Raw genomic sequence first — 115,343 nt, 5'->3', positions numbered from 1 at the left:
GCCGCATGGTCGCCACCGGCACCGTGCAGGACCTGCGCCGCCGGGAGGCGGGGCGGCTGCTGCGCGTCGTCGTCCCCGACGCGCCGTCCGGCTGGGCCACCGCGGTCCCCGGCGTGCGGGTGGTCTCCCAGCAGGCCGGCGACACCCTGCTGGAGCTCGCGGAGGGCACCGACGACCAGGCGGTGCTCGCCGCCGCGCTGCGGACCGGCCGGGTGACCCACTTCGCCTGGCGGGAACCGACGCTGGTCGAGCTGTTCCGCGAGGCGGTCGCCGACCCGGCCGACCAGCAGGTGGCGGCGTGAGCGGACAGGGGCGTGAGCATCGCAGCGAGGAACGAGCGAGGAGCGGAGCGCCCCGCGGGAGCGAACCGGGTGGCGGCGTGAGCGGCGGCCGCCCGCTGGGCAGCGCGGCGCTGGTGCGGCTGGTCGCCGGCCGGGAGATCAGCACCCGGCTGCGGGACAAGAACTTCATCATCAGCTCGGTCGTGATCGTGCTGGTGCTCATCGGCGTGATGGCCTTCCAGGTGATCGTCAGCTCCGGCGGGAACGAGGGGCGCCTCGGCGTCGTCGGGGACACCTCCGTCCTCGGCCCGGCGATCCAGGCCCAGGGCGAGGCGGTCGGGGTCGACGTCACCGTCGTCCCGCTGGACGACGAGGCGGCCGCCCGCCAGGCCGTCGAGGACGAGGAAGTCGACGGCGCGCTCGTCGGCGGCACCGGGGACGACCCGCAGCTGCTGGTGCGGGAGCGGGACGCCACGATGGAGTCGGTCGTCAACGCCGCGGTGTCCGGCGTCGCGGTCGCCGAGCAGCTGGCCGAGGCCGGGGTCGACCTCAGCGCCGTGCCGCAGGCCTCCGTGGTCGCGCTGGACGGGGGCGAGGACGACACCCAGCAGGTGGTCGTCGCGGTGATCGGCGTCGGCATGCTCTACGGCCTGCTCATCCTCTTCGGCCAGTTCGTCGCGCAGGGCGTGGTCGAGGAGAAGTCCAGCCGGGTGGTGGAACTGCTGCTGGCCACCATGAAGCCGTGGCAGCTGCTGGCCGGCAAGATCCTGGGCCTCGGCGCCCTGGGGCTGGCGCAGATCGTGGTGATCGCCGTCCTGGGCGTGGTCGGCGCGCTGGCCTTCGACATCGTCGACGTCCCGGGGGATCTCATCAGCACCGTCGTCGCGGTGGTGCTGTGGTTCGTGCTCGGCTACGCCTTCTACGCCTCGGTCTTCGCCGTCGCGGCCTCGCTGGTCAGCCGGCAGGAGGACCTCGGCAGCGTGCTGACGCCGACCACGCTGCTGCTCGTGGCCGGCTTCATCATCGGCATCCAGGCGGCCGGCGACCCGGGCGGCACGCTGGCCACGGTCACCTCCTACGTGCCGGGACTCTCCCCGCTGGTCATGCCGGTGCGGCAGGCCGCGGGCGAGGTGGCGGCGTGGGAGGTCGCGGTGGCCGTCGTCCTCATGCTGGTCGCGGTCGCGCTGATCGTGCGCCTCGGCGGGCGGGTCTACGCCGGCGCGCTGCTGCGCACCAGCGGCAAGACCAAGCTGCGGGAGGCGCTGCGCGCCGAGCGCGCCTGAGGGGAGGCCCGCCCGCTCGGTTGGTCACCGGAGTACAGGGGTAGCCGCGCCCCCATGGCGATGCAGCTGGGCTACACGATGATGACCGAGCAGGCCGGGCCGAAGGACCTGGTCGGCCACGTGGTCGGCGCCGAGGAGGTCGGGTTCGACTTCGCGGTCAGCAGCGACCACTTCTTCCCCTGGCTCGACGAGATGGGCCACTCGCCCAACGCGTGGGTCACCCTCGGTGCCGCCGCCCAGGCGACCAGCCGGATCCCGCTGATGACGTACGTGACCTGCCCGCTGTTCCGCTACCACCCGGCGGTGGTCGCCCAGCAGGCCGCGACGCTGCAGATCCTGTCCGGCGGGCGGTTCACGCTCGGCATCGGGGCGGGGGAGAACCTCAACGAGCACGTCGTCGGCGCCGGGTGGCCGCCGGCCGACGTCCGCCACGAGATGCTCACCGAGGCGCTGCAGATCATCCGGGAGCTCTTCGACGGCGGGTACGTCAACTACCGCGGCGAGCACTTCGACGTCGAGTCGGCCAAGCTCTGGGACCTCCCGGAGACCCGGGTGCCGATCGGCATCGCCGTCTCCGGCAAGCAGTCCTGCGCGATCGCCGGCGAGCTCGGCGACGCGCTGATCGCCACCGAGCCGCGCGCCGAGCTCGGGGAGTGGTTCGACGAGGCCGGCGGCAGCGGCAAGCCGCGGATCGCGCAGATGCCGATCAGCTACGACACCGACCGGCAGGCGGCGGTCACCCGGGCGCACTCGCTGTTCCGGTGGTTCGGCCTGGGCTGGAAGGTCAACGCCGAGCTGCCCGGCCCCTCGGCCTTCGACGCGGCCAGCCAGTTCGTGCGGGAGGACGACGTCGCCGGCAGCATCCCGTGCGGGGACGACGTCGACGCGGTGATCGAGGGAGCCAAGGAGTACGCCGACGCCGGGTTCACCCACCTCGCGCTGGTGCAGATCGGCGGCGACGCCCAGGGCCCCTACCTGGACTGGGTGCGCTCCACCCTCCAGCCGGCCTGGCGCGAGGCGTTCGGCAGCTGACCTGCGGCGGGAGGGGGAGACGCGGATCTCCCCCTCCCCGGGGAGACACGAACGGGTGCGATCACCTTGCAGGAGGACGCGCGCCCGCCCGGGGGCCCACATCATGATCGGCATGACCGAGGACCTCGACGGAAGCCACGCCCGCGCCGCCGCCCCGGGCGACGCGGTGGCCGCCTTCGCCCTCGGCAACGCGCTGGCCGAGCAGGAGCGCTGGGCCGAGGCGAGCGAGGCCTACGAGGCCGCGCTCGCCGGTGGCGACGCCACGGCCTGGCGCACCCTCGGCGTGGTGCTCGACGGCATGGGCGACGAGGAGGGCGCGCTGGCCGCCTGGCGCGGCGCCGCCGCGGCCGGTGACCGGGCCGCCGCGGGCGTCGTCGCCTGCCGGCTGTGGTGCGCCACCCAGGACCCCGGGCTCGAGGACGACCTGCGGGCCGGCGCCGACCACTTCCCGCCGGCGCGCGCCGACCTCGCCGACCTGCTCCGCGAGACCGGCCGCGCGGTCGAGGCCCGCAGCGTGCTCGAGCGCGGCGCCAAGCTCGGCGAGGCCGTGGCCTGGCTGCCGCTGGGCAACCTCTACTGCGACGAGCTCGGCGACGACGAGTCCGCCGAGGAGGCCTACCGCAGCGGCATCGCCGCCGGCGACACCCGCTGCCACCACAACCTCGGGGTGCTGCTGGCCGACCGCGGGGACGACGAGGGCGCGACCGAGCAGTTCGGCCTCGGCGCCGCCGCCGGCGACGACCTGGCGATGGCGGCGCTGCGGCTCTTCCGCGGCTAGGTCGCGGTACCGCTAGGGGCGCTCGGCCAGGCCGGCGAGCGGGCCGCGGTACGGGAACGCCGCCGGGCCGGTGACGCCCGGCCGCACGGTGAACAGCCGGCCGGCGTCGGGCTGGGCGGCCCGCGCCGCGTCGTCCATCCCCTCGGCCGAGGTGGTGACGACCAGCAGGCCGCGGTCCGGGCCGGCGAACGCGCAGGCCGACACCTGCGCCACCGGCACCTCGACGACGGCGAGCAGCTCGCCCTCGGGGGACCACCGGCGCACCGCCCCGCCGCCCCACATCGCCGTCCAGAGGCAGCCCTCGTCGTCGACGGTGAGGCCGTCGGCCACGCCGTCGTCGCCGTCGAACTCGAGCAGCACCCGGCCGTCGGACAGGTCGCCGGTGGCCGGGTCGTAGGCGAAGGCGTGCACCAGGCCGGGACCGGAGTCGGCCAGGTAGAACGTGCGGTCGTCGGGTGACCAGCCCAGGCCGTTGGAGACGGTGAGCCCCTCCAGCAGCGTCGTGACGGTGCCGTCGAGGTCGAGCCGGTACAGGGTGCCGGCCCCGGGACGCTGGTCGAAGGCCATCGTGCCGGCGAGGAAGCGGCCGGCGCGGTCGCAGGCGGCGTCGTTCATCCGGGTGCCGCCGCTGTCGGGGGTGCCGCCCTCGCGGGCGAGGTCGACCAGCACGCGGGCGGTGCCGTCGTCGGCCAGCGCGGTGAAGCCGCCCCCGGCCGCGAGCAGCCAGCCTCCGCCGGCCACCGGCGCGACGGCGCCGACGGTGTCCCCGCCGCGGGCGCTGCCCACCTCGGTCAGGACGTCGCCGGGGCCCACGGTGGCCCGCCGGACCAGGCCCGCGGGGATGTCCACCCACAGCAGCTCGCCACGGGCGGCGTCCCAGCGCGGGCCCTCCGCGTGCGCGGCGGCGGGCGGGGCGGCGAGGGCGGCGGTCAGGTGCTGCACGCGGGGGATCCTCCCCACGACACCCGCCCGTCACACGGGCGGCGGCATACTCCGGGGGTGTCCGAAGCCACCGTGGACGTCGCCGATCTGCGTCAGCCCGGCCGGAACGCGGGGCAGCCCGCCGACGACCGGGCCGAGGAGCCGCTCCGGGAGGACATCCGGCTGCTCGGCCGGGTGCTGGGGGAGGTCATCCGCGAACAGGCCGGGGACGACGTCCTCGACCTGGTCGAGTCCACCCGCGTCGCCGCGTTCGGCGTCCGCCACTCCGACGTCGACCGCGCCGAGCTGGCCGCCCGGCTCGGGAACCTCGACGTCCGGTCGGCCAACCACGTCATCCGGGCGTTCAGCCACTTCTCGCTGCTGGCCAACCTCGCCGAGGACATCCACCACGAGCGGCGACGGCGCTTCCACCGGCGCAGCGGGTCCCCGCCGCAGCCGGGCAGCCTGGCGGCCACCTTCGCGCTGCTGGACCGGGAGAGCCTCGATCCGGACGTCGTCGCCGACGAGCTGGCCGGCGCGCTGGTCGTCCCCGTGGTCACCGCGCACCCCACCGAGGTGCGCCGCAAGACGATCTCGCAGGTGCAGCGGCAGGTCACCGAGCTGATCCGGCTGCGGGACCGCTCGGCCGAGGACGTCGGCGAGGACCCCGAGTGGGCCGCGCGGCTGTGGCGCTCGGTGCTCACCCTCTGGCAGACGGCGCTGCTCCGGTTGTCGCGGCTGCGGCTGCAGGACGAGATCGACGAGGCGCTGCGCTACTACGAGCTGTCGCTGTTCGAGGTCATCCCGGCGATCAACGCCGAGCTGCGGAAGGCGCTGCGCTCGCGCTGGCCGGACGCCGGCCTGATGGCCACCCCGATGCTGCAGCCGGGCTCGTGGATCGGCGGCGACCGCGACGGCAACCCGTTCGTCACCGCCGACGCCGTCCGCCGGGCGTCGACCCGGCAGGCCGAGACGGCGCTGGGCCACCACCTCGCCGAGCTGGCCACCCTGCGCGACGAGCTGTCGATGTCCGACCGGCTGGTCACCCCGACCCGCGAGCTGCGCACCCTGGCCGACGCCTCGCGCGACGAGTCGCCGTTCCGTGCCGACGAGCCCTACCGCCGCGCGCTGACCGGCGTGCACGCCCGGCTGGCGGCGACCGCGCGCCGGGTGGTCGGGCGGGTGCCCGGCGCCGCGCCGCACGCCGAGCTCGAGCCGTACGCGACGCCGGCCGAGCTCGCCGCCGACCTCGCCGTCGTCGACGCCTCGCTGCGCAGCCACGGGGCCGGCGCGCTCGCCGACGACCGGCTGGCCCGGCTGCGCGAGGCCGTCGACGTCTTCGGCTTCCACCTCTGCGGGCTGGACATGCGGCAGAACTCCGCCGTCCACGAGGAGGTGCTCGCCGAGCTGCTGGCCTGGGCCGGCGTCTGCCCCGACTACGCCGCCCTCGACGAGGAGGCCCGCGTCGAGCTGCTCTCCGGCGAGCTCACGCTGCGCCGCCCGCTGGTGCGGGCCGACGCCGAGCTCTCCGAGCTCGCCCGCGGGGAGCTGGACCTGCTCACCGCGGCCGCCGAGCAGGTCGCGCTGCTGGGGCCGGCGGCCGTGCCGAACTACGTGATCAGCATGTGCGAGTCGGTCAGCGACGTGCTGGAGGTCGCCGTCCTGCTCAAGGAGGTCGGCCTGCTCGACCCGGGAGCCGACGGCGGGCCGCGCTGCCCGGTCGGCATCTCCCCGCTGTTCGAGACGATCGAGGACCTCCGGCGCGCCGGCACGACGATGGCCGCGGTGCTCGCCCGGCCGTTCTACCGGGCGCTGCTGGGCAACCGCGGGAACGCGCAGGAGGTCATGCTCGGCTACTCCGACAGCAACAAGGACGGCGGCTACCTGGCCGCCAACTGGGCGCTGTACCGGGCCGAGCTGACGCTGGTGGAGCTGGCCCGCTCGGAGGGCATCCGGCTGCGGCTGTTCCACGGCCGCGGCGGCACGGTCGGCCGCGGCGGCGGGCCGAGCTACGAGGCGATCCGCGCGCAGCCGCCCGGCGCGGTCGCCGGCTCGCTGCGGATCACCGAGCAGGGTGAGGTCATCGCGGCCAAGTACGCCGACCCCGACCTGGCCCGGCGCAACCTCGAGGCGCTGGTCGCGGCCACGCTGGAGGCCAGCCTGCTCGACGTCGAGGGCCTGGGGGACGACGCCGAGGCCACCTACGCGCTGTTCGACGACCTCGCCGAGCGGGCGCGGCAGGCCTACCGCGAGCTGGTGCACGAGACGCCCGGCTTCGTCGACTGGTTCCGGGCCGCGACCCCGATCCGGGAGCTCGGCGAGCTCAACATCGGCAGCCGGCCGCCGTCGCGCAAGGCCGGGGACCGGATCGCCGACCTGCGGGCGATCCCGTGGGTGTTCAGCTGGTCGCAGGCGCGGATCATGCTGCCCGGCTGGTACGGCACCGGCACGGCGCTGGAGAGCTACGTCGACGGGGGCGGCGCCCCCGGCGGCGACGAGCGCCTCGCCCGGCTGCGCGACCTGCACGGCCGCTGGCCGTTCTTCCGCACGGTGCTGTCGAACATGGGCATGGTGCTGGCCAAGACCGACCTGGGGCTGGCCGCGCGCTACGCCGAGCTGGTGCCCGACGAGGAGCTGCGCGCCCGGGTGTTCGACCCGATCCGCGCCGAGCACGAGCGCACCTGCCGGATGCTGCTGGCGGTCACCGGCGACGAAGGGCTGCTGGCCGACAACCCGTCGCTGGCCCGCTCGATCCGCAACCGGTTCCCCTACCTGGAGCCGCTGCACCACCTGCAGGTGGAGATGCTGCGCCGCCGCCGGGACGGGGACGACGACGAGCTGGTCCGCCGCAACATCCAGCTGACCATCAACGGCATCGCGACGGCGCTGCGGAACAGTGGCTGACGCCCGCGTGGCCGTCAGCGGGCCCGACCTCACCGTGGTCGCCGCCGACGCCCTCGGCCTGGCCCCGGCGGCGCTCGCGCCGGCGGTCAGCGACCCCGCCTACCGGGTGCTGGTCGACGACGAGGGCGCGGCGCTGCTGCTGCGCCGGCAGTGGACCGCCCAGGGGACGGCGGAGGCCGTCGTCCTCGCCTCGGCGGGCATGGGGCCGGAGCACCCCGCCGTGCTGGCCGCCGCCGTCGGCTGGGGCTGCGACCGGGTCCGGGACCGGCCGGGTGGCCGCGGGGTGCACGAGGTCGGCGACCCGGACGCCGCGGCGCCGCTGGCCCGGCGCTTCCTGCACCTGGCCGCGCTCGCGGCCACCCGGGTGGAGACGGCGGTCGCGCTGGCCCGCAACAGCGGGGAGGACCGCGTCAAGGCCGACGGCAGCCTCTCGCTGGCCGCCGACGAGGCCGCGCACACCGCGGCGGCGCAGGTGCTGGCCGCGCTCGGCGTGCCGCTGCTGAGCGAGGAGCGCCGGGACGCCGGCGTCGACCCGGACGAGCCGTGGATCGTGCTCGACCCGCTCGACGGCACCGGCAACTTCCGCGCGGGGCTGCCGCCGTGGGCCTTCTCCGCGGGCCTGGTGCACCGCGGCCGGGCGGTGGCCGGCGTGGTCGTCGACCTCTCCTCGGGGCGGCGGTGGTCCGGGGCCGAGGGTGCCGGCGCGCTGCGCGACGGCGTGCCGATCCGGCCCCGGGCGGGTACGACCGTCGTCGTCCCCAGCGCGCCCGGCGGCCGGTCGGTGGGGGTGCCCACCACGGCCCGCCGGGTGCGGGTCACCGGCTGCACCGCCGTGGAGATCTGCCTGGTCGCCGACGGCTCGGCCGCCGCCTGGCACGACGTGGACCGCAGCGGCACCCACGTGCACGACGTCGCCGGGGGGCTGGGCGTGCTCGGTGCGGCCGGCGGGGTCGCGCTCACCCCGGACGGCGTGCCGCTGGAGCTGCCGCCGGACACCGCGACGCTGATCCGGTTCTGCGCGGCCGGCACCGCGGACGCCGCGCGGGAGCTGATCGGCGCGGTGCGCGGGGTCTGACTCAGCTGCGGGCGGCCGCCGCCCGGGCCGCGGCCAGCAGCGCCTCCCGCTCGTGCATCGTCGTCCGGGCCCGGCCGCGGGTGGCGCCCAGCGCCACCTCGGCCTGGTCGATGGCCCGCCAGTTCTCCAGGAGCACCGGCTCGGCGCCGCGGGCCAGCAGCGTCTCGACGAGGTCGTCGGGGTCGCCGTGGGCGGCGAGCACGCCGGCCTCGGCGTCGGCCAGGAGCGCGGCGACGGTCTCGCGGGCGTCGTGCTTGTTGGTGCCGACGACGCCGGTGGGCCCGCGCTTGATCCAGCCGGCGACGTACTCGCCGCGCGAGGTCTGCCCGTCGCGCAGCACCCGGCCCTCCTCGTTGGCCACCGTGCCGGAGGAGGCGTCGATGGGCAGCCCGGGCAGCGGGCAGCCGCGGTAGCCCACCGAGCGGACGACGAGGTCGGCGGGGATCACGGTCAGCTCGCCGGTGCCGGTCGCGCGGCCCTCGGCGTCGACGGCGGTCCGCTCCACCTCGACGCCGGTGACCCGGTCGGTGCCGAGGATGCGCACCGGCCGGGAGAAGAACCGCAGCCGGATCCGTGCCCGCCCGGGCTCCTCGGTGTGCGTCGCGTACTCGCGCAGGACGGTGATGTTGCGGGCCACCAGCCGGTCGGCCGGCGGCGGCTCGTCGGGGCCGGGCAGGTCGGCGGGGTCGACGAGCACGGTGGCCCCGGCCAGCTCGGCCAGCTCGTCGAGCTCCTTGGTGGTGAAGGCGGCCTGCACCGGGCCGCGCCGGCCCAGCACGGTGACCTCCTCGACCGGTGCCGCGGCCAGGGTGTCCAGCACGTGCTGGGGCATGTCGGTGGGCTCGAGCTCCTCCGGCGTCCGCACCAGGACCCGGGCCACGTCGAGCGCGACGTTGCCGACCCCCACGACGACGGCGCTGCGGGCCCCGGTCACCGCGGCCTCGATGCGGGCGCGGTCGGCGTCGGGGTGGCCGCAGTACCAGGCCACCAGGTCGGTGGCGGCCAGGCTGCCGGGGAGGTCCTCGCCGTCGATGGCCAGCGACCGGTCCCGCGAGGCGCCGTAGGTGTAGATCACCGCGTCGACCGCGCCGCGCAGCTCGCCGAGGGTGATGTCCTTGCCCACCTCGACGTTGCCCACGAACCGGACGCCGGGGGCGTCCAGGGCGCGGTGCAGCGTCTCCCGGATCGCCCGCATCCGCAGGTGGTCGGGGGCGATGCCGTGCCGCACGAGCCCGAAGGGCGTCGGCAGCCGGTCGATGAGGTCCACCGCGACCGGGACGGCGTCCTGCCGGGTCAGGGCCTCGGCGGCGTAGATGCCGGCCGGGCCGGCGCCCACCACCGCCACCCGCAGCGGCCGGGCGGCGGACGGGGGGCCGGGCTCCGGGTGCTCCGTCACACCAGGCATCCTGACCCCGCCGGGCGTCCGTGCGCCAGGTCACTCTCCGCCGAAACCCCTGGGAGGCCCCGTGTCCGTCGTCGTCGTCGCCACCATCACCCCGCAGCCCGAGCACCTCGACGCGGTCCGGGAGGCGGTGCTGGCGGCCGTTCCGGCGGTGCACGAGGAGCCCGGCTGCGAGCGGTACGCGCTGCACGAGGCGCGCGGCACGCTCGTCATGGTCGAGAAGTGGGAGAGCCCGGAGGCGCTCGCGGCCCACGGCAAGGCCGAGGCGCTGTCCCGGCTGAGCGGGCAGCTCGAGGGCAAGCTGACGGGTGCACCGGAGATCACCGTCCTCGGCGCCGTGCCGGCCGGCGACCCCGCCAAGGGCGCGCTCTAGGCCGCCTGGTCCACCGGGCACCAGTAGAGGTTGCGCCCGACCATCTCCTGGGTCTGCACCTCGGTGCCGCAGAGCCGGCAGGGCAGCCCGGTGCGCCGGTACACGTAGTGCGCGTCCTCCCGGGTCACCGCGCCCCGCTTGCGGGCGCGGTGCTCCGGCCGGGTGGTCACGATCCGGCCCATCCGGACGCCGGCCCGCATGAGCAGCACCAGGTCGGCCCAGATCGCCGCCCAGGTCTGCGGGTCGACGTCCCGTCCGGGGCGGAAGGGCGAGACGCCGTGCCGGAAGAGGATCTCCGCGCGGTAGACGTTGCCGACGCCGGCGAGCACCGACTGGTCCATGAGCAGCGCGCCGATCGCCGTGCGGCTGCCGGCGATCCGCCGGTGCGCCAGCTCCCCGCCGCGGCGCGTCCGCAGCGGATCGGGACCCAGCCGGTCGAGGATCCGCGCGACCTCGGCGCCGGTGAGCACCTCGCAGGCGGTGGCGCCGCGCAGGTCGGTCCAGACGCCGAGGCCGTCGGGACCCTCGGCCTCCCAGCGCATCCGCAGCGCGCCGCGCGGGGTCGGCGGGGTGCCCGTGCCGCTGGTGTAGGTGCCGTAGAGGCCCAGGTGCACGTGCAGGGTGTCCGGGCCGAAGCCGGCGAACAGGTGCTTGCCGTAGGAGGTCACCTCGTCGACGACCCGGCCGTCGAGCAGCTCAGCGCCGGCGGCGAACCGGCCCTGCGGGCTGGTGACGTGCACCGGGCGGCCGGCGAACAGGGCGTGCTGCTCCTGGGCCAGCCGGTAGAGGGTGTGGCCCTCAGGCACGGCGCACCTGCTCGAAGCGCTCCAGGGCGACCTGCCGCTCGTGCGCGTGGTCGACGACCGGGGCGGGATAGCCGGCCGGGATGCCGCCGGGCGCCGTCCACGGCTCGTGCACGTACCGGGCGTCGAGGTCGCGCAGCTCGGGGACCCAGCGCTGCACGTACGTGCCGTCGGGGTCGAACTTCCTGCCCTGCGTGATCGGGTTGAAGACCCGGTAGTAGGGCGAGGGGTCGGTGCCGGTGCCGGCCACCCACTGCCAGCCGTGGTTGTTGCTGGCCAGATCGCCGTCGACCAGGTGCTGCATGAAGTACCGGGCTCCTCTCGTCCACTCCTGGTGCAGGTCCTTGACCAGGAACGACGCCACGATCATCCGCACCCGGTTGTGCACGTACGCCTCGCCGAGCAGCTGGCGCATCCCGGCGTCGACGATCGGGAAGCCGGTGCGGCCCTGCTCCCAGGCGGCGACCAGCTCCTCGGCGTGCGGGCCGGTGTCGTAGGCCATCGCCTGCAGGGTGGGGTCGAGGTACTCGCGGGCCGACTCCGGCCGGTGCCAGAGCACGTCGGCGTAGAACTCCCGCCAGGCCAGCTCGTCGGTGAACCGGCGGACCGCCTCGCTGCCGGGCTCTCCGGGAGCGAGGTCGGGCAGGTCGGCCAGCAGGGTCCGCGGGTGGATGCAGCCGTACTTCAGGTACACCGACAGCCGGCTGGTGCCGTCGGTGCCCGGGGTGTTGCGGCCCTCGGCGTAGCCGAGCAGCCGCTGGTCGCGGAACCGCTCCCAGGCCGCGAGCGCGGCCGCCTCGCCGGCGGGCGGCAGCCGGGTGCCGCCGAGGTCCTGCGCCGGCGGCAGGTCGCCGGGGGGCATCGCCGCCTCCCAGGGGACGGCGTCCGGCCGCGGGGCGGGGGAATGCCAGCCGTGCGCGCGCCAGGCGCGGGCGTACGGGCCGAAGACCTTGAACGGCGTGCCGGTGCGCGTGGTCACCCGGCCCGGCCCGACCGCGTAGGGGGAGCCGGTGCGCACGAGCGCGACGTCGCCCAGGGCCCGCTCCACGGCGGCGTCCCGGCGCCGCCCGTAGGGGCCGGCGTCGGCGGAGACGTGCACGCCGGACGCGCCCACCTCGGCCACCACCGCGGGCACCACCCGCGCCGGGTCGCCCTCGCGGACGACGAGCGCGCCGCCGGTCGCCTCGCGCAGGTCGGCCAGGCAGTTCCGCAGGAACTGCCGGCGCGGCCGGCCGGAGGGCTCCCACAGCCGCGGGTCGAGCACGAACAGCGGCAGCACCGTGCCGCCGTCGCCGGCCGCCTCGATCGCGGCCAGCAGCGCGGGGTGGTCACCCAGCCGCAGGTCGCGGCGGAACCACAGGACGGTGGTCGGCACCCGCGGAGCCTAGGCAGGCTCCGCGGGGTGCCGCGCGTCCACGCTCAGTGGTCGGCGGTGGCCAGGCCGAAGTGCGGCTTGTCGTCGTCGGCGACGAGGTCGAGGTAGTCCGGATGCTGCTGGATGTAGTGCCGGACGAACGAGCAGTAGGGCAGGACGTGCAGTCCGCGGTCGCGCGCGGCGTCCAGGACGCCGGCGACCAGGACCGAGCCGAGGCCGCGGCCACCGACCGACGGGTCGATCTCGGTGTGCGGGAGGGCCATGGTGCCGTTCTCGACGTGGTAGCTGGCCAGGCCGACCGTGCGCTCGCCGAGCCGGATCTCGAAGCGTCCCCGGTCGGGGACGTCGACCACACTCGTCTCCATCGTGCTTCGTCCACCTCCGTCGCCCGGGCGCCGTTGCCCGGGCCTCGTCGTGAGTACTGGAACGGTAACGCGCCGGAGGGGCCAGGGATCCCGACCGGCCGCCGATCGGGTGGTCGTGCCGCGGGATGTTGTGACGTGAAACACAACTCCCTAGCGTGTCGCCCACAACGGGGAGGTGCGCCGTGGCCGGTGCAGGTCGCAGGGTCGTGCTCGTGCTCGTCGCGGCGGTGCTGGCGCTGGCCGGCTGCGGCGACGACGGGGCGGCGGGCACGTACGTGCACGACGTGGAGGGCACCATCACCCTCGCCGAGGACGGCTCGGCCACCTGGGAGCAGGAGGGGAACAGCGCGGCCTTCGAGTGGGAGCAGGAGGGCGACACGATCACCTTCCTGCTCGACGGGGAGGCCGAGGGCGAGGCCCGGCTCGAGGACGGCGACCTGGTGCTCGCGCCCGACCTCATCAGCGGTGACGAGGACGTCGTCTTCGAGCGGCAGTAGCGCTCAACCCTGCGCGCGCAGCACCTGCTCGAGGGTGCGCGCCGGCGAGCCGGTGAGGTCCTCGACGGCGGTGCTGACCGTGCCCATCTCGCCGGCGGCGATCGCCGTGTAGGTGGAGACCCACGCCTCGACCTGCCAGTCCGGGGCGCCGTAGGAGGCGCGCGAGGCGTACGCCTCCTCGAGGGTCTCGTCGTGGAAGGTGACGCGCCGGCCCGTGACGGCGGTGAGGGTGGCGGCGACCTCGGACAGGGTCAGCGCCTCGGGGCCGGTCAGGTCGTAGGTGGCGCCCGCGTGGCGGTCGGGGTCCTGGAGGACGGCCACGGCGGCCGCGGCGATGTCGTCCTGGGCCACCGCGGCGACCCGGCCGTCGCCCGCGGGACCGCGCAGGACGCCGTCCTCCCCGATCAGGAACGGGAAGAAGTCGGCGTAGAGGGCGTCGCGCAGGAACGTGTGCCGCAGGCCGGTGGCCCGCACGTGCTCCTCGGTGGCCCAGTGGTCGCGGGCGAGGGTGAAGGTGGCGCCGGGCGCGGCGTTCAGGAAGGACACGTAGACCAGGTGGCCCACCCCGGCGGCCGCGGCGGCGTCGACGAACGTGCGGTGCTGGTCGACCCGGTCGGGGGCCTCCGAGGCCGACACCATCAGCACCGTGTCGACGCCCGCGAGGGCGGCTCGGACGGCGTCCGCATCGATGTACGGCGCGCGGACCACGGTGCTGCCCGGCAGGTCCGGCGCCCGGGCGGGGTCGCGGACGAGCAGCCGCTGCGGCACGCCGGCGCCGGCGAGCAGGCGGGCGACCCGGCCGCCGAGGCGGCCGGTCGCTCCGGTGACGGCGATGGTCATGTGCCCTCCATGGTGGTCACGGCCGGGGGTTGGTACGGGTCCAGCCGCGCTCGTCGCGGCGGGCGCCGGTGCCCGCGCGGCAGCGGCGGCAGACAGCCTGCACCTCCTCGGCGTGCCGGCCGGACTCGGGCTGCACGTCGGCCCAGGTGACGTGCGGGAAGCGGAGCAGGCGTGACCGGCTCAGCGAGAGCCCGCAGACGGTCTCGTTGCGGCCGGGCTCCCAGGCGTGCGCCTCGCCGCTCGGGTAGCGGATGCCGTCGTCCGGGTCGATCCACTGGCCGCCGGCCGCGACGGCCGCGTTGCGCATGCCCATGGGTGCGGCGATACCCGCCGGGGGAGCACGATGCGCGCATGCGGGCCAGACGGGTGACGGCGAACCTGCGCGCACGTCCAGCTGGTCACGGCCGACGCCACCTCGCCGGAGGTGCCGGCGATCTCGGTGCACGCCGACGACGTGGACGCGGCGTACGCCGGGGCGCAGGAGCACGGCTACGAGGTCGTGCACCCGCTGACACGGAGGCGTGGGCGTGCGGCGGTTCCTGGTGCGCGCGCCGGACGGGACGGTGGTGAACGTGGTTCAGCACCGCAGGTGAACCGCGGGTGGCGTCATCCTTTGTGGGTGCGGGCACGAGTCCGCGCTCGGCTCCGGCTCGCAGCGCGCCGATATACGGAACATGATCGACACCACCCGTCTGCTCCCCGTCGCGCTGGCCGGCGTGACCGCCCTCGTGCTGACCGCCTGCGGGGGTGGTGCGGAGGGCTCGACCACCGCTGCTCCGACGTCGAGCGCGGCGCCGGCCCCCGCCGCAGAGGAGCCGCGCGACGTCGCGGGGTACCTCGTGGAGGACGTCTCGGTCCCGCCGGCGCCCACCGACCCGCGGGCCGCGAGCCTGTTCGGTGAGGAGGCCGTCGAGCAGGCGTGGCTCGAGGCCGTGCAGGTCGTCGACGACTACTCCTACGACCCGGCGCTGTTCATGCCGGAGTCCTTCAGCGCCGAAGACTTCGCCGGGCTCCGCAGTCACCTGACCGAGCGATCCGCCGCGGACTGGGATGCCACGGTCTCTGCGGCCCTGGCCGCGGGCACCGGTGCCGGGACGGACGAGTGGGGACTCATCCGGACGATCTACATGACCGCGGACTGGGGTGGCGCGGCCAGTGCGGCCGGGGTCGACGTCGTCATGCCCACCGACGGCCCGTTCGTCACCAACCGGTCACTCGACGGTGCCCAGGTCGCGGCGACCCCCGACGGCGGCGGCCTCGTGCTGAGCTTCACCGAGAACGTGCAGATCCGGTTCATGGAGGACGGGCAGATGGTCCGGTACCCGATCGCCCGGTCCTTCACCTTCACGCTCGTCCCCGCTCCCGGGGGATCGGCTCACGCGTGGCTGATCGACCACTTCACAGGGGACGGCGAGTACGGGGAGAAGATCACCGAGGCCTGAGCAACGGCGTCGGTCCGCGAGGTGGCCCGCGAGTCCGTGCGGGGCTCCGCCCGGCCGACCATCCGGCCCCACCCGCAGATGACAGACGCCCGAACCCACCATCCGCGGCTCGGGCGTCCGCGATGTCTTGCGACATCACTCGAGTGCCCCCGGCAGGATTCGAACCTGCGACACACGGTTTAGGAAACCGATGCTCTATCCCCTGAGCTACGGGGGCGCGCCCGACACGATCCCACAGCGGCCCTCACGCCCCTGACGCAGGCGCGCGGGCCGCCGTCTCCCGCACCAGGTCCGCGATCGTCCCCGGCCGGTCCGACTGCGGGGCGTGGCCGGCGGCCAGCAGCGGCCGGAACCGGGAACCCGGGACCAGCGGCAGGTAGCGCACGGTCTGGCCCGAGGCGATCCAGTCGGCGGTGCCCTGGACGAGGGTCACCGGGCAGTCGATGCGGTCCATGCCGCGGGGGACGTCGAGCAGCAGCCCCCACAGCAGCGTCCGCCAGTAGTCGCGGGAGTCGCCGAACCCCTCCCGGGCGCCGATCGCCTCCTCCTCGGACGTGCTCCACGGCCGCGCCTTGAGCGGCGCGAGCAGCGCGGCCCGGCCGACCGCCGACCGCGCGAGGACGTCGATGACCGGCGCACCCAGCCGGCCGACGAACCGGGCCACGACCAGGCCGCTGCCCTGGAACAGCCGCTCCGGCGGCACGTTCAGCCCGGACGGCGCGATGGCGACCACCGAGCGCGCCCGGCCGCGACGGGCCAGCTCGAGGGCGATCCGCGCGCCCAGGGAGTTGCCGAGCACGTGCACCTGGCGCACGCCCTCGGCGTCCAGCGTCCGCTCCACCGCGTCGGTGAGCGCGGCGACCGTCGGCCGCTCGACCAGGGCGGGGGAGCGGCCGACGCCGGGCAGGTCGACGTTGAGCACGTCGAAGTGCCCGGTGAGCAGGGGCAGGACGGCGGTGAAGTCGCGGCGCGAGCTGCCCATGCCGTGCAGGAGGAGGAGCGGCTCGCCCGCCCCGGAGCGGGAGAGCGACAGGAGGGAGGTCATCGCCGAAGGGGTACCCGGCCGCCCGGCGTCCTGATCGTGGGCTGCGGCACGACGCCGTCCGGCGGGGGACCATGGGCCGGTGACCGCCGCACCTCCCGCCGTCGCCCCCGGGCCCCTCGCCGAGCTGGAGCCCCTCGTCGACCTGGTGGCCGACGGCGACGTCCTCGTCCTCTCCGGCGCCGGGCTGTCCACCGACTCCGGCATCCCCGACTACCGCGGCGCCAGCGGCTCGCTGCGCCGGCACACCCCGATGACCTGGCAGACCTTCTGCCGCGACCCGCGCGGCCGGCACCGCTACTGGGCGCGCAGCTTCGTCGGCTGGCAGCAGATGCGCCGCGCCCGGCCCAACGCCGGGCACCGCGCGGTCGCCGACCTGCAGGACGCCGGCCTGCTCTCCGGCGTCATCACGCAGAACGTCGACGGGCTGCACCAGGCCGCCGGCGCGCGCGGCGTCGTCGAGCTGCACGGCGGCCTGGACCGCACCATCTGCCTGGCCTGCGGCGACGTCGCCGACCGCGGCGAGCTGGACCGCCGGCTGCGCGCGGCCAACCCCGGCTTCGGGCCGCGCGCCGACGAGGTCAACCCCGACGGCGACGCCGAGCTCCCCGACGAGGTGCTCGACGGCTTCGTGATGGTCGACTGCGCCGCCTGCGGCAGCGGCCCGCTCAAGCCCGACGTCGTCTTCTTCGGCGAGACCGTGCCGCGCGACCGCGTGGCCACCTGCTTCGGCATGCTGGAGAACGCCGGCAGCCTGCTCGTCCTCGGCTCCTCCCTGACCGTGATGAGCGGGTACCGCTTCGTGCTCCGCGCCGCAGAGCTCGGCATCCCCGTGGCGGTGGTGAACCTCGGGCCCACCCGGGGCGACGCCAAGGTCGACGTGAAGGTCGACGCACCGCTGGGCGAGGTCCTGCCGCAGCTCGCCGCCGCGCTCGCGTGAGCCGGGAGGTCGAGCGCACGCCGGACGGCCGCTGGATCGTCGTCGACGGCCGCCGCTGGCGGACGGCGGACCCCGCGCTGCCCGACGACGTCCGCGCCCGGCTGCTCTCGCACCTCGGCGCCGCCCGCTCGGCGGTGCGGACGGCCGGCGACCCGGTGGCGGTCCGCGCCGCCCGCGACCGGGTGCAGCTGGCCAAGACCGGTCTCGGCGAGCGCGGCCCGGCCTGGTGGGACCAGGACGACGACGCCCGCCGCGCCCGCTGGGAGACCGCGCTCACCGCGCTGGACGACCTCGGCGGTTGACGCCCCGTGGCCGCGGGAAGGAGGTCGGTCGATGCAGACCTTCCTGCCGGTGGCCGACTTCGCGGAGAGCGCCCGGTTCCTGGACTCCCCGCGGCTGGGCAAGCAGCGGGTGGAGACCCTCCAGGTGCTGCGCGCCCTCGAGCTGCCCGACTACGGCTGGGTGTCCCATCCCGTCGTCCGGATGTGGCGGGGCCGCACCGCGGGGCTGGTCGGCTACGGGCTGGCGATGGTGCGGGTCTGGCGGGAGCGCGGCTTCGCCGACAGCACGTACACGCAGATCGCCGAGTTCGCGCCGGACGTCGCCGAGGCGCCGCAGGAGGAGCTGGCCCGGCTGGGGCTGCTGCCCTCGTGGCTGGGTGACCCGGCGCTGCACCTGTCGCACCGGTCGAACCTGATCGCCAAGGACCCGGAGTACTACCGGCCGCGGTTCACCGAGGTGTTCGGTCCCGAACCCGACGACCTGCCCTACCTCTGGCCCGAGCCCGACGACGTGCCCCCGCCACCGGAGCCCGAGGGCGTGCGGGTGTGGGTGGTCCGGCCCCGCGCGCACGGCGAGCTCGGGGCATGCCTCGCCGCCGGCGTGGTGGGGCTGGGCACCCAGTCGGGGATCGACGTCGACGCCACCGGCCTCTCGCCCGCCGAGCTGCGCGCGCTCTCCCGCGAGATCTCCGGCCGCCGCCCCGCCAAGGACCTGCGGCAGCTGTCGACCTTCCTCGACGAGGTGCGCCCCGGCGACCGGGTGGGCGTGCCCATCGAGCGCGGTGCCGGGTTGCTGCTCGGCGAGGTCGTCGGCGACTACGTCTTCGAGGGTCGCGAGCTGCTGCCGCACCGCCGTCCGGCCCGCTGGGACCGGGTGGTGCCGCGCACCGCGGCGCGGCCGCCGGCCACCCTGCAGGACCCGCGGGCGCTGTTCTCGGTGGTGCTCGACCCGGCCCACGTGCCGGGCGGCTGAGCCGCCCGGCACGGCGCCGCTCAGCTCTGCGGCAGCGGCACGTTCTGCAGCCGCACCTGACCGCGGGCGACCACCTTGCCGTCGTCGGACCGGGTGATGAGCACCTGCCACAGCTGCAGGGTGCGGCCCTGCTGGAGCGGCTCGGCCACCACGTCCAGCCGGCCGCTGGTCATCGGCCGGAGGAAGTCGGTGTTGTTGTTGACGCCCACGGCGAACTGGCCGCGCTCGGCCACCGCCAGGCTCGCGCCCACGCTCGCCGCGGACTCCACGACGGTGCAGTAGAGCCCGCCGTGGACCACACCCCAGGGGGTGTGCTGCTGGGCGCCGGTGTCCACGGTGCCGGTGACCCGCGTGCCGCCGGCCTCGGTCACGGTGAACGCCGTCGCCGCCACGAACGGGCTCTTCGCGGTCAGGTCCACGTCGGGGAGCTCGGCGCTCACGCGTCCCACACCAGGCAGAAGGGGTGCCCCACGGGGTCGGCGTAGACGCGGAAGTCGCCACCGCCGCCGGGCAGCTTCCGGGCGCCGAGCGCCAGGACGGCGGGCTCGGCGGCCTCGATGTCGGCGACCCGCACGTCGAGGTGGAACTGCTGGGGACGGGCCGGGTCCGGCCAGTCCGGCGGCTGGAGGTCCGGGGCCTGCTGGAACGCCAGCCGGTAGCCCTGGCCGGTCACCACGACCCAGTCGTCGCCCGGCTCGCCCTTGCTCACCTCCATCCCGAGCAGCGAGGCGTAGAAGGTGGCGAGGGCGTGGGCGTCCGGTGCGTCGATCACGACGGAGTGCAGCTGACCGATCATGGCTCCATCCTGGCGGCGCGCTGCCCGCGCGTCGCGCTGCTGCCCTGCCGGTGAGCGCGACGGAACTGCCGAACGGCAGGATCGACGGCGTGCCGGAGACCTCCTCGACCCCGCCCGCGCTCGGCTCGCTGACCTGGCTGCCCGCCGCCGAGCACGCCGACCTGCTCGGTGCGCCGGTCGCCGCCGCGCTGCCGGGGCTCACCGGACCGGCGTGGGTGGCGGCCATCGACGACGACCTCGCCGATACCGCCGCGTTCACCGAGGCCTACGCCGTGCCGCTGGCGGCGTCGGCCAACTGCGTGGTCGTCGCCGCCCGCCGCGCCGGGCAGACGACGCTGGCCGCGTGCCTGGTGCCGGCGACCACCCGGGCCGACGTCAACGGCCTGGTCCGGCGGCACCTCGGCGCCCGCAAGGCGTCGTTCGCCCCGCAGGACGTCGCGGTCGCCGGGAGCGGCATGGCCTACGGCGGCATCACGCCGGTCGGGCTGCCGGCCGACTGGCCGCTGCTGGTCGACGCCGCGGTCGCCGCCGCCGACCTCGTCGTCGTCGGCTCGGGCACCCGCGGCAGCAAGCTGGCGCTGCCCGGCGCGGTACTGGCCGCGCTGCCCGGCGCCGAGGTGCTCGAGGGGCTCGGGCAGCCGGTGCCCGAGGAGCCGGCGTCCGCGCCCGCCCCGGTTCCCGTGGTCACGCCTCCCGAGCGGGCGCCGGACGACCGGGACGTCGGCTGGGGCGAGCGCCCCGGCGACCCCGACGACGCCGACCGCCGCTACCTGGAGGACCGGCCGCCGCACTGGGGCAGCGACTAGAGGCAACGCCTCCAGCGGGAACTACAGCCGGCCGGGCAGCACCGTCGTCCCCGGCCCCGACGGGTCGGGGCCCGGGCCGGCGCCCTGCTGGGCGCGCAGCAGGTCGCGGATCTCGATGAGCAGCTCCACCTGCGTCGGCTGTGCGGGACCGGGCTCCTCGCCGCGCTTGCGCCGCTCGATCAACTTCTTCATGGGCAGCACGACGACGAAGTAGACGACCGCCGCGGTGAGCACGAACGTGATCACCTGGCTGACGAACGCACCCCAGGTGAACGTCTGGCCGTTGACCTCGAACGACCCGCCCAGCTCGCCACCGCCACCGACCAGGCCGATCAGCGGGGTCAGGAACGAGTCGGTGAACGCGCTGACCACGGCGGTGAAGGCCGCGCCGATCACGACGGCGACCGCGAGGTCGACGACGTTGCCGCGCAGCAGGAAGTCCTTGAAGCCCTTCAGCATGGAGCCCATCCCACCGGTTGCGGCGGCGTCCCGTCCACCGGACCGGCCGGTCACGGCGGCGGCAGGCTGAGGGTGAGCGTCGAGGTCGTGGCCGCGGCGGCGAGCCGAGCGGCGGTCCCGGCGTCGACCGCGAGCAGCAGCAGGCCGGCGCCGGGGTCGTCGCCGGCCGGCGCGGCCAGCAGCACGAGCGCGCCCGCGGCGACGACCTCCGCACGGCCGGCGTCCGGAGCGGTGGCCAGCACGTCGACCCGGTCGCCGGCCCGTGCCAGGGCGGTGACCGCCGCGTCGGCCGGCCGGACCGGGGCGGCGACGGTGCCGGGCGGCAGCAGGGTCGTGAGCCCCGACCCGACCAGGCGGACGTCGGTCAGCGGCTCGCCCGCGCGCACCGCGCCGGCGAGCGTCCGCCCGGTCAGCTCGGCAGGATCGGCGACCGCGCCCGCGGGGGCGCCGGGCAGCCGGGTGACCGCCAGGTCGGCGGTGGAGAGCACCGTGCCGGCGGGCAGGTCGGCGGCGGCGGTGACCACCGGGACGCCGTCCGGTGGGGGAGCGGCCGGGGCGGGGGAGGGGTGCAGCGCGAGCACCAGCGCGCCGGCCGCGAGCAGCGCGGCCAGGCACTGGCGGAGCGTGTGGACGGGCGAGCGGGGACGCCGGAAGCGGACCATGCGCCCACCGTGTCGCCCGGTGCGCCGGCCCGGGGCCGGGTGAGGGAGGTTGTGGACCGGCGGCGCCGGTCCACAGGTCAGCTCGCGGCGGCCTTGCTGCCGCTGCCGCTCGTCGTCGAGGTCGTCGACGAGGTGGACGACGACTCCTTCTTGGCGCTCCCGCCGTCCGAGGACGACGACGAGGACGACGAGGACGACGCCGACTCGCTGGCCGTCGAGCTCGACCGGCTGTCGGTGCGGTAGAAACCGGAGCCCTTGAACACCACGCCGACCGAGCCGTAGACCTTGCGCACCGGCGCGCCGCAGGTCGGGCACTCGGTGACCGCGGCGTCGGTGAAGGACTGCACCACCTCGAAGTCGTGCTTGCCCTCGGGGTTGGTGCAGACGTACTGGTACGTGGGCACGGCGTGGCACTCCTGGTCGAGCGGGGTCGGGCGGGCCCCGGCCGGCCGGAACTGGCACTCGGGACCCTCGACTGCCAATGATGCGACACGAGGAGGCGCGCGTCCACGTCTGTCGATGAGCGTCACGTCCGTGGTGGCGACGGGAAGCGGAGGTCGGGTGCAGGGCGAGACGCTGCAGGAGCGAGCGCGGGCGCGGGCCGAGGAACTGCCGGGCGCCGGCCTGGAACACCCGTTCGGGCCCGAGTGGGACGTCTACAAGGTGCGGGGCAGGGTGTTCATGCTGATGACCGCGGTCACCGGTGAACCGGTCGTGACCCTGAAGGCGGATCCGGCCGACGCCCTGGCGCTCCGGGCCGAGCACGACGACATCGCGCCGGGCTACCACATGAACAAGAAGCACTGGATCACCCTGCGCCCGGGCGGATCGATGCAGCCCGGGCTCGTCGACGAACTGGTCACCGACTCCTACCTGCTCGTCGTGGAGAAGCTGCCGCGGGCGCGGCGGCCGGTCGACCCCGCGGCGTTCGGCGCCGCGGCGCCCTCCCGTGCCAGGCTGCGGCCATGACGGAGAACAGGTACCGCCTCCCGGCGGACGAGCTCTACGCCAGCGCCCGGGTGCCGGTGGACGAGCAGGTCGAGGTGCAGTCCGAGCCGGCTCCCCCTCCCGCCGACTGGCGGGCCGACGCGATGCCGTGGGCCGACGGCGGTTCGGGCGACGCGGACGGCGACTGACCGGAGCCGCACGCAGCGGTCGGCGATGTGTACGCTCGTTCCTATGAGCGCGTCCGACCCCGCCGACACCCGGTCCATGCGCGAGCGGATGCTCGCCGGCGACCTCTACATCGCCGACGACCCGGAGATCGCCGAGGACAGCGCGCGGGCGCAGGATCTCGCCGGCGCCTACAACGCGACGAGCGTCCGGCAGGGCCCGCTGCGCCGGCAGCTGCTCGAGCAGCTCCTGGGGGCGATCGGGGAGGGCACCGAGCTGCGCCCGCCGCTGCACGTCGACTACGGCCGCAACATCCGCATCGGCGCCCGCTGCTTCGCCAACTTCGGCCTGGTCGCCCTCGACGTCGCCGCCATCACGATCGGGGACGACGTCCAGATCGGCCCGAACGTCCAGCTGCTCACCCCGACCCACCCGGTGGAGCCCGGGCCGCGGCGGGACAAGTGGGAGGCCGCCGAGCCGATCACCATCGGCGACAACGTCTGGCTCGGCGGCGGGGCGATCGTGCTGCCCGGCGTCACGATCGGCGACAACACGGTGGTCGGCGCCGGCGCCGTCGTGACCAGGGACCTCCCGGCGGACGTCGTGGCGGTCGGCAACCCGGCCCGCGTCGTCCGCACCCTGGACGGACGCCGCCGGTGACCGCGCCGGCCCCCGCGCGGCGGGCCCGCCGGCACGACCCCGACCGGCGCGACCGGCTGGTCGACACCACCCTCGACGTCATCGCCGAGCACGGCGTCGCCGCCGCCTCGCACCGGGCGATCGCCCGCGCGGCCGACGTCCCGCTGGGGTCGCTCACCTACCACTTCGCCTCGCTGACCGAGCTGCTCGCCGCCGCCTTCACCCGGCACGTCGACGTCGTCGCCGCCCGGTTCGACGAGCGGATGCGCGCCGCTCCCGACCGCGCGGCGGCGCTGGAGGCGCTGGTCGGCCACCTGACCGGCGACCTGCTGGCCTCCGGCCGCGACCTGGTGCTCGCCGTCGAGCTCTACACCGCGGCCGCGCGCAACCCCGCCCTGCGCGCGGTCACCCAGGACTGGATGTCGCGCAGCCGGCGCAGCCTCGAGCGGCACCTGGACCCGGTGACCGCCCGCGAGGTCGACGCGCTGGTCGAGGGCCTGGTGCTGCACAGCGCCCTGTCCACCGACCCGATGGACGCCGCCCAGATCCGCTCCGCCCTGCTCCGGCTCGCCGGCTGACCCCGCGCCCCACCCAGGACCCAGGACCCCCGTGACCGTCACCTCCCCGGCCGTGGACGCCGCGCGGCTGCGCCGCGCCCGCGTCGCCGTCGCCGCCTGCTTCTTCCTCAACGCCGTCTTCTACGCCGGGCTCGTGCCGCGGCTGCCCGAGGTCAAGGCGCAGCTGGAGCTCAGCAGCACCGCCTTCGGCGCCGCGCTGGCCGCCCTCCCGCTGGGCGCGCTGCTGGCTGCCCTCTCCTCCTCGGTGTTCATCCGCCGGTTCGGCTCCGGCCGGGTCGCCTCCTACGGCCTGGTGCTGCTCGGCGTCACGGTGTGGAGCGTCTCCGTCGCGCCGACCTGGCTGGCCCTCGCCGCCGCGCTCCTGGTCACCGGCGCGCTGGACGCCGTCGTCGACGTCGCGCAGAACGCGCACGGGCTGCGGGTGCAGCGGCTCTACCAGCGCTCGATCCTCAACGGCTTCCACGGTGTCTGGAGCATCGGCGCGGTCGCCGGCGGCCTGCTCGGCGCCGCCGCGGCCGGGCTCGACGTGCCGCTGGTCGCCCACCTCGCGGGGGCGGCCGTCGTCTTCGGGGCGGTCGCGATCGCCGTCTCGCGGGCGGTGCTGCCCGGTCCGGACGAGCCCGAGCCGGCCGCCGAGGCGGTGCCCCGCGAGCGCCCGCGCCGGCGCGCGGCGGTCCCGGCGCTGGCCGTGCTGGGCGTCCTGGCCGCGTGCGGCGCGTTCGTCGAGGACGCCGGCTCCTCGTGGAGCGCGCTCTACCTGTCCACCGAGCTCGACGCCGGTGCGGCCACCGCGGGACTGGGCTTCGTCGCCCTCTCGGTGGCGATGACCGTGGGCCGGCTGACCGGTGACCGGGTGGTCGACCGGTTCGGCCAGCGCCGGGTGGCCCGCGCCGGCGGCGCGCTGACCGCCGTCGGCATGGGACTGGCGCTGGCGCTGCCGTCGGTGGGCACCACGCTGGCCGGCTTCGCCCTGGCCGGGCTCGGCGTGGCCACGCTGATCCCGGCCGTCTACCACGCCGCCGACGAGCTGCCCGGCCTGCCGGCCGGCGTGGGGCTCTCGGTCATCAACTGGCTGCTGCGGATCGGCTTCCTGTTCTCCCCGCCGCTGATCGGCGCCCTGGCCGACGCGATCGACCTGCGCGTCGCCCTGGTCACCGTCGTGCTCGCGGGGCTGGGGACCCTCCTGCTCGGCCGGGCGCTGCCCGGCCGGAGGGCCGCGCCCGGCGCCACCGGCTGAGCGTCGCCGCTACGGTGCACAGCCGTGGCGCAGCAGTGGCTCGACGACGACCAGCAGCGGGCCTGGCGCGCCTGGCTCACCGTGGCCGAGCTGGTGCCGCGGGTGCTCGACGCGCAGCTGCAGCGCGACGCGGGCATCAGCCACGCCGCCTACGTCGTCCTCGCCATGCTGTCGGAGGCGCCCGGCCGCAGCCGGCGGATGAGCGACCTGGCCCGCCGGGCCAACCAGTCGCAGAGCCGGCTGTCGCACACCGTCGCCCGCCTGGAGGAGCGCGGCTGGGTGCGCCGCCAGCGGTCGGCCGACGACGGGCGGGGCAACCTCGCCGTCCTCACCGATGCCGGGTGGGACGTCGTCCAGCAGGTCGCGCCCGGCCACGTGGACGCCGTCCGCGAGGCGGTGTTCACCGCCCTGGACGCCGAGCAGACCCGGGCGCTCGGCGCGGCGCTGGAGCGGGTGCTGGAGCGGCTGGACCCCGACCACAGCCTGCGCGTGGAGCACGGCGCCGACACCTGAGCGGGCGACCCCGCTACCGGCCCCGCTACCGGCCCAGGTGCCGGTACCGGTGCATCCGCGAGCGGAACCGCTCGTTGTCGTCGCGGCCCAGCAGCCCGGCCAGCTCCTCGCCGAGCACCCGGCCCAGCCGGGCGCAGAACTCGACCGGCTCGTCGGCGGCGTCGGGCCGCTCGGGCACCACCCGGTCGACGATCCCGGCCCGCCACAGGTCGGTGGCCCGCACCCCCTGGGCGGCGGCCATCTCGCCGGCCCGGTCGACGGTGCGGTGCACGATCGCCGAGGCGCCCTCCGGCGGCAGCGGGCCCAGCCAGCCGTTGGCCGCGGCCAGCACCCGGTCGGCCGGCACCAGCGCCAGCGCTCCGCCGCCGGTGCCCTGGCCGAGCAGCACGCACAGCGTCGGCGCCTTGAGCATCACGAGGTCCTGCAGGCACCGGGCGATCTCGCCGGCCAGCCCGCCCTCCTCGGCCTCCCGGGACAGCGCCGCGCCCGGGGTGTCGATCAGGGTGACCAGCGGCAGCCGCAGCTCCGCGGCCAGGCGCATGCCGCGGCGGGCCTCCCGCAGTGCCGCCGGCCCCAGCGGCGCCGACAGCGACTGCCCGCGCCGGTCCTGCCCGAGGACGACGCACGGCGCCCCGCCGAAGCGGGCCAGCGCGAGCAGCAGGCCGGGGTCCTTCTCGCCGGCGCCGGTGCCCGACAGCCCGACGACGTCGGTGGCGGCGGTCCGCAGCAGCCGGCGCACGCCGGGCCGGTCCGGCCGCCGCGACGCGGTGACGACGTCCCACGCGCTGCGCCCGTCGGCATCGTCGGCCCCGCCCAGCTCGGCGTCGGTGCCGTCCTCGGCGGTGGGCCGCTCCGCGCCCTGGACGTCGACGTGCCAGGTCTGCCGCGCCGCCAGCACCCGCAGCGCCCGGTCGGCGACCTCGGCGATCTCCTCGTGCGGCACGACGGCGTCGATCAGCCCCCGCTCGGCCATGTGCTCGGCGGTCTGCACGCCCTCGGGGAACGGCTCGCCGTAGAGCGCCTGGTACACCCGCGGGCCCAGGAACCCGATGGAGGCGCCGGGCTCGGCGATCGTGACGTGCCCGAGTGACCCCCACGAGGCCAGCACCCCGCCGAAGGTGGGGTGGCGCAGGTAGACCAGGTACGGCAGCCCCGCCTCCTTGTGCCGGGCGATCGCCGCGGTGATGCCGATCATCTGCAGGAAGGCCACCGTGCCCTCCTGCATGCGGGTGCCGCCGGAGACCGGCGCGGCCAGCAGCGGCAGACCCTCCTCGGTGGCCCGTTCCACCGCGGCGACCAGCCGGTCGGCCGCGGCCACGCCGATCGACCCGGCGAGGAAGCCGAACTCGCCGGCGACCACGGCCACCCGCCGCCCGCGCAGCCGGCCCTCGCCGGTGATGACCGACTCGTCCTGGCGGCTGCGCTCGGCCGCCGCGGCCAGCTCGGCGGCGTACTCGGGGGAGACGTCGCGCACCGGCACGGGGGAGTCCCACGACTGCCAGGACCCGGGGTCCAGGACGAGGTCCCGCAGCGCGCGGGCGTCGGGCGCGCTCACGCGGCCGGCCCGCGCAGCTCCGCGCGGATCGCCTCGTCGGAGCCGCCCAGCACCGGCGGGGCGGTGTGCTCGCGGCGGGTGGTCTCGGTCTCGCCGTCCGGGCCGGGGGCGAAGAAGCGCAGCGGCGGGCCGGGCAGCTGCAGCCGGCCGAGGGTCGGGTGCTCGACGTCGACCAGCAGGCCCTGCGACAGCGTCTGGTCCCAGCCGTAGACCTCGTCGATGGTGCGGACCTTGCCCGCCGGGATGCCGGCCGCGGCCAGCCGGGCCAGCAGCGGCTCGGGGTCGATGCCGGCGAACGCCTCCTCCAGCAGCTCGATCACCCGCGCGCGGTTGCCCACCCGCTCGCCGTTGGTGGCCAGGCCCGGGGCCTCGGGGTCGAGGCCGAACTCCGTGCACAGCCGCCGCCACAGCGACTCCGATCCGCAGGACAGCTGCACGCTGCCGCCCCGGCAGCGGAACAGCCCGTACGGCGCGATCGAGGGGTGGTGGTTGCCCTGCGCGCGCCCGACCGTGCCACCGACGGTCCACGCCGTCCCCTGGAAGGCGTGCACGCCGACGATCGCGGCGAGCAGCGAGGTGCGCACCACCTGGCCGCGGCCGGTCCGCTCCCGCTCGTAGAGCGCCGCCAGCACGCCGTAGGCGCCGTACATGCCGGCCAGCAGATCGCCGATCGGCACGCCCACCCGCTGCGGGTCGTCCGGCCCGGAGCCGGTCAGCGACATCAGGCCGGCCTCGCCCTGGGCGATCTGGTCGTAGCCGGCCCGCCCGCCCTCGGGGCCGTCGTGGCCGAAGCCGCTGATGGAGAGGGTGACCAGCCGCGGGTTCAGCGCCTCCAGGACGTCGGTGCCGAAGCCCAGCCGGGCCAGGGTGCCGGGGCGGAAGTTCTCCAGCAGCACGTCGGCGCGGCGGATCAGCTCGGTGAGCAGCTCCTTGTCGCCGTCGTCCTTGAGGTCGAGGGTGATCGACTCCTTGTTGCGGTTGGCGGAGAGGAAGTACGTCGACTCCCGGTCACCCTGCTCCGGCTGCACGAACGGCGGACCCCACCCGCGGGTGTCGTCGCCGCTGCCGGGGTTCTCCACCTTGATCACCCGGGCGCCGAGGTCGCCCAGCATCATCCCGGCGTGCGGCCCGGCCAGGGCCCGGGTCAGGTCGACGACGAGGACGCCGTCGAGCGGTCCGCTCACGTGCTGCTCCGTTCGGTTCACAGCCAGCCGGGGACCACGAACACCAGCCAGGCCAGCAGCGGCCCCACGGCGACGACGATCCCGGCGTAGCTGAGGATCTGCTTGTAGAAGCGGTCTCGGTCCACGTCCTGCGCGTTGGCCAGCACCAGGGCGCCGTTCGTGGAGAACGGGCTCACGTCGACGATGGTCGAGGCCACGGACAGGGCGACCACCACGCCGACGGCCCCGATGTCCCCGGACAGCAGGAACGGCACCGCCAGCGAGATGGCGACGCCGATGATCGCGGTCGACGACGCGAACGCCGACACCACCCCTCCGATGTAGGCCAGCAGCAGGGCGATCACCAGCGGGGCGCCGAGGCCGATGACGGCGTCGCCGACGTACTCGATCGTGCCGGCCTCCTGCAGCACGAAGACGAAGGTCAGCACGCCGGCGATGAGCAGGATGGTCGACCAGCTGATCTGGGTGACCGCGCCCTTGTGCTGCTGCGCGGAGAACAGCGCCAGGACGACGGCCACGGTGATGGCCACGAACCCGATGTCGAGGTCGAAGGCGAGCGCGAGGACGGCGGTCACCGCGAGGCCGACGAGGGTCAGCACCTGCTCCAGCCGCACCGGCTGCGGCACGTCGGGGTGGACGTGCTCGTCGTCGTCCCCGCCGACGGCCGGGCCGGGAGCGGCACCGTGCCCGCGCACGAGGGTGCCGTGCGCGTGCTCGGTGTGCGGCACCGGCTCGGCGGCGACCTTGCGGCCCAGCAGCTTCCGGCCGCCGAGCACGAAGAAGAGCACCAGGGCGATCGCCACGTTGAACAGCAGGCTGCCCAGGAACACCGTCAGCGGGCTGCTCGGCAGCCCCTCCTGCTCGACGATGTCGTTGACGGTGACGCCGTAGACGCTGATGGGGGAGAAGCCGCCGCCCTGGGCGCCGTGGATCACCATCATGCCCATCAGCAGCGGGTTGATCCCGTGCCGGGCGGCGAAGGTCAGCGCGATGGGGGCGATGATCGCCACCGCGGCGGGGGAGAGCGCGCCGATCGCGGTGAGCAGCGCGGTGACGAAGAACATGATCCACGGGATCGCCGCGATGTGGCCGCCCACCAGGCGCACCGCCCCGCGGACCAGCAGGTCGACCGTGCCGTTGTTCTGCGCGATCGCGAACAGGTAGGTGACCCCGATGAGGGTCAGCACCAGCTCCGAGGGGAAGCCGCCGAGGATCTCGTCGGTGGTCATCCCCACCGACAGGGTGCCCACGACGAACGCCGCCACGAAGGCCAGCGCCCCCATGTTGATGGGGAGGAACGTGGCGATCGCGAAGATCACGACCAACGCGAGGATCGTGACGATCTCAGGGGACACGGTCACTCCCACGGCGCCGGGGGACGAGGTCGGTCCACTGTGTCAGTGACCGGCGGGTAGCGCCTGCCATCCGCCGGAGGGGGTCACCACCGCGGTCACCCGGCGGTCGTGCGGCTCGGCCGGCAGCTCGTCGACGAGCTCGTCGTCGTAGACCAGCGCCACCGTCACCGCCGTCGGCCGGGCGTGCTGCAGCGCCCGGTCGTAGTAGCCGCCCCCGCGGCCGAGCCGGACGCCGGACCGGTCGACGGCGACGGCGGGCAGCACCACCACCTCGGCCGCGCCGATCGCCGTCGGCCCGAGCCGGGGCCCGACCGGCTCCTGCAGGCCGAACCGCCCGGGGGCCAGCCGGCCGGTGTCCACCGCCCAGCCGAGCTCGGTGCCCTCGGTCGGCACCACGGGGAGCAGCACCCGCGCGCCGAGCTGGGTGTAGGCGGCCGGCAGCCGGCCGACGCCGGGCTCGCTGTCGTCGGGGACGTAGGCGGCGATGGTGCGGAAACCGGTCAGGCCGCGCAGCAGCGCCGCGGTGACCGCCGCCGCGGCCGCCGTCCGTTCCTGTGCCCCCAACCGTTCCCGCCGGGCGCGGAACCGTGCCCGCAACTCGGCCTTGGCCGCCACCGTGTCCCCCTGGCTGCTCACCCGTCGAGGCTAGCCACGGGGGGCGGGCCGGGCCGGGCTGGCTAGGCTCCGCCCATGCCGACCCCCGATCGCCGTGCGGCGCGCAAGGCCGTCATCCCCGTCGCCGGGATGGGCACCCGGTTCCTCCCCGCCACCAAGGCGGTGCCCAAGGAGCTGCTGCCGGTGGTCGACCGCCCGGCGCTGCAGTACATCGTCGAGGAGGCCGCCCGCGCCGGGCTCGGCGAGGTGCTCATGGTCACCGGGCGCAACAAGGCCGCCATCGAGGACTTCTTCGACCGGGCGCCGGAGCTCGAGGCCGCGCTGGAGAAGAAGGGCGACGCCGGCCGGCTGGCCGCGGTCGCCGAGTCCACCGACGTCGCCCAGGTGCACTTCGTCCGCCAGGGCGAGGCCCGCGGTCTCGGCCACGCGGTGCTGCAGGCCGCGGCGTTCGTGGGCGACGAGCCGTTCGCCGTCCTCCTCGGCGACGACCTGATCGACGCCCGCGACCACCTGCTCGAGCAGATGCTGGCCGTGCAGGCCGAGCACGGCGGCTCGGTCGTCGCGCTGCTGGACGTCGGCCGGGAGAACATCGACAAGTACGGCGCGGTGGCGGTCGAGGACACCGACGGGGACGTCGTGGCGATCACCGGCCTGGTCGAGAAGCCGCCGGTCGACGAGGCGCCCAGCAGCCTGGCGATCATCGGCCGGTACGTGCTGGCCCCCGAGGTGTTCGGCGTGCTGCGGGAGACCGAGCCCGGCCGCGGCGGGGAGATCCAGCTGACCGACGCGCTGGCCACCCTCGTCGAGCGCGGCGAGCCGGTGCACGGCGTCGTCTTCGGCGGCCGCCGGTACGACACCGGCGACAAGCTGGACTACCTCAAGGCCGTGGTCCGCCTGGCCGTCGAGCGGGAGGACCTCGGCCCGGCGCTGCGCGCCTGGCTGACCGAGTTCGTCGCCGACCTGCCGGCCGAGGGCGCGTCGCAGGCCTGAGCGCGCCCCCGCAGGGGGGACGATCATCGGCGATGAGCGAGGACAGCACGGTCGGCGCGCCGCCGCACCGCGACACCACGGCGCTCGACCTGCGCCAGGGGACGCCGGTCCGGCAGTCCCCGGTGTCCGGCGCGGCCGGCACCGCCCCCCACGAGACGGCGCAGATCGACACCGGTCAGGCGCCGCCGCCCCCGGCCGCCGCCGAGCCGACGCCGCGGACGGTCGAGCAGCACCTCGACGAGATCCTCGCTGCCGTGCCGCAGCCCGACCCGATCGAGCTGGCCGTCCTCGACGCGCAGGGGCTGCTGTGCGCCGAGGAGGTGGTGAGCAAGCGGGCGCTGCCCTCGTTCGACCAGGCCGCGCTCGACGGCTACGCCGCCCGCGCCGACGACGTCGCCGCCGCCACGCTCGAGGCGCCGGTGCAGCTGTCGGTGGTGGGGGAGTCCACGGCCGGCGCCGGCGCGCCGTCCTCGATCGGCCCGGGCCTGGCGCTCAAGGTGGCCGCCGGCGCGATGCTGCCCACCGGCGCCGACGTCGTCGTTCCCGCCGTGTGGACCGACCGCGGCCAGGTGACCGTCACCGTGCACGCCGGGGTCACCGCCGGCGGCTACGTCCGCCGGGCCGGCGACGACGTCGCGCCCGGCAACACCGCCGTGCAGACCGGCACCCCGATCGGCCCGGCGCAGATCAGCCTGCTGGCCGCCGTCGGCCGCGACCGCGTGCTCGTGCGGCCCCGCCCGCGGGTCGCCGTCCTCTCCGCGGGGCCGGAGCTGGTCGACATCGGCACCCCGCCGGCACCCGGCCAGGTCGTCGACGTCAACAGCTACGCCCTGGCGGCCGCCGCCCGCGACGCCGGTGCCGAGGCCTACCGCTCGGGCATCCTGCCGTCGGACCGCCGGCGGCTGTCGGAGGTGCTGGAGAGCCAGACGCTGCGCAGCGACCTGGTGCTCATCTCCGGCACCTTCACCGCCGAGGGCGACATGGTCCGCGAGGCGCTGGCCGAGCTGGGCGAGACCGGCTTCCGTCCCGTGACGATGCACCCGGGACCGGTGCAGGCGTTCGGCCGGCTGGGCCGGGACCGCGTGCCGGTCATCGTGGTGCCCGGCGAGCCGGTCGCCGCGCTGGTCGCCTTCGAGGTCTTCGTCCGCCCGGCCATCCGGCTGATGCTCGGCAAGCGCCAGCTGTTCCGCCGCACGGTGCAGGCGATCTCCGCCCAGCAGCTGTACTCGCCGCTGGGGTACCGCCAGTACCTGCACGGCCAGGTCATGCGCCACCCCGACGGCGGCTACGTGGTCGAGGCGCTCGGCGAGGGCGACGAGGCGATGCTGGCGCGCATGGCGCGGGCCAACTGCCTCATCGTCGTCGACGAGGACGTCACCGAGGTGGCCGCCGGCGGGCTGGTCACCGTCATGCCGCTGCTGCTGGGCGGCTGACCGGCACCGTGCTCAGCGATCCCGTGACGCACCCCGGGTGGCCGGCGCGGCTCCAGTGGGGGCCGGTCGAGGTGCACCCGCTGCGGCGCGGCGACGCGGTGGAGTGGAGCCGGGTGCGCCTGGCCAACGAGGACTGGCTGGCGCGGTGGGAGCCCAGCGGCGCGCAGCCGTGGGCGCAGCGGCACACCCCCGCGGCCTACCGCGCCGTGCGCCGGGCGGTGCTGCGCCGCGCCCGGATGGGGACGACGCTGCCGTTCGCCGTCCGCGTCGACGGGCGGCTGGCCGGGCAGGTGACGATCGACAACGTCGTCCGCGGCGCGCTGCGGTCGGGCAACCTCGGCTACTGGATCGACCGCGCGGTCGCCGGGCGGGGCATGGGCTCGCTGGCCGTGGCGCTGGTGTGCGACCACGCCTTCGGCCCCGTGGGGCTGCACCGGCTGCAGGCCGACATCCGGCCGGAGAACCTGCCGAGCCAGCGGCTGGTCGAGCGCCTCGGTTTCCGCCGTGAGGGTTTGTTCCGCCGCTATCTGGACATCGACGGTGACTGGCGCGACCACCTGACGTACGCGCTGCTGGCCGAGGACGTCCCGGGAGGGGTCCTCGGTCTCTGGCGTGCCCGCTCGGCGTCGGCCTAGCACGGAACCGGCCAGTCACCGAGGGTCGCCGTGTCGACACGCCGACTCCGCGGCACTCGCGTCACACAACACTCCGGCGACACACCCGCGCGCCTCCCTCGTCGGGGCGATTTCCCTGCATAACCTGCCGCGGCAAGTGACTCGTGTGACGGGTGGTGTTCTCGGATGGGATCAGGCGTTCTGCTGGCCGCTCTGGTCGTGCTCTGGTTCGTCGTGCTGGTGCCCATGGTGGTGACCCGCGGCGATGCTCAGCCGACCCGGGCGGAGGTGGGCTCCTCGGGCCGCACCCTGCAGCGGCGGCGGACGGTGGACCCCGTGGTCCACGCCGCGACCGAGCGGGTGTCGGTCGACCGGGACACGCTGCGCAGCACCGGTGAGCTGAAGGTCGACGTGCACGCCGTCCGCCGGCGCACGCTGGCCGGCCTCGTCGCCCTGGCGCTGCTGGCGCTGGTGGCCGCGCTGTTCGTCAGCCCCTGGCTGTGGACCGCGCAGCTGGTGCTCGACGGCCTGGTCGTCGGCTACCTCATGGTGCTGCGCGCCGCGGCCCGCCGGGAGCGTGCCGCCGCCCGCCGTGCGGCCCGTGCCGCCGCCCGCCGCGCCGCCCGCCCGGCGCCGCGGGTCGAGGAGCTGCCGGTGGAGGAGGTCGCCCCGGCCGCCGAGGCCGAGCCGGTGCACCACACCGTCGGCCTGCCGCACCCGAGCCTGCCGCTGGCGCCGGTGCACCCGCTGCGTCCCGGCCGGGTGGTCGCCGCCCGCGCGGCCGCGCCCGCCGGCTGGCAGCACAGCGCGGTCGTGGGCCTGGACGACGACGACATCGGCTTCGCCGACATCGACGTCTACCAGCCGCGGAAGGTCGCGAACGGATAAGGACCCTCCTGTCCCCCACCGCTCGCAGGCTCGCGGCGGGACCCTGCAGGAGGGCCGCTAGCGGGGGACGGTATCGTGGTCCTCCGTCAGGGGCTGTAGCGCAGCTGGTAGCGCACCTCGTTCGCATCGAGGGGGTCAGGGGTTCGAATCCCCTCAGCTCCACCCGACACCACGAGAGCCCCGCCCGGATCCGGGCGGGGCTCTCGTGTTCGTGGGGGCCGGGGGCTCAGCGCGCGGCGCGGAAGTCCGGCTGCCGCTTCTCCACGAAGGCGCGCACGCCCTCCCGCCCCTCGGGGTCGGCGGCCGACTCGGCGATCAGCCGGGCCTCGTCGTCCAGCTGCTCGTCGAGGGTGCGGATCGCGGCCTTCCGCACCAGCGCCCGGGTGCGCACCATCGCGCGCACCGGACCGGCGGCCACCGACGCGGCCAGGGCGATCGAGGCCTGGTGCACCTCCTCGTCCTCGACCAGCCGGGCGACCAGGCCGAACATGTGCGCCTCGGCCGCGGTGAGCGAGCCGTTGGTGAGGCACAGCTCCAGCGTCCGCGGCGCGCCGAGGGCCCGGGTGAGCGCCCAGGAGGTGCCGCCGTCGGGGGAGAGGCCGATCGCCCCGTAGGCCGGGCGGATCTTGGTCGAGCGGGCGCAGACGACGATGTCGCACGCGCCGATCAGCCCGACCGCGGCGCCGGCCACGGCGCCCTGCACCCCCGCCACGGTGGGCACCGGGCAGTTGAGCACCGCGCGCACCACCTCGTGCCAGTCGGTGGCCAGCTGCCCGACGAAGGCGCCGGGGTCCGCGGCCGTGGCGAAGGCCTGCACGTCCCCGCCGACGCAGAACCGGGGGCCGTTGGCCAGCAGCAGCACCGTGCGGGCGCTCGCCGGCCGGTCGGCCAGGGCGGCGGCCAGGTCCCGCGCCAGCGCCGGGTCGAGCGCGTTGCCCGCCTCCGGCCGGTCCAGCGTGATCCGCCAGACGTCGCCGTCCAGCTCGGTCAGCACGCGCGGGCGGTCCTGCGGCGTCGTCATCGCTCGTCCCCTCTGTCGGTCCCGTCACCGTAGGGGGAGCGTCGGGTCAGCCGCGCGCCCGGGCGGCGGAGCCGGCCGCGAGCCCGCTGTCGACCGCGGCCGGGGCGCCGCCGAACTCGTCGGCGACCTCACCGGCGACGTCGTCCAGCGGGCCGTGGGTGCGCTGCGGGGCGCCGTCCTCGTCGAGCCCGGCGTCGGCCGCCGCCAGGATCCGGTGCCCGGTCGCCAGGACGGCGATGCCGAGGACCACCGCGCCGGCGGCCACGACGAAGGGGACGTGGATGTCCCAGGCGTCGACCATCTGCCCGGCCACGAACGGGGCCAGGCCGCCGCCGATGAACCGGACGAAGCCGTAGGCCGCCGAGGCGACCGGCCGCTCCACCGGCGACACCAGCATCACCGCCTGGGTGGTGAGCGCGTTGTTGATACCGACGACGACGCCCGAGGCGACCACGCAGGCGATGAGCGCCCAGCGGACGTCGGTGAACAGGCCGATGAGCAGCAGCAGGACGGCGAACAGGGTGAGCGCGCCGTAGAGCGAGGGAGCGGTGCCGAAGCGGGCCTGCAGGCGCGGGGCCCCGATGACGGAGAAGAACGCGACGAGCAGGCCCCAGCCGAAGAAGACGAAGCCGAGCTGGATCGCGGAGAGCTCCATCGGGTACGGCGCGTAGCCGAGCATGGTGAAGAAGCCCCAGTTGTAGAGCAGCGCGGTGCCGCTCATGGTCAGCAGCCCGCGGTGCCGCAGCGCCTCCAGTGGCGCCAGCAGCGGCGTGGGCGTGGCCGGCTTCGGCGTCGGGTCGAGCAGGACCACGGTGGCCAGCAGGGCGATCGCCATGAGCGCGGCGACGCCGAAGAACGGGCCGCGCCAGCTGATGTCCCCGAGCAGGCCGCCGACCAGCGGGCCGGCCGCGATGCCCAGGCCCAGGGCGGCCTCGTAGAGCACGATCGCGCCGGCGAACCCGCCCGACGCCGAGGCGACGATGACCGCCAGCGAGGTGGCGATGAACAGCGCGTTGCCCAGGCCCCAGCCGGCGCGGAAGCCGACGATGCCGTCGATCGAGTCGGTGAGCCCGGCCAGCGCCGAGAACACGACGATGACCGCCAGGCCGGTGATCAGCGTGCGCTTCGCGCCGATGCGGCTGGAGATCCACCCGGTGCCCAGCATCGCGATCGCCGTCACCACCAGGTAGCTGGTGAACAGCAGGCTGACCTGGCTCGGCGTGGCGTCGAGCTGCTCGGACAGGGCCGGGAGGATGGGGTCGACCAGGCCGATGCCCATGAAGCTGACGACGCAGGCGAAGGCGACGGCGTAGACCGCCCTGGGCTGCCGGAACAGGCCGGCACCGGAACCGTGTGCACCACTCACGGATTCCGTTGTAGTACCCAACTAACTCGGGTGCCACCTCGTGGTCAGAACCATGACGGGAACCACATGCGCATGAGCCACTCGTCGCGCGACAGGGGCTGCCCGGTGAGGACCGGGTAGAAGAGCACGAACGTCGCGGCGACGATGCCGACGTAGAGGCTGACCGCCGCCTGACCGGCCGTGCGGCGCCACGGGAACGCGCCCTCGCGGCCGAGGGCGTCCTGCAGGACGAGGACGACGGCGAGCACGAAGAACGGCACGACCGGGGCCATGTAGAAGAGGAACATCGTGCGCTCGGGGTTCATGAACCACGTGCCCCAGCCGGCGGCGACGGCCACCGCCACGAGGATCGCGGCCGGATCGCGGCGCGCGACGATCCGCCACCCGACCCACAGCAGCGCCGGGGCGAAGGCGAACCAGAGGGTCGGCGTCCCGACCATGAGGATGTAGCGGACCACCTGGTCGCCGGCGGCGTCGGTGAGGCCCTGCGGGTTCCACAGCAGGATCGGCCGGCCGGTCACCAGCCAGCTCCACGGCCCCGACTCCCACGGGTGCGGCGAGGAGAGCTGGTTGTGGAACCGCAGCCACTCGGCGTGCTGGTGCCACAGGGCCCGCAGCGCGTCGGGCACGAACCAGAACGCGCTGTCGGGGTTCTGCTGCGCCCAGGCCTTGCCCTGCGAGGTCTCGCCGAGGAACCAGCCGGTGAAGCTGGCCAGGTAGGTGAGCACCGGCAGCACGGCCAGCGCCCACGTCGCGCCGGGCAGGCCGCGGCGCAGCGCGACCGCCGTCGGCCGGGGGACGCCGGCCTCCCGCCAGGCGGCGCGGTCCCAGAACAGGGACAGGACGGCGAACGCGGCGAGGAACCAGATGCCGCTCCACTTCACCGCGCAGGCGCAGCCGAACAGCACGCCGGCGGCGATCCGCCAGCCGCGCGGGCCGAGCCGGAAGCCCGTGCGCGGCACCGGCCGGCGGGCGCGGACCCGCGCGCGGACGACGTCCCGGTCGACGACCAGGCAGGCGACCGCCGAGACGACGAAGACCTGCAGGAAGACGTCGAGCAGGCCGATGCGCGACAGCGAGAACGAGAAGCCGTCGAGGGCCAGCAGCAGCCCGGCCACCAGGCCGAGGAACGTCGAGCCGGTCAGCCGCCGGGCCAGCCGGACGAGGACGACGACGGCGACGGTGCCCGCGACCGCCGAGGGGAACCGCCAGCCGAAGCTGTTGTAGCCGAACAGCTGCTCGCCGAGCGCGATCATCCACTTGCCCAGCGGCGGGTGGACGATGAACGTGTAGCCGCGGTTGTACTCGTGGCCCCACGTCAGCAGCTCCCGGGCCTCGGGCGGGTAGTAGGCCTCGTCGAAGAGCAGGTCGCGCGGATAGCTGATGTCCCACAGCCGGCTGACGAACGTGACCAGCCCCAGCGCCGCGGTCAGCGCCCAGGCCAGCCGCCGGTCGCCCGGCAGCGGCGGGATGCGGTCGCGCCAGGGTCGGGGCACCGGTGGGCGGCGGCGGCTCACGCGGGCGGGCTCGGGGGGCTCCCGGTCCGTGCGTTCGGGAGCCAGCACCGCCATGGGGTCAGGGTAGGGGGAGCGGCTGGGCGCCCCGCTCGTGACAGGCTGCCCCCGTGAGCGGACGACTCGTCCTGGGCGGGGCGCCGCTGGGCCAGCCCGGCGACGTCGGCCCGCGGTTGCGCGCGGCCATGGCCACGGCCGACGTCCTGGCCGTCGAGGACACCCGCCGGCTGCACCGGCTGGCGGCCGACCTGGAGGTCACCCTCACCGGCCGGGTGGTCACCTTCCACGAGTCCGTCGAGCGTGCCCGGCTGCCCGGGCTGCTGACCGCGCTCGGCGAGGGCGCGACCGTGCTGCTGCTCACCGACGCCGGGATGCCGTCGGTCTCCGACCCCGGCTACACGCTGGTGCGGGCCGCCGTCGACGCCGGGATCGACGTGACCTCGGTACCCGGGCCCTCGGCGGTGATCACGGCCCTGGCGGTCTCCGGGCTGCCGGTCGACCGGTTCTGCTTCGAGGGGTTCCTCCCCCGCAAGGCCGGTGAGCGGCGCACCCGGCTGACCGGGCTGGCCGACGAGCGCCGCACAATGGTCTTCTTCGAGTCGCCGCACCGGCTGGCCGACGCGCTCACCGACGCCGCCGCGGCCTTCGGCGACGACCGGCCGGCCGCGGTCTGCCGCGAGCTGACCAAGACCCACGAGGAGATCCGCCGCGGCCCGCTCGCCGAGCTCGCCGCCTGGGCCGCCGACGGCGTGCGCGGCGAGATCACGCTCGTGGTCGCGGGGGCCGTCGCCGCGCCCGTCGCCCTGGACCCGCCCGCGCTGGCCGCCGAGGTCGCCGCGGAGGAGGCGGCCGGCGCCACCCGCAAGGACGCCATCCGCGCGGTGGTCACCCGCACCGGCCTGCCGCGGCGGGTGGTGTACGACGCGGTGGTGGCCCACCGCCCGCCGTCCGTCCTGCCTCCGGAGCCCCCCGCGCCCTGACGTCGCGGACGGTCCGTGCACATCCCGTGCCCGGACGGGCGCCCTGACCGCGTCCTGTGCACACGACGTGGCCTGTGGACGGGGCGCGGCGCGGACCGGCCGCGCTCCGCCAGCCTTCCCGCGTGCCGCCTGCCTTCGTGCCCACCGCGCTGCGCGGTCGCGCGTTCCGCGGCACGGCCGCCGTCCGCGACGGCCTGCTGACGCCCAACCAGCTGCGCGGCCCGGCCTGGCGCCGCCTGTTCCGGGACGTCTACGTCGACGCCGCCGTGCCCGACACCCACCGGCTCCGGGCCCGGGCGGCGGCCCGGATCCTGCTGCCGGGGAGCGTGGTCGGTGGGCCGAGTGCCGCGGTCCTGTGGGGCGTCGACCTCGCCGACGTCCGCGACGACGTCGAGCTGGTGCTGCCGCCGCACGCCCATCCCCGCCGCGTGCCCGGCGTGCGGGTGCGCCGCCTGGGCCTGGCTCCCGCCGACGTGCGGGTCCGGGACGGCGTGCGCGTGACCGCACCGGAGCCGACCGCGCTGCGGGTCGCCGCGCTGTTGCCTGCCGACGAGGCGGTCGTGGCGATCGACCGGCTCGCCGTCGCCCGCGTGGTCGACCTCGCCGCGCTGCGGGCCCGCGCCGCCGTCCCGGGTGCGGCGTCCCGGCACGTCCGAGCCGCCTGCGCGCGTGCCGACGGCCTCGCCGAGTCGCCGCAGGAGACGCGGCTGCGCCTGCTGATCGGCGCCGGCCGGCTGCCGGCGCCGGTGGCGCAGTACGTGGTCCGCGACGCGGCCGGCTTCGTCGCCCGGGTGGACCTCGCCTGGCCCGATCGCCGGGTGGCCGTGGAGTACGACGGGGCCTGGCACGCCGAGGACGGGCAGTTCGCCCGCGACCGGAGGCGGCTCAACCGCCTGCAGGCGGCGGGCTGGCGGGTCGTGTTCGTGACCGCCGCCGACCTGCACCGGCCCGCCGAGCTGCTGGCGACACTCTCGGCCGCGCTGGCCGGCTGACCACGGTGCGTGCACATCCCATGTCCGGCGCGGCGAGCGGACGATGAGGCGTGCACGAAGCGTGGCGCGCCCCCAGAGCAGCGGGCTACAACCACCCGTTCCGCTTGAACCCCCGGTACAGCAGCACGCACGACACCACGATCACCAGCAGCACCGCCGGGTAGCCGTAGCGCCAGTGCAGCTCCGGCATCCACTCGAAGTTCATGCCGTAGATCCCGGCGATCGCGGTCGGGACGGCGATGATGCCGGCCCAGGCCGAGATGCGCCGCATGTCCTCGTTGTCGGCCATCGAGGTGCGCGCCAGCGACGCCTGCAGGATGGACGACAGCAGCTCGTCGAGGCCACCGACCTGGTCGCGGACGCGGATGGCGTGGTCCTGCACGTCGCGGAAGTAGGAGCGCATCGTCGCCGGGACGACGTCGATCGACCGCTCGGCGAGCTTCTGCAGCGGCAGCTCCAGCGGCCCGACCGCCCGCCGCAGCGCCATGAGCTCGCGCTTGAGCTGGTAGAGCCGGCCGATGTCGTCGGTGCGCTCCGGGCTGAACACCGAGGCCTCGAGCTCGTCGACGTCGTCCTGCACCGCCTCGGTGACGTCGACGAAGGTGTCGACGACGAGGTCGGCCACCGCGTACAGGACGGCGGCCGGCCCCAGGCGCAGCAGGTCGTGCTGCTGCTCCAGGTGCTGGCGCAGCCGGGCGAGGTCGCCGTGCTGCCCGTGCCGCACGGTGATCACGTAGGAGCGGCCGAGGAAGATCATCACCTCGCCGGTGTCGACCACCTCGCTGGTGGCCGTCAGCTGCTCGTGCTCCACGTAGGTGGCGGTCTTGAGCACCATGAACAGGTCGTCGTCGTAGTGCTCCAGCTTGGGGCGCTGGTGGGCGAAGACGGCGTCCTCCACGGCCAGCGGGTGCAGGCCGTAGCGCTCGGCGATGTCGTCCAGCTCGGCCTCGGTGGGCTCGTAGAGCCCCAGCCAGACGAAGCCGCCCTGCTCCTCGGCCGCCTGCAGCGCCTCGCGGGGTGCCACCGGTGCCTGCCGGCGGCCCTGCACGTACACGGCGCAGTCGACGACCGCGCCGGTGCCCGCGGGCCGGGTCGGCACCGCGCGCGGCGCACCCGCCGGCCGGGGCCGCCGGGTGGGCACGTGCAGGTCCGGCGGGGAGTCGGCGGCCTGGTCGCCGGACGGCTGGGTCGCGGTCACGGTGCCCTCCACGCTCGTCACGGCCCGGTCCGCCCGGGCGAGTGCAGCGTAGGCATGCGGGCCGGGCCGCCCCGTGCGACGCTGCCGGGGGCCGGGCGGCACCGGCCGTCGAGGAGGACGCCGTGACCGAGGCCGACCGTCGCGTCAAGTCCGTCGAGGACTCCATCCGCGACACCGAGGAACCCGAGCACCAGCTCAAGAAGAACCTCTCCGGCCTCGACCTCGCCGTCTTCGGCGTCGGGGTGATCATCGGCACCGGCATCTTCGTGCTGACCGGCGAGGTGGCCAAGACGACGGCGGGCCCGGCCGTGGCCGTCTCGTTCGTCATCGCCGGCGTCGTGTGCGCGCTGGCCGCGGTCTGCTACGCCGAGTTCGCCTCCACCGTGCCGGTCGCCGGCTCGGCCTACACGTTCTCCTACGCCACGCTCGGCGAGCTGATCGCCTGGATCATCGGCTGGGACCTCGTGCTCGAGCTGGCCCTGGGGGCGGCGACGGTCGCGGTCGGCTGGTCGGGCTACCTGAACCAGTTGCTCGGCGACCTCGGCGCCGCGCTGCCGGCGTCGATCGCGGGGGAGACCGCCACGGTCAACATCCCGGCGATCGTCATCGTGCTGGTGATGACCGGGGTGCTCGTGCTGGGCATCAAGCTCTCCTCGCGGGTCACCGGCGTCATCGTGGCGATCAAGGTCGCGATCGTGCTCCTGGTCATCGTGCTGGGGCTGTTCCACCTCACCGCGGACAACTACACGCCGTTCGTGCCGCCCGCCGAGCCCCCCGCGGAGGGGGAGGGCGGCTGGCACTCGCCGCTGATCCAGCTGCTCGGCTTCACCCAGGGCAGCTTCGGCTGGGGCGGCGTCATCGCCGGCGCGTCGATCGTCTTCTTCGCCTTCATCGGCTTCGACATCGTGGCGACGGCGGCCGAGGAGACCCGCAACCCCAAGCGGGACCTCCCGCGCGGCATCCTCGGCTCGCTGATCATCTGCACCCTGCTCTACGTCGCCGTCTCCCTCGTGGTCGTCGGCATGCAGCCCTACGACGAGCTGTCCAGCGAGGCGCCCCTGGCCGAGGCGTTCTCCGCCGTCGGGATGCCGTTCGTCGCCAGCGTCATCTCGCTGGGCGCACTCGCCGGGCTGACCTCGGTGGTCATGATCCTCATGCTCGGCCAGTCGCGGGTGCTGTTCGCGATGAGCCGCGACCACCTGCTGCCCCCGGGCCTGGCCGCGGTGCACCCGCGGTACGGCACGCCGTACCGGATCACGATCGGCACCGGGGTCTTCGTCGCGCTGCTGGCCGGGTTCCTGCCGCTGAGCACGCTGGCCGAGCTGGTCAACATCGGCACGCTGTTCGCCTTCGTGCTGGTGTCGATCGGCGTCATCGTGCTCCGGCGCACCCGTCCCGACCTGCACCGCTCCTTCCGGGTCCCGCTGGTGCCGTTCCTGCCGATCGTCTCGGCGCTGGCCTGCCTCTACCTGATGCTCAACCTGCCGGCCGACACCTGGCTGCGGTTCGCCATCTGGATGCTCGCCGGCTTCGCCCTCTACTTCGTCTACGGCCGGGGGCACAGCCGCCTGGCACCGGGACGGCGCGAGGAGGCGGCCGCCGCCCGCAAGGGGTGAACCGGCCTCCCTCGCGGGGGTGAGGCCGGTTCCCCGGTCGTTCAGCCCCGGCCCGGGGACGTCGACCTGACCGGTGACCCCGTCCCCGGCCAGGGAGCAGCCCCGTGGCGAGCACCGTCCTCGACGTCCGGACCTCCGGCGCGACCCCGCGCCCGGTCCCGGCGGCGACCTCCGCGCGCCGCCGTCCGCCGGCGGCGGTGCTCGGCGCCGCGGGCGTCGCCGTGCTCGAGGCGCTCGCGCTGGTCGCCGCGGCGCTGACCGGCCTCGACGGCCTCCTCGCCGCACCGCCGCGGCCCTCCGGTGCGGTGGTCGTGCTGGTGCTCGGCGGCCTGGCGACCTGGGTGGTGCTCTGCGCCGCCGGGGGCGTCACCCTGCTCGACGGCTCCGGACGGGCGCTGCTGACCCGGGTCGCCTACGGCGAGGTGGTCCTGCTCACCGTCGTCCTGCTGGTCGGCCTGGCGACGCCGCTGGTCGACGACCTGCCCACCACGCTGCCGCTGCCCGCGGTGCTGCTGCTCGCCCTCGCCGTGCCGGTCGGCAAGCTGCTGCTGGCCAGCGCCCCGTCGGCGGAGGAGTGGCTGGCGGCCGGGCCGCGCTCGCCGGCCGCGCAGCCGCAGCTGTCCGAGGGCCAGCGGGTGCTGCGGGCGGTGACCGTGGGCGTCATCGGCGTCGTGCTCGGCGTGGTCGCGCTCACCGGGCCGACCGGGGGCCCGACCGACGCCGGGTTCCCCGCGCCGGTGGGCCAGCACTGACCTCACTACTCTCGTGCCGTGAGTGATCGGCACATCCTGACCGCGGTGGCCTGGCCCTACGCCAACGGCCCCCGGCACATCGGCCACGTCTCCGGCTTCGGCGTCCCCTCCGACGTCTTCAGCCGCTACCACCGGATGGTGGGGGACAGGGTGCTGATGGTCAGTGGCACCGACGAGCACGGCACCCCGATCACGGTCGCGGCCGACGCGGAGGGCATCACGCCCCGCGAGATCGCCGACCGGAACAACCGGATCATCGTCGGCGACCTGCAGTCGCTCGGGCTCAGCTACGACCTGTTCACCCGGACCACGACGGCCAACCACGCGCAGGTGAGCCAGGAGATCTTCCTGGGCCTGCTGAAGAACGGCTACGTCTTCCCGAAGACGACGCTCGGTGCGATCAGCCCGTCGACCGGGCGCACCCTGCCCGACCGCTACATCGAGGGCACCTGCCCGATCTGCGGCTACGACGGCGCCCGCGGCGACCAGTGCGACAACTGCGGCAACCAGCTGGACCCGACCGACCTGATCAACCCGGTGAGCCGGATCAACGGCGAGACGCCGCGGTTCGTCGAGAGCGAGCACTACTTCCTCGACCTGCCGGCCTTCACCCGGGCGCTCGGCGACTGGCTGGCCACCCGGAAGAGCTGGCGGCCCAACGTCCTGAACTTCAGCGTCAACCTGCTGGAGGACCTCAAGCCGCGCAGCTACACCCGCGACATCGACTGGGGCGTCCCGGTGCCGCTGGACGGCTGGCGCGACCGGCCCGACAAGCGCATCTACGTCTGGTTCGACGCCGTCGTCGGCTACCTGTCGGCGTCGATCGAGTGGGCCCGCCGCTCCGGCGACCCCGAGGCCTGGCGGCAGTGGTGGCAGACGCCGGACTCCGACGCCTACTACTTCATGGGCAAGGACAACATCGTCTTCCACTCCGAGATCTGGCCCGCCCAGCTGCTCGGCTACAACGGCGAGGGCGACAAGGGCGGCACCCCCGGGTCGCTGGGCCGGCTCAACCTGCCCACCGAGGTCGTCTCCAGCGAGTTCCTGACGATGGAGGGGCGCAAGTTCTCCTCGTCCCGCCAGGTCGTCATCTACGTGCGCGACTTCCTCGCCCGCTACGACGCCGACGCGCTGCGCTACTTCATCGCCGTGGCCGGCCCGGAGACCCAGGACACCGACTTCACCTGGTCGGAGTTCCGCCGCCGCAACAACGACGAGCTGGTCGCGGGCTGGGGCAACCTGGTCAACCGGTCGGTGTCGATGGCGGCCAAGAACGTCGGCGCCGTCCCGACGCCCGGCGAGCTCACCGACGCCGACCGCGCGCTGCTGGCCACCACCTCCGGGGCCTTCGGCCCGATCGGCGACCTGCTCGCGCGCAACCGCCAGAAGGCCGCCGCGACCGAGGCGATGCGGGTGGTCGGCGAGGCGAACAAGTACCTGTCCGACCAGGCGCCGTGGAAGCTCAAGGAGGACCCGGCCCGCCGCGACACCGTCCTGCACACCGCGCTGCAGGCGATCCGCGACTGCAACGCGCTGCTGACCCCGTTTCTCCCGCACTCGGCGCAGAAGGTGCACGAGCTGCTCGGCGGCACCGGGGTGTGGTCGGTGGCGCCGCGGATCGAGGAGGTCACCGACCTCGACGACGGCTCGTCGTACCCGGTCATCACCGGCGACTACGACTCCGGGCAGGCGGTGTGGGCCTCGACCCCGGTCGTCCCCGGCACGCCGCTGGCGCCGCCGACGCCGGTGTTCACCAAGCTCGACGAGTCCGTGGTCGAGGAGGAGCTGCGCCGGCTGGAAGAGGGCTCGTGAGCGAGCTGGCGAGCTCACGCAGGGACGCAGCAGCCGGGCGGATGCCGCTGCCGAGCGCCAGCGAGGCGTCGGCATGAGCCGGTCGGCGGCCGCGCGCGCCAACCGGCGGGGCGAGCCGCCGCCGTCCCCGGAGCCGCTGCCGGCCCCGGCGCTGGACAGCCACACGCACCTGGACATCGCCGTCGGCGGGTTCGAGCGGCAGCCGACCGACGAGGAGGTCGACGCCGAGATCGCCGCGGCGGCCGCCGTCGGCGTGCCCCGGCTGGTGCAGGTGGGGGTGGACGTCGCCTCGTCGCAGTGGTCCGCGGCGCTGGCCGCCCGGCACCCGTCGGTGCTCGCGGCGGTCGCGGTGCACCCCAACGAGGCGGGCTCGGGCCTGGCCGACGACGACGCGCTGGCCGAGATCGACCGGCTGGCCGCGCTCCCGCGGGTCCGCGCGGTGGGGGAGACCGGCCTCGACCGGTTCCGCACCGGCCCGGAGGGCTGGGCGGCGCAGGAGGCGTCGTTCCGGGCGCACATCCGCATCGCCAAGGAGCACGGCGTCGCCCTGGTCATCCACGACCGCGACGCGCACGAGGAGATCCTCCGCGTGCTCGACGACGAGGGCGCACCCGAGCACACCGTCTTCCACTGCTTCTCCGGCGACGCGGCGTTCGCCCGCGCCTGCGTGGCCCGGGGCCACGTGCTGTCCTTCGCCGGCACGCTGACCTTCGGCAACGCCGGCTACCTGCGCGAGGCCGCGGCGATCACCCCGCTCGACCAGCTGCTGGTGGAGACCGACGCACCGTTCCTCACGCCGGTGCCGCACCGCGGCCGGCCCAACGCCTCGCGCCTGGTGCCGCACACCGTCCGGGCGCTGGCGGAGGTGACCGGCACGGAGCTCGAGCAGCTGTGCGCCGCGCTCACCGCGAACGCCGAGCGGATCTTCGGCTCCTGGTAGGACAAGGACCCCGCCGCCCCCCACGCCTCGCGAGCTCGGCGCGGGATCCTGCGCCGGGGCCGGAGCGGGCCATTCGAAGCAGAGGTGTCCGGAGGGAACACTCCGTCCCGAAGCGATGCACACTGGGCATCGTGGGTCGCCTCATCGCCGTCGTGCTCTTCATCGCCGTGCTGGTGCCCGGGGTCCTGCTCGCCCGCGCGTGGGGGATGGCCGCGGGCCGCCGGGCGGTCGCCGCCGCGGCCGTCGACTTCGCCACCCCCACCGACGAGGGCCGGCAGACCCTGCAGCGCCAGGCGTTGCACGGCCGGCGGGTGCGCCGGGTGGGCCTGCTGCTGGGCCTGATCGGCGTGGGCGCCAGCGTGCTGATGTTCGCCGAGGCCTCGGTGTTCCTCTGGGCGCCGGCCGTGGTGATCGGCCTGCTGCTCGGCGTCGTCCTCGCCGAGGCGACCCGCCCGCGGCCGCGCTGGCGGATGTCGTCCCCGCCCCGGCGGATGCGCCGCGGCGAGCAGATCTCGCTGTGGCTGCTCTGGACGATGCGGCTGGTCGTGGCCGCCGAGGTGGTCGCCGCGGTGCTCATGTGGCAGCGCGACGAGCTGCCCGACAGCGTCGGCTGGGTGGCCCTCACCGTGCCGCTCGCCGCCTGGCTGCTGGCGGAGGTCGCCCTGCTGCGGGCGCTGCTGCGGCCGCTGCCGGCCGAGGGCGCCGACGTGCCGGTCGACGAGGCCCTGCGCACCTGGACGGCGCACCTGGTGAGCGCGGCGACAAGCGTGCTGGCGCTGCTGCCGCTCGGCGTGCTCGTGCTCGTCGCCGGGCTGCGGCTGGGCGACCGGGTCACCGAGAACGTCGACCTGCTCCCGGTCGCGCTGGTCGCGGGCGGGTTCTCCGCGCTGGCCGCGGGGCTCGCCGTGGCCGCCTTCCTGCTGACCTGGCTGCGGCCGCTGCGGCTCTCGGAGCGCGCGCTCGCCGGCTGACGGACGGCTCCGGCTGCCCCGACGAGGGCGCCGCCACACTGTGGCCTTCGCCACACCATCCGCCTCACGCTGCGCAGTGGTCCCAGGCGTCCCAGCCGGCGCGTCCGTCACAGGCTGTGTCGGCGCGCCCACATGTCGACGTGTCGCCTCTCTGATTCACTCCGTGCGCACCGTTGCCACTCGTACCACGCCCGTTATCGTGTCGTGACCAGCCGGGGTGGGGACCGACCCGGGCGGCGTCGCCCGGAGCCTTCCCCGGGGTGGACGCCGGCCGAGCCGGGCACACCGGGAGGCCGTTCCGCGGCCTGCCGGTGCGGCGCCCCCTGCCCGGTCCCGTGACCCCGTGGAAGTGTCGTGCCTCGAACGCTGAAGTTCTCCCTCTTCGCCCTGGTCCTGCTCGGACTCGTGGGCGGCTCCGTGGCCTACTTCGCCGCCCAGAAGTCCGTGACGCTCACCGTCGACGGGCAGGCCCGGGAGGTCAGCACCTACGCCGACACCGTCGGTGAGGTGCTCGAGGACGAGGGGCTGGAGACGGCGGCGCACGACGTCGTGCTGCCCGATCCCGACTCGGCGATCTCCGACGGCGACACCGTCGTCCTCAACCGGGCGCGGCCGCTGCAGCTGACCGTCGACGGGCGCACCAGCGAGGTCTACGTGACCGCCCTGTCGGTCGACGAGGCGCTGGACCAGCTGGGCTACCGCGCCGAGGGCCTGGTGCTCTCGGCCAGCCGCAGCGACCGGCTGCCCCTCGACGGCATGGCGCTGTCGATCAGCACCCCCAAGGCCGTGACCCTGGTCGCCGACGGCCAGGAGCGGGTGGTCACCACCACCGCCGGCACCGCCGCCGACCTGCTCGCCGAGCAGGGCATCACGCTCGGGCAGACCGACCGGATGACCCTCCTGCCCACCCAGCCGCTGCTGGACCGCATGCGCCTGCAGGTCTTCCGCGTGCAGGTCACCGAGGTCACCGAGACCACCCCGATCCCGCACCAGACGGTCGAGACCGAGGACCCCGACGCCTTCGAGGGCGAGGAGACCGTCACCCAGCAGGGCGTGGACGGCCAGCAGGCCACCACCTACCGCATCACCGTCGTCGACGGCGTCGAGACCGGCCGCGAGCAGGTGAGCACCGCCGTGGCCGTCGCCCCGGTCGACGAGCTGGTCAGCGTCGGCACCAAGGAGCGCCCGGCGCCCGCGCCGGCGCCCTCGGGCGGCGGCAGCGTCCCGGCCACGGCCGACGGCCTGAACTGGGCCGCGCTGGCGCAGTGCGAGTCCGGTGGCCGGCCGAACGCGGTCAGCGCGAGCGGCACCTACCGCGGCATGTACCAGTTCTCCCGCGCCACCTGGGCCTCCGTCGGGGGCAGCGGCGACCCGGCCGCCGCCTCGGCCGAGGAGCAGACGATGCGGGCGCAGATGCTCTACGCGCGCTCCGGTGCCGGCCAGTGGCCGCACTGCGGCTCCCGGCTGTTCAGCTGATCCCGGCCGCGCGCTGAACACTCCGCACGAGCAGACCGACGGGCTGCTGGGCCCGGCCGCGATCCGCGACCTGGCCCAGCAGCTCGACCTGCGACCGACCAAGAGCCTCGGGCAGAACTTCCTCCACGACGCCAACACGATCCGGCGGATCGTGCGCACCGCCGAGGTGCGTCCGGACGACGTCGTGCTCGAGGTCGGCCCCGGGCTGGGCTCGCTCACCCTGGGCCTGCTGCCCGCCGCGGCCGCGGTCACCGCGGTCGAGATCGACCCGCGCCTGGCCGAGCTGCTGCCGCGGACCGTCGCCGAGCGCGCGCCCGCGCTGGCCGGCCGGCTGACCGTCGTCCGGGACGACGCCCTCCGGGTGCGGGAGCTCCCCGGTGCCCCGCCCACGGCGCTGGTGGCCAACCTGCCGTACAACGTGGCCGTGCCCGTGCTGCTGCACCTGCTGGAGCTGCTGCCCTCGCTGCAGCGCGCGCTCGTGCTGGTGCAGGCCGAGGTGGCCGAGCGGCTGGCGGCCGCCCCGGGGACACCCGCCTACGGCGTCCCCTCGGTCAAGGCCGCCTGGTACGGCGAGGTCCGCCGGGCCGGGAACGTCGGGCGGCGGGTCTTCTGGCCCGAGCCCAACGTCGACTCCGGCCTGGTGTCGCTGGTCCGCCGCGACCCCCCGGCCGGCGACCGCGCCGCCACCTTCGCCGTCGTCGACGCCGCCTTCGCCACCCGCCGCAAGGGGCTGCGGGCCGCGCTCGCCCGGTGGGCCGGCAGCCCCGCCGCGGCCGAGCAGCGGCTGCGCGCGGCCGGCATCGACCCGGCCACCCGCGGCGAGCAGCTGTCGGTCACCGACTTCGCCCGGCTGGCCGCCACCCCCGAGGTCGCGCCGTGAGCTGGTCCTCGCACGGTGGTCCCGGCCGCATCACCGGCGACGGCGCGGTGGTGGCCCGGGCGCCGGCGAAGATCAACGTCCAGCTGGCCGTCGGCCCGCTGCGCGCCGACGGCTTCCACGAGCTGCAGACGGTGTACCTCGCCGTCTCGCTGTTCGACACCGTGACCGTGCGCCCGGGCAGCGGGCTGGCGCTCACCGTCACCGGCGAGTTCGCCGGGGCCGGCACCGGGCCCGAGCGGGTGCCGACGGACCGCCGCAACATCGTCTGGCAGGCCGCCGAGCTGCTCGCCGAGCGGGCCGGGGTGCCGGCCGAGGCCACCATCGTGGTCGAGAAGGCCATCCCCGCCGCCGCGGGCCTGGCCGGCGGCAGCGCCGACGCCGCCGCCGCGCTGGTCGCCCTCGACGCGCTGTGGGGCACCCGGGCCACCCGTGGAGAGCTCGCCGACCTCGCCGCCCAGCTCGGCAGCGACGTGCCGTTCAGCCTGCTGGGCGGGGTCGCGCTCGGCTCGGGGCGCGGGGAGCGGCTCTCCCCGGTGCTGGCCCGGCGGCGCTGGGACTGGGTGCTGGGCATCGCCGAGGGCGGGCTGTCCACGCCGGCGGTCTACGCCGAGCTGGACCGGCTGCGGGCCGAGGGCCGGGTGCCCGACGGCACCGGGCTCGCCCCGCCGGAGCCGGTCATCGCCGCCCTGCGCAGCGGTCCGGTGGAGACCCTCGCCGCGGCCCTCGGCAACGACCTGCAGGCGCCGGCGCTCTCCCTGCGGCCGGCCCTGCGCCGGGCGCTCGCGGCGGCGACGGAGGCCGGTGCGCGCGGCGCGCTGGTGAGCGGCTCCGGGCCGACGGTCGCCGCGCTCGCCGACGACGAGGCCGCCGCCGTGGCGCTGGCCGCCGAGCTGGCCGGTGCCGGGGTGTTTCGCACCGTCCGTGCGGTGCACGGCCCGGTGCCCGGTGCCCGCCTGGTGGGCTGACGGGCCCTACGGGCGGGGCAGCAGCGTGGGCGCGCCCTCGAGGTGCGCCAGGCCGTTGTAGGCCAGGTTCACCAGGTGCGCGGCCACCTCGCCCTTGCCCGGCGTCCGGGTGTCCAGCCACCACTGGCCGACCAGCGCCACCATCCCGACCAGTGCCTGGCTGTAGAGCCCGGCCAGCCGCGGGTCGTAGCCGCGGCCGGCGAACTGCTGCGCCAGCAGGTGCTCGACCTGGTGGGCGACCTCGCCGATCAGGGAGGAGTAGCTGCCGGTCGGATCGGTGACGGGGGAGTCACGGGAGAGCACGCGGAAGCCGTCGGTGTCCTCCTCGATGTAGTCCAGCAGCGCGAGGGCGGCGCGCTCGAGGAGCCGGCGGGGGTGCCCGCCGGAGGACAGCGCGGTGGTGAACCGGTCGAGCAGTCGCTGCAGCTCCCGGTCGACGACGACGGCGTAGAGGCCCTCCTTGCCGCCGAAGTGCTCGTAGACCACCGGCTTGCTCACGTCGGCGCGGGCGGCCAGCTCCTCGATCGAGGTGGCCTCGTACCCGCGCTGGGCGAACAGCTCGCGGCCGACGTCGAGCAGCTGCTCGCGGCGCTGGGCGCCGGTCATCCGCACCCGCGGCCGGGTGGGTCCGCTGCTCACGGCGCCCATCGTGGCCCGGGGACGCCGCCGCCCGGGCGACCGGTCGGGACCAGGTCGCCCGGGCGGGGGAACAGCACCGGCCGGGGTGCTCAGCCTGCTGCCGGGACGGCGTCCCGGCGCTTGGCGGCCAGCCGCACCGGGTCGGGCCACTTGACGTGGCTGGCCCAGCCGAGCTTCTCGAAGGCCCAGATGACCCGGGCGCTGATGTCGACCTGCCCGCGCAGCACGCCGTGCCGGGCGGAGGTGGGGTCGACGTGGTGCAGGTTGTGCCAGGACTCGCCGGCGCTCAGCAGGGCCAGCGGCCAGAAGTTGGTCGCGCGGTCCCGCGAGACGAACGGCCGGCTGCCCACGACGTGGCAGACCGAGTTGATCGACCAGGTCACGTGGTGCAGCAGCGCGACCCGGACCAGGCCGGCCCAGAAGAACGCCGACCACGCGCCGGCCCAGCTCTGCGTGACCAGGCCGCCGATGACGCCGGGCAGCAGGAGGCTCACGCCCGCCCAGACGACGAACAGCTTGCTGATCCGGACCAGGCCGCCGTCCTTGAGCAGGTCGGGGGCGTAGCGCTCCTGGCTGGTCTTCCGCCGGTCGAACAGCCAGCCCAGGTGGGCGTGGAACATGCCCTTGAGCAGCGCCCGCAGGTCGGTGCCGTACCGCCACGGCGAGTGGGGGTCGCCGGCGCGGTCGGAGAACGCGTGGTGCCGCCGGTGGTCGGCCACCCACTGGATGACCGGCCCCTGGATCGCCATGGAGCCGGCGGCGGCCAGCGCCAGCCGCAGCGGCCGCACGGCCCGGAAGGACCCGTGCGTGAAGTGCCGGTGGTAGCCGACCGTCACGCCCAGCAGGGTCAGGTAGTAGAAGCCGACGGCCAGACCGACGTCCAGCCAGGACAGGCCCCAGCCCCAGACGGCCGGGACGATGGCGGCCAGCGCCAGGAACGGGACGAGCACCACCACGTAGAGCGTGACGATCTCGAGCGTGCTCTTCCGCCGGCCGATCGCGTTGGCGGGCAGTCCCGCATGGGGCTCGGCCAGCGGTCGGGGAACGGCGGGCCGGGTGAGGGCGGGAGCGGACAAGCGGCCTCCAGGGCGGGCGATCCGATCGGACGCCGCAGCGTCCCCGACCGGGGTTACGAACCCGTAACCTACGTGACCGTAGGGAGCTCCGCCCGTCGTGCCCCGGCAGCCGCCCGCGCCGGGCGCTGCCCGTCCCGGGGGCGCGCCCTAGGCTGCCTGTGGCGCCGGAGCGGCGCCTCCGCCGACCGCCGGTCGCGGCGGCGGGATGGGGGATGGGGTAATCGGCAGCCCGCCGGCCTTTGGAGCCGGGAAGTCTCGGTTCGAGTCCGAGTCCCCCAGCGCAGCCGTGCCACCCCGTCGCCCGAGGAGACCCGTGACCCTGCAGCAGCCGGGAAGTGCCCGTTCCACCGGAGCCGCCGTCGCCGGCGTCGTCGTCCTCGCCGCGGGTCAGGGCACCCGCATGCGCTCGGCGACCCCGAAGGTGCTCCACACGCTGGGCGGACGCAGCATGCTGGGCCACGTCCTCGCGGCCACCGCCCCGCTGGGCGCGGGGACGACGGTCGTCGTCGTTGGCGCCGGCCGGGCCGCCGTCGCCGAGCACCTGGCCGCCGTCGCGCCGGAGACGCTGCCGGTCGTGCAGGAGGAGCAGAACGGCTCCGGGCACGCCGCGGCCGTGGCGCTGGCCGCCGTCCCGCACCTGGAGGGGCCGGTCCTGGTCGTCAACGGCGACGCCCCGCTGCTGCGGCCCGAGACCGTGCGGGCGCTGGTCGACGGCCACGCCGCCGCCGGGTCGGTGCTCACCGTGCTGACCGCCGAGGTCGACGACCCGACCGGGCTGGGCCGGATCGTCCGCGGGGACGACGGCGCGGTGCGGGCGATCGTCGAGGAGCGCGACGCCACCCCCGGGCAGCGGGCGATCCGCGAGGTGAACGCCGGCGTCTACGTCGGGGACGCCGCGGCCCTGCGCCGGGCGCTGGCGCGGGTGGGGTCGGACAACGACCAGGGCGAGGTGTACCTGACCGACGTCGTCGGGCTGCTGGCCGGCGAGGGCGCCCCGGTCGGGGGCGTGCCGGCCGAGGACCCGGTCGACGTCCTCGGCTGCAACGACCAGCGGGAGCTCGCCGCCCGGCGGCGCACCCTGAACGACCGCGTCCTCGACGGGCTGATGCGGGCCGGCGTCACCGTCGTCGACCCGGCCACCACGTGGGTCGACGTCACCGTCACGGTGGCCGCGGACGCCGTCCTCCAGCCCGGCGTCCAGCTGCAGGGGGCCACGAGCGTCGCCACCGGCGCCGTCGTCGGGCCGGACACCACCCTGGTCGACACCGAGGTGGGGGAGAGCGCCACGGTGCTGCGGTCGCACTGCCTCGGCGCGGTGGTCGGGCCGCGGGCGACCGTCGGCCCGTTCAGCTACCTGCGCCCGGGGACCCGGCTGGCCGCGCGCGCCAAGGCCGGGGCGTTCGTCGAGACCAAGAACGTCAGCGTCGGCGAGGGCTCGAAGGTGCCGCACCTCTCCTATGTGGGAGATGCCACGATCGGCACGGGCGCCAACATCGGCGCGGCGACCGTGTTCGTGAACTACGACGGTGTCGAGAAGCACCACACGCACATCGGGGACCACGTGCGCATCGGCAGCGACACCATGCTGGTGGCGCCGGTCACGGTGGGGGACGGCGCGTACACCGCGGCCGGGTCGGTGATCACCACCGACGTCCCCCCGGGGGCCATGGGCGTGGCACGGGCACGCCAGCGGAATGTGGCAGGCTGGGTCCGCCGTCGCCGCCCCGGTACCGATGCCGCTGCGGCCGCCGCGGCGGCCGGGGATGCACCGGCCGCGGGTGCGGCAGACACTCGACCGGGGAGCGCCGACGAGGGCCGGGCTCCGGCCCGCAGCGCGAACGACGACCAGTAGGGGCAATAGAGCCGATGAGTTCCATCCGGCAGACCACCAACAAGAGCCTGATGCTCTTCTCCGGCCGGGCGTTCCCGGCGCTGACCGACGAGATCGCCGGACACCTGGGCGTCACCCCCACCCCCACCGCGTCCTACGAGTTCGCCAACGGCGAGCTGTTCGTCCGGTTCGAGGAGTCCGTCCGCGGCTGCGACGCCTTCGTGGTGCAGAGCCACACCGCGCCGATCAACACCTGGCTCATGGAGCAGCTGATCATGGTCGACGCGCTCAAGCGCGCCTCGGCCAAGCGGATCACCGTCGTCGCCCCGTTCTTCCCCTACGCCCGCCAGGACAAGAAGCACCGCGGCCGCGAGCCGATCTCCGCCCGCCTGGTCGCGGACATGTTCAAGACCGCCGGCGCCGACCGGCTGATGACCGTCGACCTGCACACCGCCCAGATCCAGGGCTTCTTCGACGGCCCGGTCGACCACCTCTTCGCCCTCGACCTGCTCGTCGGCCACGTCTGCGAGCGCTGGGGCGACCGCGACCTCACCGTCGTCTCCCCGGACTCCGGCCGGGTGCGGGTCTCCGAGCGCTGGAGCGACAAGCTCGGTGGCGTACCGCTGGCCTTCATCCACAAGACCCGCGACCCGCTGCGGCCCAACGAGGTCGTCGCCAACCGCGTCGTCGGTGAGGTGGAGGGCCGGGTCTGCATCCTGGTCGACGACATGATCGACACCGGCGGCACCATCGTGAAGGCCGCCGAGACCCTCTTCGAGGCCGGCGCGGCCGACGTCATCGTCACCGCCACCCACGGCGTGCTCTCCGGCCCCGCGGTCGACCGGCTGAAGAACAGCCAGATCAGCGAGGTCATCGTGACCAACACGCTGCCGATCGAGCCGTCCCGCCAGTTCGACAAGCTCACCGTCCTGTCGATCGCGCCGCTGCTGGCCCGCGCGATCAAGGAGGTCTTCGAGGACGGCTCGGTGACGAGCCTGTTCGACGGGGCGTCGTGACACTGCGGTCCTCCGGACCGCGACCGCGGCCAGGTGCCGTTCCCGGCCTGGGCTGAGCCCTCCTCCGGGTCCGGCTCGGGGAGCCCTCCGGACTCCCGCTCGCCGGCCCGGCCTCGCGGGGCGGGTCACCGTCCAGCGTCCTCGGCTCGCGTCGTGTCATCGCTCGGGGAGCCCTCCGGGCTCCCGCTCGGGACGACCGCGTACCCTGGTCCTGTTGCCCGGCGAGGGAGCGGTCCGACCGACTCCGTGATCGACGTGCGTGTGCCCTCACGGGTGCGCCGCGCCGTGCGCCGGCCGCAGACCCGATCCACCTCCTGAGGAGCACACCACCGTGGCTGACTACCGCCTCGTCGCCGAGGCCCGCACCGAGTTCGGCAAGGGCAGCGCCCGCCGGACCCGTCGTGCCGGCCGCGTCCCCGCCGTCCTCTACGGGCACGGCCAGGACGTCGTCCACCTGTCGCTGCCGGCCCGCGAGTTCGCCGCGGTCCTGCGCAACGGCGGCAGCAACGCCCTGATCACCATCGAGCTCGACGGCCAGGAGCACCTGGCGCTCACCAAGAGCGTGCAGCGCGACCCGCTGACCCGGGTGCACGAGCACGTCGACCTGCTGGCTGTCCGCCGTGGCGAGAAGACCACCGTCGAGGTCCCGATCGTGGTCGTCGGCGAGGCCGGCGTCGACGCGATCCCGAACCACCAGCTCAACACCGTCTCGATCGAGGCCGACGCCACCAAGCTGCCGGACACGATCGAGGTCGACATCACCGGTCGCACCGCCGGCCAGAACATCACCGCCGGCGACCTCGTCCTGCCGGCCGGCTCGACGCTGGTCACCGACCCCGAGGCCCTGGTCATCGGCTTCCTGGGTGCCCCGACCGCCGAGGCCCTCGAGGCCGAGCTCGCCGAGGCCGAGGCCGAGGCCGGCATCGAGCGCGAGGAGTCCGACTCGGCCGCCGAGGGCACCGGCGAGGGCGACGTCGTCCCCGAGCCGCAGGACCAGGGCAGCGGCGAGTCGATGGACGCCACCGAGAACAGCTGAGCTCCCGCTTGACCGAGAGCACGACCCGCAGGGGCGCCGGCGACGCCGGCGCCCCTGCGGCGTCCGCTCCCTCCGAGGGGCCCTTCCTGGTCGTGGGGCTGGGCAACCCCGGCCCCACGTACGCCGGCAACCGGCACAACGTCGGCGCGATGGTGCTCGACGAGCTCGCCGCCCGGGCGGGTGTCCGGCTGTCCGCCGGCAAGGGAGCCCGCTCCCGTGCCGTCTCGGGGGAGGGCCGCCTCGCCGGTCGCCGGGTGGTGCTGGCCAAGCCGTCGACCTACATGAACGAGTCCGGCGGGCCGGTGCGGGGCCTGCTCGACTACCACAAGCTCCCGGTGACCGATCTCGTCGTCGTGCACGACGAGCTCGACATCCCCTTCTCCGCCGTGCGGCTCAAGCGCGGCGGTGGCGAGGGCGGCCACAACGGCCTGCGCTCGATCACGCGGTCCACCGGCACCAAGGACTACCTCCGCGTGCGGGTCGGCATCGGCCGCCCGCCGGGCCGCCAGGACCCGGCCGACTTCGTCCTCCGGGACTTCTCCGCCACCGAGCGCAAGGAGCTCGACCTGCTCGTCGCCGAGGCAGCCGACGCGACCGAGGAGCTCCTCGCGCGGGGTCTCGAGGCGGCGCAGAACGTGGTGCACCCGCGCACCTGAGGCCGCCGCGCACCCGCCCGCGGGTCCGTCTCCCGGGGTCTGCCCGTGACGCTCCGTCACGAATGGCCGTGTTTCGCTTGATCGCACCGCCCTGACCACCGCTTCGGGTGATTGCCCGGGGTTCCATCCTCACGCTTAGTGTTCGCCGATCGGTTGCAAGACCGACCGGTGCAGTGTGCGAGGAGCGGGGGCTCACGGGGATGTACGACCACTCGACGGCAGGGCCGACGACCGGCCTGCGGGCGACCACGGCGTGGATGGCGGTGCTCCTGCTCGTCGCCGGGATGCTCGCCGGCGCCTTCGGCGGCGGATCGGTGGCGCGGGCCGACAGCGCGCCGACGAACCCGGCCAATCCGGCGACACCGGCGACGGTGACCGCCGACGCGCTCCCCACGGTGCAGATCAACGGCGTGGCGTGGTCCCAGGTCGTCGTCGGCAACACCGTCTACGTCGCGGGGTCGTTCACCCGGGCCCGGCCGGCCGGGGTGCCCGCGGGCCAGCAGGAGACGGTGCGGAACAACATCCTCGCCTACGACATCCGCACCGGGCAGCTGATCACCTCGTTCGCGCCCAGCCTCAACGGCCAGGCGCTGGCCATCGCCGCGTCGCCGGACGGCAGCCGCATCTACGTGGGTGGCGACTTCACCCAGGTCAACGGCCAGACCCGCAACCGCATCGCCGCGCTGACCCCCGACGGCACGCTCGTCTCCGGCTGGGCCCCGAGCGTCTCGGGCCGGGTGCGTGCCATCGCGGCCACGAACACCACGGTCTACTTCGGCGGCGCGCTCTCCGCCGTCGGCGGGGTGAGCCGCACCCGGCTCGCGGCGGTGTCCGCCACCAACGGCGCGCTGCAGAGCTGGGCGCCGGTGCCGGGCGTCGGCTCCACCGCCGGCAACGAGGACGGCAACCGGGGCACCAGCAACGAGGTGCTGGCCATGGTGATCACCAGCAACCCGAGCCAGGTGGTCGTCGGCGGGCGCTTCGACAGCATGAACGGGGTCCGGGCCACCGGCGTCGCCGCGATCGACCCGAGCAGCGGCGCGAACCGCACCTTCGCGATCAACCAGCAGCTGACCAACCAGGGCGTCAACTCCGCCGTCTGGAGCCTGTCGACCGACGGCAGCACCGTCTACGGCACCGCCTACGACTACTACGGCCCCGGCAACCTGGAGGGCGCCTTCGCGGCCGCCGCCTCCGGCGGAGCGGTCCGGTGGGTCAACGTCTGCTTCGGCGACACCTACTCGAGCTTCCCGATGGCCGGCGTGCTCTACGAGGCCAGCCACGCCCACCGGTGCAACGAGGTCGGCAGCTGGCCCGAGCAGACCAACCGGGTCTGGAAGCGCGCCAACGCCCTGAGCCTCGCGCCGTCCGGCATCGTCGACGGCGAGTGGGGCGGCAACTGGATGGGCCAGCCGGCCCCCGCCACGCTGCCCTGGTACCCGACCGTCGCGGCCGGCAGCTACACCGGTCAGGCGCAGGGCGGCTGGCACGTCACCGGCAACGGCCAGTACCTGGTCTACGGCGGCGAGTTCCCCACGGTGAACGGCACCGGCCAGCAGGGCCTGGTGCGCTTCGGCTTCGCCAGCACCGCGCCGAACCGGGTGGGCCCGGACTTCGCCGGCGCCACGCCGAGCGTGGCCGTCCTCGGTGCCGGCACCGTGCGGGTGGCCTGGACCGCGGCGTTCGACAACGACAACGAGAACCTGACCTACCGGGTCTACCGGGACAACAACACCACCACGCCGGTCGCCACGTTCACGCGCTCCTCGCAGTGGTGGAACCGGCCGGTGGTCGGCTGGACCGACACCGGCGTGACGGCGGGGTCGCACACCTACCGAGTCACCGCCTCCGACCCCGCGGGCAACACCGCCGCGACCGGCTGGGTGACGGCGAACGTCGGCACCGGCGGCGGCACGGCGCGGCAGTACAGCAACGCCGTCCTCTCGGCCGGCGCGACCGGCTACTGGCCGCTGGGCGAGACCTCCGGCGCCGCCTACGACCGGGCCGGCGGCATGGACATGACGGTGAACAGCGGCGTCAGCCGGAACACCGCCGGCGCCATCGCCAACGACGGCGACCGGGCCTTCACCTTCAACGGCACCAGCAGCGGCTACCTCGCACCCACGGTGCGCACCCAGGCGCCGAACACCTTCAGCGTCGAGTTCTGGTTCTCCACGACCTCGCGCAACGGCGGCCGGTTCATCGGCTTCGGTGACAACAACACCGGGACCAGCTTCAACCAGGACCGGCTGGTCTACATGGACACGGCGGGCAAGGTGAACTTCGGGGTCTGGCCGCGCGCCGGCCGCACGGTCACCTCGCCGCAGGCCTACAACGACGGCCGCTGGCACCACGTCGTCGCCTCCCTCGGCAGCAACGGCATGCGGCTCTACGTCGACGGCGTCCTGGTCGGCTCGCGCACCGACACCACCTTCGGCCAGAACAACTACGGCTTCTGGCGGATCGGCGGCGACACCACCTGGAACGGCTCGGGCTGGGTCAACGGCCGGATGGACGAGGTCGCGGTGTACCCGACCGCGCTGGCGAGCGACGTCGTCGCCAGCCACCACCGGCTCGGCACCACGGGCGCGCCCACCAACACGGCGCCGACGGCCTCGTTCACGGCGACGCCGTCCGGCTCGGTGGTCGCGGTGAACGGCTCGGCCTCGAGCGACGCGACGGGCAGCATCCGCTCGTACGCCTGGAACTGGGGCGACGGCACCGCCAACGGCTCCGGCGTCTCGGCGTCGCACACCTACACCCGGGCCGGCACGTACACGATCACGCTCACCGTCACCGACGACGGCGGGCTGACCGGGACGACGACCCGCCAGGTGACCGTGGGGGCCAACCAGGCGCCGACGGCGAGCTTCACCACCTCGGTCACCGGCTCGACCGCGGGGGTCGACGGCTCCGCGTCGGCCGACGCCGACGGCACGATCGCCTCGTACTCCTGGAACTGGGGCGACAACACCCCGGCCGGGTCGGGCGCGACGGCGTCGCACACCTACGGAACCGCCGGCACGTACACGATCACCCTCACGGTGACCGACAACGCCGGTGCCACGGGCAGCACGACCCGCAGCGTCACGGTGGGGGCGCCGACGGGCACGCCCGCCGTCGCCACGGACACCTTCGGCCGGACGGTGACCGGCGGCTGGGGCACCGCCGACATCGGCGGTCCGTGGACGGCGGCGGTGGGGGCCACGCGGCTGTCGGTCGGCAACGGCTACGGCGAGCTCAACCTGCCGGGCGCCGGGAACAACACCGGCGCCTACCTCGGCGGGGTCTCGCAGACGTCGACGAACGTGACCGCCTCGTTCTCCCTGACGGCGATGCCGACCGGGACCGCGGGCACCTACGTCTACGTCTCCGGGCGCCGGACGGCCTCCGGTGACGAGTACCGGGCCCGCGTGCGGATCACCTCGACCGGCCAGGTCGCCCTGGTGCTGTCGCGGATCACGTCCGGGACGGAGGCCTTCCCCGGCGGGGAGATCATCGTCCCCGGCCTCACCTACACCGCCGGGGCGACCCTGAACGTGCGGGTGCAGACCTCGGGCACCGGCACGACCACCGTCGCCGCCCGAGTGTGGCTGTCCGGGCAGGCCGAGCCCGCTGCCGCCCAGCTGACCCGCACGGACACCACGGCCTCGCTGCAGACCGCCGGTGCCGTGGGGCTGGCCGCCTACCGCTCGAGCTCCAACACGGTGGCGACGGCGGTGCGGTTCACCGCCTACTCGGTGACGGCCGGCTGACGCCGCGCCCGACGGGCCGCCACCCCCTCGCGGGGTGGCGGCCCGTCGGCGTTCCCCTCGGGGGGTGACACCGGTCACGGGCCCTCTACCGATGGGGTGAACGGTGACCCTGCGCATTGCTTTCCCGATGACGCTCTGTGAGGGTCGACGAGAACATCAGGCCGCTCACGTGGGCAGATGGGGTGCGAGCACCCCGTTTCCGGCTCACTCGTGGTGACCTGATCACACAGTGTCATGTCGGTCTCCGGGGGGAACCGTGCTACTCGATCACGACCGGGTCAGGGTGGGGACAGCAGCGCTGCACGCCGCGACGAGCGCGCCGGGCACCGGCGCGCCGCTCGCCGCCCGTCCGCTCGCCCGCCGCACCACGCCGGCCTGGGTGCGGCGCTACGCCGGATCGCTCGCCGTGGTCGAGACCCTCGCCGCCGTCGCGGCCGGCGCCCTGGTGCTGCTGGCCCATGCCCGCGGCCTGACCACCGGCTCCCTGCTCGTCTGGTCCTGCGTGGCGCTGGCCGTCGCGTGGCCGCTGCTGCTGGCCGCCACCGGCGCCTACTCCGAGCGGGTCTTCGGCACCGGCAGCGACGAGTACCGGCGCGTCGGCCGGGCCGGCTTCCTCCTGCTCGCCGTGGCGGGGCTGCTGTCCTACGCCGCGGCGCTCGACCTCAGCCGCGGCCTGGTGCTCGTCGCCGTCCCCGCCCTCACGCTGGTCACGCTGGTCGGCCGGTTCCTGGCCCGCTGCTGGCTGCGCCGCCTGCGGGCCGCCGGCCGCTGCACCACCCGGGTGGTCGTCGTCGGCCGGGGCGGCGCGGTGCTCGAGCTGGTCGCCCGCGTCCGCCGCGAGCACTACGCCGGCATGGACGTCGTCGGCCTCTGCGTGACCCCCGGCGACCGCGACCGGGTCGCCGGGATCGCCGGCGTGCCGGTCGGCGGCCTCGACGAGGTCGTCGCCCTGGCCGGGCAGGTGGGCGCGGACACCATCGCCGTCACCTCGGCCAGCGAGACCGCCGCCCACTACCTGCGGCAGCTGTCCTGGCAGCTGGAGGGCACCGGCATCGAGCTGCTCGTCGCGCCCGGCCTGATCGAGGTCGCCGGGCCGCGGCTGCACATCCGCCCCTTCGAGGGCCTGCCGCTGCTGGCCGTCGAGCAGCCCCGCTTCGAGGGCTGGCGCCGGGTGGTCAAGGGCGGGGTCGACCGGGCCATCGCCGCGGTCGCGCTCCTGCTGCTGGCCCCGGTGCTGCTCGGCATCGCCCTGGCCGTGAAGCTGACCAGCACCGGTCCGGTGCTCTACCGGCAGGAGCGGGTCGGCGTGAACGGCCGGCCGTTCACCATGTTGAAGTTCCGCAGCATGGTCGTCGACGCCGACCGCCAGGTCGACGCCCTGCGCGCGGACAACATCTCCGACGGGCTGCTGTTCAAGATGCGGGTCGACCCGCGGGTGACCCCGGTCGGCCGCTGGCTGCGCCGGCTGTCGCTCGACGAGCTGCCGCAGCTGCTCAACGTGCTCGGCGGGTCGATGTCCCTCGTCGGTCCCCGGCCGCCGCTGCCGGGGGAGGTGGCCCGGTACGACACGTCGGTCAGCCGCCGGCTGCTGGTCAAGCCCGGGCTCACCGGCCTCTGGCAGATCTCCGGCCGCAGCGACCTGCCGTGGGAGGAGGCCGTGCGGCTGGACCTCCGGTACGTCGAGAACTGGTCGCTGGCGATGGACCTGCTGATCCTCGTGAAGACCGTGCGCGCCGTCCTGAGCAAGTCCGGCGCCTACTGATGCATCCCGGGGCCCCGTGCACCGTCCTCCCCCTCCCGGGGGAGGGCCGGCGGCGCGGGGCCCCTCCCCGCTCTAGCGTTGCCCCGCTCGTGCCGATGACCGGCACGAACAGCCCTCGCCGATCGGAACGGACCTCCTGATGAAGCGCATGAGCATCGCCATGGTGGGCACCCGAGGCGTCCCTGCCCGTTACGGCGGCTTCGAGACCGCCGTCGAGGAGGTCGGACGGCGGCTGGTCGACCGGGGCCACCGCGTCGTCGTCTACTGCCGCACCACGCCCGGCGCGGCCGAGCTCCCGCCGGTCGAGCACCTGGGCATGGAGCTGGTGCACCTGCCGGCCGCCCGGAAGCGCTCGCTGGAGACGCTCAGCCACACCGCGCTGTCCGTCGGCCACCTGGTCGCCCACCGCACCGACGCCGCCTTCGTCTTCAACGCCGCCAACGCGCCGCTGCTGCCGGTGCTGCGCGCCCGCCGCATCCCGGTGGCCACGCACGTCGACGGGCTGGAGTGGAAGCGCGCCAAGTGGGGCCGCGGCGGCCGGCACTACTACCGGGTCGCCGAGTCGCTCGCCGTCCGCTGGTCGGACGCGCTGATCGCCGACGCCCAGGGCATCGCCGACTACTACCGCGACGCCTTCGCCGCGCCGACCACGCTGCTCACCTACGGCGCCCCGCTCATCGAGCCGGGGTCGGACCGGATCGCCGAGCTCGGGCTGGCCCGCGGGGAGTACCACCTCGTCGTCGCCCGGTTCGAGCCGGAGAACCACGTCGACCTGATCGTCGAGGGGTACGCGGCCAGCGACGCGACCAAGCCGCTGGTCGTGGTCGGTTCCGCCCCCTACGCCGACGAGTACACCAAGCGGGTGCACGCGCTGGCCGACGACCGCGTGCGGTTCCTCGGCGGGGTCTGGGACCAGGAGCTGCTCGACCAGCTCTACGCCAACTGCGCCACCTACCTGCACGGCCACTCCGTGGGCGGCACCAACCCCTCGCTGCTGCGCGCCATCGGCGCCGGCGCGGCGGTCACCGCCTACGACGTCAGCTTCAACCGCGAGGTCGTGGCCGACAGCGGGCGGTTCTTCCGCACGCCCGCCGACGTCGCCCGCGAGATCGCCGCCGTGGAGGCCGACCCGGAGGGCACCACCCGCGCCGGGCGCCGGGCGCGTATCCTGGCCGCCCGCTACGACTGGGACCAGGTCGCCGCCGGCTACGAGGAGCTGGCCCGGTGCCTGGCCACGCGGGCGTTCCCGAAGCGGCGGCCCAGCGGCCGCCGCCGGCCGACCGACGCCGACCTGCCGCCGGTGCGGCCCGCGGCTGCGCCGGCCGACGGGCTGCCCGACAACGTGGTGCCGCTGCCCAAGCCGGCCGGCGCGCCGTCGTGGGAACAGCTGCCGGCCGCCCAGCAGTGACTCGAGGAACGGGGAGAACAGCGCGATGAGCGACCAGGGGGACGGCGCCGGGAGCACCGGGGCCGACAGGGGCGACAGCGCCGGGAAGCCGAGCAGGACCAAGCCGGCGGCGGCCGGGAAGCCGGCGGCAGCCGGCACGCCGGCCGGCGTGCCGGCCCGCCGCCGGGCGCTGCTGGCCGCGGCCGCCGTGGTGGTGGTCGCCGTGGTCGTGACGCTGCTGGTGGTCCTCACCGGCGGCGACGGCGACTCCGACGCCGCGGACGCCACGGCGAGCCGGACGACGGCGCCGACCGACCCGGCGGCGACCAGCGTGGTGCCGATGCCGCCCACGCCGACGCCGACCGGCCCGACCGAGGACGTCGACGAGCCGCCGCCGGCGCTGCCGGAGGTCGCGATCGGCGAGCCCGCGGCCGTCGGCAACGGCATCGTGGCCACGATCCCGTCGATCGAGGGCATCCAGGGCACCGCGGTGGGGCCGGGCAACATCGCCGGCCCGGCCATCCGCGTCACCGTCTCCATCGAGAACGGGACGGCGGAGGAGGTGTCCCTGTACGGGGTGGCGGTCAACGCCGCCTACGGCCCGGACCGCACGCCGGCGTCGCCGCTCGACGACCCGTCGCAGGCGCCCTTCGGCGGCACCGTCGCGCCGGGGGAGAGCGCCCAGGCCGTCTACGTCTTCAGCGTTCCGGAGGACGCCCGCGACCTGATCACCATCGAGGTCGGCTACCAGGCCGGCGCACCGCTGCTGATCTTCACCGGACCGGCCGCCTGACCCGTCCGACCGCACTTCCCGACGACCCGTCGCCGCTGCCCGCGGTGGCGGGTCGTCGTGCGTTCCGGCGCTCACCGTGGGTGACCGCGGAGCGTGGACGACGCCCGCGTTCCCGCAGCTCGTCACCGGATCGGGTGTCGACCACCCCCTTGTCCGCCCCGCTGCCCGTCACCCACTGTGGTCGGACTGGGTCCTCCGGGCCCGGTGCACGGGGGAGCACGGGGGAGCAGCACCATGGGGGAACGGTCAGCGCGTGCGCTGAAGCGGGTCGTGGCGACGGCGGTGTGCGGGTTGCTCACCGCGGGGGCGGTGTCGATGACGGCACCGGCGGTCGCGCGGGCCGACAGCCTGCCGACGGCGGTCACGCCGACGACGCCGCCGACGGTGGCGGCCGACGCGCTGCCGACGGTCCAGGTCGACGGCGTCGTCTGGTCGCAGGTCGTCGTCGGCGACCGGGTGTACGCCGCCGGGTCGTTCACCCGCGCGCGTCCCGCCGGTGCCCCGCCGGGGCAGCAGGAGACCGTGCGGAACAACCTGCTCGCCTACGACATCCGCACCGGCGAGCTGGTCACCTCCTTCGCGCCGGACCTCAACGGCCAGGCCCTCGCGGTCAGCGCGTCCCCGGACGGCTCGCGGGTCTACGTGGGCGGCGACTTCACCGTCGCCGACGGCCAGCCGCGCAACCGGGTGGCCGCCTACGACGTCGCCACCGGCGCCCTGGTCGCGTCGTTCCGGCCGAGCGTCAACGGCCAGGTGGCCGCGCTGGCCGCCACCAACTCCACCGTCTACCTCGGCGGCGACCTGTCGGCCGTCGGCGGGGTCAGCCGCAGCCGGCTGGCCGCCGTCCGCAGCGCCGACGGCGGGCTGCTGCCGTGGGCCCCGGTGCCCGGCGTCGGGCCGACCACCGGCAACACCAACGGCAACCGGGCGACGAGCAACGCGGTGATGGCGCTGGTCGTCACCGGCGGCGGCGCGCAGGTCGTGGCCGGCGGGCGGTTCGACTCGATGAACGGCGTCAAGTCGACCGGTGTGGCCGCGCTCGACCCGGTGTCCGGCGCCACCCGGCCCTTCGCCGCCGGCCAGCAGATCACCAACCAGGGCATCAACTCCGCCGTCTACAGCCTCTCGACCGACGGCAGCACCGTGTACGGCACGGCCTACAACTACTACGGCCCCGGCAACCTCGAGGGCTCCTTCGTCGCCCGCGCCGACGGCGGCGCGCTGGTGTCGGTGAACGACTGCTGGGGCGACACCTACTCCAGCTACGCCACCGGTGGCGTGGTCTACCTGGCCGGTCACGCGCACAACTGCGACCAGATCCGCGGCTTCCCCGAGCAGACCCCCGAGCGGGTGCACAAGTACGCCACCGCGGTCACCGCCGCGGGCGTCGGGGCCGACGGCGGTCGCCGGCAGATCGGCGGCCCCTGGATGGGCCGGCCGGCCCCGGTGCTCCTGCCCTGGTTCCCGGCCATGGCGTCGGGCACGTACACCGGCCAGTACCAGGCCGGCTGGAGCGTCACCGGCACCAGCCAGTACGTCGTCTACGGCGGGGAGTTCCCCCGCGTGAACGGCACCGGCCAGCAGGGGCTGGTGCGCTTCGCCGTCCCGTCGATCGCGCCCAACCGCATGGGCCCGGCCGCCGACGCCGAGCTCACCCCCACGCTGGTGTCCCGTTCCTCCGGCACCGTCCGGGTGTCCTGGAAGGCCACCTCGGACGTCGACAACGGGGACCTCACCTACACGGTGACCCGCAGCGGCCAGCAGGTGCACCGGACCACGGCCGCCTCCACCTGGTGGCACCGGCCCGAGCTCGGCTTCGTCGACCGCGGGCTGACCCCGGGGACGACGCAGACCTACCGGGTCGACGTCAGCGACCCGTTCGGCAACACCGTGAGCAGCTCGACCGCGTCGGTCGTCGTCTCCGGCGCCCGCGGTGCCGACGACGCCTACTCGGCGACCGTGCTGGCCGACGGGCCGGAGCACTACTGGCGCCTGGACGAGCCGGCCGGCAGCCGGGTGGCCTACGACAGCGCCGGCTTCGAGGACCTCGCGCTCGGCAGCGGCGTCGCGGGCGCACAGCAGGGCGGCCTGACCGGCTCGACCGACACCGCCGCCTCCTTCGACGGCACCGCGGGCGGCATCGCCACCATGACCAACCCGCTGCGCGGCGCGCACACGCTCAGCGTCGAGGCGTGGTTCTCCACGCGGTCGACGGCCGGCGGCGTGCTGCTGGACTTCGGCGACGCCACCTCGGGGCTGAGCGTCAACCACGACCGGCACGTCTACCTGGACGAGGCGGGGCGGGTCTCCTTCGGCGTCTGGCCGGGCTACGGCGGCGTCGTCTCCACGACCAAGGCCTACAACGACGGCCGGTGGCACCACGTCGTGGCCACCCTCGGGCCGGACGGCATCGCCCTCTACCTCGACGGGTCGCTCGCGGCCCGGCGCACCGACCCCACCGCCGCGCAGGACTTCGTCGGCTACTGGCGGCTCGGCGGCGACACCCGCTGGGCGGGGACGACCGACTGGTTCGCCGGCCGGCTCGACGAGGTCGCCGTCTACCCGGGCGTGCTCACCGCGGCCCAGGTGCAGCGGCACTTCGCCGCCGGCACCACCGGCAGCGCGCCCAACGCCGTTCCGCGGCCGGCGTTCACCGCGACCGCCGACGGCCTGGTCGCGACCCTGGACGCCGGGGCGTCCACCGACCCCGACGGCACGGTCAGCCGCATCTCCTGGGCCTTCGGCGACGGCACGGCCGCCGCGACCGGCGCCCGGGTGACCCACACCTTCCCGCGCGCCGGCTCCTACCGGGTCGCGGTGACCGTCACCGACGACCGCGGGGCGACCGCGTCCACCTCCCGGGTGGTCGCGGTGGCGGCCACCGGCGTGGCCGGCAGCCCGTACGCGCAGGCGGTGCTCGCCGCGGGTCCCGCGCACTACTGGCGGCTGGGGGAGGCCTCGGGCAGCGGGCTGGACTCGGCCGGCGCCGCGGACCTCGCCGTGGGCAGCGGCGTCCGGCGCCCCGCGGCCGGCGCGGTCAGCGGGGACGCCGACGGCGCGGCCTCGTTCGACGGCACGGGCTCGGGCCTCGCGGTCACCCCGACCGCGGCGCCGGCACCCAACCAGTTCAGCGTGGAGCTGTGGTTCCGCACGACGTCGACCGCCGGCGGCAAGCTCCTCGGCTACGGCGACGCGCGCTCGGGGCAGAGCTACAACAACGACCGGCACCTGTACCTCGACCAGGCCGGCCGGCTGACCTTCGGGGTCTGGCCGCAGGAGGCGCGCACGCTGTCGACCGCCCCCGGGCTCAACGACGGCCGCTGGCACCAGGTGGTCGCCTCGCTGGGCACCACCGGCATGGCGCTGTACGTCGACGGCGTCCTCGTCGGCTCGCGCACCGACACGCGGGCCGGCCAGGAGTACACCGGCTACTGGCGGATCGGCGGCGACACCACGTGGGCCGGTGCCCCGTACGTCACCGGGGACATCGACGAGGTGTCGATCTACCCGTCGGTGCTGCCCGCCGGCGTGGTCGCCGAGCACCACCGGCTGGCCACGACGACGCCCGCGGTCAACGTGCCGCCGACGGCCGCCTTCACCGCCGCGGCCGCGCAGCTGACCGCGTCGTTCGACGCCGGCACCTCGGCCGACGCCGACGGCCGGATCACCTCCTTCGCGTGGTCGTTCGGCGACGGGAGCACCGCCACCGGGCGCACGGCGGTGCGCACCTACACCGCCGCGGGCACCTACTCGGTGCGGCTGACCGTCACCGACGACCGCGGGGCGACGGCCACGACCGAGCGGGCGGTGACCGTGACGGCGCCGGTGCCCAACCGGGCGCCGGCCGCCGCGGCCACCGTGACCGCCACCGGGCTCACCGTGGCGGTGTCGGGGGCGGGCTCGACCGATGCCGACGGCACGGTCACCGGCTGGGCGTGGACCTTCGGCGACGGCGGCACGGCCACCGGCCCGTCGGCGACCCACACCTACGCCGCCGCCGGCACCTACACGGTCGGGCTCACCGTCACCGACGACGACGGCGCGACGGCGACCACCACCCGCACGGTCACCGTGACCGCGCCGGCCGGTCCGCCGGTCGTGGCCGCCGACACGTTCAACCGCACCGTGACCGGCGGGCTGGGCACCGCCGAGGTCGGTGGCGCGTGGACGGCGACCGCCGGCGCCACCCGGCTCTCGGTCACCCCGGGCGCGGCCACGCTGGCCCTGCCCGGCACCGGCAACAACACCGGCGCGCACCTCGCCGGGGTCGCCGAGACCGACGTGGAGGTGCGGGCCACCGTCGCGCTGGCGCAGGCACCCACGGGCGCGGGGAGCTACGTCTACGTGACCGGGCGCCGGGTGGGGGCCAACGAGTACCGGATGTTCCTGCGGATCGCGCCGGACGGCTCGGTCGGGATGTCGCTGTCCCGGATCGCCGGCGGGGTGGAGTCGTGGCCCGGGGGCGAGGTGGTCCTGCCGGCGGGCACCTGGACCGCCGGCGCCGCGCTCGAGGTGCGGCTCCGGGTGACCGGCACGGGCACCACCACCGTGCAGGGCACGGTGTGGCGGGCCGGCACCGCCGAGCCGGCCGCGCCGCAGCTGGTGCGCACCGACACCACCGCGGTGCTCCAGGCCGCCGGCTCGGTGGGGATCGCCGCCTACCGGCCGGGCAGCGCCACCGGCGCCCAGTCGGTGCGGGTCACCGCCTTCACCGTCACGCGGGCCGGCTGATCCGGGGCCGGGCGGTACCCGCCCGCCCGGCCCCGTCACCGGTGGCGCTCCGTGTTCCGGCAGACACAGTGCGTGACGCGGTGTGACGGACCTCCCCACTCGGAGGGACGTTTCCGCAGGTCATCACCCGGTTGTGCGATGCCCGGGATCGTCACTGACTGCGATCGTGACTCTCGGTACTCGACGACGGCACCAGGGGGAGCCGCCGGCCTCGGGCACCAGACCAGGGGGAACTCCGCATGTCCGCAACGTCTCCGGCTGTGCCGGGCAAGGTGCCCGCGCGCCTGCTCGCCGGTCTGGTGAGCGTCCTGCTCGCCGCCGGAACCGCCGCCCTCGTCCCGACCGGCTCGGCCCGCGCCGACTCCGCACCGCTGACGCCCTCGGCCACCACGCCGACCACGGTGACCGCCGACGCGCTGCCCACCGTGCAGATCGACGGCGTCGCCTGGGCGCAGGTCGTCGTCGGCAACACCGTCTACGTCGGTGGCTCGTTCACCAGCGCCCGCCCCGCCGGGGCCGCCCCGGGGACGAACGAGACGCCGCGGGCGAACCTGCTGGCCTACGACATCCGTACCGGCGAGCTGATCACCTCCTTCGCCCACGACCTCAACGGCCAGGTGCTCGCGGTCGCGGCCTCGCCCGACGGCACGCGCGTCTACGTCGGCGGCGACTTCACCAGCGTCGACGGCCAGACCCGCCGCCGGGTCGCGGCCTTCGACACCGCCACCGGCGCCCTGGTCGCGGACTTCGCGCCGGCCGTGCAGAGCCAGGTGGCCGCGATCGCCGCGACGAACGACACCGTCTACCTCGGCGGCAGCATCACGGCCGTGGGCAGCGTCAGCCGCTCGCGCCTGGCCGCGGTCCGCGCCGCCGACGGCGGCCTGCTGCCCTGGGCCCCGCTGCCCGGCGTGGGCGCCACGACCGGCAACTCCGACGGCAACCGGAACACCAGCGACGCCGTCCTCGCCCTCACCGTCGCCGGCACCGGCCAGGTCATCGCCGGCGGCCGCTTCGACAGCATGAACGGCGTCAAGGCCACCGGCGTCGCCGCGCTGGACCCGGTCTCCGGCGCCACCAAGCCGTTCGCGATCAACCAGAAGCTGACCAACCAGGGCGTCAACTCGGCGGTCTACAGCCTCAGCACCTCCGGCGACCTGGTCATCGGCACGGCCTACGACTACTACGGCCCCGGCAACCTCGAGGGCTCGTTCGTGGTCAAGGCCGACGGCGGCGCCATCGTCGAGATCAACGACTGCCGCGGCGACTCGTACTCGAACTACGCCACCGGCGGCGTCGTCTACGTCGCCAGCCACAGCCACGACTGCCGGAACATCGGGGGCTTCCCGGAGCAGAACCCGCGGGTGCACAAGTTCGGCGTCGCGTTCACCCTCGCGCCGACCGGCACCGTCGGGTCCTCGACGATCGCCAACGGCAACTTCCGCAACCAGCCGGCCGGCTCCCTGCTGCCCTGGTTCCCGACGATGACCCCGGGCACCTACACCGGCCAGCAGCAGGCCGGCTGGTCGGTCACCGGCAACGGTCAGTACGTCGTCTACGGCGGCGAGTTCCCGCGGGTCAACGGCGTCGGCCAGCAGGGCCTGGTGCGCTACGCCCTGCCGGGCGCCGCGCCGAACGAGGTCGGCCCGTCCGGCGACGGGTTCACCGCCACCGCGACCTCGCCGGCCCCGGGCACGGTCACGGTCGCCTGGACGGCGACCTCCGACCAGGACAACGCCACGCTCGTCTACCGCGTCGAGCGGGAGGGCGAGGCCCTCCCGGTCGCCGAGACCGTCCAGGCCTCCACCTGGTGGAACCGGCCGGCCATGACCGCCTCCGACGCCGGCGTCAGCGGCTCGCTGCGCTACCGCGTCACCGCCACCGACCCGTTCGGCAACACCGTGGCCACCCCGTGGGTCGCCGTCGAGGTCGCCGCGGCGCCGACCGGTGGCACCACCCGGCCCTACGCCGACACCGTCCGCGCCGACGGCGCGTCCCACCACTGGCGGCTCGGCGAGAGCTCCGGCACGGCCGCGGACGCCATCGGCACCCGGCCGATGACGGTCGGCACCGGCGTCACCCGCAACGCCGTCGGCGCCATCGCGGGCAACACCGCCTACTCGTTCAACGGCACCGCCAACGCCACGATGGCCACCGGCACCGCGACGGCCGCGCCGAACACCTTCACCCAGGAGGCGTGGTTCCAGACCTCGTCGACCACCGGCGGGCGGATCATCGGCTTCGCCAACAAGGCCAGCGGCACCAGCAACACCTACGACCGCCAGGTCTACCTGGACTCGCGGGGCCGGCTGAACTTCGGCGTCACCGTCCCGGTCTGGATCTTCAAGATGCAGCAGACGGTCACCAGCACCGCCTCGTACAACGACGGCAGGTGGCACCACGTCGCGGCCACGATGAGCCCCTCGGGCATGGCCCTGTACGTGGACGGCGTCCTGGTCGGCTCGCGCACCGACACCACCAGCGGGCTCTCCTACAACGGCTACCTGCGGGTCGGCTCCGACGCGGCCATGGGCGGGTCGAGCACCTTCAGCGGCCGGATCGACGAGGTCGCGCTCTACCCGACCGCGCTCTCGGCCGCCCAGATCGCCGCGCACGCCGCCGGCGGCGGCGTGGCCGCGCCGGCGAACGTGCCGCCGACGGCCCGCATCCAGGCCACCACCGCCGAGCTCGCCGTCACCCTCGACGCGAGCCGGTCGGTGGACACCGACGGCACCGTGACCTCCTACGCCTGGGACCTCGGCAACGGGCAGCGGGCCACCGGCGCCACCGTGCGGCACACCTACGCCGCCGCCGGCACCTACGTCGTCACGCTGACCGCCACCGACGACAAGGGCGCCACCAGCACGGCCCGCACGCTGGTCACCGTCGCCCCGGCGCCGGTGAACGCGGCCCCGGAGGCGGCCTTCACCGCCGCGGCGACCGACCTGGTCCTCGCCGTCGACGGCTCGGCGAGCCTCGACCTGGACGGCACCGTGGCCTCGTACGCCTGGAACTGGGGCGACGGGACGGCGGCCGGCTCGGGCGCCCGGGCGACGCACACCTACACCGCGGCCGGCACCTACCAGGTCACGCTGACCGTCACCGACGACGACGGCGCCCCGGCGACGGCGACCCGCGAGGTCACGGTGAGTGCGCCGATCGACACCGCGCCCCTGGCCAAGGACGTCTTCGACCGGTCGGTGACCGGCGGCCTGGGCACCGCGACCATCGGTGGCGCGTGGACGGCCGACGTCGGCGCGGTCCGGCAGTCGGTGACCGGGGGCGCGGCCGAGCTGGCCCTGCCCGCGGCCGGCAACAACACCGGCTCCTCGCTCGGCTCGGTCGCCACGACCAGCGCCGACGTCCGGACGTCGTTCTCCCTGTCCGCGATGCCCACCGGCGGCGGCACCTACGTGTACGTCTCCGGGCGCCGGGTGGCCTCGGGCGAGGACTACCGGGTGCGGGTGAAGGTGGCCGCCGACGGCAGCGTCACCCTGGCGCTGTCCCGCATCACCGGCGGGGTGGAGAGCTTCCCCGGCGGCGAGGTCACCGTGCCCGGCCTGACCTACACCGCGGGCACTCCGCTCAACGTGCGGGCGCAGTTCTCCGGGACCGGCACCACGACGATCACCGCGGCCGTCTGGGCCGACGGTGCCGCCGAGCCGGCCACCCCGCAGCTGACGCGGACCGACACCACCGCCGCCCTCCAGGTGCCCGGCGCGGTCGGCCTGTCGGCCTACCGGACCGGCAGCAACACCGTGGCCACGGTGGTCCGCGCGACCTCCTTCCGGGTCGGCCTGGTCGGGGCGCGGGAGCACGTGAACGCGGCGCCCACCGCCTCGTTCACCGCCGCCGCGCAGGACCTCACGGTCACCGTGGACGCCGCGGCCTCGGCCGACGCCGACGGCGCCGTCGTCCGCCGCGACTGGGACTTCGGGGACGGCCGGACCGGCACCGGGGTCACCGCCGAGCACACCTACGCCGCGGGCGGCACCTACACCGTCGCCCTGACCGTGACCGACGACCAGGGCGCCACGGCGACCACCACCCGCCGGGTGACGGTCACCGACCCCGCTCCGCCGGTCGTCGTCCCGGCGATCGCGACGGACACCTTCCAGCGGACGGTGACCGGCGGCCTCGGCGCCGCCGACGTCGGGGGCGAGTGGACCGTCGCCTCCGGCGGGGTGCGCCAGTCGGTGGACGGCGGGGCGGCGCTGCTGGCCCTCCCGGCGGCCGGCAACAACACCGGCTCCTACCTGGGGGCGGTCGCCGCGACCGACGTGGACGTCACCACCACCTTCGCGCTGGACGCGATGCCCACCGGCAGCGGCACGTACGTCTACGTGACCGGCCGCCGGGTGGCCTCGGGCGAGGAGTACCGGGTCCGGGTCCGCGTCGCGGCCGACGGCGGGGTCTGGCTGACCCTGTCCCGGCTCACCGGGGGCGTCGAGAGCTACCCGGGGGGTGAGGTGCAGGTCCGCGGCCTGACCTACACCGCGGGGACGCCGCTGACCGTGCGGGCGCGGTTCACCGGGACCGGCACCACCACGGTCACCGCGAGCGTCTGGGCGGCCGACGGCACCGAGCCGGCGACCCCGCAGCTGTCGCGGACCGACACCACCGCGGTGCTGCAGGCGCCCGGCGGCGTGGGGATCGCGGCCTACCGCACCGGCAGCAACACGGTCGCCACGACCGTGCGCGTCACCGCCTTCTCGGTCGTCGCCGCCGGCTGAGGCACCGCCGGGACCGCCGGGGACCGTCACGCACTGTGATCGGATCCCCGGCGGTTCCGCACGTCAGGGGACAGGTGTACCGGTTCGGGGGATCGAGCCTGGTCACGCAGCGTGTCAGGGTTCTGGGCGACCTCCGGCCCTACCCGTGGCGAGGAGGCGGTAAACGCTCGGATCCGGGAGACCTCGCATGCGTTCCTCGACCACCGCCGTCCCGCGGCGGCTGCTGGCCGGCACCGTCGGCCTGCTGCTCGCCGCCGGCGCCCTGGCGCTCGTCCCGGGCGCCGCGCGGGCGGACTCGGCGCCGGTGCTGCCGTCCCCGGAGAACCCGGTGACGGTCACCGCCGACGGGCTGCCCACCACCCAGATCGACGGGGTGGGCTGGGCGCAGGCGATCGTCGGGGACACCGTCTACGTGGGTGGCCGGTTCAGCTCCGCGCGCCCGGCCGGCGTGCCGGCCGGCACGCAGGAGAGCCCGCGCAGCAACCTGCTGGCCTACGACATCCGCACCGGAGCGCTGATCGCCTCCTTCGCCCCCGAGGTCAACGGCCAGGTGCTCGCCGTCACCGCCTCACCCGACGGCTCGCGTCTCTACATCGGCGGTGACTTCACCGCCGTCGACGGCCAGACCCGCAACCGGGTGGCCGCCTTCGACACGGCCACGGGTGCCCTCGTCGCCTCGTTCGCACCCAGCGTGAACAGCCAGGTGCGCGCCATCGCCGCGACGAACAGCACCGTCTACCTGGGCGGCAGCCTCACCGCGGTGGGCGGCGTGAGCCGCACGCGGCTGGCCGCGGTCAGCGCCGCCGACGGGAGCCTGCTGTCCTGGGCGCCGCTGCCCGGCGTGGGCCCGGTCGAGGGCAACCGCGACGGCAACACCGCCACCAGCAACGAGGTGATGGCGCTGACCCTCACCGGCGGCGGCAGCCAGGTCGTGGCCGCCGGCCGCTTCGACTCCATGAACGGCGTCAAGGCCACCGGCATCAGCGCCCTCGACGCGGTCAGCGGCGCGACCCGGCCGTTCGCGGTGAACGCGCTGATCACCAACCAGGGCGTCAACTCCGGGGTCTACAGCCTCTCCACCGACGGCGCGGTCGTGTACGCCAGCGCCTACGACTTCAACGGCCCCGGCAACATGGAGGGCACCGTCGCGGCGACCGCCGACGGCGGCGAGGTGGTCGCGGTCAACGACTGCCACGGCGACACCTACTCGACCTTCCCCATGGGCGGCGCGCTGTACATGGCCGGGCACGCCCACGACTGCGAGCAGATCGGCGGGTTCCCCGAGCAGAACCCGCGGGTCAACAAGTTCGCCACCGCGGTGACCACCGGGGCGACCGGCGGCACCAACGGCCCGGGCACCCTGCGCAGCGGCGCCTTCTACGGCCAGCCCGCGCCCTCGCTGCTGGACTGGTTCCCCACGATGAACGCCGGCACGGTGACCGGGCAGCTGCAGGCCGGGTGGAGCGTGACCGGCAACGGCCGCTACCTCGTCTTCGCCGGTGAGTTCCCGCGGGTCAACGGCGTGGAGCAGCAGGGCCTGGTCCGCTACGCCTTCGCGGCGGATGCGCCCAACGCCGTCGGCCCGACGCCGACCGGCTTCACCGCCGGCGCCGTGACGACCGCGCCGGGCACCGCCTCGATCAGCTTCCGGGCGACCCACGACCAGGACAACGAGTGGCTGACCTACCGGGTCTACCGCGACACCGAGTCCCCGGCGACCCTCGTCGCCGAGACCACTCGCGCCTCGACCTGGTGGAGCCGGCCGCTGGTGACGGTCACCGACCCGGCCGCCACGGAGACCTCCCGGTACCGCGTGGTCGCCACCGACCCGTTCGGCAACCGCGCGGTCACCCCGTGGGCGTCGATCGACCCGGCCGGCGTGCCCGCCACCCAGGGCTACCGGCAGACCGTGGCCGCCGACGGCGCCTACGAGCTGTGGCCGCTGGGGGAGACCCCGGAGCAGCTGGCCGCCAGCGGCAACCTCACCGCGGGCGCGAACGGGCTGGTGCCGCTGCTGGCCGGCGCGGGCGTGACCGCCGGCGTGCCGGGTGCGATCTCCGGTGACGCCGGCACCGCGTTCGGCCTCAGCGGTGAGCCGGGCGGCATGCTGGTCATCCCCACGCTGTTCCCGGCGCTGGACACGCTGAGCGTCGAGGCCTGGTTCCGGACCGACTCCGACGCCGGCGGCCTGATCGCCGGCTTCGGTGACTCCATGACCGGCCGGAGCACGGTGGTGGACCGGCTGACCTACCTGCAGCCCGACGGCCGCGCCGTCTTCGGGGTCAGCCCCGAGGCCGGGGTGCAGCGCACGGTCACCAGCGAGGAGTCCTACAACGACGGCGAGTGGCACCACGTCATCTCGTCGATGAGCCCCTCGGGCCTGTTCCTCTACGTCGACGGCGAGCTCGTGGGCTCGCGCACCGACACCCGCAACGGGCTGGACCGCACCAGCTACTTCCGCGTCGGCGGCGACACCACCTGGGGCAGCGGCAGCTACCTCGAGGGCGACGTCGACGAGGTGGCCTTCTACATCTCCGCGACCACGGCCGAGCGCGCCGCGCGCCACTTCGAGGTGGGCCACACCGGCGCCGAGCCCAACGCCGCGCCGCGGCCGGCCTTCACCACCGCGACCGCCGGGCTCGGCCTCGCCGTGGACGGCACGCTGTCGCGCGACCCCGACGGCACGGTGGCCTCCCACTCCTGGAACTGGGGCGACGGCACGCCGGCCGGCTCGGGCGCGCAGGCGACGCACACCTACGCCGCGGCCGGCACCTACACGGTGACCCTCACCGTCACCGACGACCACGGGCGCACCGCGACCGCGGTCCGCGAGGTGACCGTGAGCCCGGCCAACGCCGCGCCCACCGCCGCCTTCACCGCGGCCGCCGACGGCCTGGCCGTCGCCGTGGACGGGCGGACGTCGGCCGACGCCGACGGCACGGTGGCCTCCTACAGCTGGAACTGGGGCGACGGCACGCCCGCCGGCTCGGGCGCGCAGGCGACGCACACCTACGCCGCGGCCGGCACCTACACGGTGACCCTCACCGTCACCGACGACGACGGCGCGACCGCCACCGCGACGCAGCCGGTTCCCGTGACCACCGGGCCGGCGGTGCTCGCCGCCGACGCCTGGAACCGCACGGTCACCGGCGGCCTGGGCACCGCCGACACCGGCGGCGCCTGGACGCCGTCGGCGGGCGCCGCGCGGCTCTCGGTGGCCCCGGGCGCCGCCACGCTGGCGCTGCCCTCTGCCGGCAACAACACCGGCGCCTACCTGGGCGGGGTCAGCCGCAGCGACGTCGACCTCCGGACGTCGTTCACCCTGACCGCGGCCCCCGCCGGCGGCGGCACCTACGTCTACCTCTCCGGGCGCCGGGTGGGCTCCGACCTGGACTACCGGGTGCGGGTGCGCATCGCGGCCGACCGCTCGGTCGCGCTCGTGCTGTCGCGGATCAGCGGCGGCACGGAGGGCTACCCCGGCGGCGAGGTCGTCGTCCCGGGCCTGACCTGGACACCGGGCACCCCGCTGGAGGTGGGGGTGCAGGTCACCGGCACCGGTACCACCGAGATCAGGGCGTGGATCTGGGCGGCCGGGACGGCGCAGCCGGCCACGCCGCAGCTGTCGCGCACCGACACCACGGCGGCGCTGCAGGTGCCCGGCGCGGTGGGCCTGTCGGCCTACCGGACGTCGAGCAACACCACCGCCACCGCCGTCCGGTTCGGCGCGCTGACGGTGACCGGCCCCGGCGGCGGCGCGCCGCCGGTCAACCAGGCCCCGACCGCGGCGTTCGCCACCGCCGTGACCGGCCTGTCGGTCGCCGTCGACGGGCGGATCTCCACCGATCCCGACGGCACGGTGGCCGGGTACGCCTGGAACTGGGGCGACGGCACCGCCGCCGGGTCCGGCGCGCAGGCCACCCACACCTACGCGGCGGCCGGCACCTATCCGGTCACGCTGACCGTCACCGACGACGGCGGGGCGACCGCCACGCGCGTCGAGCAGGTCACCGTGGTGGCGACCACCCCGCCGCCGGCCGGCGTCCTCGCCTCCGACGCCTTCGGCCGCACGGTGGCCGGCGGGCTCGGGACGGCCGACGTGGGCGGCCCCTGGACCGCCTCGGCGGGCGCGGCCCGGCAGTCGGTCGCGCCGGGCACGGCCGCGCTGGCGGTCAACCCGGGTCAGAACACCGGCTCCTACCTGGGCGGGGTGTCCTCGACCGCCACCGACGTGCGCACCACCCTCACGGTGTCGCAGGTGCCCAGCGGCGGCTCCGGGGTGAGCGTCTACGTGCTCGGCCGCCGCGTGGCGGCGAGCCTGGACTACTCGGCCCGCCTGCAGGTCCGCGCCGACGGCACGGTGGTGCTCGCGCTCCTCCGCACCGGCGCCTCCGGCAGCGAGACGCTGCTGGGCACGACCGCGAACCTGGCCGGCACCTACACGCCGGGCACGCCGCTGCAGGTGCGCCTCCAGGTCTCCGGCACCGGCACGACCACGCTCGCGCTGACGGTGTGGACCGGCACCGGCCCGGAGCCGGCGACGCCCACGCTGACCCGCACCGACGCCACCGCGGCGCTGCAGGTGCCCGGCGCGGTCGGCCTGTCCACCTACCTGTCGGCCAGCGCGACCGGTCCGGTGACGGTCCGCGCCACCTCCTTCGTCGCCGCTCCGGTGGGGGCCGGCACCCCGGTGAACCAGCCGCCGACGGCGGCCTTCACCGCCACGCCCACCGGGCTCGCGGTGGCCGTCGACGGGCGCGCCTCGGCCGACCCCGACGGCACCGTGGCCGCGCACTCCTGGACCTGGGGCGACGGGACGGCGGCCGGCTCGGGTGCGCAGGCGACGCACACCTACGCGGCGGCCGGCACCTACGCGGTGACCCTGACGGTGACCGACGACCGCGGCCGCACCGCGTCGACCACGCAGCAGGTCACGGTGACCGCCCCGGGCGGGCAGCCGCAGCCGGCGGTGCTGGCGTCGGACGCCTTCGGCCGGTCGGTCACCGGCGGGCTGGGCACCGCCGACGTCGGCGGCGCCTGGACGGCGTCGGCCGGGGCGGCCCGGCAGTCGGTCGCACCCGGGACGGCGACCCTCACCGTGGGGCCGGGCAACAACACCGGCTCCTACCTCGGGGCGGTCGCCCAGCGGGACGTCGACGTGCGGGCGACGCTGTCGCTGTCGGCGGTGCCCACCAGCGGCTCGGGGGCGTTCGTGTACGTCGTCGGCCGCCGGGTCGACGCCGCCACCGACTACCGCGCGCGGCTGCTGGTCGTCCCCGGCGGCGGGGTGCAGGTGGCGCTGGTGCGGAACTCCGGCGGCACCGAGACGGTGCTCGGCTCGGCCACCCTGCCGGCGTTCACCTACACCGCGGGCACGCCCCTGGAGGTGCGGCTCCGGGTCACCGGCACCGGGCCGACCTCCCTCGCGGTCACCGTGTGGCGGGCCGGGACGGCGGAGCCGGCCACGCCCACGCTGACCCGCAGCGACAGCACCGCGGCCCTGCAGGTGCCGGGCGCCGTCGGCGTCGCCGCCTACCTCAGCGGCAGCGCCACCGGTCCGGTCGCCGTGCGGCTGACCGGGTTCACCGTCACCGCGGGCTGACCCCTGCGGGTGAGGGCAGGGCGGCGGACCTCCCGCGGGGTCCGCCGCCCGGGAGAGGATCGCTGCGCACGACGACACCCCTGCCCGCCGCACGCCCGGGTGCCGTCCGACCTGCTCGGCAGCACACGGAGGTCCGACGTATGACGGCGATCGCGCAGCCGCGCCCCGACGGGCCGCCGCGGGAGGGTCTGCGCGCGACGCTGCGCCGGCTGTCGGCCGCGCAGAAGGGCAACGCCGGCGCCCCGGCCTACTCCCGCTTCGTCAACCGCAAGCTCGGCCGGCTGTTCGCCGCGCTGGCCTACCACGCGGGGCTCACGCCCAACGCGGTGACCGCCATCAGCGCCGTCTTCACCGGGACGGGCATCGCGCTGCTGGCGCTGGTCGAGCCCTCGGTGCCGATGGGGCTGCTGGTCGCCGCCTGCCTGGTGCTCGGCTACGCCCTCGACGCCGCGGACGGGCAGCTCGCCCGGCTGCGCGGCGGCGGCTCCCCGGCCGGGGAATGGCTGGACCACATGGTCGACGCCGCCAAGGCCTCGAGCCTGCACCTGGGCGTGCTCATCGGCTTCTACCGCTTCGGGGACGTCGACCCGTGGGTGCTGCTGGTGCCCATCGGCTACTGCGTCGTCGACGCGGTCACCTACTTCGGCACGATGCTCAACGAGGCGCTGCGCGCCCAGCACGGCGTGACCACCCGCGCCGCCCGCACGGGGGAGAAGGTCGGCATCGGCCGCTCGCTGATGACCCTTCCCACCGACTACGGGCTGCTCGCCGTCGTCTTCGTGCTGTTCGGCGTGCCGTCGGTCTTCGTGCCCGTCTACGGCGTGCTGTTCCTCGCCGCGGCCGGCTTCCTGGCCCTGGCCTCGGTCAAGTGGTTCCGCGAGATGGGCCGGCTGCCCCGATGACGACGGCGGAGGCCCCGCCGCTCCTGGTGGTCCACCCCGGCGCCGAGCTCTACGGCGCCGACCGGATGCTGCTGGAGGCGGCCACCGCGCTGGCCACCCGGTACGACGTCACCGTCGCCCTGCCCGGGCCCGGGCCGCTGGTCGGCGAGCTCGAGGCCCGCGGGCTGCGCGTGCGGCTGTGCCCCATGCCGGTCCTGCGCAACTCCGCGCTGCGCCCGCGCGGGGCGCTCACCCTGCTCGCCGACGCGCTGCGCGGACTGGTGCCGGCGCTGCGGCTGCTGCGCCGGGCCGGGGCCGGGGGGGTGTACGTCAGCACGCTGACCCTGCCGTCGTGGCCGCTGCTGGCCCGGCTGGCCGGCCGCCGGGCGATCTGCCACGTGCACGAGGCCGAGCGGTCGGCGCCGATGCTGCTGCGCCGGGGCATGGCGCTGTGCCCGGCGCTGGCGCACCGGGTGATCGCGAACAGCCGGTTCACCCTCGACGTGCTCACCGAGGTGGCGCCGCGGCTGCGCCGGCGCAGCAGCGTCGTGCACAACACCGTCCGCGGACCGGGTGAGGTGCTGCCGCCGCGCGCGGAGCTCGACGGCCCGCTGCGGCTGCTCTACGTCGGGCGGCTGTCGCCCCGCAAGGGCCCGCAGGTCGCCGTCGGCACGCTGCGCGAGCTGCGGGAGCGCGGCATCGACGCGCGGCTCACCGTGGTCGGGTCGGTCTTCCCCGGCTACGAGTGGTTCGAGGAGGAGCTGCGCGCCGAGGTGGGCGCCGCCGGCCTCGACGACCGGGTGGAGTTCCTCGGCTTCCGGTCCGACGTCTGGCCGCACCTGGCCGCCGCGGACGTCGTCCTCGTGCCCTCGGTCGGTGACGAGTCGTTCGGCAACACCGCCGTCGAGGCCGTCCTCGCCGCCCGGCCGCTGGTGGTCAGCGCGCACAGCGGGCTGCGCGAGGCCGCCGAGGGGTACGCCGGCGCCCAGGCGGTCGACCCCGGCGACGTGCCCGCCTGGGCCGACGCCGTCGCCCGGGTGGCCGCCGAGTGGCCGCGGTTCCGCGCCGCGGCGACCGCCGACGCCGCGGCGGCCCGCCGGCGGTCGTCGCCGGAGCGGTACACCGCCGACCTGCTCGCCGCCGTGGCCGCCCTGGGCACGGTCCCGTCCGCCGTCGTCGTCCAGGAGGAGGCCGCGTGACCGCCACCGGCACCGGGGCCCCGGTGCGGCTGCCGCTGCCGCCGGTGCTGATGTACCACTCGATCAGCCCGTCGGAGGAGCCCGATCCGCACGCGCTGCGGGTGCACCCCGACCGGCTGGACCGGCACCTGCGGCTGCTCCGCCGGCTGGGCCTGCGCGGGGTGGGCCTGACCGAGCTGGTGCGCGCCCACGAGCGCGGTGAGGCCGCCGGCCTGGTGGGGCTGACCTTCGACGACGGCTACACCGACTTCCTCGACCACGCCGTCCCGGTGCTCGACCGGCACGGCATGACCGGCACCGTCTACGTGGTCGCCGGGCGCATGGGCGGGGCCAACGAGTGGGACACCGGGCCGCGGTTCCCGATCATGACCGCCGACCAGGTGCGCGAGGTGGCCGCCGCCGGGCTCGAGGTGGGCAGCCACACGATGACCCACTCTCGCCTGGCCGGGGCCGACCGGGCCGAGCTGGCCCGGGAGGTGGGGGACAGCCGGCGGGTGCTGGAGGACGTCCTGCAGGCCGAGGTGCCCGGCTTCTGCTACCCCTACGGCTCCTACGACGCCGCGGCCGCGGACGCCGTCCGGGCCGCCGGGTACGACAACGCCTGCGTCACCGGCGACTACCAGCCCGGTGACCGGGTGACCCTGCCGCGCTGCTACGTGAGCCCGCGCGACACCCGGGCGCACATCGTCGCCCGCCTGACCCGGCACGCCCTGCGGCTGCGGCGCGCCGTCGCGGCGGACGCGGCGGCGTCGGGCCGCTGAACCGGGGACCGGCCGTGACGTCGTGGGCGGGGCGCCTGCTCCGGCGCAAGGCGGTCGCCGCCGTGCTCGGCCAGGGCACCCAGGCGGTGGCCGGGCTGGCGCTGCAGGTGGCCGCCGCGCGGCTGCTCGGCGCGGGCGGGCTCGCCGTCTTCGCGCTGGTCTACGGCGCGCTGGTGCTGGTCACCGCGGTGTGCAGCGGGCTGGTGGGTGACTCCCTGACCGTGCTCGACCGCCGGGAGCGCGGCGTCCGCGCCGGCCTGCATGTGGCCACGGTCGGCGTCTCCGCCGTCGCGGGCCTGGTCGGGGCGCTGGCCGCGCTGGTCAGCGGCCTGGTGCCGGTGTGGGCCGGGCTGCTGCTGGCGCCGGCCTGCGCGGCCTTCGTCGTCGAGGACACGCTGCGCCGGCTGCTCATGGCCACCGGCCGCTACACCGCGCTGCCCGTGGTCGACCTGACCAGCCTGGCCGGTGCCATGGCCGCCCTCGGGGTCGCCGGCCTGACCGGGGGAGTGACGCTGTCCTCCTTCGTCGTCGCGCTGCTGACCGGGCAGGCGCTGGCCGCCGTGGTCGCGTGGTGGCTGGTGCCGGCCGGGGAGCGCCCGACCGGGCCGTGGCGGCGGCCGGACCTGCGCGCGGTCGCCGCGTTCGGCACCTGGCGGGCGGCCGCCCAGACCATCCGGCCGGCGTCGCTGACCCTGCTGCGGATCGTCGTGGTCGCCGCCGTCGGCGCCGCGGCGTACGGCCCGATGGAGGCCGCCCGCGTCTACACCGCCCCGATGCTGACGCTGGTCGCCGGGATCGGGTCGTTCCTGCTGCCGCACTTCGTCGGCCTGCGCGACCGGCCGATGGCCGCCAGCCTGCGAGTGGCCGACCGGGCGTCGCTGGGGCTCACCGGCGCGCTGCTGGTGATCGGTGCGGCCGGGGCCGCGCTGCTGCCGTGGCTCGGGCCGCTCCTGACCGGTGGCGACTACGACGTGCCGCTCGCGTCGGTGGTCGGGTGGGCCGTGTACGCCGTCGCCGGGGCCACCCTGCTGCCCTACGCCTCGCTGGCGTCGGTGCACGGCGGGCAGCGCCGGGTGCTGGCGATGCGCACCCTGGAGTTCGCCTCGCTGGGCGCGGTCGCCGCGCTCGTGCTGCTCGCGCCGGCCTGGGCGCCGTGGACGCCGCTGGCCCTCGCACTCGGGCCGCTGCTCGCCGCGCTCGCCGTCCGCCAGGCGGTGGTGCTGCCGATGGTGCGTGCGGACCGCCCCGACGACGACCCGCGACCTACCATCCCCCCGGCGCGGCCCCGCGCCGGGATCAGCTGAGAGGACCCGCGGTGCTGCTGCGTCCATCCCCGCGCCTGCTCCTGTGCACCCTCCTGCTGCTGGCCACCACGGTGGGCTGGCGGCGCGGCGCGTACTTCGACGGGTCGCTGGACCCGGTCGTGCTCGCCAAGGGCGTGCTCGGGGTGGCCGCGCTCGTGATGGCCTTCCTCACCGCCTCGGCCAGGGGCCGGCTGCGGGTCGGCACCGGCACGCTGTGGGCGCTGGCCGTGGTCTCCGCGGCGTCGCTGCTCGGGGCGCTGACCCACGACACGTTCCTCGCCAGCGGCGTGGTGACCGCCCGGGTGGTGATCGTCGCGCTGACGGTGGTCCTGCTGCTGCGGGTGTACTCGACCGGGCAGTTCGTCACCGCGCTGGCGCTGGTCAGCGGTGCGGTCGCCCTGGCGGCGGCCGGCACCGGCGTCTCGACGCTGTCCTCGGGCCGCCTCGCCGGCGGCATCCCGGAGCTGGACCCCAACGAGCTGGCCCTGCTGGCCTGCCTCGTGGTGCTGTACGCCGCCTGGCGGGTCGTGCTGGGCAACGCCCGGCTGTGGCTGGCCGGGCCGGCCGTCGCCGGGCTCGGCATCGTGTGGGCCACCGGCTCGCGGACGGCGCTGCTCATGCTCGTCGCCGCGCTGGCGGTGATGGCGCTGCACGTGCGGCGCGCGCCGGTCGGTCTCGTGGCCGGCGGACTCGCCCTCGGCGCCGTCGGCACGCTCGGCATCGCCACCACCGGCGCGCTGGCCGGGTTCCTGGAGCGCGACGGCACCGGCACCAGCACGCTGGACTCCCGGTTCATCGCGTGGGGCGCGGCCTCGGACTGGGCCGAGTCGGCCTGGCAGCTGGTGTTCGGCGGCGGGCTCTCGGTCAAGATCATCCCGGTCAAGGGCCAGTACTGGGACGAGCAGCCGCTGGACAGCAGCTGGGTCTCCCTGCTGGTGCAGACCGGGCTGCTGGGCATGGTGGTCGCCGCCGTGTGGGTGGTGTGGGCCTTCCGCGGCGCGCTGCTGGCGCCGCGGGAGCACCGGGCGCTGTTCCTCGGCCTGCTGGTGTTCCTGGTGGGGCGCAGCCTGCTGGAGAGCGGGCTGTTCGACGCGACGCCGTCCTTCGTGGCCTTCCTCGCGGTCTCGCTGCTCGCCGAGGGAGGCTCCCGCCGGCGGCTGGCCGAGGAGCTGGCGCCTCCGCCGGCCGCGCGGCGCACCGAGGCGGTTCCGCTGGCCGGCTGACGGCTGGACGTTCCCGCGGGAACGTCTTCCGGTCACGCGGCCGCTCCTCTCCCGGTCGTGGTTCCCCTGCCGGCGGCGAGGCGGCGGTCGAGGTCGCGGTTGCCGAGGAGGACGCCGACGACGTAGGCGAGGTCCATGGGCTCGCCGTTGACGTGCATGGCGTCGGGGAGGTCGGGCTCGGAGTCGGGGAAGAGCAGCCGGGTGATCGAGGCGCTGGGCGCCGGTCGTCCACCTGACGGCCCGGTCGCCGGTCGGGCGGTCGCGTGGGCCGGCGTCTGCGGGGTCGGATCGGCATCGGCGGGGCGCCGGCCGCGGGCCTGGTCGATGGGATGGACCCCGGCGAACGCCTCGTCCGTTCCTGCGGGGGCGCCGATGCCGGTGGTGAAGGCGGCGTCGGCCGCGCCCCAGACCCGTCGGCCGTCGGGGGTGGTGGCGATCAGCCGGCCGTCGCGGCGGGTGAGGACCAGGTCCTGGTCGTGGGCCAGGCCGTGGTCGGTGTCGCACAGGAGCACCAGGTTGTCGAGGTCGGTGCGGCCGCCGAACAGCCAGTGCCGCAGGTGATGGGCGTGCAGCCGCTCCACCCGCCGCTCGTGGCAGCCGGGCCGGGCGCAGCCGCCGTCGCGGGCGAACAGCGCCCGGCGCTGGGCTCGGGAGGCGAACCGGCGGGCCCGGCCCAGCGCCAGGGGCTCCCGGCCGCGTTCGACCATCGACACCACGGTGGCCTCGCACAGCATCCTTCGCACGGTGGCCGGCCGCAGCGCCGGCCCGCCCTCCAGGTACGCCCGCCCGGCGGCGGCATCGTCGGCCAGCACCGCGGCGTCGACGTGGACGACGACCTCCCGGCGCGGCGGATCCCCGGCCTGTCGATCGGCGGCCGCGGCCGCCGAGGCGAGGCGGGCCACCGCCGCACACCGCCGCGCGGTGGCCCGCTCCCGCGCGTCGACCAGGCCGGCCTCGTCATCGGAGGTGGCGCGGTCCGGAGCGGGGGCGTCGGAGGCGGTGCGGCCGGCGGCGCGCTGGGCCGCGGCCCGCTCGCGGCGGGCGTCGCGCTCGACCAGGGACTCCACTCCGGCCAGGAACGCCGCGCCCTCCTCGGCGTCCAGGCACATCCGCACGTGCAGCATGCCGTCGTCGTCCCACCAGGAGTCGAACCGGCGCTCGAGCGCGACCCTCCGCGCCTCCGACTCCCCGGACGACTCCTCCTGCTCCCGCCTGTTCCGCTCCCGTCGTTCCTGCTCGTCGGTCCGATCCGAGCGCCGCCACTGCCGGACCACCCGCTCGACCTGGGCGGCGCTGGCCTCGTGCGCCAACTGCAGCAGCTCGCCCTCCGTGGCGGGGTCGGCGACCCGGGTCAGTGCTCGCACCTTGGAGAAGCTCAGCCGCCCGCCGGCGAACGCCGCCCGGGTCTGCGGCAGCACCGTGAGCGCGCGGGCCACCCGCACGTGCTCCCGCGCCGATCCCGGGGACAGCCCGCACTGCCAGGACAGCCAGTGCGCGCACGAGCGCACCCCGATCGCGCCCCAGCCCTCCCGCCGGTCGAACTCGGCCACCAGCGCCAGCCACGCCGCTGTCGCCGCCGCCATCCGTACCGCTCCGGACGCGATGCGGCGGCCCAGTTCCTCCAGCGACAACTCCGCAGCCACCGGTGACCTCCCGACCGTCTGATCGAATATGTGTTCGAATGATGTCGGGAGGGGGTGACAGTTCTGCGGGCAGGCGTCCCGCGGGAACGAGGAGCCCGGCGTTCCCGCGGGAACGCTCGGACCCCACAGACGACGGGCCGGCCGGGACGAGGTGTCCCGGCCGGCCCGTCGTGGGTCGGTGCCGCCGGCCGATCAGTTCTTGGACGCGGAACCCTTGGTCTTGGGCCGGGCGCCGTTGGCGGACCTCGCCTTCGTGACGCTGGTGGTGACGGCCGCGCGCGAGCTGCCCTGGGCGGGCACCGAGCGGGCGCCGTTGGCCGCCGGGCGGCGTTCGGCGGCCGGGGCCGCCGGTGCCGCGGCTGGAGTAGCCGGTGCGGCCGGAGCAGCGGCCGGAGCGGCCGGAGCAGCCGGAGCAGCCGGCGCCGGGGTGCGCGGCGGGGGAGCCGCGGCCCCCCGCGGCTCGGTGGCGGCGCGCGGCAGCCGGCGGCGCCGGCGCGGCACCAGGGCCAGGGCCAGCGGGGTGATCCCGGCCGTCTGCAGGATGCCCCGCATCTCGCGGACCTCCTGCTGCTCGACCAGCCCGCTGGCGACCACGAGGACGACGCCGTCGTACCGCTCGGCCACGTGCTTCCAGACCCGCAGCGGGGCCAGCGGATCGGCGACCTCGAGGCGCACCCGCGGACCGTCGTCGCCGATCGCGCCGGCCACGAACTCCGGGCCGGTCACCGTGGCGTCCAGGCCGCGGCCGCGCAGCGCGCGGGCGACCTGCTCGGCGAAGGTGCGGGTGGCCCGCTTCTCCGACGGCGACGGCGACAGCAGGACCACGCGCACCGGGCGCTCCTCGGCGCGCAGCTCCAGCCGGCGGGCCAGGGAGATGGCCGGCCGACCGGTCAGCGCGCTGCGCCGGGCCCGGCCGCCCGGCTGGGCGAGCACCTCGACCTCTCCCTCGCCCCAGGCGCGGCGCAGCTCGTCCTCGGTGTGCACCGTGGAGTCCATGCGGCTGCGCAGGACGGCCGCGGCCAGGCCGAGGAACAGGCCGGCCACGACGCCGAGGGCCAGCACGTACAGCGCGACGGGGGAGGAGGGGCTGTCCGGGGCGATCGCCGGGTCGGAGACCCGCAGGGTCACCGGCTGGTCGCCGCCCTCCGGCGTCTCCAGGTCCTCGACCACGTCGGTGAGCCGCTCGGCCACGGCGTTGGCGACGGCGGCCGCGCGGTCCGGGTCCGGCCCGCTCGCGGTCACGATCACCTGCGAGGTGTCGGCCGGGTTCGACGCGGACACCTCCGAGCGCAGCTGGTCCAGCGACTCGTCGAGGTTGAGGTCGGCGAGCACCGGGGCGAGCACGGCCTCGCTGGTGGCCAGGTCGGGGTAGCTCTTCACCCGCTGCTGCACGAACGTCGCGCTGCTCGGGATGGACGGCGAGACGGTGACGAACACCCGCGCCGAGGCCTCGTAGGTCTTGGGCATCTGGGTCAGCGCGAGGGCGGCGACCACCGCGCCCAGCACGGTGGTGCCCACCCAGACCAGCCAGTGCCGCCGCAGCGCGGCCAGGTAGTCCCTGAGTTCCATGTACGTCGCTCCCTGCCCGTGCACCGGCACGCCTCGGGAGCGGTTCGCACGGGGCGAGCGCCCCCGTCGAACGTGGCCCCTGACCGCGGGAGACTAACCCGCTGGAAAGCCCGTCCGGCCTGCTCGCGGGGCCCTCTCACCCGAGGGGAGGAGCCTCCGTGGCGCACGCCACCCCCGCCGAGGCCGCCGCGTCCCCCATCGGGTGAAGCCGACGCCGGAAATCACCGTCCGTCACCGTTCTCGGCTAGTTTTCTCGGCGTTGTCGCTGCTGAGCGCCATGGAAGTCGCCCGGCGTCACGCACTGTGATCAGACGGGTGCTCCTCGTCGGGAGAAGCGCCGGCTGACGGACGATCGGGGGATCGCATGACGGTGATCGGGTACGCGCCCGGTGCGTACGACCTGTTCCACATCGGGCACCTGAACATCCTCAAGCACGCGGCCGAGCACTGCGACCGGCTCGTCGCCGGCGTCGTCTCCGACGAGATGCTGCTGCTCACCAAGGGACGCCTCCCGGTCATCCCGCTCGCCGAGCGCATGGAGATCGTGCGCAACCTGCGCTTCGTCGACGACGTGCACGCCGAGGTCGTCCCCGACAAGATCGACACCTGGCGCGAGGTCCGCTTCGACGTCATCTTCAAGGGCGACGACTGGCGCGGGACCCCGAAGGGCGTGAAGTTGGAGCGCGACTTCGCCGAGGTCGGCGTCGAGGTGCGCTACTTCCCCTACACGATGCACACCTCCAGCACGGTCCTGCGCCGGGCGCTGGCCGCCATCGAGGCCGGCGAGCCCGGCGTCCGCGCGGGGGCCGCGCTCAGCTCGTAGGAGCAGCCCCCGGGGACGGCGGTTAACCTGGGAAGTCGGCCCCCTGCCGCACTCGGCGGCAGCGTCGCGGGCCGGAGAACCCCAGGAGTGTGGCTGTCCCGTGACGCTGCGCGGCGTGCTCGACGTCGTCCTCACCGACCCCGCCGTGGCCACGGTCGTGGCCGCCGCCGGCCAGGCCGAGCTGACGGTCACCGCCCCGCCGCCGGTGCAGCCGCTGGTGGCCGCGGCCCTCGCCGCACCGGCGCCCGGTGCGGGCGTGCCCGTCCTCGTCGTGACCGCCGGCGAGCGGGACGCCGACGCCGTCGCCGACGTCCTCCGCTGCTTCGTGCCCGGCCGCCGGGTCGAGGTCTTCCCCGCCTGGGAGACGCTGCCGCACGAGCGGCTCTCCCCGCGGGCGGACACCGTCGGCCGCCGGCTGGCGGTGCTGCGCGACCTGACCCACCCCGGCGAGCACGGCGGCGCCGTCGACGTGCTCGTCGCCCCGGTACGCAGCGTGCTGCAGCCGCTGGCCCCCGGGCTCGGCGACCTCGTGCCGGTCGAGCTGCGCCCCGGCCAGACCGCCGAGCTCGACGACGTCGCCCGTGCCCTCGCCGACGCCGCCTACACCCGCGTGGAGCTGGTCGAGAAGCGCGGCGAGTTCGCCGTCCGCGGCGGCCTGCTCGACGTCTTCCCGCCCACCGAGCCGCACCCGGTCCGGGTGGAGTTCTGGGGCGACGAGGTCGACGAGCTGCGCTACTTCTCCGCCGCCGACCAGCGCTCGCTCGACGAGCGGCCCGAGCGCCTGTGGGCCCCGCCCTGCCGCGAGCTGCTGCTGACCGACGACGTCCGCGCCCGCGCCGCGGAGCTCGCCCATCGGCACCCGGAGCTGCTGGAGATCCTCGGCAAGCTCGCCGAGGGCATCGCCGTCGAGGGCATGGAGTCCCTGACCCCGGCGCTGCTCGGCGACCGGCCGATGCAGCTGCTCACCGACCTGGTGCCCCGCGGCACCCACGTGCTGGTCTGCGACCCCGAGCGGGTGCGCAGCCGCGCCGCGGACCTCGTGCGCACCGCCGAGGAGTTCCTCGCAGCGTCGTGGGCGACCGCCGCGGAGGCCGGGCAGGCGCCGATCGACCTCGGGGCGTCGTCCTTCCGCGACCTGGAGGACGTCGAGAGCGCCGCCCGCGGCCGCGGCCTGCCGTGGTGGACCGCCGGGGCCTTCACCATCCAGCCGGACGACGACGCCACCCACGTCACCCTCGACGCGACGACCGTCGACCGGTTCTCCGGCGACGTCGGCCGCGCCGTCGACCAGGTGCGCACCTGGACGCGGGACGGCTGGGCGGTCGTGGTCACCTTCGCCGGCCCCGGCCCGGCGCAGCGTGCCGCCGACCAGCTGGCCGAGGCCGAGCTCGGCGCCCGCCTGGTGCCCGACCTCGCCGCCGCCCCCGAGCCGCGGCTGGCGCACATCACCCAGGGCAACCTGGAGTCCGGCTTCGCCTTCCCCGGCGTGGGCCTGGCGCTGCTCACCGAGCACGACCTCACCGGCTCGCGCGGCACGACGATGCGCGACGCGGTCAAGATGCCGGCCCGCCGGCGCAACGCCGTCGACCTGGTGCAGCTGCAGCCCGGCGACCTGGTGGTGCACGAGCACCACGGCATCGGCCGCTACATCGAGATGGTCAGCCGCACCGTCAACGGCGGGCAGCGCGACTACCTGATCGTCGAGTACGCGCCGTCCAAGCGGAACCAGCCGCCGGACCGGCTGTTCGTGCCCACCGACGCCCTCGACCAGCTCACCCGCTACGTCGGCGGGGAGGCCCCGGCGCTGTCCAAGCTCGGCGGCGCCGACTGGCAGAAGACCAAGGGCCAGGCGCGCAAGGCGGTCAAGCAGATCGCCGCCGAGCTGATCCGGCTGTACTCCGCGCGGATGGCCACCCAGGGCCACACCTTCGGCCCGGACACCGTCTGGCAGCGCGAGCTCGAGGACGCCTTCCCGTTCCAGGAGACGCCCGACCAGCTGGCCGCGATCGACGAGGTCAAGGCCGACATGATGAAGCCGGTGCCGATGGACCGGATCATCTGCGGCGACGTCGGCTACGGGAAGACCGAGATCGCCGTCCGCGCGGCGTTCAAGGCGGTGCAGGACGGCAAGCAGGTCGCCGTCCTCGTGCCGACGACGCTGCTGGCCAACCAGCACTTCAAGACCTTCTCCGAGCGGTTCGCCCAGTTCCCGGTCACCGTCAAGGTGCTCTCCCGCTTCCAGTCCGACGCCGAGAGCGCGGAGACGCTGCGCGCGCTGGCCGCCGGCGAGGTCGACGTGCTGGTGGGCACGCACCGGCTGCTGCAGCCGACCACCCGGTTCAAGGACCTCGGGCTGGTCATCGTCGACGAGGAGCAGCGCTTCGGCGTCGAGCACAAGGAGTACCTGAAGACGATGCGGACGGCGGTCGACGTCCTGTCGATGTCGGCCACCCCGATCCCGCGCACCCTGGAGATGAGCCTCACCGGCATCCGCGAGATGTCGACGATCCTCACCCCGCCCGAGGAGCGGCACCCGGTGCTGACCTACGTCGGTGCCTGGGAGGACAAGCAGATGGCCGCGGCGATCCGCCGCGAGCTGCTGCGCGACGGGCAGGTGTTCGTCATCCACAACCGGGTGCAGTCGATCGACAAGGCCGCGGCCAAGATCCGCCACCTGGTGCCCGAGGCCCGCGTCGCGGTGGGCCACGGCCAGATGAAGGAGCACGAGCTCGAGCGGATCATGGTCGGCTTCTGGGAGAAGGAGTACGACGTCCTGGTCGCCACCACGATCATCGAGTCGGGCCTGGACATCCCCAACGCCAACACCCTGATCGTCGACCGGGCCGACACCTTCGGCCTCTCCCAGCTGCACCAGATCCGCGGCCGCGTCGGCCGTGGCCGCGAGCGGGCCTACGCCTACTTCACCTACGACCCCACCCGGCCGCTCACCGAGACCTCGGTCGACCGGCTGACCACCATCGCGCACAACACCGACCTCGGCGCCGGCATGGCCGTGGCGATGAAGGACCTCGAGATCCGCGGCTCGGGCAACCTGCTCGGCGGGGAGCAGTCCGGGCACATCGCCGGCGTCGGCTTCGACCTCTACGTGCGGCTGGTCGGCGAGGCGGTCGCCGACTACCGCGCCCAGGTCACCGGCGAGGAGGTGCCGGCCGAGCCGGTCGAGGTGCGGGTCGACCTGCCGGTCGACGCGCACCTGCCGCACGACTACGTGCCGGGGGAGCGGCTGCGGATGGAGGCCTACCGCAAGGTCGCCTCGGTGCAGGACGACGACCAGGCGCAGGCGGTGCTCGACGAGCTGACCGACCGCTACGGCGCCCCGCCGGCACCGGTGCTCAACCTGCTCGCCGTCGCCCGGTTCCGCTCGGCGGTGCGCAAGCTGGGCATCACCGAGGTCTCGCTGCAGGGCCGGGTGATCCGGATCAGCCCGGTGCCGCTGCGCGAGTCCCAGCAGATGCGGCTGGCCCGGCTGGCCGACGGCGCCACCTACAAGGCCGCCGCCGAGACGATCTCGCTCAAGGTGCCGGTGGGCCCGGACCGCCGGACGCCGCTGCGCGACGTGGCGCTGCTGGAGAACCTGCACTCGGTGCTGAAGGCCGTGCTGGAGCAGCCCGTCGCCGCGGCGTCGTGATCGGAGTGGGAGGGCGCGGGAAACGCGTCCCTCCCACTCCACCTGCGGCGGCCGTCACACCCGGTGTGGGAGTCTCCCGCTCGTGCGCACGCGTCGACCGACCGCTCCGCTCGTCCTCGGGCTCCTCGCCGCCGCGGCCCTGACCGGCTGCCGCACCGAACCCAGCGTGGCCGCCTACGTCGGCGACGAGCAGATCACCGTCGCCGAGCTGGAGGCCGCCGTCCAGGCACACCGGGACACCGAGGGGGTCACCGCCGGCGAGGGCGCCGACTACACCCGGCAGGTGCTCACCGGCCTGGTCCGTGCCGAGGTCTACACCGCCGCCGCAGAGCAGTGGGGGGTCAGCGTCGACACCGGCGAGCTGGCCGGCCTGCTGCCCGGTCTCATCGAGGGCCAGGACCCCGACGCCTTCCTCGAGCAGCGGGCGGCCCAGGGCTTCACCCGGGACGACGTGCTCGAGCAGGTCCGCCAGCTCCGGATCCTCCAGGAGATCGCCGAGGCCGAGGGGCTGGCCCCCGAGCCCACCGAGGAGGAACTGCAGAGCCGGTACGACGCCGCCCGCGGCCAGCTGCCGGCCGAGGTCGAGCTCGGCTACGTCCTCACGCCGGACCAGGCCGTCGCCGACCAGGTGCGCGCCGACCTCACCGCCGACCCGGCCGCCTACCCGGCCGTCGCCGCGCAGTTCGTCAGCGAGGTGACCCTGGCCGAGATCGAGCTCGTCGCGCGCGAGGACGTCCCGCCGCCGCTGGCCGACCAGGTCGCCGCCTCGCCGGCCGGCACGGTGTTCACCACGCAGGTCGAGGGCATCCCCGGGGTGTTCGTGGTCGTCGTCGGCGACACGGTGGTGCCCTCCTTCGAGGAGGTGCGGCCGCTGATCGAGTCGGCGGTGCTCTCCGAGGCGGTCACCGCGGCGCAGCCGGTCGTCCAGGAGTTCGAGGACGGCCTGGACATCACCGTCAACCCCCGCTTCGGCACGCTGGACGAGGAGGGCGGCGTCGTCGCCGGCGAGGGCGGCGTCGTGCAGATCCTCGGCACCGACCCGTCCGGCGCCCGCGCGGCAGACTGACCGGGTGCCCGTCGCGCTCGCCGTCCCCGTCAGCCCCCGCCTCCCCGGCCTGCTCGGCCCCGACGCCTGGCGCGCGCTGAGCGGCGACCGCCCGGTGGTGGCCCTGCCCGGGGCCGCCGGCACGGCCGCGGCGCTGCGCGCCGCCGGCGCCGCCGTCGGCGACGTCCCCGACGCGGCGGCGGCGCTGGCCCGCCCCGACGACGTCGTCTGCCTGGCCGCCCCGGACGAGCTGGCCGGCCTCGGGGGAGCCCCCGCGCTGCCCGGCCCGCCCGAGCCGCCCGGCGCCCGCCTGCTCGACGTCGTCGCGGTCATGGACCGGCTGCGCTCGCCGGGCGGCTGCCCCTGGGACGCCGAGCAGACGCACTCCTCGCTGCGCGGCTACCTGCTCGAGGAGGCGCACGAGGCCTACGACGCGATCGTCGACGACGACCCGGCGGCCATGCGCGAGGAGCTCGGCGACGTGCTGCTGCAGGTGATCTTCCACGCGCGGGTGGCCGCCGAGGCCGGCGCCGACCGCCGGTTCGACGTGGACGACGTCGCCGGCGAGCTGGTCGACAAGCTGGTCCGCCGGCACCCGCACGTCTTCGGCGACGCCGGGCCGCGCGACGTGGCCGGCGTCGAGGCCGGCTGGGAGGAGATCAAGAAGGCGGAGAAGCAGCGCCGCTCGCCGACCGAGGGCGTCTCCCGTTCCCAGCCCGCCGCCGCCTGGGGTGCCGCGCTGGTACGCCGGGCCGGGCGGGCCGGGCTGTCCACCCCGGAGCCGGCCGAGCTGGCCGTGACCAGCCCCGAGGCCCTGGGGGAGCAGCTGCTCGCCGTCGTCGCCGCGGCGACCGCGCGGGGGTGGGACGTCGAGGACGCGCTGCGGGAGGCGGTCCGCCGCTACGCCGGGGAGCTGGACGCCGAGGCGCACGCGGCGGGGTGACCGAACCGACGCCCTCCGGGATGACGACCCGGGGGGCCCGCCCCTAGCGTGGGGAGAGCCCCGCCGATCGGCCGGGGCCGCGGAGCGCATCGTCGCGCCCGCCGCCCGCGACGTGCGCGGGCGACCTCCCCGCGCAGGCCGGAGCCGCCGCGTGCCCGCCTGCGCCCGACGCCCGAAGGAGCTGCCCACCCCGTGCGCTGGTCTTCCCCACCGTCCGCCGCCGACTCGCTGTCCACCGTCCTGCCCTCCTCGACCTGGGCGCTGCTGCTCGTGCTCGTGGGGGTGGTCGCCGCCGCCTGGCTGGCCGCCGCCGGCCTCGGCGCGCTGCTGGGCCGGCTCGGGGCCCGCAACGCCGTGGTCGCCGACCTCGCCCGCCGCGGCCGGCGGCCGTTCCGGCTGCTCGTGGTGCTCGTCGCGCTCACGGCGGTGCTCGACGGGGCCTCCTCGCTGGGGTCGTGGCGCGAGCCGGTGGTGCGCGGGCTGGGCCTGGCGCTGATCGGCGCGGTCGCCTGGCTGGTCGCGGTCGCGGTGTACGTCGTGGGCGACGTCGTCCTGAGCCGGTACGACGTGGACGTCGTCGACAACCGGCACGCCCGCCGGGTGCGCACCCAGGTGTCGCTGCTGCGCCGGCTGACCGTCGTCGTCATCGCGGTGCTGGCCGCCGCGGCGATGCTGCTCACCTTCCCGGCCGCCCGCGCCGCCGGCGCGAGCATCCTCGCCAGCGCCGGTGTCATCTCGATCGTCGCCGGCCTGGCCGCGCAGACGTCGCTGGCCAACGTGTTCGCCGGCCTGCAGCTGGCCTTCACCGACGCGATCCGCGTCGACGACGTCGTGGTCGTCGAGGGGGAGTGGGGCCGGATCGAGGAGATCACGCTGACCTACGTCGTCGTCCACCTCTGGGACGACCGGCGCATGGTGCTGCCCTCCACCTGGTTCACCACCACGCCGTTCCAGAACTGGACCCGCAAGGAGTCCGCCGTCCTCGGGGCCGTCGAGCTCGACGTCGACTGGACCACCCCCTTCGACCGGATGCGCGGCGAGCTGGACCGGCTGCTGGCCGCCTCCGAGCTGTGGGACCGCCGCGTCGGGGTGCTGCAGGTGACCGATGCGGTCGGCACGCTGGTGCGGGTGCGCGTGCTGGTCAGCGCCAAGGACGGGCCGACGCTGTTCGACCTGCGCTGCCAGGTCCGCGAGGGGCTGGTCGTCTGGCTGCAGCGCGAGCACGAGCACGCCCTGCCCCGGGTGCGCCACGAGGGCCGGCCGTCGACCCCGCCGCCGCTCGGCGACCGCGACGTGCCGCCGCCGGCCGCGAACGCCGGGCTGTTCACCGGCAGCAGCGAGGGCCGGGAGCGGTCGCGCGCGTTCACCGGACCGACCGAGGCCGAGGCCGCCGACCGGCAGCCGGAGCCCGCCCGCGCGGGCTGACGGGCGAGGCTGGCGGACCCGCGCGCGGCGGCTGGTTAGGCTGCCCCCGTGGCCAGCATCGACGCCGTCGGCGCGCGGGAGATCCTCGACTCGCGCGGAAACCCCACCGTGGAGGTCGAGGTCGCCCTCGACGACGGGACGATCGCCCGCGCGGCCGTCCCGAGCGGCGCCTCCACCGGCGCCTTCGAGGCGGTGGAGCTGCGCGACGGTGGTGAGCGCTACGGCGGCAAGGGCGTGACCAAGGCCGTCGACGGCGTCCTCGACGTCATCGGCCCCGAGCTGGTCGGCTACGAGGCCAGCGAGCAGCGGCTGATCGACCAGCGGCTGATCGACCTGGACGGCACGCCGGACAAGTCCCGGCTCGGCGCGAACGCGATCCTGGGCGTGAGCCTCGCGGTGGCCAAGGCCGCCGCGGAGTCCACCGGGCTGCAGCTGTTCCGCTACGTCGGCGGCCCCTCGGCGCACGTGCTGCCGGTGCCGATGATGAACATCCTCAACGGCGGCGCCCACGCCGACAGCAACGTCGACGTGCAGGAGTTCATGATCGCCCCGATCGGCGCGGCGACCTTCGCCGAGGCGCTGGCGATGGGCACCGAGACCTACCACGCGCTCAAGGCGGTGCTGAAGGGCCGCGGCCTGTCCACCGGGCTGGGCGACGAGGGCGGCTTCGCCCCCGACCTGCCGAGCAACCGCGACGCCCTCGACCTCATTGCCGAGGCCGTGGACAAGGCCGGCTACGCGCTGGGCACCGACATCGCGCTGGCGCTGGACGTCGCCGCGACGGAGTTCCACGCCGAGGGCGGCTACGACTTCGAGGGCCAGACCCGGTCGGCGGAGTACCTCACCGACTACTACCGCGAGCTGGTCGACGCCTATCCGATCGTCTCCATCGAGGACCCGCTGTCGGAGGAGGACTGGGACGGCTGGATCGCCCTCACCCAGGCCCTCGGCAACCGGGTGCAGCTGGTCGGCGACGACCTGTTCGTCACCAACCCGACCCGGCTGGCCGACGGCATCGACCGCGGCGCGGCCAACGCGCTGCTGGTGAAGGTCAACCAGATCGGCACGCTGACCGAGACCCTCGACGCGGTCAACCTGGCCCACCGCAACGGCTACCGCTGCATGATGAGCCACCGCTCGGGCGAGACCGAGGACACCACGATCGCCGACCTCGCCGTCGCCACCGACTGCGGGCAGATCAAGACCGGGGCCCCGGCGCGCAGCGAGCGGGTGGCGAAGTACAACCAGCTCCTGCGCATCGAGGAGGAGCTGGACGACGCCGCGCGCTACGCCGGTGCCGCCGCCTTCCCGCGCCTGGGCACCTCCGCCTGAGCCCCGTGACCGGTCCGCGCGGCCGCCGGGGGAGCCGGCGCGCGTCCACGGGGCGACCGCTGTCGCACGCCGCCTCCCGGCCGGTCCCGGCCGGGCGGACGGCGGCGGCCAGCCGTCCCGAGCAGCGCCGTCCCGGGCGCCGGACCGCGCGCGGCAGCACGGCGGCCGCGGCGGCACCCCGCCGTCCGCTGTTCACCGGGCGCGCGGTGCTGCTCGGCGGCCTGGTGCTGCTGCTCGCCCTCACGCTGGCCGGCCCGGTCCGGCAGTACCTGGCCGGCCGGGCGGAGCTCGCCCGGCTGGTCGCCGAGGGCACCGAGCTGGACGCCGAGCTCGCCGCCCGGCAGGCCGAGCTGGAGGCGCAGGCCGATCCGGCCTACGTCGGCCGGCAGGCCCGCGAGCGGCTCCTGCTCGTGCAGCCCGGTGACCGGGTCGTGGTGGTCGTCGACGCCGAGGACGCCGAGGGCGACGCCGGCACCGTGTCCGACGCCGCCGAGCCCGCCGACCAGCCCTGGTACGAGGCGCTGATGGGCTCGCTGGCCACCGCCGACGACCTGCAGCCGGCCGACGGGGACGGGCCGACCGGATGAGCGAGCCGGTGACCCCGGAGGAGCGGGAGATCGTCGCCCGCCAGCTCGGCCGCCCCCCGCGGGCGCTGACCGGGGTGGCGCACCGCTGCCCGTGCGGGCAGCCCGACGTGGTGGAGACCTCGCCGCGGCTGGAGGACGGCACCCCCTTCCCGACGCTGTACTACCTGACCTGCCCGCGTGCCGCGGCCGCCGCCAGCCGGCTCGAGTCCGCCGGCCGGATGCGCGAGTGGCAGGAGGAGCTCGGCACCGACCCGGAGCTGGCGGCGCGGTACCGGGCCGCGCACGAGTCCTACCTCGCCGCCCGGGACGCCAAGGACGTGCTGCCCACCCGCACCACCGCCGGCGGCATGCCCGACCGGGTCAAGTGCCTGCACGCGCTGGCCGGGCACGCGCTGGCCGTGGGCCCGGGCGTGAACCCGATCGGGGACCGCGCGGTGGCCGAGATGGGGGAGTGGTGGGCCTCCGGGCCCTGCGCCCGGGAGGAGACCGCGTGACCCGCGTCGCCGCGATCGACTGCGGCACCAACTCCATCCGCCTGCTGGTCGCCGACGTGCCGCCCGAGGGCGCGCACACCGACCTGCTGCGCCGCATGGAGGTCGTCCGGCTCGGCGAGGGCGTCGACGCCACCGGCCGGCTGTCCGACGCCGCGATCGAGCGGACCCGGCGGGTGCTGGCGGAGTACGCCGCGCAGGCCCGCGAGCTGGGTGCCACCGCGGTGCGGATGGTCGCCACCAGCGCCAGCCGGGACGCCGCCAACCGCGCCGACTTCGAGGCGATGGTGCAGGCGACGCTGGGCCGGCTGCCCGACGTCGTCCCCGGCGACGAGGAGGCGCACCTGTCCTTCGTCGGCGCCACCGCCTCCCTGGACGCCGCGGTCGCCGCGCACGGGCAGCCCCCGCCGCGCCCGCCCTACCTGGTCGTGGACATCGGGGGTGGGTCGACCGAGTTCGTGCTCGGGGACGCCGACGGCGTGCACGCGGCGCGCTCGGTCGACGTCGGCTGCGTCCGGCTGACCGAGCGGCACCTGCACGGCGACCCGCCGACGGCCGACGAGATCCAGCGCAGCGAGGCCGACATCCGCGCCGCGCTGGCCCAGGTGCTCGAGGTGGTGCCGGCCGGGGAGGCGGCCACCCTGGTCGGCCTGGCCGGCTCGGTGACCACGGTCGCGGCGCTCGCGCTCGGCCTGCCGGAGTACGACGACGCGGCGATCCACGGCTCGCGGATCCCGGTGTCCGCCGTCCGCTCGGTCTGCGCCGGCCTGCTCACCGCCAGCCGGGCGCGCCGGGCGGCCCTCCCGGTCATGCACCCCGGCCGGGTCGACGTCATCGGCGCCGGCGCCCTGGTGCTGCGGGTCGTCATGGACGCCCTCGCGATCGACGACGTGGTGGTCAGCGAGCACGACATCCTCGACGGCATCGCGATCACCCTCGCCCGGGCGTAGCGGGGTCCGGTGCCACTGGACGCCGGGGGCTTCCCGGTGACGCGCACACCCGCCGGGGTGGCCCGCTCGGCGCGCGCCACCCGCGAGCTCGCCGTCCTCGACGCCCGGATCAGCGGCTGCTACGCCTGCCCGCGGCTGGTCGCCTGGCGCGAGGAGGTGGCCCGGGTCAAGCGGGCCTCGTTCCGCGACCAGGAGTACTGGGGCCGTCCGGTGCCGGGGCTCGGGCCGGCCGACGCGCGGATCGCCGTCGTCGGGCTGGCGCCGGCCGCGCACGGCGGCAACCGGACCGGGCGGGTCTTCACCGGGGACCGCAGCGGCGACTGGATCTTCGCCGCCCTGTGGCGGGCGGGCCTGGCCAACCAGCCGACCTCCACGCACATCGGCGACGGCCTGGAGCTCACCGGCGTGCGGGTGGCCGCCGCCGTCCGCTGCGCGCCGCCGGCCAACGCGCCCACCCCGGAGGAGCGCGACACCTGCTCCCCGTGGCTGGCGCGGGAGCTGGCGCTGCTGCCGCGGCTGCGCGTGGTCGTGGTGCTCGGCGGCTTCGGGTGGACGGCGCTGTGGCCGGTGCTGGCCGAGGCGGGGTACCGGCTGCCGCGCCCGCGGCCGGCGTTCGGCCACGGCGTCGAGGTTCCGCTCGAGGGGCCGCGCGGGCCGCTGACCCTGCTGGGCAGCTACCACGTCAGCCAGCAGAACACCTTCACCGGCAAGCTCACCGAGCCGATGCTCGACGCCGTCCTCGGCCGGGCGACGGAGCTCGCCGCCGCCGGCGACTGAACCGGGTCGCTGCCGCCGGGCCCCGCGGGCACTACCGTGCGACCGGCGCCCCCGTAGCCCAACCGGCAGAGGCAGGCCCCTTAAAAGGGTCCGAGTGTGGGTTCGAATCCCACCGGGGGCACCGGCTCCCAGGAGCACCCAAGTGCGGCCCAAGGAGGGCGGCCGAGGGTGTGGGCATGCGATCCCTCCGCCTCTGGTGCACCGCCGCGCTCGGCGTCGCCGCGCTCGCCGCCTGCACCGCCGATCCCGCCGCGCCGGCCGCGCTCGAGGGCGGGCTGGACGTCTCCCTGGACAGCGAGGAGGACGGCGAGCTCCGGCTGGCCGACGCCGTCGCCGTCGCCCCGGACGGCACGGTGGCGGTGCTCGTGCAGGGCGCGGCAGACTCCGGGCTGGTGCAGGTGCGCGACGGCGCGGTGGCCGGCGGCACGCCGCTGGACGAGCACGCCTGGGCGGTGCTGCCGCGACCGGACGGCTCGTTCGTGCTGCCGGTGTCGGAGGACGCGTCCACCGCCTTCGCCGTCGCCGTGGTGCCCCCGGCCGGCCAGGAGGACGAGGTGACCGTCCGGGAGGTGCAGCCGGCGCTGGGTGCCTCCGCGGAGCGTCCGGTGACCGCCGCGATCTCCCCGGACGGGGAGACGCTGTACCTGGCCTTCAGCGGCGGCGTGCGCCGCGGCGAGACCGCGGCCTGGCTGGCCGCGGTCGATCCCGACACCGGCGCGCTGCTCGCCCAGCGGGAGGTCGCGCCGGGCAGCTCCCCGGTCGGCGTGGCCGTCGCCCCCGGTGGGCAGCGCCTGGTGGTGGCCCTGGAGACGGCGGACGGCGGCACCGAGGTGCGGGAGGTCGACGCGGCCACGCTGTCCGACGCCGGCCCGCCCGTCGCCGTCGCCGGAGCTCCGCTGACCGCCCCCGCCGCCGGGCCCGACGGCGCGCTGTACCTGCTGGTCGACCGCGGTGCGGCGACCGGTCCGGAGCTGGTGCGCGTCGGGGGAGGAGGCACCGAGGTGGTCGTGGAGCTGCCGGACGACCCGTACGACGAGGTGCGTGCCCTCGCCGTCGACCCCGGCGGCGACCGGGTGGTCCTGGCCGGGCGGACGGGGGCGGACCGCATGCCGACGGTCACGAGCGTCGACCTCGCCGACGGTGCGGTCGGGGAGCCGGTCGAGCTGGCCGGGTACGGCCTGGCCACGGCGGTCGTGGCCACCGGGGACGAGGTGCTGGTCGCCGGCACCGGGGACGACACCGCCGGCACCGCCCGTGCCGTCCTGTGGAGCCTGTCGTGAGCGCCCGCCGCGCCGCCGTCGTCCTGGCCGCCGGTCTGCTGGCCGCCGGGTGCTCCGGCACCGCCCTCCCGGCCCCGGACGAGCGTGGCGCCCCGCGCGCGGTCGACGTGGGCATCCCGGCGCAGCCGGGACAGGGCGGCAGCCTCGAGTACGCCACCGACCTGCAGTTCGCCGGCGACGGCAGCTGGGTGGTGCTCGTGGGCGACGCGTCGGAGTCCGGGGTGGTGCGGGTGCGCGACGGCGAGGTCGTCTCCCGCAGCTACCTGACCGCCGACGCCGCCGCGGCCCTGCCGCGCGACGACGGCTCGGTGGCGGTCCTGGCGCTGCGCGAGGCCGATCCGGTGCTGCGCGTCGCCCTGGTGCCGCCCGGCGGCGACGCCGACGCGGTCGACCCCGTGGCCACCCGTCCCACCGACCCCCCGGTGCCGGTCCTGCACCCCTGGGACGTGTCCGCCGTCCTGGCGCCGGACGGCGAGCACCTGCTGGCGCTGGTCGAGGGCTCGGACGGCCCGCCGGCGCTCGTGCGGATCGACCCGGCCACCGGCGCCGTCGACGGCCGGGTCGCGCTTCCGACCGCGGCGGACTCGTCGGCCGTCGACCTGTTCGCCACGCCGGACGGCGAGGAGCTGGTCGTGGTGCTGGCGGCGGCCGGCGGTCGCACCGAGGTGTTCCGGCTGGCCGCCGACCGGCCCGCCGTCCCGGCGGCACCGGTCGTCCTGGACGGGGCGCCGGTCCTGACGACGCTCGCCGACGACGGCGCGCTGTACCTGCTGCTCGACCGCGACGCCGTCGAGCTGCACGTCCTGACCCCGGAGGGCACGGAGTCCCGGGCGCTGGCCGAGCTGCCGGTCGACGACTTCGACCTGCTGCCCAACCTGGACCTCGAGGGCCTGGCCGTCGACGCCGCGGGCGGGCAGGCGTTCGTGGTCGGCGGAGCGGGGGAGGACAGCGACGTCTCCGAGCCGCTGCTGCTGACCGTCGACCTGGCCACCGGCGAGCTCGCCGAGCCGGAGTACCTGGCCGAGCGCGGGCACGCCGCGACCGCGGTCCCCGTGGACGGCGCGCTGCTGGTGACCGGCTACGTGGCCGACGAGAGCCTGGCTCCCACCGCCGTGGTGTGGACCCACGCGCTGCCCTGACCCCTCCCGCCCCACCCGCGCGAGGGAACGTCGCCGCCCAGGAACGCGCAGGGCCCTTCCGGCGTTGACCTGGACGAGTGGGGTGCAGGACCGTAGACCCCACGGACCGCCAGTCACCTCGAGGAGATGACGATGCCCAGCCACAACCCGGTCTTCGGCCGGGGCTTCGCCAACGCTGCTGCCGGCCCGCAGCAGCAGTACGGCGCCTACGGAGCCGCCCCCCAGTACGGGGCTCCCTCGCCGTACGGCGCCCCGACGCAGGACCCGTACGCCGCTCCGGCGCCGTACGCGCGCACCACCACCCGCTACATGACGATGGACGACGTCGTCCAGAAGACGGGCCTGTCGTTCCTCGTCACCGTCCTCTCGGCCGCCGTCACCTGGGCGGTGCTCCCGCAGGAGCTGGCCTGGGGCCTGGCGATGCCCGCGGTGCTGATCGCGCTGGTGCTCGGCCTGGTGATCGCGTTCAAGCAGGTCGCCAACGCCGGTGCCACCCTCGCCTACGGCGCCCTCTACGGCATCGCGCTGGGTGCGATCAGCGAGGCCTTCAACTCGGTCTACCCCGGCATCGTGATGCAGGCGCTGGTGGGCACCTTCGGTGTCTTCGCCGGCATGCTGATCGTCTACAAGACCGGCGCCATCCGGGTCACCCCGAAGCTGACCCGCTGGGTCGTCGGCGCGATGTTCGGTGTCCTGGCCCTGGTGCTGGTCAACTTCGTCGTCGGCATCTTCGCCGGCGGTGACCCGCTGGGCATCCGCTCCGGTGGCCCCATCGCCATCCTGTTCAGCCTGGTCGTGATCGGCATCGCGGCGTTCTCGCTGCTGCTCGACTTCGACATGGCCGACGAGGCCATCCGCCGCGGTGCCCCGGCGAAGTTCGCCTGGTACGTCGCCTTCGGCCTGCTCGTCACGGTCATCTGGCTGTACCTGGAGATCCTGCGGCTGCTGTCGTACCTCCAGAGCGACTGATCGAGGACCCCGCTGCCCCCACGCCTCGCACGCTCGGCGCGGGCTCCTGCAGCGGGGCCGAGAGAGCCAGTGGCCCGGTCCCCTTACGGGGGCCGGGCCACTGTGCGTCGTGGGGGCGCTCGCTCAGGACAGGCGCTCGAGGACCATCGCCATGCCCATGCCGCCGCCGACGCACATGGTCTCCAGGCCGAAGGTCTTGTCCTTGGTCTGGAGGCCGTTGATCAGCGTCCCGGTGATGCGGGCGCCGGTCATGCCGAACGGGTGGCCCACGGCGATGGCGCCGCCGTGCACGTTGAGCTTGTCGATGTCGATGTCCAGGTCGCGGTAGCTCGGGATGACCTGGGCGGCGAACGCCTCGTTGATCTCGACGAGGTCGATGTCGCCGATCGTCATGCCGGCCCGCTGCAGGGCCAGCTTCGAGGCGTCGACCGGGCCGTAGCCCATGATCTCCGGCGACAGGCCGGTGACCGCCGTGGAGACGATGCGGGCCAGCGGGGTCAGCCCCAGCTCCCGGGCCCTGGTGTCGCTCATGACGACCACCGCGGCGGCGCCGTCGTTGAGCGGGCAGGCGTTGCCGGCGGTCACCCGGCCGTCGGGGCGGAACACCGGCTTGAGGCCGGAGATGCCCTCGAGGGTGGTGCCCGGCCGGGGGCCGTCGTCGGTGCTGACGACGGTGCCGTCGGGCGTGGTCACCGGCGTGATCTCGCGGGCCCAGAACCCGTCGGCGATCGCCTGCTCGGCGAGGTTCTGGCTCCGGACGGCGAACTCGTCCATCTCCTGCCGGGAGACGTCCTTGATCAGCGCCAGGTTCTCCGCCGTCTGCCCCATCGCGATGTAGATGTCGGGGATCTCCCCGTTGTCGCGCGGATCGGTCCAGGTCTCCGCGCCGCTCTCGGCGGTCTTGGCCACGCGGGCCTGGGCGTCGGCGAAGACGGGGTTGTGGGTGTCGGGCAGCGAGTCGCTGTTGCCCTTCGTGAAGCGGGAGACCATCTCCACGCCGGCGGAGATGAAGACGTCGCCCTCACCGGCCTTGATGGCGTGCATCGCCATGCGGGTCGTCTGCAGCGACGAGGAGCAGTACCGGGTGATCGTGGTGCCCGGCAGGTGGTCCATGCCCAGCAGCACGCTGACGACGCGGCCCATGTTGTGGCCCTGCTCCCCGCCGGGGAGGCCGCAGCCGAGGATCAGGTCGTCGATGTCGGTGGGGTCGAGCGCGGGCACCTTGTCCAGTGCCGCCCGCACGATGGTGGCGGTCAGGTCGTCGGGCCGGAGGTCCTTCAGCGACCCCTTGAACGCGCGGCCGATGGGCGAGCGCGCGGTCGCGACGATGACGGCTTCGGGCATGGGGTCCTCCACGGCGAGGGGGTGCGGTCACCGCGAAACTACCCCCGAGTAGCTACGCGGGCGCCGACGACTCCGGAGGGCCGGGTCAGCGGACCGCCGGCTCCTCCGGCTGCTTCTCCAGCGCCGCCTCGTCGGCCGAGGGCATCTCCGGCGGGCGGGTGCGGCGCAGCAGCGCCCACGGCCCCCGCGGACCGGTGTCCGACCCGCGCACCTCGGTCGCCTGCACCACGGTGCCGGTGCGGCCGGCCGCCTTGGCCGCGGCCTCGGCGACCGGGCGGACGGAGTCGCGGCGCAGCCCGCGCCGGCCCGCGCCGGCGGGCCAGACACCGAGGGCGTCGGCCAGCGGCGGCAGCAGGACGGCGGCCGCGGCGGCGTAGCCGTGCGCGCTCGGGTGGAACTCGTCGACGCTGAACAGCGCCTTGTCGCGGGCGAAGGACGGCCCCAGGATCGAGCCGAGGGAGACCGTCCGGCCGCCCTCGGCGACGACCGCGACGGTCTGCGCCGCGGCCATCTGCCGGCTCCAGCGCCGGGCCAGCAGCCGCAGCGGCTGGCCGATCGGGCGGATCGTGCCCAGGTCGGGGCAGGTGCCGACGACGACCTCGGCGCCGATCGCCCGCAGCCGCCGGACGGCGTCGGCCTGGTGGCGCACCGACACCGCGGGCTTGGTGCGGGTGGTGACGTCGTTCGCGCCGATCATGATCACCACGGCGTCGGGCTTCTCCAGCAGCGCCTGGTCGACCTGCTCGTCGAGGTCGACGGACTCCGCGCCGGAGACCGCCAGGCGGACCAGCCGGACGGGCCGCTCGGCGAGCTCGGCCAGCGCCGCGGCGAGCAGGACGCCGGGGGTCTCGGCGGCGCGCTCGACGCCGAGGCCGACCCCGGTGGAGTCGCCGAGGACGGCGAGCACGATCGGCTTGCCCCGCCCGCGGCCGTAGACGCCGTCGCCCGAGGGCGGGGGCTGCTTCGCCGTCCGCGCCGCCACCTTGCGGCGCGCCGCGCGGGCCTCACCCCGCAGCAGCGCCACCAGGCCGGCCAGCGTCAGCCCGACCCCTCCGCCGGCGTAGGCGACGCCCGTGGCCAGCCGCCGTGCCGTGCTCGTGCCAGTCACCGCCGCCCCCGCATGCTCTCGTGGTGCAACCTTCCTGCCCAGGCAGGCTAGCTGGCCCCTACGGTTCCTCCGTGCCACTCTCCCCCAGTGGGGTCACCCCCGCCGGAACGGCGGATGAACGCTCCCGGCTCATCGTCGAGGTGCTGGTCGAGGCCTTCGCCGACCTCATGGCCGCCGATCCCGACGCCTTCCGCACCAAGTTCCGGAAGATGGCCGCCGACCCGTTCGCCTTCTACCGCGGCAGCGCCTGCCTGTTCTACGCCGACATGGCCGGCCTCGACGACCGGTGGTGCGACGAGCGCACCAGCCGGGTGTGGATCCAGGGCGACCTGCACGCGGCGAACTTCGGCACCTACATGGACGGCGCCGGGCGGATCGTCTTCGACGTCAACGACTTCGACGAGGCCTACCTGGGCCACCTCAGCTGGGACCTGCGCCGCTTCGTCGCCAGCTTCGCCCTCCTGGCCTGGCGCAAGGCGCTCGGCGACGACGTCATCGGCGACCTGCTGGCCACCTACCTCACCGCCTACCTGGACCAGGTGCAGGCCTTCACCCGCTCCGACGACGACCGCTCGTTCGCCCTGACCCGCGAGAACACCGAGGGCGCCGTCCGGGAGGCCATCCTGCAGAGCACGGCCCGCACGCGGGCGTCGCTGCTGGACCGGCTGACCGTCGTCGAGGGCTACCAGCGGCGCTTCGCCGACGGCGGCCGGGCCCGCCGGCTGGACGACGCCGAGCGCGACCGCGTGCTGGCCGCGGTGGAGGAGTACCGGCACACCGTCGTCCCGCCGCGCCGCCGGCGGGACGTCGCCTACGACGTCAAGGACGTCATCGGCACCGGCGGGTTCGGCATCGGCAGCGCCGGGCTGCCCGCCTACACCGTGCTGCTGGAGGGCTACGACCAGGCGCTGGAGAACGACGTCGTCCTCTCGATCAAGCAGGGCAACGTCGCCGCACCCAGCCGGATCGTCCGCGACGACGCCGTCCGCGCGGCCTTCCGCCACGAGGGGCACCGGACGGCGGTCAGCCAGCGGGCGCTGCAGGCCAACGCCTCCCAGTTCCTCGGCCACACCGAGATCGACGGGGTCGGGTTCGTCGTCGCCGAGCTCTCGCCCTACGAGGTGGACCTGGAGTGGGAGGAGCTGACCGAGCCCGACCAGATCGCTCCGGTGCTCGCCCAGCTGGGGCGCGCCACGGCGAAGATGCACTGCGTCGGCGACGCCGACAGCGACCACGAGCTGGTCCCGTTCCAGGCGGAGGAGGCGGTGACCGACCTCGTCGGCGGTCGCCGTGAGGAGTTCGTGGCCGACCTGGTCGACTTCGCGCACGGCTACGCGCGGCGGGCGCAGGAGGACCACCGGCTGTTCGTGGAGGCCTTCCGCGCCGGAGCCATCCCGGGGATCAGTTCCAGCGGGGCGCACCCGCTCCCGCCGCGGGGCTGACGCCGCCGGGGCGGGCGGGCCCGGCTCAGCGGGCCCGCCGCCCCCGGCGGGCGCGGAGGTAGTCGGCGACGACGTACTCGCCCAGCCGGTCGCTGTCCGGGGTGAACACCCGGCCACCGGCCCGCTGGGTGATGTCGTGCACGAACTGCACCAGGCCCGGCTCCGGATCGAGCGCGAAGACGTTCATGGTCGCGCCGGAGCGGGCCACCCGTTCCACCTCGGCCACGGTGCGCGCGATCGTCTCCGGCATCGGCGGCCAGCAGAAGAACGGCGTCCCGTCGTCCTCCAGGTGCGCGGTCGGCTCGCCGTCGGTGACCACGAGGACCACCGGCTCGGCGTCGCGGTGCCGGGCCAGGAAGCGCCGGGCCAGGATCAGCCCGTGCTGCAGGTTGGTGCCCTGCAGCGTGTCCACCGACAGCTCGGCGAGCGTCTCCGGCCGCAGCACCTGCGCGGTCGAGGAGAAGCCGATGATCTGGATCGCGTCCTGCGGGAAGCGGGTGGTCACCAGCGAGTGCAGGGCCATCGCCGTCGACTTCGCCGCACCCCACGTGCCGCGCAGCGCCATGGAGTAGGAGAGGTCGACCAGCAGCGCGACCGCGGCCCCGGTGCGGCGCTCGGTCTCGACGACCTCGAAGTCCTCGACCGCGATCCGCACCCGGCGCTCGGCCTCGCCCCGCGGCTCGCCGGCGGTACGCAGCACCGCGTTGCGCACCGTGCGGACGACGTCCAGCGGCTGCTCGTCGCCGAACCGCCACTCCCGCGAGGCGCCGGTCAGCTCCCCGGCGGCGCCGGCGTCGGCGACGTCGTGCTCCCCGCGGCCGGTGGACGCCAGCTGGGCGAACACCCGGCGCAGCGCCGTGGCGCCCAGCCGGCGCACCGCCTTGGGGGAGAGCTCCAGCTTCCCCTCGCTGCGGTTGAGGTAGCCCTGCCGCTCCAGCTCCCGCTCGAGCTGGCGCAGCGCCGCCAGGTCGTCGACCGCCGGCCGGCCCAGCGCCCGCTCGAGCAGCTCCTCGTCGACGTCGGCCAGCGAGGCGCCGGCGTAGCCCTGGGAGAGCTGGTTGGACAGCGCCTCCAGGTCGGCCAGCTCGGCGACCGCGGTGGTGGCGTCGCCCATGCCGAGGGCCTGCTGGCCGTCGGGCACCTGCCCGCGCTGCCCCCACGGCAGGTCGGGACGGGCCTGGCGCAGCGCGTCCTGCAGGTGCGCCATCTCGCTGGCCAGCCCCATGTCCTGCATGGTCTGGGCCATGAGGTCGGCCAGCTCGGCCCGCTGCTCGGGGGAGAGGCCGGCCATCATGCGCTCCTGCGCGGCCGCCCGGCGGGCGAGGGAGTCGATCAGCTCCTCGACCGACTGCGGGTCGTCGGGGAAGAACTGGCCGTGCTCGTCCATGAACTGCGCGAACTGCTCGTCGGTGTCCTCGCCGCGGTTGTGCGCGTCGATGAGCTGCGACAGGTCGGCCACCATGTCCTTGACCGCCTGCATGTCCTCGGGGCCGGCGTTCTCCAGCGCCTGCTTCATCGAGGCGAAGGAGCTGTCGAGCACCTCCCGGCGCAGCAGGTCCTGGATCTGGTCGTAGGCCTGCTGGGCCTCCGCCGAGCGCCACGGGTAGTCCTTGAGCTGGCGGACGGCGCCCGCGGTGTCCTGCGGCAGGGCGTCGAGCTCGGCCTCGGCCAGCCGCGCGCCGTCGTCGGGGTCGGGGAACAGCTCCCGGCGCTCGGCGTCCAGCGCGCGGTCCAGCAGCTCGCGCACCTCCTGCAGCGTGCCGTCCATGCGCCCGGCGGTGCGGGCCTGGCGCAGCCGGTCGCGCACCGACCGGCGCAGCTCGTCCAGCCCGCGCCGGCCGTCCAGCCCCCGGCGGAGCAGCTCGCGCAGCGCCTCGCGCACGCCGCTGCCGGCGAGGACCGAGTCGCCGAGCTCGTCGACGGCCTCACCCAGGTCGTAGGGCGGCGCCAGCGGGTCGGGCCCGCCCCGCCAGCGCCCGTACCGGTAGCCCTTCCCGGGCCGGCGCACCACGGTCAGGCCCCGTACACCGTGCGGGCGCCGTCGGTGTCCTTGGCCAGCCGCCGGGTCAGGTAGAGGCCCTCGAGGGCGAACTCCACCGCGGCGGCGGCCTGCTCGGCCGACTGCTCGCCCTCGGGCACGCCGAGCCGCCCCAGCAGCTCGGCCAGCCGGGGGATGGTGCCCAGCTGGCCCAGCAGCGCGGCGGCCGGCACCAGCTCGCCGGACTCGACGGTCTCCCCGCCGGTGAAGTGCTCCTGCAGCCCGGTGAGGTCCAGCCCGGCGCAGCGGGCGCGGAAGGTCTGCGCGGTCGCCTGCCGCAGCAGGTGCTCGAGCACCTCCAGCTCGCGGTCGTCGTCCGGGTCGCTGCCGGCGTCGGCGAACTCGACCTTGCCGCGGCTGGCCGGGACGACGCACGGCAGGTCGACGACGCGGGCGACCGGCCGGGTCTCGCCGGCCACCGCCGCGCGGCGGACGGCGGAGGCGGCCACGGTCTCCAGCGCCGCGATGGCGAACCGGGCGCTGACCCCGGAGCGCTGGTCGACGTGGCTGGACTCGCGGACCAGCCGGGTGAACCGGGCGACGATCTCGACCAGGTGCTCGGGGACGACGGGGCTGTCGAGGGTCGAGCGGTCCTCGGGGGCGCCCAGGCCGCTGGTGTGCGCCTCCTGGTGCAGCAGCCGGATCTCGTCGGCCAGCTCGATCGGGTAGTGCGTGCGCACCTCGGTGCCGAACCGGTCCTTGAGCGGGGTGATGATCCGGCCGCGGTTGGTGTAGTCCTCGGGGTTGGCGCTGGCCACGAGCAGCAGGTCCAGCGGCAGCCGCACGCGGTAGCCGCGGATCTGGATGTCGCGCTCCTCCAGCACGTTGAGCAGCGCGACCTGGATGCGCTCGGCGAGGTCGGGCAGCTCGTTGACGCTGAAGATGCCGCGGTTGGTGCGCGGCACCAGGCCGTAGTGCACCGTCTCCGGATCGCCCAGCGTGCGGCCCTCCGCCACCTTGATCGGGTCGACGTCACCGATCAGGTCGCCGACGCTGGTGTCGGGGGTCGCCAGCTTCTCGCCGAAGCGCTCGCTGCGGTGCAGCCAGCCGACCGGGGTGGCGTCGCCGTGCTCGGCGATCTGCCGGTGGGCCCACACGCTGATCGGGTGCAGCGGGTGCTCGTTGAGCTCGCTGCCCACGAGCACCGGCGTCCACTCGTCGAGCAGGCCCACCAGGGTGCGGATCAGGCGGGTCTTGCCCTGCCCGCGCTCGCCGAGGAGGACCAGGTCGTGGCCGGCGAGCAGCGCGCGCTCGACCTCGGGGACGACGGTGTCGTCGAAGCCGACGATGCCGGGGAGGGAGGGCTCGCCGGCGCCGAGACGGGCGAGCAGGTTGGCGCGGATCTCGGCCTTGACCGGCCGGAAGGCGGCCCCGCTGGCGCGGAGCTCGCCGAGAGTGGTGGGGGCAGGGGGCGCGGGTGCCTGGGCGGCGGGGTCCGTCACCTCGCCAAAGGTACGACGACTGACGCCCTGGTGGGACCCCGTCGCCGGACGGCGGGACCGCCGCCGCCGCGATGAGTTCCGCGGACCCCGGCGGTCCACCCCTCCGGGGCCGCGCACCGGCGCGCCCGGCAGACGAGAGGACGGACGACGTGCGCGTGCCACGACCGCTCGGGGGAGTGGGAAAACCGGTCGGGAAGTGTCGCTACCCAGGCCTAGCGTGCCGGTCATGAGCGACGCCATCGTCGTCGAGGGTCTGGTCAAGCGCTTCGGCGCCAACACCGCACTGGCCGGGGTCGACCTCACGGTCCCCGAGGGCTGCGTGCTGGGCCTGCTCGGGCCCAACGGTGCCGGCAAGACCACCGTCGTCCGCATCCTGACCACGCTGCTGCGCGCCGACGAGGGCCGGGCGGAGGTGGTGGGGCTCGACGTCGTGCGCGACGCGGCGGCGGTGCGCGCGGCGATCGGGCTGACCGGCCAGTACGCCGCGGTCGACGAATACCTCACCGGCTCGGAGAACCTGGAGATGGTCGGCCGGCTCTACCGGCTGGGCAGGCGCGAGGCCCGGGCGCGCGCGGCGGAGCTGCTCGAGCGGTTCGACCTGACCGGCGCCGCCGGGCGCCCGGCGAAGACCTACTCCGGCGGCATGCGCCGGCGGCTGGACATCGCCGCCTCGCTCATCGCCCGTCCCCGCGTGCTCTTCCTCGACGAGCCGACCACCGGCCTGGACCCGCGCAGCCGGCTGGGCATGTGGGAGTTCATCGCCGACCTCGCCGGCGGCGGGACGACGATCCTGCTCACCACCCAGTACCTGGAGGAGGCCGACCGGCTGGCCGACCGCATGGTCGTCATCGACCGCGGCCAGGTCATCGCCCGCGGCACCGCCGACGAGCTCAAGGCGCAGGTCGGCGGGCAGCGGCTGGAGCTGACCGTCGGCCGCGCCGAGCACGTGCCCGAGGTGGTCCGCCGGCTCACCCCGCTGGCCGCCGGCGAGCCGCAGGTCGACGAGCAGACCCGCACGGTCTCCCTGCCGGTCAGCGGCGGCACCGAGTCGCTGGCCGCCGCGCTGGCGGCGCTGGAGGGCAGCAGGGTCGAGGTGCTCGACGTCGGCCTGCGCCGGCCCGACCTCGACGACGTCTTCCTCAGCCTGACCGGCCACGCCGCCGAGGACGTCGAGCGCGAGGCCGCCGGCAGCGAACCGGAACCCGCCGCGGTGTCGGGAGGTGCGCGATGAGCGCTCTGGGCATGGCCGTCGCCGACGGCCTGACGATCACCCGCCGGAACCTGATCAAGGTCAAGCGGGTGCCCGACCTGATCGTGTTCGCCACGCTCTCGCCGATCATGTTCGTGCTGCTGTTCCGCTACGTGTTCGGCGGCGCGATCGACGTGCCGGGCGACCTGAACTACGCGGAGTTCCTGCTGCCCGGGATCTTCGCGCAGACGGTGGTGTTCGGGTCGACGATCACCGGCGCGAGCATCGCCGACGACCTGCAGAAGGGGCTGATCGACCGGTTCCGCTCGCTGCCGATGGCGCCGTCGGCGGTGCTGGTCGGGCGCACCGTGGCCGACCTGGCGCTGAACGCGCTGTCGATCGTGGTGATGGCCCTGACCGGGTTGGCGGTGGGCTGGCGGATCCACACCTCGGTGGGAGAGGCGCTGCTGGGCTTCGTCGTCCTGCTGGTGTTCGCCTACGCCGTCTCGTGGCTGATGGCGCTGGTCGGCCTGCTCGTGCGCACGCCGGAGGTGGTCAACAACGCCAGCTTCATCGTGATCTTCCCGCTGACGTTCATCGCGAACACCTTCGTGCCGCTGGAGACCTTCCCGTCGGTGCTGCGCACCTTCGCCGAGTGGAACCCGGTGTCGGCGGTGGTCCAGGCCGCCCGCGACCTGTTCGGCAACACCGTGCCGGGGCTGCCCGCGCCCGACGCGTGGTCGCTGCAGAACCCGGTGGCGTACTCGCTGATCTGGGCGGCGGTCATCGTCGCGGTGTTCGTGCCGCTGGCGGTGCGGACGTACCAGCGCACTGCCAGCCGCTGAGGTCCGGGCGGTCCGCGGTACCTGTTCTCGTGCGTCCTCGTGCTCTGCCCCCACCGGTGGGCAGAGCACGAGGACGGGCAGGGGAGGTACGCGCCCGTCCTCGCCGGGAGGAGTGGGGGGCCTCCGCGAGGAGCGGCGGGGTGGGCTCCTCGGTGGCCGGGGACGGCACCTGGCCGCGGTGCGGTCCGGAGGACCGCGATGTGATGCCGCAGGATGGATGGCGATGAGCGCCGACACCGCCCCCGCCGCCCCGTCCTCGGACAACCCGCTGCTGGCCCCCTCGCCGCTGCCGTTCGGGCTGCCGCCGTTCGCCGACATCTCGCTCGAGCACATCCGCGAGGCCGTCCTCGCCGGAATGGCCGAGCAGCGCGCGGAGGTCGCCGCGATCACCGGCTCGGCGGAGCCGCCGACGTTCGAGAACACCGTGGTGGCCCTCGAGCGCTCCGGCCGGCTGCTGCGCCGGGCCGAGGCGGTCTTCGGCAACCTCGCCTCCTCGCTGTCCACGCCCCGGCTGCGGGAGATCGAGCGCGAGCTCGCGCCGCTGGAGGCCGCGCACGCCGACGCGCTGCGGCTGGACCCGGAGCTGTTCGCCCGGATCGACGCGGTGCACGCCGGGCGCGCCGACGCCGGCCTGGACGCCGAGGCGCTGCGCCTGGTCGAGCGCTACCACCTGGACTTCGTGCTCTCCGGCGCGCGGCTCGACGAGGCCGGCCGCGCCCGGCTGACCGAGCTCAACCGCGAGCTCTCCGAGCTGTCCACCACCTTCGGGCAGAACCTGCAGGCGGCCACCGAGGCCGCCGCCGTCGAGGTGCAGGACGCCGCCGACCTCGACGGGCTCAGCCCCGAGGAGATCGCCGGAGCCGCCGGTGCCGCCGCCGATCGCGGTCGCTCCGGCCACCTGCTGCCCCTGCTGCTGCCCACCGGTCAGCCGGTGCTGGCCAAGCTGCGCAACCGGGAGCTGCGGCGACGGGTGTTCGAGGCGTCGGTGGGCCGGGCGTCGGCCGGCGAGCACGACAACGGCCCGGTCGCCGCCCGGATCGCCCGGCTGCGTGCCGAGCGGGCGCGGCTGCTGGGCTTCGACACCCACGCCGACCTCGTCCTCGCCGACCAGACCGCCGGCAGCACCGCGGCGGTCGACGCCATGCTCGCCTCGATGGTCGGCCCGTCGGTGGCCAACGCCGACGCCGAGGCCCAGGCGCTGGCCGAGGTCGCCGCCCGCGACGGGGTGACCGACCTCGCCGCCTGGGACTGGGCCTACTACAGCGAGCTGGTGCGGGCGGAGCGCTACAGCGTCGACACCACCGCCCTGCGCCCGTGGTTCGAGCTCGACCGGGTGCTCGTCGACGGCGTCTTCCGCGCCGCCGAACTGCTCTACGGCTACCGGTTCACCCCCCGTCCGGAGCTGGCCGGCTACCACCCCGACGTTCGGGTGTGGGAGGTCGGCGACGCCGACGGCGCGACCGTGGGGCTCTACCTGGGCGACTACCTCGCCCGCGAGGGCAAGCGCGGCGGTGCGTGGATGAGCTCGTTCGTCACGCAGTCGCGGCTGCTGGGCACCCAGCCGGTGGTGGTCAACAACCTCAACATCACCCGCGGGGCGGAGGGCCGGCCGACGCTGCTCACCCTCGACGAGGTCAACACGCTGTTCCACGAGTTCGGGCACGCGCTGCACGGGCTGTCGTCCGCGGTGACCTATCCGCGGTTCGCCGGCACCGCCGTCCCGCGGGACTTCGTCGAGTTCCCCAGCCAGGTCAACGAGATGTGGGCGCTGTGGCCGGAGGTGCTCGCGCACTACGCCCGGCACGTGGAGACCGGGGAGCCGCTGCCGGCCGCCGTCGTCGAGGCGATCGACGCCGCGGCGCTGTGGGGCGAGGGCTTCGCCACGCTGGAGTACCTGGCCGCCACGCTGCTGGACCAGGCCTGGCACCGGATCACCCCGGACACGGAGATCGGCGACCCCGCCGAGTTCGAGCGCCGGGCGCTGGAGCAGGCCGGCGTCGCCCACCCACTGGTGCCGCCGCGCTACCGGACGACGTACTTCCAGCACGTCTTCGCCGGCGGGTACTCGGCCGGCTACTACAGCTACATCTGGTCCGAGGTGCTCGACGCCGACACCGTCGAGTGGTTCAAGGAGAACGGCGGGCTGCGGCGGGAGAACGGCGACGTCTTCCGCGGCCGGCTGCTCGCCGTCGGCGGGTCGGTCGACCCGCTCGAGGCGTTCCGCGCCGTCCGCGGCCGGGACGCCGACCCCGCGCCGCTGCTGCGCCGCCGGGGCCTGGCCGCCTAGGCGGGTGGAGTGCCGCGGGGGGGGGGGGGGGGGGGGGGGGGGGGGGGGGGCGGGGGGGGGGGGGGGCCCCCCCCCCCCCCGGCCCCCCCCCCCCCCTGCGACGCCCGCGGCGGGGGCGGG

At 75.5% G+C, this 115,343-nt stretch carries 95 protein-coding genes and 4 tRNA genes (1 of these 99 running past the window's edge); 69 read left to right on the top strand and 30 right to left on the bottom strand.

The genetic code is table 11. The features are described from left to right. The 4 genes from ACI79R_RS16185 to ACI79R_RS16170 all read left to right on the top strand — a co-directional run. Window positions 1–302, top strand: partial view of an ABC transporter ATP-binding protein gene (locus ACI79R_RS16185; RefSeq protein WP_456574670.1) — the final stretch only. The gene continues 613 nt to the left of window position 1, outside the view; only the last 302 of its 915 coding nucleotides appear in the window; its start codon lies off the left edge, out of view; its stop codon occupies window positions 300–302. Between the two features lie 77 nt (window positions 303–379). After that, window positions 380–1,564 carry an ABC transporter permease gene (locus ACI79R_RS16180; RefSeq protein ID WP_456574669.1) on the top strand — a complete coding sequence of 395 codons (1,185 nt, stop codon included), beginning with the start codon at window positions 380–382 and terminating at the stop codon, window positions 1,562–1,564. Window positions 1,565–1,618: 54 nt separating this feature from the next. Continuing rightward, window positions 1,619–2,596, top strand: coding sequence for an LLM class F420-dependent oxidoreductase (locus ACI79R_RS16175; protein WP_456574668.1), 978 nt, complete (start codon window positions 1,619–1,621; stop codon window positions 2,594–2,596). A 112-nt stretch (window positions 2,597–2,708) separates the two neighbouring features. Continuing rightward, window positions 2,709–3,374 (top strand): tetratricopeptide repeat protein, encoded by a 666-nt coding sequence (locus ACI79R_RS16170; protein WP_456574667.1) that lies wholly within the window; start codon window positions 2,709–2,711, stop codon window positions 3,372–3,374. 12 nt (window positions 3,375–3,386) lie between these two features. On the opposite strand, the gene ACI79R_RS16165 is transcribed toward ACI79R_RS16170, so the two are convergent. Continuing rightward, window positions 3,387–4,316 (bottom strand): SMP-30/gluconolactonase/LRE family protein, encoded by a 930-nt coding sequence (locus ACI79R_RS16165; protein ID WP_456574666.1) that lies wholly within the window; start codon window positions 4,314–4,316, stop codon window positions 3,387–3,389. Between the two features lie 57 nt (window positions 4,317–4,373). Here ACI79R_RS16165 and ppc point away from each other — a divergent pair, with 57 nt between their 5' ends. Both ppc and ACI79R_RS16155 read left to right on the top strand, forming a co-directional pair. After that, window positions 4,374–7,199, top strand: a complete 2,826-nt coding sequence (gene ppc, locus ACI79R_RS16160) for a phosphoenolpyruvate carboxylase (protein WP_456574665.1) — start codon at window positions 4,374–4,376, stop codon at window positions 7,197–7,199. Then, window positions 7,192–8,274, top strand: a complete 1,083-nt coding sequence (locus ACI79R_RS16155; RefSeq protein ID WP_456574664.1) for an inositol monophosphatase family protein — start codon at window positions 7,192–7,194, stop codon at window positions 8,272–8,274. The genes ppc and ACI79R_RS16155 overlap by 8 nt, the downstream gene beginning before the upstream one ends. 1 nt (window position 8,275) lies before the next feature. Here ACI79R_RS16155 and ACI79R_RS16150 read toward each other — a convergent pair whose 3' ends face one another. Continuing rightward, on the bottom strand, window positions 8,276–9,670 hold the full coding sequence (locus ACI79R_RS16150) for an FAD-dependent oxidoreductase (protein WP_456574663.1): 1,395 nt from the start codon (window positions 9,668–9,670) through the stop codon (window positions 8,276–8,278). A 70-nt stretch (window positions 9,671–9,740) separates the two neighbouring features. Between ACI79R_RS16150 and ACI79R_RS16145 the strand changes: the two genes are divergently transcribed. After that, window positions 9,741–10,049 (top strand): putative quinol monooxygenase, encoded by a 309-nt coding sequence (locus ACI79R_RS16145; RefSeq protein WP_456574662.1) that lies wholly within the window; start codon window positions 9,741–9,743, stop codon window positions 10,047–10,049. Here ACI79R_RS16145 and ACI79R_RS16140 read toward each other — a convergent pair. Genes ACI79R_RS16140 through ACI79R_RS16130 form a run of 3 tightly spaced genes read right to left on the bottom strand, consistent with a single transcriptional unit; the run spans window position 10,046 to window position 12,592 of the window. Further along, complete coding sequence (locus ACI79R_RS16140; protein ID WP_456574661.1) at window positions 10,046–10,855, bottom strand: Fpg/Nei family DNA glycosylase; 810 nt, start codon at window positions 10,853–10,855, stop codon at window positions 10,046–10,048. The two genes, ACI79R_RS16145 and ACI79R_RS16140, sit on opposite strands and share 4 nt — an antisense overlap. After that, window positions 10,848–12,227 carry a cryptochrome/photolyase family protein gene (locus tag ACI79R_RS16135; protein WP_456574660.1) on the bottom strand — a complete coding sequence of 460 codons (1,380 nt, stop codon included), beginning with the start codon at window positions 12,225–12,227 and terminating at the stop codon, window positions 10,848–10,850. The genes ACI79R_RS16140 and ACI79R_RS16135 overlap by 8 nt, the downstream gene beginning before the upstream one ends. 44 nt (window positions 12,228–12,271) lie before the next feature. After that, window positions 12,272–12,592, bottom strand: a complete 321-nt coding sequence (locus tag ACI79R_RS16130; RefSeq protein ID WP_456574659.1) for a GNAT family N-acetyltransferase — start codon at window positions 12,590–12,592, stop codon at window positions 12,272–12,274. A 182-nt stretch (window positions 12,593–12,774) separates the two neighbouring features. Between ACI79R_RS16130 and ACI79R_RS16125 the strand changes: the two genes are divergently transcribed. Continuing rightward, complete coding sequence (locus tag ACI79R_RS16125; protein ID WP_456574658.1) at window positions 12,775–13,089, top strand: hypothetical protein; 315 nt, start codon at window positions 12,775–12,777, stop codon at window positions 13,087–13,089. 3 nt (window positions 13,090–13,092) lie between these two features. Here the strand turns inward: ACI79R_RS16125 and ACI79R_RS16120 are convergent, their stop codons facing one another. Further along, the gene (locus ACI79R_RS16120; RefSeq protein ID WP_456574657.1) at window positions 13,093–13,929 is read right to left on the bottom strand and encodes an SDR family oxidoreductase; all 837 of its coding nucleotides are present in this window, start codon (window positions 13,927–13,929) and stop codon (window positions 13,093–13,095) included. Between the two features lie 16 nt (window positions 13,930–13,945). Continuing rightward, the gene (locus ACI79R_RS16115; RefSeq protein WP_456574656.1) at window positions 13,946–14,242 is read right to left on the bottom strand and encodes a hypothetical protein; all 297 of its coding nucleotides are present in this window, start codon (window positions 14,240–14,242) and stop codon (window positions 13,946–13,948) included. A gap of 361 nt (window positions 14,243–14,603) precedes the next feature. Between ACI79R_RS16115 and ACI79R_RS16110 the strand changes: the two genes are divergently transcribed. Further along, window positions 14,604–15,371 (top strand): hypothetical protein, encoded by a 768-nt coding sequence (locus tag ACI79R_RS16110; RefSeq protein ID WP_456574655.1) that lies wholly within the window; start codon window positions 14,604–14,606, stop codon window positions 15,369–15,371. 144 nt (window positions 15,372–15,515) lie between these two features. Here the strand turns inward: ACI79R_RS16110 and ACI79R_RS16105 are convergent. Together ACI79R_RS16105 and ACI79R_RS16100 are read right to left on the bottom strand one after the other, a co-directional pair. Further along, window positions 15,516–15,588 (bottom strand) — tRNA-Arg (locus ACI79R_RS16105). Between the two features lie 27 nt (window positions 15,589–15,615). Continuing rightward, a complete protein-coding gene (locus ACI79R_RS16100) occupies window positions 15,616–16,416 on the bottom strand; it encodes an alpha/beta fold hydrolase (RefSeq protein ID WP_456574654.1) in 801 nt (266 codons plus the stop codon). A gap of 79 nt (window positions 16,417–16,495) precedes the next feature. Between ACI79R_RS16100 and ACI79R_RS16095 the strand changes: the two genes are divergently transcribed. Genes ACI79R_RS16095 through ACI79R_RS16085 form a run of 3 tightly spaced genes read left to right on the top strand, consistent with a single transcriptional unit; the run spans window position 16,496 to window position 18,607 of the window. After that, window positions 16,496–17,353 (top strand): NAD-dependent protein deacetylase, encoded by an 858-nt coding sequence (locus ACI79R_RS16095; RefSeq protein ID WP_456574653.1) that lies wholly within the window; start codon window positions 16,496–16,498, stop codon window positions 17,351–17,353. Continuing rightward, window positions 17,350–17,655 (top strand): biopolymer transporter Tol, encoded by a 306-nt coding sequence (locus tag ACI79R_RS16090; protein ID WP_456574652.1) that lies wholly within the window; start codon window positions 17,350–17,352, stop codon window positions 17,653–17,655. The genes ACI79R_RS16095 and ACI79R_RS16090 overlap by 4 nt, the downstream gene beginning before the upstream one ends. A gap of 31 nt (window positions 17,656–17,686) precedes the next feature. Next, complete coding sequence (locus ACI79R_RS16085; RefSeq protein ID WP_456574651.1) at window positions 17,687–18,607, top strand: MSMEG_6728 family protein; 921 nt, start codon at window positions 17,687–17,689, stop codon at window positions 18,605–18,607. 20 nt (window positions 18,608–18,627) lie between these two features. Here ACI79R_RS16085 and ACI79R_RS16080 read toward each other — a convergent pair whose 3' ends face one another. Further along, window positions 18,628–19,047, bottom strand: coding sequence for a PaaI family thioesterase (locus ACI79R_RS16080; RefSeq protein WP_456574650.1), 420 nt, complete (start codon window positions 19,045–19,047; stop codon window positions 18,628–18,630). After that, entirely contained in the window at window positions 19,044–19,403 is a 360-nt protein-coding gene (locus ACI79R_RS16075) for a VOC family protein (RefSeq protein ID WP_456574649.1), read from the bottom strand. The genes ACI79R_RS16080 and ACI79R_RS16075 overlap by 4 nt, the downstream gene beginning before the upstream one ends. Window positions 19,404–19,453: 50 nt before the next feature. Between ACI79R_RS16075 and ACI79R_RS16070 the strand changes: the two genes are divergently transcribed. Next, window positions 19,454–20,209 (top strand): YbaK/EbsC family protein, encoded by a 756-nt coding sequence (locus tag ACI79R_RS16070; protein ID WP_456574648.1) that lies wholly within the window; start codon window positions 19,454–19,456, stop codon window positions 20,207–20,209. Window positions 20,210–20,230: 21 nt separating this feature from the next. Here the strand turns inward: ACI79R_RS16070 and mscL are convergent, their stop codons facing one another. The 3 genes from mscL to ACI79R_RS16055 all read right to left on the bottom strand — a co-directional run bounded on the left by mscL (window position 20,231) and on the right by ACI79R_RS16055 (window position 21,734). Beyond that, window positions 20,231–20,668, bottom strand: a complete 438-nt coding sequence (gene mscL / locus ACI79R_RS16065) for a large conductance mechanosensitive channel protein MscL (RefSeq protein WP_456574647.1) — start codon at window positions 20,666–20,668, stop codon at window positions 20,231–20,233. A gap of 50 nt (window positions 20,669–20,718) precedes the next feature. After that, the gene (cpaB, locus tag ACI79R_RS16060) at window positions 20,719–21,330 is read right to left on the bottom strand and encodes a Flp pilus assembly protein CpaB (RefSeq protein WP_456574646.1); all 612 of its coding nucleotides are present in this window, start codon (window positions 21,328–21,330) and stop codon (window positions 20,719–20,721) included. 77 nt (window positions 21,331–21,407) lie between these two features. Continuing rightward, window positions 21,408–21,734: an FmdB family zinc ribbon protein gene (locus tag ACI79R_RS16055; protein WP_456574645.1), complete on the bottom strand. Its 327-nt coding sequence runs from the start codon at window positions 21,732–21,734 to the stop codon at window positions 21,408–21,410. 157 nt (window positions 21,735–21,891) lie between these two features. On the opposite strand from ACI79R_RS16055, the gene ACI79R_RS16050 reads away from it, so the two are divergent. The 6 genes from ACI79R_RS16050 to ACI79R_RS16025 are packed head-to-tail and all read left to right on the top strand — an operon-like array spanning window position 21,892 to window position 25,410. Beyond that, a complete protein-coding gene (locus ACI79R_RS16050) occupies window positions 21,892–22,299 on the top strand; it encodes an MmcQ/YjbR family DNA-binding protein (protein WP_456574644.1) in 408 nt (135 codons plus the stop codon). Continuing rightward, window positions 22,296–22,466, top strand: a complete 171-nt coding sequence (locus tag ACI79R_RS16045) for a hypothetical protein (RefSeq protein ID WP_456574643.1) — start codon at window positions 22,296–22,298, stop codon at window positions 22,464–22,466. The genes ACI79R_RS16050 and ACI79R_RS16045 overlap by 4 nt, the downstream gene beginning before the upstream one ends. A 43-nt stretch (window positions 22,467–22,509) precedes the next feature. Then, window positions 22,510–23,103: a sugar O-acetyltransferase gene (locus tag ACI79R_RS16040; protein ID WP_456574642.1), complete on the top strand. Its 594-nt coding sequence runs from the start codon at window positions 22,510–22,512 to the stop codon at window positions 23,101–23,103. Further along, window positions 23,100–23,660 carry a TetR/AcrR family transcriptional regulator gene (locus ACI79R_RS16035; RefSeq protein ID WP_456574641.1) on the top strand — a complete coding sequence of 187 codons (561 nt, stop codon included), beginning with the start codon at window positions 23,100–23,102 and terminating at the stop codon, window positions 23,658–23,660. The genes ACI79R_RS16040 and ACI79R_RS16035 overlap by 4 nt, the downstream gene beginning before the upstream one ends. Window positions 23,661–23,691: 31 nt before the next feature. Beyond that, window positions 23,692–24,897, top strand: coding sequence for an MFS transporter (locus ACI79R_RS16030; RefSeq protein WP_456574640.1), 1,206 nt, complete (start codon window positions 23,692–23,694; stop codon window positions 24,895–24,897). A 24-nt stretch (window positions 24,898–24,921) separates the two neighbouring features. Further along, window positions 24,922–25,410 carry a MarR family winged helix-turn-helix transcriptional regulator gene (locus tag ACI79R_RS16025; protein WP_456574639.1) on the top strand — a complete coding sequence of 163 codons (489 nt, stop codon included), beginning with the start codon at window positions 24,922–24,924 and terminating at the stop codon, window positions 25,408–25,410. Window positions 25,411–25,435: 25 nt separating this feature from the next. Here ACI79R_RS16025 and ACI79R_RS16020 read toward each other — a convergent pair whose 3' ends face one another. Genes ACI79R_RS16020 through ACI79R_RS16005 form a run of 4 tightly spaced genes read right to left on the bottom strand, consistent with a single transcriptional unit; the run spans window position 25,436 to window position 30,140 of the window. Then, the gene (locus ACI79R_RS16020) at window positions 25,436–26,965 is read right to left on the bottom strand and encodes a carboxyl transferase domain-containing protein (protein ID WP_456574638.1); all 1,530 of its coding nucleotides are present in this window, start codon (window positions 26,963–26,965) and stop codon (window positions 25,436–25,438) included. Next, on the bottom strand, window positions 26,962–28,149 hold the full coding sequence (locus ACI79R_RS16015) for a CaiB/BaiF CoA transferase family protein (protein WP_456574637.1): 1,188 nt from the start codon (window positions 28,147–28,149) through the stop codon (window positions 26,962–26,964). Before ACI79R_RS16015 ends, ACI79R_RS16020 begins: the two co-directional genes overlap by 4 nt. 17 nt (window positions 28,150–28,166) lie before the next feature. After that, complete coding sequence (locus tag ACI79R_RS16010; RefSeq protein WP_456574636.1) at window positions 28,167–29,504, bottom strand: SLC13 family permease; 1,338 nt, start codon at window positions 29,502–29,504, stop codon at window positions 28,167–28,169. 42 nt (window positions 29,505–29,546) lie between these two features. Then, window positions 29,547–30,140: a 5-formyltetrahydrofolate cyclo-ligase gene (locus ACI79R_RS16005; protein ID WP_456574635.1), complete on the bottom strand. Its 594-nt coding sequence runs from the start codon at window positions 30,138–30,140 to the stop codon at window positions 29,547–29,549. A gap of 54 nt (window positions 30,141–30,194) precedes the next feature. Between ACI79R_RS16005 and galU the strand changes: the two genes are divergently transcribed. The 5 genes from galU (at window position 30,195) to ACI79R_RS15980 (ending at window position 34,206) form a co-directional block, all read left to right on the top strand. Next, entirely contained in the window at window positions 30,195–31,109 is a 915-nt protein-coding gene (galU, locus tag ACI79R_RS16000) for a UTP--glucose-1-phosphate uridylyltransferase GalU (RefSeq protein ID WP_456574634.1), read from the top strand. A 32-nt stretch (window positions 31,110–31,141) separates the two neighbouring features. Continuing rightward, entirely contained in the window at window positions 31,142–32,542 is a 1,401-nt protein-coding gene (glp, locus tag ACI79R_RS15995) for a molybdotransferase-like divisome protein Glp (RefSeq protein WP_456574633.1), read from the top strand. A gap of 23 nt (window positions 32,543–32,565) precedes the next feature. After that, complete coding sequence (locus ACI79R_RS15990) at window positions 32,566–33,177, top strand: GNAT family N-acetyltransferase (protein ID WP_456574632.1); 612 nt, start codon at window positions 32,566–32,568, stop codon at window positions 33,175–33,177. Window positions 33,178–33,342: 165 nt separating this feature from the next. Beyond that, complete coding sequence (gene sepX / locus ACI79R_RS15985; protein WP_456574631.1) at window positions 33,343–34,044, top strand: divisome protein SepX/GlpR; 702 nt, start codon at window positions 33,343–33,345, stop codon at window positions 34,042–34,044. An 89-nt stretch (window positions 34,045–34,133) separates the two neighbouring features. Beyond that, a tRNA-Ala gene (locus ACI79R_RS15980) sits at window positions 34,134–34,206 on the top strand. 64 nt (window positions 34,207–34,270) lie between these two features. On the opposite strand, the gene ACI79R_RS15975 is transcribed toward ACI79R_RS15980, so the two are convergent. The 3 genes from ACI79R_RS15975 to ACI79R_RS15965 are packed head-to-tail and all read right to left on the bottom strand — an operon-like array spanning window position 34,271 to window position 38,002. Continuing rightward, entirely contained in the window at window positions 34,271–35,065 is a 795-nt protein-coding gene (locus ACI79R_RS15975; protein WP_456574630.1) for an enoyl-CoA hydratase/isomerase family protein, read from the bottom strand. A 46-nt stretch (window positions 35,066–35,111) separates the two neighbouring features. Then, the gene (locus ACI79R_RS15970; RefSeq protein ID WP_456574629.1) at window positions 35,112–36,431 is read right to left on the bottom strand and encodes an MFS transporter; all 1,320 of its coding nucleotides are present in this window, start codon (window positions 36,429–36,431) and stop codon (window positions 35,112–35,114) included. Window positions 36,432–36,475: 44 nt separating this feature from the next. Continuing rightward, window positions 36,476–38,002 (bottom strand): dolichyl-phosphate-mannose--protein mannosyltransferase, encoded by a 1,527-nt coding sequence (locus ACI79R_RS15965; protein WP_456574628.1) that lies wholly within the window; start codon window positions 38,000–38,002, stop codon window positions 36,476–36,478. 53 nt (window positions 38,003–38,055) lie between these two features. Here ACI79R_RS15965 and rsmI point away from each other — a divergent pair, with 53 nt between their 5' ends. Both rsmI and ACI79R_RS15955 read left to right on the top strand, forming a co-directional pair. After that, entirely contained in the window at window positions 38,056–38,925 is an 870-nt protein-coding gene (gene rsmI / locus ACI79R_RS15960; protein ID WP_456574627.1) for a 16S rRNA (cytidine(1402)-2'-O)-methyltransferase, read from the top strand. Window positions 38,926–39,047: 122 nt separating this feature from the next. Beyond that, window positions 39,048–39,917 carry an endonuclease domain-containing protein gene (locus ACI79R_RS15955; RefSeq protein WP_456574626.1) on the top strand — a complete coding sequence of 290 codons (870 nt, stop codon included), beginning with the start codon at window positions 39,048–39,050 and terminating at the stop codon, window positions 39,915–39,917. An 85-nt stretch (window positions 39,918–40,002) separates the two neighbouring features. Here ACI79R_RS15955 and corA read toward each other — a convergent pair whose 3' ends face one another. Then, window positions 40,003–41,115, bottom strand: coding sequence for a magnesium/cobalt transporter CorA (gene corA / locus ACI79R_RS15950; RefSeq protein WP_456574625.1), 1,113 nt, complete (start codon window positions 41,113–41,115; stop codon window positions 40,003–40,005). Window positions 41,116–41,237: 122 nt separating this feature from the next. Between corA and ACI79R_RS15945 the strand changes: the two genes are divergently transcribed. The 8 genes from ACI79R_RS15945 to ACI79R_RS15910 all read left to right on the top strand — a co-directional run bounded on the left by ACI79R_RS15945 (window position 41,238) and on the right by ACI79R_RS15910 (window position 50,527). Beyond that, a complete protein-coding gene (locus ACI79R_RS15945; protein WP_456574624.1) occupies window positions 41,238–42,731 on the top strand; it encodes an amino acid permease in 1,494 nt (497 codons plus the stop codon). Window positions 42,732–42,835: 104 nt separating this feature from the next. Continuing rightward, window positions 42,836–43,483 (top strand): hypothetical protein, encoded by a 648-nt coding sequence (locus tag ACI79R_RS15940; protein WP_456574623.1) that lies wholly within the window; start codon window positions 42,836–42,838, stop codon window positions 43,481–43,483. A gap of 18 nt (window positions 43,484–43,501) precedes the next feature. Beyond that, window positions 43,502–45,295 carry a methionine--tRNA ligase gene (metG, locus tag ACI79R_RS15935; RefSeq protein ID WP_456574622.1) on the top strand — a complete coding sequence of 598 codons (1,794 nt, stop codon included), beginning with the start codon at window positions 43,502–43,504 and terminating at the stop codon, window positions 45,293–45,295. 73 nt (window positions 45,296–45,368) lie between these two features. Beyond that, entirely contained in the window at window positions 45,369–46,235 is an 867-nt protein-coding gene (locus ACI79R_RS15930; protein ID WP_456574621.1) for a TatD family hydrolase, read from the top strand. Window positions 46,236–46,366: 131 nt separating this feature from the next. Next, window positions 46,367–47,206: a hypothetical protein gene (locus tag ACI79R_RS15925; protein WP_456574620.1), complete on the top strand. Its 840-nt coding sequence runs from the start codon at window positions 46,367–46,369 to the stop codon at window positions 47,204–47,206. Window positions 47,207–47,560: 354 nt separating this feature from the next. Continuing rightward, on the top strand, window positions 47,561–48,682 hold the full coding sequence (locus ACI79R_RS15920; RefSeq protein WP_456574619.1) for a ubiquitin-like domain-containing protein: 1,122 nt from the start codon (window positions 47,561–47,563) through the stop codon (window positions 48,680–48,682). Further along, complete coding sequence (gene rsmA, locus ACI79R_RS15915; RefSeq protein ID WP_456574618.1) at window positions 48,639–49,562, top strand: 16S rRNA (adenine(1518)-N(6)/adenine(1519)-N(6))-dimethyltransferase RsmA; 924 nt, start codon at window positions 48,639–48,641, stop codon at window positions 49,560–49,562. The genes ACI79R_RS15920 and rsmA overlap by 44 nt, the downstream gene beginning before the upstream one ends. Next, window positions 49,559–50,527 (top strand): 4-(cytidine 5'-diphospho)-2-C-methyl-D-erythritol kinase, encoded by a 969-nt coding sequence (locus ACI79R_RS15910; protein WP_456574617.1) that lies wholly within the window; start codon window positions 49,559–49,561, stop codon window positions 50,525–50,527. Before rsmA ends, ACI79R_RS15910 begins: the two co-directional genes overlap by 4 nt. Before the next feature lie 6 nt (window positions 50,528–50,533). Here ACI79R_RS15910 and ACI79R_RS15905 read toward each other — a convergent pair whose 3' ends face one another. Next, complete coding sequence (locus ACI79R_RS15905) at window positions 50,534–51,166, bottom strand: TetR/AcrR family transcriptional regulator (RefSeq protein WP_456574616.1); 633 nt, start codon at window positions 51,164–51,166, stop codon at window positions 50,534–50,536. A gap of 89 nt (window positions 51,167–51,255) precedes the next feature. Then, window positions 51,256–52,242: an acyl-CoA desaturase gene (locus tag ACI79R_RS15900; RefSeq protein ID WP_456574615.1), complete on the bottom strand. Its 987-nt coding sequence runs from the start codon at window positions 52,240–52,242 to the stop codon at window positions 51,256–51,258. Between the two features lie 206 nt (window positions 52,243–52,448). Between ACI79R_RS15900 and ACI79R_RS15895 the strand changes: the two genes are divergently transcribed. The 17 genes from ACI79R_RS15895 to ACI79R_RS15815 all read left to right on the top strand — a co-directional run bounded on the left by ACI79R_RS15895 (window position 52,449) and on the right by ACI79R_RS15815 (window position 84,906). Next, window positions 52,449–52,521 (top strand) — tRNA-Gln (locus ACI79R_RS15895). Between the two features lie 34 nt (window positions 52,522–52,555). Then, complete coding sequence (gene glmU, locus ACI79R_RS15890; RefSeq protein WP_456574614.1) at window positions 52,556–54,094, top strand: bifunctional UDP-N-acetylglucosamine diphosphorylase/glucosamine-1-phosphate N-acetyltransferase GlmU; 1,539 nt, start codon at window positions 52,556–52,558, stop codon at window positions 54,092–54,094. A gap of 14 nt (window positions 54,095–54,108) precedes the next feature. Continuing rightward, complete coding sequence (locus ACI79R_RS15885; RefSeq protein ID WP_456574613.1) at window positions 54,109–55,089, top strand: ribose-phosphate diphosphokinase; 981 nt, start codon at window positions 54,109–54,111, stop codon at window positions 55,087–55,089. A gap of 331 nt (window positions 55,090–55,420) precedes the next feature. After that, complete coding sequence (locus tag ACI79R_RS15880) at window positions 55,421–56,125, top strand: 50S ribosomal protein L25/general stress protein Ctc (protein ID WP_456574612.1); 705 nt, start codon at window positions 55,421–55,423, stop codon at window positions 56,123–56,125. A gap of 8 nt (window positions 56,126–56,133) precedes the next feature. Further along, window positions 56,134–56,781: an aminoacyl-tRNA hydrolase gene (gene pth / locus ACI79R_RS15875; protein ID WP_456574611.1), complete on the top strand. Its 648-nt coding sequence runs from the start codon at window positions 56,134–56,136 to the stop codon at window positions 56,779–56,781. 200 nt (window positions 56,782–56,981) lie between these two features. Further along, window positions 56,982–60,536: a PKD domain-containing protein gene (locus tag ACI79R_RS15870; RefSeq protein ID WP_456574610.1), complete on the top strand. Its 3,555-nt coding sequence runs from the start codon at window positions 56,982–56,984 to the stop codon at window positions 60,534–60,536. Between the two features lie 283 nt (window positions 60,537–60,819). Next, complete coding sequence (locus tag ACI79R_RS15865; protein WP_456574609.1) at window positions 60,820–62,298, top strand: sugar transferase; 1,479 nt, start codon at window positions 60,820–60,822, stop codon at window positions 62,296–62,298. A gap of 139 nt (window positions 62,299–62,437) precedes the next feature. After that, a complete protein-coding gene (locus ACI79R_RS15860) occupies window positions 62,438–63,706 on the top strand; it encodes a DUF1972 domain-containing protein (RefSeq protein WP_456574608.1) in 1,269 nt (422 codons plus the stop codon). A gap of 25 nt (window positions 63,707–63,731) precedes the next feature. Next, window positions 63,732–64,478, top strand: a complete 747-nt coding sequence (locus ACI79R_RS15855) for a hypothetical protein (protein ID WP_456574607.1) — start codon at window positions 63,732–63,734, stop codon at window positions 64,476–64,478. 234 nt (window positions 64,479–64,712) lie between these two features. After that, a complete protein-coding gene (locus ACI79R_RS15850; RefSeq protein WP_456574606.1) occupies window positions 64,713–69,209 on the top strand; it encodes a PKD domain-containing protein in 4,497 nt (1,498 codons plus the stop codon). Window positions 69,210–69,448: 239 nt separating this feature from the next. Continuing rightward, window positions 69,449–73,939: a PKD domain-containing protein gene (locus ACI79R_RS15845; protein WP_456574605.1), complete on the top strand. Its 4,491-nt coding sequence runs from the start codon at window positions 69,449–69,451 to the stop codon at window positions 73,937–73,939. Between the two features lie 187 nt (window positions 73,940–74,126). Beyond that, a complete protein-coding gene (locus ACI79R_RS15840; RefSeq protein WP_456574604.1) occupies window positions 74,127–79,538 on the top strand; it encodes a PKD domain-containing protein in 5,412 nt (1,803 codons plus the stop codon). 140 nt (window positions 79,539–79,678) lie between these two features. Beyond that, window positions 79,679–80,440, top strand: coding sequence for a CDP-alcohol phosphatidyltransferase family protein (locus tag ACI79R_RS15835; protein WP_456574603.1), 762 nt, complete (start codon window positions 79,679–79,681; stop codon window positions 80,438–80,440). Next, window positions 80,437–81,618, top strand: coding sequence for a glycosyltransferase family 4 protein (locus tag ACI79R_RS15830; protein WP_456574602.1), 1,182 nt, complete (start codon window positions 80,437–80,439; stop codon window positions 81,616–81,618). The genes ACI79R_RS15835 and ACI79R_RS15830 overlap by 4 nt, the downstream gene beginning before the upstream one ends. Further along, window positions 81,615–82,379 carry a polysaccharide deacetylase family protein gene (locus tag ACI79R_RS15825; protein WP_456574601.1) on the top strand — a complete coding sequence of 255 codons (765 nt, stop codon included), beginning with the start codon at window positions 81,615–81,617 and terminating at the stop codon, window positions 82,377–82,379. Before ACI79R_RS15830 ends, ACI79R_RS15825 begins: the two co-directional genes overlap by 4 nt. Window positions 82,380–82,393: 14 nt before the next feature. Next, complete coding sequence (locus ACI79R_RS15820; protein WP_456574600.1) at window positions 82,394–83,683, top strand: hypothetical protein; 1,290 nt, start codon at window positions 82,394–82,396, stop codon at window positions 83,681–83,683. A gap of 11 nt (window positions 83,684–83,694) precedes the next feature. Continuing rightward, window positions 83,695–84,906 carry a hypothetical protein gene (locus ACI79R_RS15815; protein WP_456574599.1) on the top strand — a complete coding sequence of 404 codons (1,212 nt, stop codon included), beginning with the start codon at window positions 83,695–83,697 and terminating at the stop codon, window positions 84,904–84,906. Between the two features lie 32 nt (window positions 84,907–84,938). Here ACI79R_RS15815 and ACI79R_RS15810 read toward each other — a convergent pair whose 3' ends face one another. Next, window positions 84,939–86,549, bottom strand: a complete 1,611-nt coding sequence (locus ACI79R_RS15810; protein WP_456574598.1) for a DUF222 domain-containing protein — start codon at window positions 86,547–86,549, stop codon at window positions 84,939–84,941. Window positions 86,550–86,741: 192 nt separating this feature from the next. Continuing rightward, a complete protein-coding gene (locus ACI79R_RS15805; RefSeq protein ID WP_456574597.1) occupies window positions 86,742–88,118 on the bottom strand; it encodes a YveK family protein in 1,377 nt (458 codons plus the stop codon). Window positions 88,119–88,482: 364 nt separating this feature from the next. On the opposite strand from ACI79R_RS15805, the gene ACI79R_RS15800 reads away from it, so the two are divergent. The 14 genes from ACI79R_RS15800 (at window position 88,483) to ACI79R_RS15735 (ending at window position 103,528) form a co-directional block, all read left to right on the top strand. Then, window positions 88,483–88,941, top strand: a complete 459-nt coding sequence (locus ACI79R_RS15800) for an adenylyltransferase/cytidyltransferase family protein (protein ID WP_456574596.1) — start codon at window positions 88,483–88,485, stop codon at window positions 88,939–88,941. 100 nt (window positions 88,942–89,041) lie between these two features. Further along, complete coding sequence (mfd, locus tag ACI79R_RS15795) at window positions 89,042–92,590, top strand: transcription-repair coupling factor (protein ID WP_456574595.1); 3,549 nt, start codon at window positions 89,042–89,044, stop codon at window positions 92,588–92,590. A gap of 82 nt (window positions 92,591–92,672) precedes the next feature. After that, window positions 92,673–93,656 (top strand): peptidyl-prolyl cis-trans isomerase, encoded by a 984-nt coding sequence (locus ACI79R_RS15790; protein ID WP_456574594.1) that lies wholly within the window; start codon window positions 92,673–92,675, stop codon window positions 93,654–93,656. Window positions 93,657–93,660: 4 nt separating this feature from the next. Continuing rightward, the gene (locus ACI79R_RS15785) at window positions 93,661–94,578 is read left to right on the top strand and encodes a MazG family protein (RefSeq protein ID WP_456574593.1); all 918 of its coding nucleotides are present in this window, start codon (window positions 93,661–93,663) and stop codon (window positions 94,576–94,578) included. A 192-nt stretch (window positions 94,579–94,770) separates the two neighbouring features. Next, a complete protein-coding gene (locus ACI79R_RS15780) occupies window positions 94,771–96,003 on the top strand; it encodes a mechanosensitive ion channel family protein (protein WP_456574592.1) in 1,233 nt (410 codons plus the stop codon). A 48-nt stretch (window positions 96,004–96,051) separates the two neighbouring features. Continuing rightward, entirely contained in the window at window positions 96,052–97,335 is a 1,284-nt protein-coding gene (gene eno, locus ACI79R_RS15775) for a phosphopyruvate hydratase (protein ID WP_456574591.1), read from the top strand. 5 nt (window positions 97,336–97,340) lie between these two features. Next, complete coding sequence (locus tag ACI79R_RS15770; RefSeq protein WP_456574590.1) at window positions 97,341–97,922, top strand: septum formation initiator family protein; 582 nt, start codon at window positions 97,341–97,343, stop codon at window positions 97,920–97,922. Then, the gene (locus tag ACI79R_RS15765) at window positions 97,919–98,416 is read left to right on the top strand and encodes a DUF501 domain-containing protein (RefSeq protein ID WP_456574589.1); all 498 of its coding nucleotides are present in this window, start codon (window positions 97,919–97,921) and stop codon (window positions 98,414–98,416) included. Before ACI79R_RS15770 ends, ACI79R_RS15765 begins: the two co-directional genes overlap by 4 nt. Continuing rightward, window positions 98,413–99,363, top strand: coding sequence for a Ppx/GppA phosphatase family protein (locus ACI79R_RS15760; RefSeq protein ID WP_456574588.1), 951 nt, complete (start codon window positions 98,413–98,415; stop codon window positions 99,361–99,363). The genes ACI79R_RS15765 and ACI79R_RS15760 overlap by 4 nt, the downstream gene beginning before the upstream one ends. 9 nt (window positions 99,364–99,372) lie before the next feature. After that, window positions 99,373–100,140, top strand: coding sequence for a uracil-DNA glycosylase (locus ACI79R_RS15755; protein ID WP_456574587.1), 768 nt, complete (start codon window positions 99,373–99,375; stop codon window positions 100,138–100,140). Between the two features lie 47 nt (window positions 100,141–100,187). Continuing rightward, window positions 100,188–100,261, top strand: a tRNA-Leu gene (locus ACI79R_RS15750). Window positions 100,262–100,316: 55 nt separating this feature from the next. Next, window positions 100,317–101,420 (top strand): hypothetical protein, encoded by a 1,104-nt coding sequence (locus tag ACI79R_RS15745; protein WP_456574586.1) that lies wholly within the window; start codon window positions 100,317–100,319, stop codon window positions 101,418–101,420. Beyond that, window positions 101,417–102,559, top strand: coding sequence for a hypothetical protein (locus ACI79R_RS15740; RefSeq protein ID WP_456574585.1), 1,143 nt, complete (start codon window positions 101,417–101,419; stop codon window positions 102,557–102,559). The genes ACI79R_RS15745 and ACI79R_RS15740 overlap by 4 nt, the downstream gene beginning before the upstream one ends. 132 nt (window positions 102,560–102,691) lie before the next feature. Next, window positions 102,692–103,528: a Bax inhibitor-1/YccA family protein gene (locus ACI79R_RS15735; RefSeq protein WP_456574584.1), complete on the top strand. Its 837-nt coding sequence runs from the start codon at window positions 102,692–102,694 to the stop codon at window positions 103,526–103,528. Window positions 103,529–103,651: 123 nt separating this feature from the next. On the opposite strand, the gene ACI79R_RS15730 is transcribed toward ACI79R_RS15735, so the two are convergent. Beyond that, a complete protein-coding gene (locus ACI79R_RS15730; RefSeq protein ID WP_456574583.1) occupies window positions 103,652–104,872 on the bottom strand; it encodes an acetyl-CoA C-acetyltransferase in 1,221 nt (406 codons plus the stop codon). An 85-nt stretch (window positions 104,873–104,957) separates the two neighbouring features. After that, window positions 104,958–105,980 (bottom strand): SGNH/GDSL hydrolase family protein, encoded by a 1,023-nt coding sequence (locus ACI79R_RS15725; protein ID WP_456574582.1) that lies wholly within the window; start codon window positions 105,978–105,980, stop codon window positions 104,958–104,960. Between the two features lie 71 nt (window positions 105,981–106,051). On the opposite strand from ACI79R_RS15725, the gene ACI79R_RS15720 reads away from it, so the two are divergent. Continuing rightward, the gene (locus ACI79R_RS15720; RefSeq protein ID WP_456574581.1) at window positions 106,052–107,422 is read left to right on the top strand and encodes a DUF2252 domain-containing protein; all 1,371 of its coding nucleotides are present in this window, start codon (window positions 106,052–106,054) and stop codon (window positions 107,420–107,422) included. Between the two features lie 25 nt (window positions 107,423–107,447). On the opposite strand, the gene ACI79R_RS15715 is transcribed toward ACI79R_RS15720, so the two are convergent. Both ACI79R_RS15715 and ACI79R_RS15710 read right to left on the bottom strand, forming a co-directional pair. Next, on the bottom strand, window positions 107,448–109,430 hold the full coding sequence (locus ACI79R_RS15715) for a VWA domain-containing protein (protein WP_456574580.1): 1,983 nt from the start codon (window positions 109,428–109,430) through the stop codon (window positions 107,448–107,450). A 5-nt stretch (window positions 109,431–109,435) separates the two neighbouring features. Then, on the bottom strand, window positions 109,436–110,902 hold the full coding sequence (locus tag ACI79R_RS15710; protein ID WP_456574579.1) for a sigma 54-interacting transcriptional regulator: 1,467 nt from the start codon (window positions 110,900–110,902) through the stop codon (window positions 109,436–109,438). Between the two features lie 226 nt (window positions 110,903–111,128). Here ACI79R_RS15710 and ACI79R_RS15705 point away from each other — a divergent pair, with 226 nt between their 5' ends. The 3 genes from ACI79R_RS15705 to ACI79R_RS15695 all read left to right on the top strand — a co-directional run bounded on the left by ACI79R_RS15705 (window position 111,129) and on the right by ACI79R_RS15695 (window position 115,223). Continuing rightward, a complete protein-coding gene (locus ACI79R_RS15705) occupies window positions 111,129–112,133 on the top strand; it encodes an ATP-binding cassette domain-containing protein (RefSeq protein ID WP_456574578.1) in 1,005 nt (334 codons plus the stop codon). Next, the gene (locus tag ACI79R_RS15700; protein WP_456574577.1) at window positions 112,130–112,936 is read left to right on the top strand and encodes an ABC transporter permease; all 807 of its coding nucleotides are present in this window, start codon (window positions 112,130–112,132) and stop codon (window positions 112,934–112,936) included. Before ACI79R_RS15705 ends, ACI79R_RS15700 begins: the two co-directional genes overlap by 4 nt. Before the next feature lie 223 nt (window positions 112,937–113,159). Then, window positions 113,160–115,223 (top strand): M3 family metallopeptidase, encoded by a 2,064-nt coding sequence (locus ACI79R_RS15695; RefSeq protein ID WP_456574576.1) that lies wholly within the window; start codon window positions 113,160–113,162, stop codon window positions 115,221–115,223. Window positions 115,224–115,343 lie beyond the last annotated feature (120 nt).

The organism is Blastococcus sp. SYSU D00820, assembly GCF_054050695.1.
Note: the sequence above shows the minus strand (reverse complement) of the source record. Positions and strands in the feature narration are given on the sequence as shown.

Coding starts and splice junctions, on each gene's coding strand:
- ACI79R_RS16170 (WP_456574667.1), top strand. CDS start 2,709: ATGACCGAGGACCTCGACGGAAGCCACGCCCGCGCCGCCGCCCCGGGC.
- ACI79R_RS15745 (WP_456574586.1), top strand. CDS start 100,317: ATGCGATCCCTCCGCCTCTGGTGCACCGCCGCGCTCGGCGTCGCCGCG.
- ACI79R_RS15735 (WP_456574584.1), top strand. CDS start 102,692: ATGCCCAGCCACAACCCGGTCTTCGGCCGGGGCTTCGCCAACGCTGCT.
- ACI79R_RS15845 (WP_456574605.1), top strand. CDS start 69,449: ATGTCCGCAACGTCTCCGGCTGTGCCGGGCAAGGTGCCCGCGCGCCTG.
- ACI79R_RS16120 (WP_456574657.1), bottom strand. CDS start 13,929: ATGACCATCGCCGTCACCGGAGCGACCGGCCGCCTCGGCGGCCGGGTC.
- mscL (WP_456574647.1), bottom strand. CDS start 20,668: ATGCTGAAGGGCTTCAAGGACTTCCTGCTGCGCGGCAACGTCGTCGAC.
- ACI79R_RS16040 (WP_456574642.1), top strand. CDS start 22,510: ATGAGCGCGTCCGACCCCGCCGACACCCGGTCCATGCGCGAGCGGATG.
- ACI79R_RS15695 (WP_456574576.1), top strand. CDS start 113,160: ATGAGCGCCGACACCGCCCCCGCCGCCCCGTCCTCGGACAACCCGCTG.
- galU (WP_456574634.1), top strand. CDS start 30,195: ATGCCGACCCCCGATCGCCGTGCGGCGCGCAAGGCCGTCATCCCCGTC.
- ACI79R_RS15860 (WP_456574608.1), top strand. CDS start 62,438: ATGAAGCGCATGAGCATCGCCATGGTGGGCACCCGAGGCGTCCCTGCC.
- ACI79R_RS15855 (WP_456574607.1), top strand. CDS start 63,732: ATGAGCGACCAGGGGGACGGCGCCGGGAGCACCGGGGCCGACAGGGGC.
- ACI79R_RS15705 (WP_456574578.1), top strand. CDS start 111,129: ATGAGCGACGCCATCGTCGTCGAGGGTCTGGTCAAGCGCTTCGGCGCC.
- ACI79R_RS15930 (WP_456574621.1), top strand. CDS start 45,369: ATGAGCCGGTCGGCGGCCGCGCGCGCCAACCGGCGGGGCGAGCCGCCG.
- ACI79R_RS16110 (WP_456574655.1), top strand. CDS start 14,604: ATGATCGACACCACCCGTCTGCTCCCCGTCGCGCTGGCCGGCGTGACC.
- ACI79R_RS16130 (WP_456574659.1), bottom strand. CDS start 12,592: ATGGAGACGAGTGTGGTCGACGTCCCCGACCGGGGACGCTTCGAGATC.
- ACI79R_RS15800 (WP_456574596.1), top strand. CDS start 88,483: ATGACGGTGATCGGGTACGCGCCCGGTGCGTACGACCTGTTCCACATC.
- ACI79R_RS15975 (WP_456574630.1), bottom strand. CDS start 35,065: ATGACGACGCCGCAGGACCGCCCGCGCGTGCTGACCGAGCTGGACGGC.
- ACI79R_RS16100 (WP_456574654.1), bottom strand. CDS start 16,416: ATGACCTCCCTCCTGTCGCTCTCCCGCTCCGGGGCGGGCGAGCCGCTC.
- ACI79R_RS16115 (WP_456574656.1), bottom strand. CDS start 14,242: ATGGGCATGCGCAACGCGGCCGTCGCGGCCGGCGGCCAGTGGATCGAC.
- ACI79R_RS15730 (WP_456574583.1), bottom strand. CDS start 104,872: ATGCCCGAAGCCGTCATCGTCGCGACCGCGCGCTCGCCCATCGGCCGC.
- ACI79R_RS16085 (WP_456574651.1), top strand. CDS start 17,687: ATGCAGACCTTCCTGCCGGTGGCCGACTTCGCGGAGAGCGCCCGGTTC.
- sepX (WP_456574631.1), top strand. CDS start 33,343: ATGGGATCAGGCGTTCTGCTGGCCGCTCTGGTCGTGCTCTGGTTCGTC.
- glp (WP_456574633.1), top strand. CDS start 31,142: ATGAGCGAGGACAGCACGGTCGGCGCGCCGCCGCACCGCGACACCACG.
- ACI79R_RS16075 (WP_456574649.1), bottom strand. CDS start 19,403: ATGATCGGTCAGCTGCACTCCGTCGTGATCGACGCACCGGACGCCCAC.
- ACI79R_RS15870 (WP_456574610.1), top strand. CDS start 56,982: ATGTACGACCACTCGACGGCAGGGCCGACGACCGGCCTGCGGGCGACC.
- ACI79R_RS15830 (WP_456574602.1), top strand. CDS start 80,437: ATGACGACGGCGGAGGCCCCGCCGCTCCTGGTGGTCCACCCCGGCGCC.
- ACI79R_RS15835 (WP_456574603.1), top strand. CDS start 79,679: ATGACGGCGATCGCGCAGCCGCGCCCCGACGGGCCGCCGCGGGAGGGT.
- ACI79R_RS16045 (WP_456574643.1), top strand. CDS start 22,296: ATGACGGAGAACAGGTACCGCCTCCCGGCGGACGAGCTCTACGCCAGC.
- ACI79R_RS15850 (WP_456574606.1), top strand. CDS start 64,713: ATGGGGGAACGGTCAGCGCGTGCGCTGAAGCGGGTCGTGGCGACGGCG.
- ACI79R_RS15840 (WP_456574604.1), top strand. CDS start 74,127: ATGCGTTCCTCGACCACCGCCGTCCCGCGGCGGCTGCTGGCCGGCACC.
- ACI79R_RS15765 (WP_456574589.1), top strand. CDS start 97,919: ATGAGCGAGCCGGTGACCCCGGAGGAGCGGGAGATCGTCGCCCGCCAG.
- ACI79R_RS15965 (WP_456574628.1), bottom strand. CDS start 38,002: ATGGCGGTGCTGGCTCCCGAACGCACGGACCGGGAGCCCCCCGAGCCC.
- ACI79R_RS16175 (WP_456574668.1), top strand. CDS start 1,619: ATGGCGATGCAGCTGGGCTACACGATGATGACCGAGCAGGCCGGGCCG.
- cpaB (WP_456574646.1), bottom strand. CDS start 21,330: ATGGTCCGCTTCCGGCGTCCCCGCTCGCCCGTCCACACGCTCCGCCAG.
- ACI79R_RS15700 (WP_456574577.1), top strand. CDS start 112,130: ATGAGCGCTCTGGGCATGGCCGTCGCCGACGGCCTGACGATCACCCGC.
- ACI79R_RS15885 (WP_456574613.1), top strand. CDS start 54,109: ATGAGTTCCATCCGGCAGACCACCAACAAGAGCCTGATGCTCTTCTCC.
- ACI79R_RS15805 (WP_456574597.1), bottom strand. CDS start 88,118: ATGGAACTCAGGGACTACCTGGCCGCGCTGCGGCGGCACTGGCTGGTC.